The sequence below is a fragment of the Salmonella sp. K21076 genome (assembly GCF_039650795.1).
GTDB classification, from domain to species: Bacteria; Pseudomonadota; Gammaproteobacteria; order Enterobacterales; family Enterobacteriaceae; genus Salmonella; species Salmonella enterica.
In genome coordinates, this window is sequence record NZ_JBCLYA010000009.1 from 1 (window position 1) to 115,343 (window position 115,343).

General features: G+C 52.0%; 102 protein-coding genes, 3 tRNA genes, 11 pseudogenes and 1 riboswitch (1 of these 117 running past the window's edge). Of the genes and pseudogenes, 36 read left to right on the top strand and 80 right to left on the bottom strand.

From position 1 onward, the window contains the following. Positions 1 to 160: 160 nt before the first annotated feature. Positions 161 to 676, bottom strand: coding sequence for an outer membrane protein OmpX (gene ompX, locus AAYN39_RS04285; RefSeq protein WP_000716763.1), 516 nt, complete (start codon positions 674 to 676; stop codon positions 161 to 163). A gap of 354 nt (positions 677 to 1,030) precedes the next feature. On the opposite strand from ompX, the gene rhtA reads away from it, so the two are divergent. The 6 genes from rhtA (at position 1,031) to ybiO (ending at position 7,812) form a co-directional block, all read left to right on the top strand. Further along, positions 1,031 to 1,918, top strand: a complete 888-nt coding sequence (gene rhtA, locus AAYN39_RS04290; RefSeq protein WP_001119558.1) for a threonine/homoserine exporter RhtA — start codon at positions 1,031 to 1,033, stop codon at positions 1,916 to 1,918. A gap of 302 nt (positions 1,919 to 2,220) precedes the next feature. Further along, positions 2,221 to 2,724, top strand: a complete 504-nt coding sequence (gene dps / locus AAYN39_RS04295) for a DNA starvation/stationary phase protection protein Dps (RefSeq protein WP_000100805.1) — start codon at positions 2,221 to 2,223, stop codon at positions 2,722 to 2,724. Positions 2,725 to 3,200: 476 nt separating this feature from the next. Further along, positions 3,201 to 3,947, top strand: a complete 747-nt coding sequence (gene glnH, locus AAYN39_RS04300) for a glutamine ABC transporter substrate-binding protein GlnH (protein WP_000838671.1) — start codon at positions 3,201 to 3,203, stop codon at positions 3,945 to 3,947. A gap of 145 nt (positions 3,948 to 4,092) precedes the next feature. Beyond that, positions 4,093 to 4,752, top strand: coding sequence for a glutamine ABC transporter permease GlnP (glnP, locus tag AAYN39_RS04305; protein WP_001159076.1), 660 nt, complete (start codon positions 4,093 to 4,095; stop codon positions 4,750 to 4,752). Further along, positions 4,749 to 5,471, top strand: coding sequence for a glutamine ABC transporter ATP-binding protein GlnQ (gene glnQ / locus AAYN39_RS04310; RefSeq protein ID WP_000569093.1), 723 nt, complete (start codon positions 4,749 to 4,751; stop codon positions 5,469 to 5,471). The genes glnP and glnQ overlap by 4 nt, the downstream gene beginning before the upstream one ends. 118 nt (positions 5,472 to 5,589) lie before the next feature. Then, on the top strand, positions 5,590 to 7,812 hold the full coding sequence (gene ybiO, locus AAYN39_RS04315; protein WP_001267712.1) for a mechanosensitive channel protein: 2,223 nt from the start codon (positions 5,590 to 5,592) through the stop codon (positions 7,810 to 7,812). Here the strand turns inward: ybiO and rlmF are convergent. Next, positions 7,809 to 8,730: pseudogene (gene rlmF / locus AAYN39_RS04320) on the bottom strand (23S rRNA (adenine(1618)-N(6))-methyltransferase RlmF). The gene ybiO and the pseudogene rlmF sit on opposite strands and share 4 nt — an antisense overlap. A gap of 204 nt (positions 8,731 to 8,934) precedes the next feature. Here rlmF and AAYN39_RS04325 point away from each other — a divergent pair. Further along, positions 8,935 to 9,201, top strand: a complete 267-nt coding sequence (locus AAYN39_RS04325; protein ID WP_000146332.1) for a DksA/TraR family C4-type zinc finger protein — start codon at positions 8,935 to 8,937, stop codon at positions 9,199 to 9,201. Positions 9,202 to 9,485: 284 nt separating this feature from the next. After that, the gene (gene ybiJ, locus AAYN39_RS04330) at positions 9,486 to 9,746 is read left to right on the top strand and encodes a DUF1471 family protein YbiJ (protein ID WP_000849089.1); all 261 of its coding nucleotides are present in this window, start codon (positions 9,486 to 9,488) and stop codon (positions 9,744 to 9,746) included. A 155-nt stretch (positions 9,747 to 9,901) separates the two neighbouring features. On the opposite strand, the pseudogene ybiB reads toward ybiJ, so the two are convergent. The 3 genes and pseudogenes from ybiB to rhlE all read right to left on the bottom strand — a co-directional run bounded on the left by ybiB (position 9,902) and on the right by rhlE (position 14,625). Beyond that, positions 9,902 to 10,876 (bottom strand): annotated as a pseudogene (gene ybiB / locus AAYN39_RS04335) (DNA-binding protein YbiB). 29 nt (positions 10,877 to 10,905) lie between these two features. Next, positions 10,906 to 13,050, bottom strand: a pseudogene (dinG, locus tag AAYN39_RS04340) (ATP-dependent DNA helicase DinG). Between the two features lie 207 nt (positions 13,051 to 13,257). Then, a complete protein-coding gene (gene rhlE, locus AAYN39_RS04345) occupies positions 13,258 to 14,625 on the bottom strand; it encodes an ATP-dependent RNA helicase RhlE (protein ID WP_000007058.1) in 1,368 nt (455 codons plus the stop codon). Between the two features lie 229 nt (positions 14,626 to 14,854). On the opposite strand from rhlE, the gene cecR reads away from it, so the two are divergent. The 5 genes from cecR to AAYN39_RS04370 all read left to right on the top strand — a co-directional run bounded on the left by cecR (position 14,855) and on the right by AAYN39_RS04370 (position 20,598). After that, positions 14,855 to 15,529 carry a transcriptional regulator CecR gene (gene cecR / locus AAYN39_RS04350; protein WP_001025256.1) on the top strand — a complete coding sequence of 225 codons (675 nt, stop codon included), beginning with the start codon at positions 14,855 to 14,857 and terminating at the stop codon, positions 15,527 to 15,529. Next, positions 15,529 to 16,524: a secretion protein HlyD gene (gene hlyD / locus AAYN39_RS04355; RefSeq protein WP_000743445.1), complete on the top strand. Its 996-nt coding sequence runs from the start codon at positions 15,529 to 15,531 to the stop codon at positions 16,522 to 16,524. The genes cecR and hlyD overlap by 1 nt, the downstream gene beginning before the upstream one ends. Then, entirely contained in the window at positions 16,517 to 18,253 is a 1,737-nt protein-coding gene (locus tag AAYN39_RS04360) for an ATP-binding cassette domain-containing protein (RefSeq protein ID WP_001287626.1), read from the top strand. Before hlyD ends, AAYN39_RS04360 begins: the two co-directional genes overlap by 8 nt. Continuing rightward, the gene (locus AAYN39_RS04365; protein ID WP_000045765.1) at positions 18,246 to 19,376 is read left to right on the top strand and encodes an ABC transporter permease; all 1,131 of its coding nucleotides are present in this window, start codon (positions 18,246 to 18,248) and stop codon (positions 19,374 to 19,376) included. Before AAYN39_RS04360 ends, AAYN39_RS04365 begins: the two co-directional genes overlap by 8 nt. Before the next feature lie 115 nt (positions 19,377 to 19,491). Then, positions 19,492 to 20,598, top strand: coding sequence for an ABC transporter permease (locus tag AAYN39_RS04370; protein WP_000469048.1), 1,107 nt, complete (start codon positions 19,492 to 19,494; stop codon positions 20,596 to 20,598). On the opposite strand, the gene AAYN39_RS04375 is transcribed toward AAYN39_RS04370, so the two are convergent. After that, entirely contained in the window at positions 20,560 to 20,970 is a 411-nt protein-coding gene (locus AAYN39_RS04375) for a YbhQ family protein (protein WP_000871970.1), read from the bottom strand. The genes AAYN39_RS04370 and AAYN39_RS04375 overlap by 39 nt on opposite strands. A gap of 132 nt (positions 20,971 to 21,102) precedes the next feature. Between AAYN39_RS04375 and AAYN39_RS04380 the strand changes: the two genes are divergently transcribed. From AAYN39_RS04380 to AAYN39_RS04390, 3 genes are read left to right on the top strand one after another with little or no spacing between them, the layout of a single operon-like run. Beyond that, positions 21,103 to 21,861: an endonuclease/exonuclease/phosphatase family protein gene (locus AAYN39_RS04380; protein ID WP_000192041.1), complete on the top strand. Its 759-nt coding sequence runs from the start codon at positions 21,103 to 21,105 to the stop codon at positions 21,859 to 21,861. After that, positions 21,858 to 23,099: a cardiolipin synthase ClsB gene (gene clsB, locus AAYN39_RS04385; protein ID WP_000649638.1), complete on the top strand. Its 1,242-nt coding sequence runs from the start codon at positions 21,858 to 21,860 to the stop codon at positions 23,097 to 23,099. The genes AAYN39_RS04380 and clsB overlap by 4 nt, the downstream gene beginning before the upstream one ends. Continuing rightward, entirely contained in the window at positions 23,099 to 24,061 is a 963-nt protein-coding gene (locus AAYN39_RS04390; protein ID WP_001129824.1) for a YbhN family protein, read from the top strand. The genes clsB and AAYN39_RS04390 overlap by 1 nt, the downstream gene beginning before the upstream one ends. A 2-nt stretch (positions 24,062 to 24,063) precedes the next feature. On the opposite strand, the pseudogene AAYN39_RS04395 reads toward AAYN39_RS04390, so the two are convergent. The 9 genes and pseudogenes from AAYN39_RS04395 to moaA form a co-directional block, all read right to left on the bottom strand. After that, positions 24,064 to 24,306: pseudogene (locus AAYN39_RS04395) on the bottom strand (hypothetical protein); the annotation flags it as partial. Beyond that, a pseudogene (locus AAYN39_RS04400) lies at positions 24,305 to 24,472 on the bottom strand (hypothetical protein); the annotation flags it as partial. The pseudogenes AAYN39_RS04400 and AAYN39_RS04395, both read right to left, overlap by 2 nt. Before the next feature lie 23 nt (positions 24,473 to 24,495). Continuing rightward, positions 24,496 to 25,203, bottom strand: a complete 708-nt coding sequence (locus AAYN39_RS04405) for a Bax inhibitor-1 family protein (protein ID WP_000529046.1) — start codon at positions 25,201 to 25,203, stop codon at positions 24,496 to 24,498. Positions 25,204 to 25,349: 146 nt separating this feature from the next. Further along, a pseudogene (locus AAYN39_RS04410) lies at positions 25,350 to 26,055 on the bottom strand (Bax inhibitor-1/YccA family protein). Between the two features lie 47 nt (positions 26,056 to 26,102). Continuing rightward, entirely contained in the window at positions 26,103 to 26,555 is a 453-nt protein-coding gene (gene moaE / locus AAYN39_RS04415; RefSeq protein WP_000545202.1) for a molybdopterin synthase catalytic subunit MoaE, read from the bottom strand. Between the two features lies 1 nt (position 26,556). After that, positions 26,557 to 26,802: a molybdopterin synthase sulfur carrier subunit gene (gene moaD / locus AAYN39_RS04420; RefSeq protein ID WP_000598583.1), complete on the bottom strand. Its 246-nt coding sequence runs from the start codon at positions 26,800 to 26,802 to the stop codon at positions 26,557 to 26,559. Further along, positions 26,795 to 27,280 (bottom strand): cyclic pyranopterin monophosphate synthase MoaC, encoded by a 486-nt coding sequence (gene moaC, locus AAYN39_RS04425; RefSeq protein ID WP_000080893.1) that lies wholly within the window; start codon positions 27,278 to 27,280, stop codon positions 26,795 to 26,797. Before moaC ends, moaD begins: the two co-directional genes overlap by 8 nt. A 2-nt stretch (positions 27,281 to 27,282) precedes the next feature. Then, complete coding sequence (moaB, locus tag AAYN39_RS04430) at positions 27,283 to 27,795, bottom strand: molybdenum cofactor biosynthesis protein B (protein WP_000084604.1); 513 nt, start codon at positions 27,793 to 27,795, stop codon at positions 27,283 to 27,285. Between the two features lie 21 nt (positions 27,796 to 27,816). Beyond that, the gene (gene moaA / locus AAYN39_RS04435) at positions 27,817 to 28,806 is read right to left on the bottom strand and encodes a GTP 3',8-cyclase MoaA (RefSeq protein ID WP_000168180.1); all 990 of its coding nucleotides are present in this window, start codon (positions 28,804 to 28,806) and stop codon (positions 27,817 to 27,819) included. Further along, positions 28,794 to 28,938: riboswitch (molybdenum cofactor riboswitch) on the bottom strand. (Overlaps the previous gene by 13 nt.) 264 nt (positions 28,939 to 29,202) lie before the next feature. Here moaA and yvcK point away from each other — a divergent pair. Beyond that, on the top strand, positions 29,203 to 30,111 hold the full coding sequence (gene yvcK, locus AAYN39_RS04440; RefSeq protein ID WP_001246034.1) for a uridine diphosphate-N-acetylglucosamine-binding protein YvcK: 909 nt from the start codon (positions 29,203 to 29,205) through the stop codon (positions 30,109 to 30,111). A gap of 94 nt (positions 30,112 to 30,205) precedes the next feature. Here yvcK and slrP read toward each other — a convergent pair. From slrP to bioB, 7 genes and pseudogenes are all read right to left on the bottom strand, one after another. After that, positions 30,206 to 32,470 (bottom strand): annotated as a pseudogene (gene slrP, locus AAYN39_RS04445) (SPI-1 type III secretion system effector E3 ubiquitin transferase SlrP). Between the two features lie 7 nt (positions 32,471 to 32,477). Next, entirely contained in the window at positions 32,478 to 32,651 is a 174-nt protein-coding gene (locus AAYN39_RS04450; RefSeq protein WP_001539544.1) for a hypothetical protein, read from the bottom strand. A gap of 308 nt (positions 32,652 to 32,959) precedes the next feature. Continuing rightward, positions 32,960 to 34,981: an excinuclease ABC subunit UvrB gene (uvrB, locus tag AAYN39_RS04455; RefSeq protein WP_000042501.1), complete on the bottom strand. Its 2,022-nt coding sequence runs from the start codon at positions 34,979 to 34,981 to the stop codon at positions 32,960 to 32,962. A gap of 650 nt (positions 34,982 to 35,631) precedes the next feature. Further along, on the bottom strand, positions 35,632 to 36,318 hold the full coding sequence (gene bioD / locus AAYN39_RS04460) for a dethiobiotin synthase (RefSeq protein WP_000167219.1): 687 nt from the start codon (positions 36,316 to 36,318) through the stop codon (positions 35,632 to 35,634). Next, on the bottom strand, positions 36,311 to 37,066 hold the full coding sequence (bioC, locus tag AAYN39_RS04465; RefSeq protein WP_000079913.1) for a malonyl-ACP O-methyltransferase BioC: 756 nt from the start codon (positions 37,064 to 37,066) through the stop codon (positions 36,311 to 36,313). Before bioC ends, bioD begins: the two co-directional genes overlap by 8 nt. Then, a complete protein-coding gene (bioF, locus tag AAYN39_RS04470) occupies positions 37,050 to 38,207 on the bottom strand; it encodes an 8-amino-7-oxononanoate synthase (RefSeq protein ID WP_000118943.1) in 1,158 nt (385 codons plus the stop codon). The genes bioC and bioF overlap by 17 nt, the downstream gene beginning before the upstream one ends. Further along, positions 38,204 to 39,244 (bottom strand): biotin synthase BioB, encoded by a 1,041-nt coding sequence (bioB, locus tag AAYN39_RS04475; RefSeq protein ID WP_000090724.1) that lies wholly within the window; start codon positions 39,242 to 39,244, stop codon positions 38,204 to 38,206. The genes bioF and bioB overlap by 4 nt, the downstream gene beginning before the upstream one ends. 86 nt (positions 39,245 to 39,330) lie before the next feature. Between bioB and bioA the strand changes: the two genes are divergently transcribed. After that, on the top strand, positions 39,331 to 40,620 hold the full coding sequence (bioA, locus tag AAYN39_RS04480) for an adenosylmethionine--8-amino-7-oxononanoate transaminase (protein ID WP_000205503.1): 1,290 nt from the start codon (positions 39,331 to 39,333) through the stop codon (positions 40,618 to 40,620). A 57-nt stretch (positions 40,621 to 40,677) separates the two neighbouring features. Further along, on the top strand, positions 40,678 to 41,154 hold the full coding sequence (locus tag AAYN39_RS04485; protein WP_000767403.1) for a kinase inhibitor: 477 nt from the start codon (positions 40,678 to 40,680) through the stop codon (positions 41,152 to 41,154). 84 nt (positions 41,155 to 41,238) lie between these two features. Here AAYN39_RS04485 and hutH read toward each other — a convergent pair whose 3' ends face one another. The 5 genes from hutH to hutI all read right to left on the bottom strand — a co-directional run bounded on the left by hutH (position 41,239) and on the right by hutI (position 47,573). Next, positions 41,239 to 42,759: a histidine ammonia-lyase gene (hutH, locus tag AAYN39_RS04490; protein ID WP_001095232.1), complete on the bottom strand. Its 1,521-nt coding sequence runs from the start codon at positions 42,757 to 42,759 to the stop codon at positions 41,239 to 41,241. Between the two features lies 1 nt (position 42,760). Further along, positions 42,761 to 44,446, bottom strand: coding sequence for a urocanate hydratase (hutU, locus tag AAYN39_RS04495; protein WP_001115205.1), 1,686 nt, complete (start codon positions 44,444 to 44,446; stop codon positions 42,761 to 42,763). Positions 44,447 to 44,641: 195 nt separating this feature from the next. Continuing rightward, on the bottom strand, positions 44,642 to 45,367 hold the full coding sequence (locus AAYN39_RS04500) for a histidine utilization repressor (RefSeq protein ID WP_000287410.1): 726 nt from the start codon (positions 45,365 to 45,367) through the stop codon (positions 44,642 to 44,644). Between the two features lie 44 nt (positions 45,368 to 45,411). Beyond that, a complete protein-coding gene (gene hutG / locus AAYN39_RS04505) occupies positions 45,412 to 46,353 on the bottom strand; it encodes a formimidoylglutamase (RefSeq protein WP_000195673.1) in 942 nt (313 codons plus the stop codon). Then, the gene (hutI, locus tag AAYN39_RS04510; RefSeq protein ID WP_001249497.1) at positions 46,350 to 47,573 is read right to left on the bottom strand and encodes an imidazolonepropionase; all 1,224 of its coding nucleotides are present in this window, start codon (positions 47,571 to 47,573) and stop codon (positions 46,350 to 46,352) included. The genes hutG and hutI overlap by 4 nt, the downstream gene beginning before the upstream one ends. Before the next feature lie 237 nt (positions 47,574 to 47,810). Between hutI and AAYN39_RS04515 the strand changes: the two genes are divergently transcribed. Then, a complete protein-coding gene (locus tag AAYN39_RS04515) occupies positions 47,811 to 49,094 on the top strand; it encodes a putative acyl-CoA thioester hydrolase (protein ID WP_001094768.1) in 1,284 nt (427 codons plus the stop codon). A 143-nt stretch (positions 49,095 to 49,237) separates the two neighbouring features. Here the strand turns inward: AAYN39_RS04515 and pgl are convergent, their stop codons facing one another. Next, positions 49,238 to 50,233 (bottom strand): 6-phosphogluconolactonase, encoded by a 996-nt coding sequence (gene pgl, locus AAYN39_RS04520; protein WP_000815470.1) that lies wholly within the window; start codon positions 50,231 to 50,233, stop codon positions 49,238 to 49,240. 163 nt (positions 50,234 to 50,396) lie between these two features. Between pgl and AAYN39_RS04525 the strand changes: the two genes are divergently transcribed. Beyond that, positions 50,397 to 51,215, top strand: coding sequence for a pyridoxal phosphatase (locus AAYN39_RS04525; protein ID WP_010989132.1), 819 nt, complete (start codon positions 50,397 to 50,399; stop codon positions 51,213 to 51,215). Here the strand turns inward: AAYN39_RS04525 and modC are convergent, their stop codons facing one another. The 4 genes from modC to AAYN39_RS04545 form a co-directional block, all read right to left on the bottom strand. Next, positions 51,216 to 52,274 carry a molybdenum ABC transporter ATP-binding protein ModC gene (modC, locus tag AAYN39_RS04530; RefSeq protein WP_000891721.1) on the bottom strand — a complete coding sequence of 353 codons (1,059 nt, stop codon included), beginning with the start codon at positions 52,272 to 52,274 and terminating at the stop codon, positions 51,216 to 51,218. It abuts the gene before it with no gap. 2 nt (positions 52,275 to 52,276) lie between these two features. After that, positions 52,277 to 52,966, bottom strand: coding sequence for a molybdate ABC transporter permease subunit (modB, locus tag AAYN39_RS04535; protein ID WP_000604026.1), 690 nt, complete (start codon positions 52,964 to 52,966; stop codon positions 52,277 to 52,279). Then, a complete protein-coding gene (modA, locus tag AAYN39_RS04540; RefSeq protein ID WP_000951413.1) occupies positions 52,966 to 53,739 on the bottom strand; it encodes a molybdate ABC transporter substrate-binding protein in 774 nt (257 codons plus the stop codon). The genes modB and modA overlap by 1 nt, the downstream gene beginning before the upstream one ends. A 166-nt stretch (positions 53,740 to 53,905) precedes the next feature. After that, positions 53,906 to 54,055 carry an AcrZ family multidrug efflux pump-associated protein gene (locus tag AAYN39_RS04545; protein WP_000891513.1) on the bottom strand — a complete coding sequence of 50 codons (150 nt, stop codon included), beginning with the start codon at positions 54,053 to 54,055 and terminating at the stop codon, positions 53,906 to 53,908. 128 nt (positions 54,056 to 54,183) lie between these two features. On the opposite strand from AAYN39_RS04545, the gene modE reads away from it, so the two are divergent. The 8 genes from modE (at position 54,184) to gpmA (ending at position 63,051) form a co-directional block, all read left to right on the top strand. Next, on the top strand, positions 54,184 to 54,972 hold the full coding sequence (gene modE / locus AAYN39_RS04550) for a molybdenum-dependent transcriptional regulator (protein ID WP_001147416.1): 789 nt from the start codon (positions 54,184 to 54,186) through the stop codon (positions 54,970 to 54,972). 67 nt (positions 54,973 to 55,039) lie between these two features. Then, positions 55,040 to 56,515 (top strand): molybdate ABC transporter ATP-binding protein ModF, encoded by a 1,476-nt coding sequence (modF, locus tag AAYN39_RS04555; RefSeq protein WP_000096923.1) that lies wholly within the window; start codon positions 55,040 to 55,042, stop codon positions 56,513 to 56,515. Positions 56,516 to 56,685: 170 nt separating this feature from the next. Next, on the top strand, positions 56,686 to 57,594 hold the full coding sequence (locus tag AAYN39_RS04560; RefSeq protein ID WP_000885529.1) for a DUF2167 domain-containing protein: 909 nt from the start codon (positions 56,686 to 56,688) through the stop codon (positions 57,592 to 57,594). Between the two features lie 222 nt (positions 57,595 to 57,816). Beyond that, a complete protein-coding gene (gene galE, locus AAYN39_RS04565; protein ID WP_001265456.1) occupies positions 57,817 to 58,833 on the top strand; it encodes a UDP-glucose 4-epimerase GalE in 1,017 nt (338 codons plus the stop codon). Positions 58,834 to 58,843: 10 nt separating this feature from the next. Then, entirely contained in the window at positions 58,844 to 59,890 is a 1,047-nt protein-coding gene (gene galT / locus AAYN39_RS04570) for a galactose-1-phosphate uridylyltransferase (protein ID WP_000187468.1), read from the top strand. A 2-nt stretch (positions 59,891 to 59,892) separates the two neighbouring features. Continuing rightward, complete coding sequence (galK, locus tag AAYN39_RS04575) at positions 59,893 to 61,041, top strand: galactokinase (protein WP_001049364.1); 1,149 nt, start codon at positions 59,893 to 59,895, stop codon at positions 61,039 to 61,041. Next, on the top strand, positions 61,035 to 62,075 hold the full coding sequence (gene galM / locus AAYN39_RS04580) for a galactose-1-epimerase (protein WP_000931431.1): 1,041 nt from the start codon (positions 61,035 to 61,037) through the stop codon (positions 62,073 to 62,075). Before galK ends, galM begins: the two co-directional genes overlap by 7 nt. 223 nt (positions 62,076 to 62,298) lie before the next feature. Further along, positions 62,299 to 63,051: a 2,3-diphosphoglycerate-dependent phosphoglycerate mutase gene (gene gpmA, locus AAYN39_RS04585; protein WP_000301554.1), complete on the top strand. Its 753-nt coding sequence runs from the start codon at positions 62,299 to 62,301 to the stop codon at positions 63,049 to 63,051. 90 nt (positions 63,052 to 63,141) lie between these two features. On the opposite strand, the gene AAYN39_RS04590 is transcribed toward gpmA, so the two are convergent. From AAYN39_RS04590 to aroG, 3 genes are all read right to left on the bottom strand, one after another. Continuing rightward, on the bottom strand, positions 63,142 to 63,918 hold the full coding sequence (locus AAYN39_RS04590; RefSeq protein WP_001253471.1) for an ABC transporter ATP-binding protein: 777 nt from the start codon (positions 63,916 to 63,918) through the stop codon (positions 63,142 to 63,144). After that, a complete protein-coding gene (locus AAYN39_RS04595) occupies positions 63,918 to 64,997 on the bottom strand; it encodes an iron ABC transporter permease (protein ID WP_000128344.1) in 1,080 nt (359 codons plus the stop codon). Before AAYN39_RS04595 ends, AAYN39_RS04590 begins: the two co-directional genes overlap by 1 nt. A gap of 152 nt (positions 64,998 to 65,149) precedes the next feature. Then, positions 65,150 to 66,202, bottom strand: a complete 1,053-nt coding sequence (gene aroG, locus AAYN39_RS04600; RefSeq protein WP_001109233.1) for a 3-deoxy-7-phosphoheptulonate synthase AroG — start codon at positions 66,200 to 66,202, stop codon at positions 65,150 to 65,152. A 319-nt stretch (positions 66,203 to 66,521) separates the two neighbouring features. On the opposite strand from aroG, the gene AAYN39_RS04605 reads away from it, so the two are divergent. After that, entirely contained in the window at positions 66,522 to 66,908 is a 387-nt protein-coding gene (locus tag AAYN39_RS04605) for a YbgS-like family protein (RefSeq protein WP_000784380.1), read from the top strand. Between the two features lie 110 nt (positions 66,909 to 67,018). Beyond that, the gene (gene zitB, locus AAYN39_RS04610; protein ID WP_000951257.1) at positions 67,019 to 67,957 is read left to right on the top strand and encodes a CDF family zinc transporter ZitB; all 939 of its coding nucleotides are present in this window, start codon (positions 67,019 to 67,021) and stop codon (positions 67,955 to 67,957) included. Here zitB and pnuC read toward each other — a convergent pair. From pnuC to AAYN39_RS04735, 25 genes are all read right to left on the bottom strand, one after another. After that, a complete protein-coding gene (pnuC, locus tag AAYN39_RS04615) occupies positions 67,954 to 68,673 on the bottom strand; it encodes a nicotinamide riboside transporter PnuC (RefSeq protein WP_000345378.1) in 720 nt (239 codons plus the stop codon). The genes zitB and pnuC overlap by 4 nt on opposite strands. A gap of 24 nt (positions 68,674 to 68,697) precedes the next feature. Beyond that, positions 68,698 to 69,741: a quinolinate synthase NadA gene (nadA, locus tag AAYN39_RS04620; protein ID WP_000115355.1), complete on the bottom strand. Its 1,044-nt coding sequence runs from the start codon at positions 69,739 to 69,741 to the stop codon at positions 68,698 to 68,700. A gap of 293 nt (positions 69,742 to 70,034) precedes the next feature. After that, a tRNA-Lys gene (locus AAYN39_RS04625) sits at positions 70,035 to 70,110 on the bottom strand. 134 nt (positions 70,111 to 70,244) lie between these two features. Further along, positions 70,245 to 70,320 (bottom strand) — tRNA-Lys (locus AAYN39_RS04630). A 145-nt stretch (positions 70,321 to 70,465) separates the two neighbouring features. Continuing rightward, a tRNA-Lys gene (locus AAYN39_RS04635) sits at positions 70,466 to 70,538 on the bottom strand. Positions 70,539 to 70,702: 164 nt separating this feature from the next. Next, positions 70,703 to 71,491 (bottom strand): cell division protein CpoB, encoded by a 789-nt coding sequence (gene cpoB, locus AAYN39_RS04640; protein WP_000097547.1) that lies wholly within the window; start codon positions 71,489 to 71,491, stop codon positions 70,703 to 70,705. A gap of 9 nt (positions 71,492 to 71,500) precedes the next feature. After that, positions 71,501 to 72,025 carry a peptidoglycan-associated lipoprotein Pal gene (pal, locus tag AAYN39_RS04645; protein WP_001176621.1) on the bottom strand — a complete coding sequence of 175 codons (525 nt, stop codon included), beginning with the start codon at positions 72,023 to 72,025 and terminating at the stop codon, positions 71,501 to 71,503. Between the two features lie 34 nt (positions 72,026 to 72,059). Next, a complete protein-coding gene (tolB, locus tag AAYN39_RS04650) occupies positions 72,060 to 73,352 on the bottom strand; it encodes a Tol-Pal system beta propeller repeat protein TolB (protein WP_010989131.1) in 1,293 nt (430 codons plus the stop codon). A gap of 123 nt (positions 73,353 to 73,475) precedes the next feature. Then, positions 73,476 to 74,606, bottom strand: coding sequence for a cell envelope integrity protein TolA (gene tolA / locus AAYN39_RS04655; RefSeq protein WP_000030559.1), 1,131 nt, complete (start codon positions 74,604 to 74,606; stop codon positions 73,476 to 73,478). A 64-nt stretch (positions 74,607 to 74,670) separates the two neighbouring features. After that, positions 74,671 to 75,099 carry a colicin uptake protein TolR gene (tolR, locus tag AAYN39_RS04660; RefSeq protein WP_000124676.1) on the bottom strand — a complete coding sequence of 143 codons (429 nt, stop codon included), beginning with the start codon at positions 75,097 to 75,099 and terminating at the stop codon, positions 74,671 to 74,673. Positions 75,100 to 75,102: 3 nt separating this feature from the next. Continuing rightward, on the bottom strand, positions 75,103 to 75,795 hold the full coding sequence (gene tolQ, locus AAYN39_RS04665; protein ID WP_000131318.1) for a Tol-Pal system protein TolQ: 693 nt from the start codon (positions 75,793 to 75,795) through the stop codon (positions 75,103 to 75,105). Then, positions 75,792 to 76,196 carry a tol-pal system-associated acyl-CoA thioesterase gene (ybgC, locus tag AAYN39_RS04670; RefSeq protein WP_001046241.1) on the bottom strand — a complete coding sequence of 135 codons (405 nt, stop codon included), beginning with the start codon at positions 76,194 to 76,196 and terminating at the stop codon, positions 75,792 to 75,794. The genes tolQ and ybgC overlap by 4 nt, the downstream gene beginning before the upstream one ends. Before the next feature lie 228 nt (positions 76,197 to 76,424). Next, on the bottom strand, positions 76,425 to 76,706 hold the full coding sequence (gene ybgE / locus AAYN39_RS04675; RefSeq protein WP_000875303.1) for a cyd operon protein YbgE: 282 nt from the start codon (positions 76,704 to 76,706) through the stop codon (positions 76,425 to 76,427). A gap of 136 nt (positions 76,707 to 76,842) precedes the next feature. Then, positions 76,843 to 76,956, bottom strand: coding sequence for a cytochrome bd-I oxidase subunit CydX (cydX, locus tag AAYN39_RS04680; RefSeq protein WP_000270278.1), 114 nt, complete (start codon positions 76,954 to 76,956; stop codon positions 76,843 to 76,845). A 14-nt stretch (positions 76,957 to 76,970) separates the two neighbouring features. Further along, positions 76,971 to 78,110 carry a cytochrome d ubiquinol oxidase subunit II gene (cydB, locus tag AAYN39_RS04685; protein ID WP_000568258.1) on the bottom strand — a complete coding sequence of 380 codons (1,140 nt, stop codon included), beginning with the start codon at positions 78,108 to 78,110 and terminating at the stop codon, positions 76,971 to 76,973. Positions 78,111 to 78,125: 15 nt separating this feature from the next. Beyond that, the gene (gene cydA / locus AAYN39_RS04690; RefSeq protein WP_000884372.1) at positions 78,126 to 79,694 is read right to left on the bottom strand and encodes a cytochrome ubiquinol oxidase subunit I; all 1,569 of its coding nucleotides are present in this window, start codon (positions 79,692 to 79,694) and stop codon (positions 78,126 to 78,128) included. 1,587 nt (positions 79,695 to 81,281) lie between these two features. Continuing rightward, a complete protein-coding gene (sucD, locus tag AAYN39_RS04695; RefSeq protein ID WP_000114639.1) occupies positions 81,282 to 82,151 on the bottom strand; it encodes a succinate--CoA ligase subunit alpha in 870 nt (289 codons plus the stop codon). Continuing rightward, entirely contained in the window at positions 82,151 to 83,317 is a 1,167-nt protein-coding gene (sucC, locus tag AAYN39_RS04700; RefSeq protein WP_001048590.1) for an ADP-forming succinate--CoA ligase subunit beta, read from the bottom strand. The genes sucD and sucC overlap by 1 nt, the downstream gene beginning before the upstream one ends. Before the next feature lie 141 nt (positions 83,318 to 83,458). Then, positions 83,459 to 84,667, bottom strand: coding sequence for a 2-oxoglutarate dehydrogenase complex dihydrolipoyllysine-residue succinyltransferase (odhB, locus tag AAYN39_RS04705; protein ID WP_000099858.1), 1,209 nt, complete (start codon positions 84,665 to 84,667; stop codon positions 83,459 to 83,461). Positions 84,668 to 84,681: 14 nt separating this feature from the next. Then, positions 84,682 to 87,483: a 2-oxoglutarate dehydrogenase E1 component gene (gene sucA / locus AAYN39_RS04710; RefSeq protein ID WP_001181500.1), complete on the bottom strand. Its 2,802-nt coding sequence runs from the start codon at positions 87,481 to 87,483 to the stop codon at positions 84,682 to 84,684. A 525-nt stretch (positions 87,484 to 88,008) separates the two neighbouring features. Then, complete coding sequence (sdhB, locus tag AAYN39_RS04715) at positions 88,009 to 88,725, bottom strand: succinate dehydrogenase iron-sulfur subunit SdhB (RefSeq protein ID WP_001764104.1); 717 nt, start codon at positions 88,723 to 88,725, stop codon at positions 88,009 to 88,011. Between the two features lie 16 nt (positions 88,726 to 88,741). Beyond that, entirely contained in the window at positions 88,742 to 90,508 is a 1,767-nt protein-coding gene (gene sdhA, locus AAYN39_RS04720) for a succinate dehydrogenase flavoprotein subunit (protein WP_000775523.1), read from the bottom strand. Further along, positions 90,508 to 90,855, bottom strand: coding sequence for a succinate dehydrogenase membrane anchor subunit (sdhD, locus tag AAYN39_RS04725; protein WP_000254356.1), 348 nt, complete (start codon positions 90,853 to 90,855; stop codon positions 90,508 to 90,510). The genes sdhA and sdhD overlap by 1 nt, the downstream gene beginning before the upstream one ends. Continuing rightward, positions 90,849 to 91,253, bottom strand: coding sequence for a succinate dehydrogenase cytochrome b556 subunit (gene sdhC / locus AAYN39_RS04730; RefSeq protein ID WP_000263340.1), 405 nt, complete (start codon positions 91,251 to 91,253; stop codon positions 90,849 to 90,851). The genes sdhD and sdhC overlap by 7 nt, the downstream gene beginning before the upstream one ends. A 393-nt stretch (positions 91,254 to 91,646) precedes the next feature. After that, a complete protein-coding gene (locus tag AAYN39_RS04735; RefSeq protein ID WP_010989130.1) occupies positions 91,647 to 91,892 on the bottom strand; it encodes a hypothetical protein in 246 nt (81 codons plus the stop codon). 100 nt (positions 91,893 to 91,992) lie between these two features. Here AAYN39_RS04735 and AAYN39_RS04740 point away from each other — a divergent pair, with 100 nt between their 5' ends. Together AAYN39_RS04740 and AAYN39_RS04745 are read left to right on the top strand one after the other, a co-directional pair. Beyond that, positions 91,993 to 93,276 (top strand): citrate synthase, encoded by a 1,284-nt coding sequence (locus tag AAYN39_RS04740; RefSeq protein ID WP_000785816.1) that lies wholly within the window; start codon positions 91,993 to 91,995, stop codon positions 93,274 to 93,276. Positions 93,277 to 93,412: 136 nt separating this feature from the next. Next, positions 93,413 to 94,459 (top strand): AbrB family transcriptional regulator, encoded by a 1,047-nt coding sequence (locus AAYN39_RS04745; RefSeq protein WP_001122050.1) that lies wholly within the window; start codon positions 93,413 to 93,415, stop codon positions 94,457 to 94,459. A gap of 54 nt (positions 94,460 to 94,513) precedes the next feature. Here AAYN39_RS04745 and nei read toward each other — a convergent pair whose 3' ends face one another. The 18 genes and pseudogenes from nei to ybgI all read right to left on the bottom strand — a co-directional run bounded on the left by nei (position 94,514) and on the right by ybgI (position 110,420). Next, positions 94,514 to 95,305: an endonuclease VIII gene (nei, locus tag AAYN39_RS04750; RefSeq protein ID WP_001113965.1), complete on the bottom strand. Its 792-nt coding sequence runs from the start codon at positions 95,303 to 95,305 to the stop codon at positions 94,514 to 94,516. Between the two features lie 33 nt (positions 95,306 to 95,338). Next, on the bottom strand, positions 95,339 to 95,491 hold the full coding sequence (locus AAYN39_RS04755; protein ID WP_010989129.1) for a hypothetical protein: 153 nt from the start codon (positions 95,489 to 95,491) through the stop codon (positions 95,339 to 95,341). Positions 95,492 to 95,558: 67 nt separating this feature from the next. Continuing rightward, positions 95,559 to 96,981 (bottom strand): annotated as a pseudogene (locus AAYN39_RS04760) (glycosyl transferase). A 57-nt stretch (positions 96,982 to 97,038) separates the two neighbouring features. After that, on the bottom strand, positions 97,039 to 97,872 hold the full coding sequence (locus AAYN39_RS04765) for a glycosyltransferase family A protein (RefSeq protein ID WP_001800477.1): 834 nt from the start codon (positions 97,870 to 97,872) through the stop codon (positions 97,039 to 97,041). 192 nt (positions 97,873 to 98,064) lie between these two features. Further along, positions 98,065 to 99,838, bottom strand: a pseudogene (locus AAYN39_RS04770) (glycosyltransferase family 2 protein). Positions 99,839 to 99,931: 93 nt separating this feature from the next. After that, on the bottom strand, positions 99,932 to 100,642 hold the full coding sequence (locus AAYN39_RS04775; protein WP_000702850.1) for an ABC transporter ATP-binding protein: 711 nt from the start codon (positions 100,640 to 100,642) through the stop codon (positions 99,932 to 99,934). Positions 100,643 to 100,645: 3 nt separating this feature from the next. Then, positions 100,646 to 101,415: pseudogene (locus AAYN39_RS04780) on the bottom strand (ABC transporter permease). A gap of 128 nt (positions 101,416 to 101,543) precedes the next feature. Further along, complete coding sequence (locus AAYN39_RS04785; protein ID WP_000824901.1) at positions 101,544 to 102,677, bottom strand: glycosyltransferase family 4 protein; 1,134 nt, start codon at positions 102,675 to 102,677, stop codon at positions 101,544 to 101,546. 12 nt (positions 102,678 to 102,689) lie between these two features. Further along, complete coding sequence (locus tag AAYN39_RS04790) at positions 102,690 to 103,586, bottom strand: glycosyltransferase (RefSeq protein WP_000973923.1); 897 nt, start codon at positions 103,584 to 103,586, stop codon at positions 102,690 to 102,692. Then, positions 103,583 to 104,733: pseudogene (gene glf, locus AAYN39_RS04795) on the bottom strand (UDP-galactopyranose mutase). Before glf ends, AAYN39_RS04790 begins: the two are co-directional and overlap by 4 nt. Before the next feature lie 285 nt (positions 104,734 to 105,018). Then, on the bottom strand, positions 105,019 to 105,759 hold the full coding sequence (locus tag AAYN39_RS04800; protein ID WP_001194239.1) for a hypothetical protein: 741 nt from the start codon (positions 105,757 to 105,759) through the stop codon (positions 105,019 to 105,021). 1 nt (position 105,760) lies between these two features. Continuing rightward, positions 105,761 to 106,096 carry a hypothetical protein gene (locus AAYN39_RS04805; protein WP_010989127.1) on the bottom strand — a complete coding sequence of 112 codons (336 nt, stop codon included), beginning with the start codon at positions 106,094 to 106,096 and terminating at the stop codon, positions 105,761 to 105,763. Positions 106,097 to 106,273: 177 nt separating this feature from the next. Further along, positions 106,274 to 106,840: a tyrosine-type DNA invertase gene (locus AAYN39_RS04810; protein ID WP_000824704.1), complete on the bottom strand. Its 567-nt coding sequence runs from the start codon at positions 106,838 to 106,840 to the stop codon at positions 106,274 to 106,276. A gap of 59 nt (positions 106,841 to 106,899) precedes the next feature. Continuing rightward, positions 106,900 to 107,031 carry a hypothetical protein gene (locus tag AAYN39_RS04815; RefSeq protein WP_001521652.1) on the bottom strand — a complete coding sequence of 44 codons (132 nt, stop codon included), beginning with the start codon at positions 107,029 to 107,031 and terminating at the stop codon, positions 106,900 to 106,902. Between the two features lie 323 nt (positions 107,032 to 107,354). Continuing rightward, on the bottom strand, positions 107,355 to 108,089 hold the full coding sequence (pxpA, locus tag AAYN39_RS04820) for a 5-oxoprolinase subunit PxpA (protein ID WP_001017910.1): 735 nt from the start codon (positions 108,087 to 108,089) through the stop codon (positions 107,355 to 107,357). Continuing rightward, entirely contained in the window at positions 108,079 to 109,011 is a 933-nt protein-coding gene (pxpC, locus tag AAYN39_RS04825; protein WP_000932048.1) for a 5-oxoprolinase subunit PxpC, read from the bottom strand. The genes pxpA and pxpC overlap by 11 nt, the downstream gene beginning before the upstream one ends. Continuing rightward, positions 109,005 to 109,661: a 5-oxoprolinase subunit PxpB gene (pxpB, locus tag AAYN39_RS04830; protein ID WP_001188373.1), complete on the bottom strand. Its 657-nt coding sequence runs from the start codon at positions 109,659 to 109,661 to the stop codon at positions 109,005 to 109,007. Before pxpB ends, pxpC begins: the two co-directional genes overlap by 7 nt. A gap of 15 nt (positions 109,662 to 109,676) precedes the next feature. Beyond that, positions 109,677 to 110,420: a radiation resistance protein YbgI gene (ybgI, locus tag AAYN39_RS04835; RefSeq protein WP_000798844.1), complete on the bottom strand. Its 744-nt coding sequence runs from the start codon at positions 110,418 to 110,420 to the stop codon at positions 109,677 to 109,679. Between the two features lie 328 nt (positions 110,421 to 110,748). Between ybgI and AAYN39_RS04840 the strand changes: the two genes are divergently transcribed. Next, the gene (locus AAYN39_RS04840; protein ID WP_001041123.1) at positions 110,749 to 112,230 is read left to right on the top strand and encodes an MFS transporter; all 1,482 of its coding nucleotides are present in this window, start codon (positions 110,749 to 110,751) and stop codon (positions 112,228 to 112,230) included. Positions 112,231 to 112,268: 38 nt separating this feature from the next. On the opposite strand, the gene phrB is transcribed toward AAYN39_RS04840, so the two are convergent. Together phrB and AAYN39_RS04850 are read right to left on the bottom strand one after the other, a co-directional pair. Beyond that, the gene (gene phrB / locus AAYN39_RS04845; protein ID WP_001142014.1) at positions 112,269 to 113,690 is read right to left on the bottom strand and encodes a deoxyribodipyrimidine photo-lyase; all 1,422 of its coding nucleotides are present in this window, start codon (positions 113,688 to 113,690) and stop codon (positions 112,269 to 112,271) included. A 110-nt stretch (positions 113,691 to 113,800) separates the two neighbouring features. Beyond that, on the bottom strand, positions 113,801 to 114,007 hold the full coding sequence (locus tag AAYN39_RS04850) for a YbfA family protein (protein ID WP_000401435.1): 207 nt from the start codon (positions 114,005 to 114,007) through the stop codon (positions 113,801 to 113,803). Between the two features lie 336 nt (positions 114,008 to 114,343). Here AAYN39_RS04850 and kdpF point away from each other — a divergent pair, with 336 nt between their 5' ends. Beyond that, positions 114,344 to 114,433 carry a K(+)-transporting ATPase subunit F gene (kdpF, locus tag AAYN39_RS04855; RefSeq protein ID WP_001670793.1) on the top strand — a complete coding sequence of 30 codons (90 nt, stop codon included), beginning with the start codon at positions 114,344 to 114,346 and terminating at the stop codon, positions 114,431 to 114,433. Continuing rightward, a protein-coding gene (kdpA, locus tag AAYN39_RS04860; RefSeq protein WP_000730077.1) for a potassium-transporting ATPase subunit KdpA crosses the window boundary here: on the top strand, positions 114,433 to 115,343 show its 5' portion. It continues 769 nt past the right edge of the window; 911 of the gene's 1,680 nt are visible here — the first part of the coding sequence; it begins with the start codon at positions 114,433 to 114,435; its stop codon lies beyond the right edge, outside the window. Before kdpF ends, kdpA begins: the two co-directional genes overlap by 1 nt.

Sequence of the window (115,343 nt, forward strand, 5' to 3'; positions counted from 1 at the left end):
TTGCAGTTGCCAGACCGCAAGATGTTTTAACAAATCAAAAGGGGTTTTAATAACTGGCTTAAAGCTGAAAGCTTTCCGGAACCCCCAGCCTAGCTGGGGGTTTTCCATAGACAAAAAAAATCCGCCCCGAAAGGCGGATTTTTCATTTTCACCGACGTGATTAGAAGCGGTAACCTACGCCAGCAATCCAGGTGCCAACGTCAACGCTACGAATACGGCTCTGCTCGTAAGAGAAGTCCAGAGCAACATTTTCCATCGGGTTGAATTGCAGACCAGCGCCATAGGAGAAGCCATAATCGCTGGTGTCATGTTTGTAGGTTGGGTAATCGGTCGTCTGGAATTTACCGTAACCCACACCGACTACACCGTAGATGCTCGCCCAATCGTTCAGACGGTAAGCCGGGCCGGCAGTGATGCCGTAGTACTGACCTTTATTGTAATCGCCCGCACCGTTAGTACGATCTTTTTCGGTGTAGGTGAAGGAACCGATTACACCCAGCGGGTTGTCGTCCTGCTCGTAACGATACTTCAGGTTGAAACCGCTCATTTTATTCGCTACGCCCTGCGCGTCGCTCTGAGCGTAACCACCGGTAACAGTAGAAGTAGCAGCTACTGCAGTACCTGCGGAAAAAGCCAGAACAGCGGCCAGTGCTGAAAGACATGCAATTTTTTTCATAACCACCTCAAATGTGCTTCAAGTAAGTCCTAAGTTTTAAATATATCAAAAATTAATGGGAAACTCTTTGCGATTCACGGTGTCTAAGGGCGCCTTTCATGTAACAGAACGTTTCCATAACGCGCTATCTTATTCAATTAACATCATTTTTCCGGCTGATTGCACCAATAATGCGCGTGTGGCGCGATACATTCATCCAGATTATTCCTAAACTAACAGTCTATTTATCCATCAATTTAAGTTCATTTTATGGAATCCTGGAAATTTTTTTTTCAACGAATCCTCAACCGCTCCGGGGAATTTCCATTACACTGCCACCTTTACTCGTACTGACATTTTTTGACAGGAGAAAGGATGCCGGGGTCAACACGTAAACTACCAGTCTGGTTGCCCATTTTGGTTTTGCTCATTGCCATGTCCTCTATTCAGAGTGGCGCTTCACTGGCAAAATCGTTATTTCCTCTTGTTGGCGCGCCGGGTGTAACGGCGCTTCGTCTGGCGTTGGGAACGCTTATCCTTATCGCCTTTTTCAAACCCTGGCGTTTGCGTTTTGCCAAAGAGCAGCGGCTGCCTTTACTGTTTTATGGTCTGTCGCTGGGCGGGATGAACTATCTATTCTATCTGTCGATTCAGACGGTGCCGTTGGGTATTGCGGTCGCGCTGGAATTTACCGGCCCTCTGGCGGTCGCGCTGTTTTCATCCCGGCGTCCGGTAGATTTTATTTGGGTCGTACTGGCTGTGCTTGGACTCTGGTTCCTGCTGCCATTAGGACAAGATATGTCTCACGTCGATCTTACCGGGGCCGCGTTAGCGCTCGGCGCTGGCGCCTGTTGGGCTGTCTATATTCTTACCGGCCAGCGAGCAGGCGCGGAACATGGTCCGGCCACGGTGGCGGTAGGCTCGCTGATTACCGCCATCATTTTCGTGCCGATTGGCGCAGTTCAGGCTGGCGATGCGCTATGGCACTGGTCGATTCTTCCCTTAGGGTTAGCGGTCGCTGTGCTTTCTACGGCGCTGCCTTATTCACTGGAAATGATTGCGCTGACGCGCCTGCCAACTCGCACCTTCGGTACGCTGATGAGCATGGAACCCGTGCTGGCCGCCATTTCCGGGATGATTTTTCTGGGCGAAACGCTTACGGGCATACAAATCCTGGCCCTGTGCGCCATCATTGCCGCCTCAATGGGTTCTACCCTAACGATTCGCCGCGAACCGCAAATTAAACAAGTTGACGTAAAATAGTTTCTTATTCTGCATGATGTGCATAATCATGCAGAATATCACCTCGTTATTCACCTTTTATTATCGCGCTATTACTTCGTCATTTTTTGTCATATTTTTTCTCATTTTTTACATTAAAATGAGAATTATTACCCATCAAACAACAAACTCATCTAACCAATTGATTCATAACCAAAATAAATATTAAATCTTGTCTGTACTATTAAAGTGATAGGTAAATTCAAAAAAGCGAAGTTAAAAACCGGTGCTATACTTATTTTCGTTAATTACCTGGGACACAAACATCAAGAGGATATGAGATTATGAGTACCGCTAAACTGGTAAAAACAAAAGCGTCTAATCTGCTTTATACCCGTAACGATGTATCAGAGAGCGATAAAAAAGCGACGGTTGAGTTGCTTAATCGTCAGGTGATCCAGTTCATTGACCTGTCGCTGATCACGAAACAGGCCCACTGGAACATGCGCGGTGCTAACTTTATTGCCGTTCATGAGATGCTGGATGGCTTCCGTACCGCACTGACCGATCATCTGGATACTATGGCCGAGCGCGCCGTACAGCTTGGCGGTGTGGCGTTAGGCACCACGCAAGTTATCAACAGCAAAACTCCACTGAAAAGCTATCCGCTCGACATCCATAACGTGCAGGATCACTTAAAAGAACTGGCCGATCGCTACGCTGTTGTCGCTAATGATGTTCGCAAAGCTATCGGTGAAGCCAAAGATGAAGACACTGCCGATATCTTTACCGCCGCATCACGCGACCTCGATAAATTCCTGTGGTTTATCGAATCCAACATCGAATAAATCTATCTCTACCCTGAATACTTCGAGTTGCAGGAAGGTACAAACGCAGCGAATCCGCAGGAGCCTGACTTCCGTCGGTCACTGAAGCGAACGCACCTGCAACTTGATGTACACAGGTATATAAGTCATCCCTATACCCCTGCCTGGCACAGGGGTTTTGCACTTAAATAGTGCACATGTCTTGTACTTCCCTTCGATAAAAGTGAATTATTTGTAATAATTACATCACACAATCGTTAATTAAAGATTGTTTTAACAACAATTTTTACGCTAAATAGACCCTGTATCTCTACTTTGTTATTCATGCACTAAATCAGTGCCCCAAAACAGTGCAGCATACTGGTTTTGCCCGACTTATTGTGCACAGGAATGATTGACGCTTCTGTTAAAACAATGAGTTACATAATTGGCATGATTTTTTCATTACGCTACATGTTCTCGCAGGGGATCGCCCCGTGGATAGAAAAGGAAATGCTATGAAGTCTCTATTAAAAGTTTCACTGGCTGCACTTACCCTGGCTTTTGCGGTGTCTTCGCACGCTGCGGATAAGAAACTCGTTGTGGCAACCGATACGGCGTTCGTTCCGTTTGAATTTAAACAGGGCGACAAATACGTCGGTTTTGATGTTGATCTGTGGGACGCTATCGCGAAAGAACTGAAGCTGGACTACACCCTGAAACCGATGGATTTCAGCGGCATTATTCCGGCATTACAAACCAAAAATATCGATCTGGCGCTGGCGGGTATTACGATTACGGACGAGCGTAAAAAAGCGATCGACTTTTCCGATGGCTATTACAAAAGCGGTCTGCTCGTGATGGTGAAAGCCAACAATAACGATATTAAAAGCGTTAAAGACCTCGATGGCAAAGTCGTTGCCGTGAAGAGCGGAACCGGGTCGGTGGATTACGCGAAAGCGAATATCAAAACCAAAGACCTGCGTCAGTTCCCGAACATTGATAACGCGTACATGGAATTAGGCACCAACCGCGCAGACGCCGTTCTGCACGATACGCCGAACATCCTGTACTTTATCAAAACCGCAGGCAACGGCCAGTTCAAGGCGGTAGGCGAATCGCTGGAAGCACAGCAATACGGAGTTGCCTTCCCGAAAGGCAGCGATGAACTGCGCGAGAAAGTCAACGGCGCGCTGAAAACGCTGCGTGAGAATGGCACCTATAACGAAATCTACAAAAAATGGTTCGGTACAGAACCTAAATAAAACGACCTGATGTTGGCTTGTGGCCCGGTAGTGAGGACGCTCACCGGGCCTACAGCTCTTTTCCGTGACGGATAAGACACTTTCACGCCATTTCCGCGCCGGATAGAGCATTTGACTATTTACACCACGGTAACAGGAACGACATATGCAGTTTGACTGGAGCGCCATCTGGCCCGCCATTCCGCTTTTGCTTGAGGGCGCTAAAATGACCCTGTGGATCTCGGTCCTCGGTCTGGCTGGCGGCCTGGTTATTGGACTGGCGGCAGGTTTTGCCCGTACGTTTGGCGGCTGGTTCGCTAACCACATCGCCCTGGTTTTCATTGAAATTATTCGCGGCACGCCTATCGTTGTCCAGGTCATGTTTATCTACTTTGCCCTGCCGATGGCATTTAATGATTTGCGTATTGATCCGTTCAGCGCAGCGGTCGTGACAATTATGATTAACTCCGGCGCTTATATCGCGGAAATTACTCGTGGCGCAGTACTATCCATTCACAAAGGTTTTCGCGAAGCAGGTCTGGCGCTGGGCCTTTCTCGCCGGGAAACCATCCGCCATGTTATTTTACCGCTTGCTCTGCGCCGTATGCTGCCGCCGCTGGGCAACCAGTGGATCATTAGCATCAAAGACACCTCGTTGTTTATTGTTATCGGCGTAGCCGAGCTGACCCGTCAGGGCCAGGAAATTATTGCCGGTAACTTTCGCGCCCTGGAAATCTGGAGCGCCGTGGCCGTCTTCTATTTGATCATTACGCTGGTGCTGAGCTTTATTTTGCGTCGTCTTGAAAGAAGGATGAAAATCCTGTGATTGAATTTAAAAACGTCTCCAAGCACTTTGGCCCCACCCAGGTGCTGCATAACATTGATTTAAACATCCGTCAGGGCGAAGTGGTTGTGATTATCGGCCCTTCCGGTTCGGGTAAATCCACGTTATTACGCTGTATCAATAAACTGGAAGAGATCACCTCCGGCGATCTGATTGTCGATGGTCTGAAAGTCAACGATCCGAAAGTAGACGAACGGCTGATTCGCCAGGAAGCCGGCATGGTGTTTCAACAGTTTTATCTGTTCCCGCATCTGACCGCGCTCGAAAACGTGATGTTCGGTCCTCTGCGCGTGCGCGGCGTAAAGAAAGAAGAAGCGGAAAAACAGGCGAAAGCTCTGTTAGCGAAAGTTGGACTGGCGGAACGGGCGCACCACTACCCCTCCGAGCTTTCCGGAGGTCAACAACAGCGCGTCGCCATTGCCCGAGCGCTGGCCGTGAAGCCGAAAATGATGCTCTTTGACGAGCCAACCTCCGCTCTGGACCCTGAACTGCGCCATGAAGTGCTGAAAGTCATGCAGGATCTGGCGGAAGAAGGCATGACCATGGTCATTGTCACTCACGAAATCGGCTTTGCCGAAAAAGTCGCCTCACGGCTGATTTTCATCGATAAAGGCCGTATTGCCGAAGATGGCAGTCCGCAGGCGTTGATCGAAAACCCGCCAAGCCCACGTTTACAGGAATTTTTACAGCACGTCTCCTGAGATATCGCCCTTCCTGCCCTGCGGCAGGAAGGGCATCATGGAATAGTCCCATTTCATTTTCCCTCCCCTGCGCCATCTATACTTAGTGTTTTGCGTCTCTTTTCTCACTGGAGGAGTCATGCGGTGGACCCTGTTCATCCTTTTTTGTCTACTGGGCGCGCCTGCCCATGCGGTCGCCATACCCGGCGTGACCACGGGGACATCAACCAGCCAGCAAGCAGCGCCAGAGCCCAGTCCTGAACAAAAAAAAGCGGCCTATGCGGCCCTGGCTGACGTACTGGAGAACGAGGCTTCACGTAACGAATTGATAGCGCAACTCCGCGAAGCCTCAACCACGCCGCCGACCGAGCCAGCGCCAGCGCTTGCCCCGCCTGCGGCCAAAGATGAGAAAACGGTACTGGAGAACGTCACCACCGTTACCCGTCAGTACGGCGATGCTTTCGCTACCCGTTTCGCCCAGCTTTATCGCAACATCACCGATGCGCCGTACAAGCCGTTTAACTCGCAAACCTTCACCAACGCGTTAACCCACTTTTTATTTCTGGCCGTCGCGGTATTTGGTTTTTATAGCGTGATACGGCTTTGCGCCCTGCCGTTATATCGAAAAATGGGCCTGTGGGCGCGCAAGAAAAACCGTGAACGCAGCAACTGGTTACAGCTCCCGGCGATGATCGCCGGCGCGTTTATTATCGACCTGCTGCTACTGGCGCTCACCTTATTTATCGGTCAGATGCTCAGTGATAATTTCCATGCCGGAAGTCGAACTATCGCTTTTCAGCAAAGCCTGTTCCTGAATGCCTTCGCGCTGATAGAGTTCTTTAAAGCGATTCTGCGGCTTATTTTTTGCCCTAATGTACCGGAATTACGCCCATTCGCGATTCAGGATGCGACAGCGCGTTACTGGAATCGCCGTATGAGTTCCCTTAGCAGTTTGATTGGCTACGGGCTGATTGTTGCCGTTCCGATTATTTCCAACCAGGTGAATGTTCAGGTCGGGGCGATGGCGAACGTGGCGATCATGCTCTGCATCACCATCTGGGCGCTGTACCTGATCTTTAAAAACAAAGCGGAGATTACGCAACATTTATTAAGTCTGGCGGAACGATCATTAGCCTTTTTTAGCCTGTTTATCCGCGCCTTTGCGCTGGTGTGGCACTGGCTGGCCAGCGCTTACTTTATCGTGCTGTTTTTCTTCTCGTTATTCGACCCAGGCAATAGCCTGAAGTTTATGATGGGCGCGACCGTGCGCAGTCTGGCGATTATTGGCATCGCCGCGTTTATCTCCGGTATGTTTACCCGCTGGATAGCGAAAACCATCACCCTGTCGCCCCATACGCAGCGCAATTACCCGGAATTACAAAAGCGGCTTAACGGCTGGCTCTCCTCGGCGCTAAAAGTCGCACGCTTTTTGACCGTCTGCGTCGCCGTTATGCTGTTGCTCAACGCCTGGGGGCTATTCGATTTCTGGCACTGGCTACATTATGGCGCGGGGGAAAAGATGGTCGATATCCTCATCCGTATCGCGTTAATCTTATTCTTCTCCGCCGTGGGATGGACGATTCTCGCCAGTCTGATTGAGAATCGCCTGGCCTCCGATATTCATAGTCGCCCGCTACCCAGCGCCCGCACGCGCACGCTGCTGACGCTGTTCCGCAATGCGCTGGCAGTGATTATCAGTACCATAACCATCATGATCGTGTTATCGGAAATCGGCGTCAATATCGCGCCGTTGCTGGCTGGCGCGGGGGCGTTAGGTCTGGCTATCTCTTTCGGTTCGCAAACCCTGGTGAAAGATATTATTACCGGCGTTTTTATTCAGTTTGAAAACGGGATGAATACCGGCGACTTAGTCACCATAGGCCCGCTGATGGGGACGGTCGAAAGAATGTCGATTCGTTCCGTCGGCGTGCGGCAGGATACCGGGGCATACCATATTATCCCGTGGTCCTCGATCACCACTTTCGCCAACTTTGTGCGCGGTATCGGCTCTGTTGTCGCCAACTATGACGTGGATCGCCATGAGGATGCGGATAAAGCGAATCAGGCGCTGAAAGACGCGGTAACGGCGCTGATGGAGACGGAGGATATTCGCGGGCTGATTATCGGCGAACCCACGTTCGCCGGTATTGTCGGTTTAACGAACACGGCGTTTACTTTACGCGTGTCGTTCACCACGCTACCGCTCAAGCAGTGGACGGTGCGTTTTGCCCTTGATAGCCAGGTGAAAAAGCATTTTGATCTGGCCAATGTTCGCGCGCCGGTGCAAACGTATCAGGTTCTGCCCGCCCCCGCCGGCGGCCCGCCGCCTGATTCACTGCCGCCGCGCGAACCGACGATTTAGCGTTTACGGGTGATAAAACGGCGACGCTGGTCGTCATCCATAAAGGTCCAGGCGATAAAGCGGCTTTGCTTTTGCCCCTGGGCCATCTCTTTTTTCACCACTTTCACCGCGCCAGCCTCCGTCAACGCCCGGTAAAGCGGTGGTAAATTCTCGCCGCGCGACACCAACGTCGTAAACCACAACACCTGACGGCGGAAGGTTTGGCTTTCAGCAATCATTTTTTTAATAAAGGCGACTTCGCCGCCTTCGCACCATAGCTCCTGCTGTTGACCGCCAAAGTTCAGCGCATCATCTTTATTCTGCCCCAAATTGCGGCGCTTACGCTCGCTGCCCGCGCGGGCTGCGGCGGCGGAGTCGTGAAAAGGCGGGTTACAAAGCGTTGCGTCATAAAATTCATTTTTATGAATAATACCGGTAAAAATGGCCGCCGGATCTTTTTGCCGACGCAGACGAATGGCGCGGCTTAACCCCGTATTAGCCTGAATGATAGCCTGCGCGCTGGACATCGCTGCGTCGCTGACTTCACTACCGGTAAATCGCCAGCCATATTCATGGACGCCGATAAGCGGATAAATACAATTGGCGCCCACGTCCAGAATAGTTGCCTGCGCCGGAATACTCCCTGTTGTTTCGCCAAGCAGATCCGCCAGATGATGGATATAATCCGCACGACCAGGCACTGGCGGACATAAAAACCCTGGCGGAATGTCCCAGTGTGTAACGGCATAAAAATGCGCCAACAACGCCTTATTGAGCGCTTTTACCGCTTGCGGATTAGCAAAATCAACGCTCTGTTCACCGGCGGGCGTGCGGATAAGATAAGGACGTCAATTCCGGCGTGGTCTGACACAGTGCGGCGAGATCATAACGGTGTTGATGGCGGTTGCGCGGGTGTAACCCCGGTTTCTGGGCGGACATGGCATTCTCCTTTTAGCAGCGGCGTAAGATACCCGTATAACGCCACGGGGTAAATATACCACCGCGAATTCCCTGCCTCGCTCGTTTTATCGGCTCTCTGAATGACATTGGCTCTGCTCATGGTCTGAAAAGATCGCGCGATGCGATTTTTTCACCTGACGGCGCTACACTTAACCTCAGGTACCCTAAAATCAGGAGAGCGTGATGGCATCCGGCTGGGCAAATGACGACGCAGTGAATGAACAAATCAACAATACCATTGAAGATGCCGTTGCCCGCGCTCGCGGCGAACTTCCCCACGGCGAAAGTCGCGATGAATGCGAATCTTGCGGCGATCCTATCCCTGAAGCGCGGCGTAAAGCCGTACCGGGCGTTCGGTTATGCATATCCTGCCAACAGGAGAAAGATTTACATAACGCAACATTTTCAGGATATAATCGTAGAGGTTCAAAAGACAGTCAGTTACGCTGACTTTTCTTTACCGAAACCGCCAGTATCATCCATTCCTTTACGCTCATGCTTTTTAGCGTTCTGCGTCGCAGAATGTGCCGTTAACCTCGACTCTGTAAAGCCAGATGACAAGAACGGTAAATTCCACCGTTGAATTAATTAATAATCAATAGGTTATTTGTCATTCAAAAATTTTGAGCAAGGCCGTCAATTCTATTCGATTTTATCTTTCGCAAAAAACCGTGATACTCATCACATCGACGGAACATCGTCCCATAAACAGAATAACCTGCGAGAGATTAATCATGAAAACCATTAAATATGCTGTTGCAGCCATCGCGCTTTCCACCCTTTCTTTTGGCGCTTTTGCCGCAGAACCGGTTAGCGCGTCTCAGACGCAAAACCTGCATAAAATCGGCGTAGTGTCTGCCGATGGCGCCACCACGCTGGATGGCCTGGAAGCTAAACTGGCTGAAAAAGCCGCCGCTGCTGGCGCAAGCGCTTATAACATCACCTCCGCCGTAGGTAATGACAAAATGAGCGGCACTGCGGTGATTTATAAATAATTTACCTGCCCGCCAGATTTCAGGCTGTAACATCGCTGTTGTTTGAATTCTGACGGGTATTACCCTCGTCTGTTTGCCAACAGACCCACTGCTCCAACCCTCATTAACCCTGTTTGTTACCCTTATTTGCCCGTCCGCCACTGGACGGGCTTTTTTTATTCGCTAAAAGCCTGTTCGACGCGCGCAAGCCCGTCTTCTAACGTCGCCGCCTCTCCCGTCGCAACCAGACAACAGGCCATTTGCGTTTTTAATGATTGCGGCACCGGCTCGTGGCCGGCAAGGCAGCGCTCAATCCAGCGCGCGGTGATTTCAGGATCTTTAGTCGCAGGCAGTGAAAGCGGCTCGTCGTACGTGTCGCTCTGGCGCTCATGCAGTACCTGCACGCCGCGGCTATCAATCAGGCTGATTTGCGGACAGCGTTGCGGGTTGGCATAGACTTCGCCTTCGGTACCATGCATCAGCAAAGCCCACCCGCCAATGCGGCTAAAAAAGGTCGCCACACGCAGAACATATTCAGGATGAGAAACGCTTGATAAACGCAGCGCGGCATCCTCAGCAAATGGCGTCGCCAGCTTGGCCAGTGAATGCGCGCTGTTACGCACGCCCATCCGCCAGCGCATCGCTAGCTGTTTTTCCAGCGGCGGGCAGAGCGCGCTCACCGGGATAAACACCGGCTGGCGCCCGTCCAGTTTGGCCTGCGCTTGTCCGCCGTGTAGGGTGGGTTCAATCCCCATCAGCTCAAATATAGTTTCCGTCAGTACGCGGGTCGGATCTTCACTGACGCCGTGTACTACGACTGGAAAGCCCAATTTATGCAGCAAGATAGCCAGCAGCGGCGTTAAATTCGCCTGTTTACGCGCGCCGTTATAGCTGGGAATAACGACCGGCAACGGCCTATCTGCGGGCGGTGTCAGTTTGATGGCATGATTCTACATGGCTTCATAAAAGCCCAGCATTTCGGCTTCGCCTTCGCCTTTAATACGCAGCGCCATCAATATACTGCCCATTTCCAGGTCGGGGACGTCGCCATTCAGCATTCGGGTATACAAACCGCGCGCGGTATCCAGATCCAGATCGCGGGCGTGATTTTTACCTCGCCCGATCTCTTTGATGATCTTGCGATAATCCATTGAAAGCTCCTTGAAGTGTGCTCACAGCATTAACACCGTCGGCGGCGTGCAGGTTTTGCTTTTGGTTTTACTATAACGTCTGGCACGGCAGGCTGCTCTATCGGAAAAACAGGTAAGGCATTCAGTAAACGCTGTCCGTAGTTTTTGGTCAACAACCGCTTATCATAAATGACCACTTCTCCCCGACAGGCGTGGCTACGGATCAATCGCCCTACCTGCTGAATTAAATTAAAAGACGCGCTTGGTAAGCTTTGTACCTCAAACGGATAACGATTCAGACTTTTTAGCCATTCGCCTTCGGTGATCACGACCGGGCTGTCGATCGGCGGGAAGGCAATTTTATGGATATGGACCTGCGTCAGTAGCTCGCCTTTAAGATCCAGCCCTTCGGCAAAAGACTGAAGCCCAACCAGCACGCTGCGTTCGCCGCTCTCCACCCGTTTACGGTGCAGCTCCACCAGCCGGTAACGCGGCTGGTCGCCCTGGACCAGGAGGAGTAAGCGCACATCAGCGACATGCTCCAGAAAACGCTGCATCGCCCGCCCGCTGGCGAACAGTACCAGCATACCATGATGTTTTTTGCTCTCCAGTTGCTCGCGAAAATAGGCTGCCATTTCGGCAATATGCTGCTCTTCGTTATCAATAGTGGGTTCGTAGCGCATTTGAGGAATCACCAGTTTCCCCTGTTCCACATGATTAAACGGCGAATCCAGCGCCACAAAGCGGTCGCCGGCTTTTTCTTTTAAGCCGCTCATTTCCTGCAGGCGCGAAAAGCTATTGAGCGAGCGCAGTGTCGCCGAGGTGACAATAATGTGCGGTACGCTGCGCCATAACAATCTTTCCAGCTGCTCGCTGACGCGGATACCGACACAATGGAACCAGACGTGGAGTTGCCCTTCGCGTATTTCACGCGTCGCCCATTTGGACACCGGCGCGCCTGAAGACTGCGCCATCGAAGCCAGTCACCATAATTTACTTTGCGCCTCGAACATTCCCAGCGCCCGGTTCATCTGTAAAATCACCCGATGCAAACGCACAATATCGTGCGACCCGGTTTTTTCGCTGAGATCGTTGAGAAAGGACTCCGCCAGCCCACGCAACGTCTCGGTCAGCTTCGCCAGTCGCTGGCAGATTTCCATGACCTCATCAGGCAACTCGCCCATTGCAAAACGGTGCTCCGCCTCCTGCGCTGCGGGCATATACAGATTAAGAATGGCATTGAGCGAGGCGATCAGTTCGTACACCTCCTCGCAATGGGCGTTAAGTCGCTCAGGATTCGCTAACGGCGGCGTGGTCTTAGGGCGAAATTGCTCCATGCAGGTCGCCACCAGTTTGCTGAACAGGTCCAGTTGCAAGCGATACCAGGAGGCGGTAATTTCCGCGCTCATCTCCAGCGCATCGCGAGCGACATCGGGCAGATGATGACCTTCATCCAGTACCAACAGCAGATGCTTTGGTTCCGGCAGTACGGCTTCACTTTCCATCGCCGCCATTACTAGCGCGTGATTCGCCACCACGACTTCCGCTTCCTGTATTTCACGTCGGGCGACAAAGAATGGACATTCGCGGTAATAGTGACAGTTGCGGTTCAGACAACTGGCTTTATCGGTACTTAATCGCCGCCACAGATCGTCGTCAATAGCAATGTCGGTATGATCCCGCAGACCATCCCATTTGTAACCGTCAAGATCCCCTTTCAGCCTGGCGCAGCGCTTTTGCTCTTCCTGGTTGTTAGGCGTCAGTTCGTCATCAAGAAAGGCGAGCAGATCCTGCTGCGTAGGCTCGCTACTGGCGAGCGCCGCCAGGTTTCGCGGACACACGTAACGCCCGCGGCCAAAGGCGGCGGTAAAGCGCAGATCGGGGATGATTTTTCGTAGCAGCGGCAAATCTTTGCTAAAGATCTGATCCTGTAACGCCACGTTAGCGGTACTGACCACCAGTGTTTTTTGCTCTTCCCGGGCAATGGCGATACCGGGAATAAGATAGGAGAGGGTTTTCCCGACGCCGGTCGGCGCTTCAATAGCCAGATGTCTCCCTTCTTCCCCGGCCAGCGTTCTGGCGACGTCAGCAATCATCTGCCGCTGCGGCGCACGGGGAATAAAGTCGGGAATCTGATCCTGAAGCGCCTTATACCAGGCGGCGATTTGCGCTTTCAGCGCAGCGGTCAATGCCATGAGAAAACCTGAAGTACTGTATAAACAGCCACTATTGTGTCACATTTCAGGGGCGGGAAGTACCTTTTTTGCCGGTTCTGGAAGGCGGCTCGCAACGCGATGTGTATTTTGCCGGATGGCGGTGCAAGCACCTTACCCGGCCTACGTATTTGCATAGTCCGTAGGCCCGGTAAGCGTCGCGCTACCGGGCATGTTGCCGGATAAAATTTACTGGGCAGGCGTGATTCTGCGCGGGCGACGCGGCGGACGTGCTTTGTCGCCAGCGGGTTTCCCCTCGCCTGTGCGCGGTTTTGGTTTCGCCTTCGCCGCCCCGCTATCCTGACGTCGCGGCTGCTGACTGCGCCCCGCTCCCCCCTGATTTTGTCCGCGTCCACGACCGCCGCCACCGCCGCCGCGCTGCTGACGGCCGTTCTGAATCGGCTCCGCTTTAATCGACGGGTCCGGCTCATAGCCCGGCGTCGTAATGCGTGGGATCTCTTTTTTCAGCAATTTTTCGATATCACGCAACAGTTTATGCTCGTCAACACAGACCAGCGACAGCGCCTCGCCAGTTGCCGCCGCGCGACCGGTACGGCCAATACGGTGTACATAATCTTCCGGCACGTTCGGCAGTTCATAGTTGACCACGTGCGGCAGCTCTTCAATATCCAGACCACGCGCCGCAATATCCGTCGCCACCAGCACGCGAATATCGCCGGATTTAAAATCGGCCAGCGCGCGGGTACGTGCGCCCTGCGATTTATTACCGTGGATCGCCGCGCTGCGAATACCGTCTTTATTAAGCTGTTCCGCCAGATGGTTCGCGCCATGCTTGGTGCGGGTGAAGACCAACACCTGCTGCCAGTTGCCCTGGCCAATCATCTGCGACAACAGTTCACGTTTGCGTTTTTTATCGACAAAGTGCACGTGCTGCGTCACCTGCTCTGAGGCCGTGTTGCGGCGCGCCACTTCGATTTCCAGCGGGTTGCGCAACAGCTTTTCGGCGAGCGCTTTGATGTCGTCGGAGAACGTGGCGGAGAACAGCAGATTCTGACGCTTCGCCGGCAGTTTCGCCAGCACGCGACGAATGTCGTGAATGAAGCCCATATCCAGCATACGGTCGGCTTCATCCAGTACCAGAATCTCAATCTGATCCAGCTTCACGGCATTTTGATGTTCCAGGTCGAGCAGACGTCCCGGCGTCGCCACCAGCACATCCACGCCGCCGCGCAGTTTCATCATCTGCGGATTAATGCTTACGCCGCCAAATACCACCAGCGAGCGAATATTGAGATATTTACTGTAATCTCTGACGTTTTCACCAATTTGCGCCGCCAGCTCGCGGGTTGGCGTGAGGATCAACGCACGTACCGGGCGACGACCTTTAGCGTGCGGCTGATGGGTAATCAGATGCTGCAACAATGGCAGGGTAAAACCCGCCGTTTTACCGGTTCCGGTCTGGGCGCTAGCCATCAGATCGCGGCCTTCCAGCACGGCGGGAATCGCCTGTTGCTGAATAGGGGTAGGTTCACGGTAACCCTGCTCGGCAATGGCGCGCAGGATATCAGGGTTTAATCCCAGGGAATCAAAAGACATAACTACTCCGGACCGCCCCGACCGTTACCGGTGTAGTTTTCAGGGAGATGCTCAAATTTGGAATGACAAAAACCACAATGTCATGAAGGGGCGGAGTGTAGCAGTTTTTGTGATGCGGCGCATAAATTATCCCGAAAGGTGGCAAAGACAAATTAATCGACCACACTGGACAAGTGCCATTATGAGTCATAATCTTAATCAATCGATTGATTAATAATTAGGGCGTGTGATGAATATTCCCACCACGACCACCAAGGGCGAGCAGGCGAAAAGTCAGCTCATTGCCGCCGCACTGGCGCAGTTTGGCGAGTATGGCCTCCATGCCACCACGCGCGATATCGCCGCGCTGGCGGGGCAAAATATTGCCGCTATTACTTACTATTTCGGCTCAAAAGAGGATTTATACCTCGCCTGCGCCCAGTGGATTGCTGATTTTCTTGGCGAAAAATTTCGCCCCCATGCTGAAAAAGCGGAACGTCTGTTTAGCCAGCCTGCCCCTGACCGAGACGCCATACGCGAGCTCATTCTGCTCGCCTGCAAGAACATGATTATGCTGCTGACGCAGGAAGACACCGTTAACCTGAGCAAATTTATTTCACGCGAGCAGCTCTCTCCCACATCGGCCTATCAATTGGTCCATGAACAGGTTATCGATCCGTTGCACACCTATCTGACAAGATTGGTTGCCGCTTATACCGGCTGCGACGCCAATGATACGCGCATGATTTTGCATACCCATGCCTTACTGGGCGAAGTACTAGCGTTTCGTCTCGGCAAAGAAACTATTCTGTTACGTACCGGCTGGCCGCAGTTTGATGAAGAAAAAGCGGAGCTGATTTACCAGACGGTAACCTGCCACATCGATCTTATTCTGCACGGTTTAACGCAAAGGAGTCTGGACTGATGAAAAAACCTGTCGTTATCGGACTGGTAATCGCAGCGATCGTCGCTGTGATTGCCGGTGGAACCTGGTGGTATCAAAGTCGGCAGGACGATGGGCTGACGCTATACGGTAATGTCGATATCCGTACCGTCAATATCAGCTTTCGCGTCGGCGGCAGGCTGGCGTCGCTGAATGTTGATGAAGGCGATACTATCAAAGCCGGACAGGTGCTCGGCGAACTGGATCACGCGCCATACGAAAACGCGCTGATGCAGGCGAAAGCTGGCGTGTCGGTCGCGCAGGCGCAATATGATTTGATGCTGGCAGGCTATCGCGATGAAGAGATAGCCCAGGCCGCCGCCGCCGTCAGACAGGCGCAAGCCGCCTATGACTACGCGCAAAACTTTTATAACCGTCAGCAAGGATTGTGGAAAAGCCGCACCATTTCCGCTAACGATCTGGAAAATGCCCGCTCATCGCGCGATCAGGCGCAGGCGACGCTGAAGTCCGCGCAGGATAAACTGAGCCAGTACCGTACCGGTAATCGTGAACAGGATATCGCCCAGGCGAAAGCCAGTCTGGAACAGGCAAAGGCCCAACTGGCGCAGGCGCAGCTTGATTTGCAGGACACCACGCTTATCGCGCCTGCCAACGGAACCTTGCTCACCCGCGCGGTCGAGCCTGGCAGTATGCTGAACGCCGGCAGCACGGTATTAACACTCTCGCTGACCCGCCCCGTCTGGGTGCGCGCCTATGTCGATGAACGCAACCTCAGTCAGACGCAACCGGGGCGCGATATTCTGCTGTATACCGATGGACGTCCTGACAAACCTTACCACGGCAAGATTGGTTTCGTTTCCCCCACCGCGGAATTTACGCCGAAAACCGTCGAAACGCCGGATCTGCGTACCGATCTCGTCTATCGCCTGCGCATTATCGTCACCGATGCGGACGATGCGTTACGCCAGGGGATGCCAGTCACGGTGAAATTTAATGACGAGGCACGGCATGAGTGAGGCCGTTATTACGCTGAACGGTCTGACGAAGCGCTTTGCGGGAATGGATAAACCCGCCGTCGCGCCGCTCGACTGTACCATTCATTCCGGTTATGTCACCGGGCTGGTAGGGCCGGACGGCGCAGGAAAAACCACGCTGATGCGTATGCTGGCGGGCCAGCTCAAAGCCGATGGCGGCAGCGCGTCCGTATTGGGCTTCGACCCGATACAAAACGACAGCGAGCTGCACGCGGTTCTGGGCTATATGCCGCAGAAATTCGGGCTGTATGAAGATCTTACCGTCATGGAGAACCTTAATCTCTATGCCGATTTGCGCAGCGTTACCGGCGAGATACGGGAAAAGACCTTTGCCCGTTTGTTGGAGTTTACCGCCCTCGGCCCTTTCACTGGCCGTCTGGCGGGAAAATTGTCCGGCGGGATGAAGCAAAAACTGGGGCTGGCCTGTACGCTGGTCGGCGAACCGAAAGTGCTGCTGTTGGATGAACCGGGCGTTGGCGTTGACCCGATTTCACGGCGCGAGTTGTGGCAAATGGTCCACGAACTGGCGGGCGACGGGATGCTGATTTTATGGAGCACCTCCTATCTGGATGAAGCCGAACAGTGTCGCGATGTGCTGCTGATGAATGAAGGCGAGCTGCTCTATCAGGGCGAACCTAAAGCGCTGACGCAAACGATGGCCGGTCGTAGCTTTCTGATGAGTAGTCCACAGGAAAACAACCGTAAGTTACTACAGAGAGCGCTCAGACTGCCGCAGGTGAGCGACGGCATGATTCAGGGGCGTTCGGTACGCCTGATCCTGAAAAAAGAGGCGACCGCAGCAGATATTCGTCAGGCCGAAGGGATGCCGGAAATCACCCTCAATGAGACCGCGCCGCGTTTCGAAGATGCGTTTATCGATCTGCTTGGCGGAGCGGGAACCTCGGAGTCTCCGCTGGGTTCAATCCTGCATACGGTTGAAGGCACTGCCGGCGAAACGGTGATTGAAGCGCAGGAACTGACGAAAAAATTTGGCGATTTCGCGGCCACGGACCATGTTAATTTCGTCGTACAACGCGGCGAGATTTTTGGCCTGCTCGGCCCGAACGGCGCGGGTAAATCAACCACCTTTAAAATGATGTGCGGCCTGCTGGTGCCGACGTCCGGCAAGGCGCTGGTGCTGGATATGGACCTGAAAGTCAGCTCCGGCAAAGCCCGTCAGCATCTGGGCTATATGGCGCAAAAATTTTCGCTTTACGGCAACCTGACGGTTGAGCAGAACCTGCGTTTTTTCTCCGGCGTCTACGGTTTGCGGGGCCGCGCGCAAAATGAAAAAATTCAGCGCATGAGTGAAGCATTTGGTCTGAAAAGCATCGCGTCGCATCCCACCGATGCGCTGCCGCTGGGTTTTAAACAGCGACTGGCGCTGGCCTGCTCGCTGATGCACGAACCGGATATTTTATTCCTTGATGAACCAACGTCCGGGGTTGATCCCCTCACCCGCCGTGAATTTTGGCTGCACATTAATAGCATGGTGGAAAAAGGGGTCACGGTAATGGTGACGACCCACTTTATGGATGAGGCGGAATATTGCGATCGCATCGGACTGGTTTATCGTGGGAAGCTTATCGCCAGCGGTACGCCGGACGATCTCAAAGCGCAGGCCGCCGATGAGCAACAGGCCGATCCGACGATGGAGCAGGCCTTTATCACTCTCATCAATGACTGGGATAAGGAGCATACGCATGAGTAAGTCTCTCTCCTGGCGCCGCGTGCGTGCGTTGTGCGTCAAAGAGACGCGCCAGATCGTGCGCGATCCCAGTAGCTGGCTGATTGCGGTGGTGATCCCGCTGCTGTTGCTGTTTATTTTTGGTTACGGCATTAACCTCGACTCCAGCAAGCTGCGGGTGGGGATTCTGCTTGAACAGCAAAGCCAGGAGGCGCTGGATTTCACTCATGCGATGACCGGTTCACCCTATATCGACGCGACCATTAGCGATAATCGTCATGAATTAATTGAAAAAATGCAGGCCGGACGCATTCGCGGACTGGTGGTGATTCCGGTGGATTTCGCGCAGCAAATGGCGCGCGACGGTGACAGCGCGCCGATTCAGGTGATTACCGACGGCAGCGAGCCAAATACCGCCAACTTCGTTCAGGGCTATGTTGAAGGCATCTGGCAAATCTGGCAACAGCAGCGCGCGGAAGATCGCGGCGACACCTTTGAACCGCTTATCGACGTCCAGACGCGCTACTGGTTTAACCCGGCGGCGATCAGTCAGCATTTTATCATTCCCGGGGCGGTGACCATTATCATGACGGTAATTGGCGCCATCCTCACCTCGCTGGTCGTTGCCCGCGAATGGGAACGCGGCACGATGGAGGCGCTGCTCTCAACCGAAGTGACGCGTGTTGAACTGCTGCTGTGTAAGCTTATTCCCTATTATTTTCTCGGTATGCTGGCGATGCTGCTCTGTATGCTGGTATCGGTGTTTATTCTCGGCGTGCCGTATCGCGGTTCGCTGGTAATTCTGTTTATCATCACCAGTCTGTTTTTACTGAGTACGCTGGGGATGGGGCTGTTGATTTCCACCATCACTCGCAACCAGTTTAACGCCGCGCAGGTGGCGCTGAACGCCGCGTTTTTGCCTTCGATTATGCTGTCCGGATTTATCTTCCAGATAGACAGTATGCCTGCGGTGATCCGCGCGGTGACCTATATTATTCCGGCGCGCTATTTTGTCAGCACCCTGCAAAGTCTGTTTCTGGCCGGCAATATTCCGGTCGTGTTAGGCGTTAACGTACTGTTTTTAATCGCCTCGGCGGTGATGTTTATTGGCCTGACGTGGCTAAAAACCAAACGACGGCTGGATTAAATATGTGTATGGATAATTGTCGTCGTAGGCCGGATAAGGCGCTCACGCCGCCATCCGGCATTATGCCTGATGCGCTTTGCTTATCAGGCCTACAAACTGGACTGAGAGGACGGGCATGTTTCATCGTTTATGGACGTTAATTCGCAAAGAACTGCAATCGCTTTTACGCGAACCGCAAACGCGCGCGATCCTGATTCTGCCGGTGCTGATTCAGGTCATCCTGTTTCCGTTCGCCGCGACGCTTGAAGTCACTAACGCGACTATCGCCATCTATAACGAAGATAACGGCAAACATTCGGTAGAACTTACCCAGCGTTTTGCCCGCGCGAAAGCGTTTACCCATGTGCTATTGCTGAACAGTCCGCAGGAGATCCAGCCGACTATCGATACGCAAAAAGCGCTGCTGCTGGTGCGCTTCCCGGCGGATTTCTCGCGGAATCTGGATACCTTCCAGCCTGCGCCGATGCAACTCATTCTTGATGGACGTAACTCCAACAGCGCGCAAATTGCCGCCAATTATCTGCAACAGATCGTCAAGGAGTATCAGCAGACATTGATGGACGGCAAGCCAAAGCCCAACAATAGCGAACTGGTGGTACGCAACTGGTATAACCCGAATCTGGACTACAAGTGGTTTGTGGTGCCCTCGCTGATCGCCATGATCACCACTATCGGCGTGATGATCGTCACTTCGCTGTCCGTCGCCCGCGAGCGTGAACAAGGCACTCTGGATCAGCTGCTGGTCTCTCCGCTCACCACCTGGCAGATTTTCGTCGGCAAAGCGGTGCCGGCGCTGATTGTCGCGACCTTCCAGGCCACGATCGTGCTGGCTATCGGCATTTGGGCATACCAAATTCCCTTCGCCGGTTCGTTAGCGCTGTTTTATTTCACGATGGTGATTTACGGGCTGTCGCTGGTAGGCTTTGGCTTGCTGATATCAGCACTTTGCGCCACGCAACAGCAGGCGTTTATCGGCGTCTTTGTCTTTATGATGCCGGCGATTTTGCTCTCGGGTTATGTCTCGCCGGTGGAAAATATGCCGGTCTGGCTGCAAAACCTGACGTGGATAAATCCTATCCGCCACTTTACTGATATTACTAAGCAAATTTATCTTAAGGACGCGAGTCTGGGGATTGTCTGGGGAAGTTTGTGGCCGCTACTGGTGATAGCGGCCACCACGGGTTCAGCGGCGTATGCGATGTTTAGACGCAAAGTGATGTAGCTTTTTATCTTTCGCCAGTAGCGAGACCACGGCGGGCCCGGCCAGGATAGCCAGCCCCGCCAGCGCCAGTAAAACATTGTTTTGCAATACGCGGGATAGCAGCCAGAGGACAATCAGCGCGGTGCCAAAGTACCAGGTGGTAGTCAGCTCTTCCAGCACATCCGCCACATCGCGCCAGCGCTGCTCATGATGGCGCTGCAACGCCAGCATCAATAGTACCGTCACGCCATAAAGCACGCATAATCCCAGGCCGACGCGCACTAATGTGCCGCTCATCCAGCCTATTACCAGCATCGCCACTACCAGTAAATGCAACATAATCTGCCAACAACCGAGGCCGGTTGCGACACGAACGCGTTGTTGCCACTTCATGGCTTTTCTCCTGAAGCATTTTTCTCTCATTATTCAGAGTACCGAACTTTACGGAAAATTCCGTAAGACCGCATCTTTTTGTGACGACGACTACACTATTTCAATCAGGATAGTGACGCGGACAGGAAGAAAATGACTCAACACACGCGAAATTTTTCATTCAAAGTGCTCACAATTAATACGCACAAAGGTTTTACCGCCTTTAATAAACGCTTCATCCTGCCGGAGCTGCGCGACGCCGTCAGAACGGTCGGCGCCGATATCGTCTGTCTGCAAGAAGTGATGGGCGCGCATGAAGTGCATCCGCTGCATATCGAAAACTGGCCGGACACTACCCACTATGAATTTTTGGCCGACACCATGTGGAGCGATTTCGCCTATGGCCGTAATGCGGTCTATCCGGAAGGCCATCACGGTAACGCGGTTCTTTCTCGCTATCCCATTGAACATTATGAAAATCGCGGCGTCTCGGTCGGCGGTAGCGAAAAACGCGGCGTGCTCTATTGCCGCATTACGCCGCCCATGCTCAACCGCCCTATCCACGTCATGTGCGTACATCTCGGCCTGCGGGAGAGCCACCGCCAGGCGCAGTTAACCATGCTGGCGGGATGGGTGAATGCCTTGCCGGAATCAGAACCGGTGCTGGTGGCCGGAGACTTTAATGACTGGCGGCAAAAGGCCGGCCCGCCGTTAAACGCGGCCGGGCTGGAGGAGATATTCACCCGTGCCCATGGCCGACCGGCGCGCACATTCCCGGTGAGTATGCCGCTGCTGCGACTCGATCGTATTTACGTCAAGAATGCGAACGCCAGTTCTCCTGGGGCGCTACCGTTGCGGAACTGGCGACATTTATCAGACCATGCCCCCCTTAGCGCGGAGATCCATCTATGAAATGCGGCTGGCGTGAAGGTAATCAAATTCAGCTACTGGAAAACGGCGACCAGTTCTATCCTGCCGTGTTTGAGGCTATCGCTCAGGCACAGCAAAAAATCATTCTGGAAACCTTTATCTTGTTTGAAGATGAGGTGGGTAAAAAACTCCATGCCGCTCTGCTAAAAGCTGCACAGCGCGGCGTAAAAGCCGAAGTATTACTCGACGGCTACGGCTCTCCCGATCTCAGCGACGCGTTTGTCGGCGAATTAACCTCGGCGGGCGTGATTTTTCGCTATTACGACCCCCGCCCGCGTCTACTGGGGTTGCGAACCAATATCTTCCGCCGAATGCACCGCAAAATTGTGGTGATTGATGATCGTATTGCCTTTGTCGGCGGCATTAACTACTCCGCCGAACATATGTCGGATTACGGCCCGCAGGCGAAACAAGACTACGCGGTACGGGTCGAAGGGCCTGTTGTGGCCGATATCCTGCAATTCGAAGTCGAGAATCTGCCGGGGCAAAGCCCCGCGCGCCGCTGGTGGAAGCGCCATCATCAGGCTGAAGAAAATCGCCACCCCGGCGAAGCGCAGGCGCTGTTTGTCTGGCGGGATAATGAAGAACACCGCGACGATATCGAACGTCATTATCTGAAAATGCTGACCCAGGCAAAGCGTGAAGTGATTATCGCTAACGCCTATTTTTTCCCCGGCTATCGCTTGCTCCACGCAATGCGTAAAGCCGCCCGCCGTGGCGTGAGCGTAAAACTGATTGTCCAGGGAGAACCAGACATGCCGATAGTCAAAGTCGGCGCGCGGTTGCTCTATAACTATCTGGTGAAGGGCGGCGTGCAGGTTTATGAATACCGACGCCGTCCGCTGCATGGCAAAGTGGCGCTGATGGACGATCACTGGGCCACGGTAGGGTCGAGTAATCTCGATCCGCTCAGCCTGTCGCTTAACCTTGAAGCTAACCTGATCATTCACGATCGTACTTTTAACCAGACCCTACGCGATAACTTACAAGGCATCATCGTGAATGATTGTAAGCAGGTCGATGAGTCTATGCTGCCGAAACGTACCTGGTGGAACCTGACCAAAAGCGTGCTGGCGTTCCACTTTTTACGCCATTTCCCGGCGCTGGTCGGCTGGCTACCTGCGCATACCCCGCATCTGGCGCAGGTTCCCCCGCCTGCTCAGCCGGAAATGGAAACCCAGGATCGCGTTGATCCAGAAAATTCAGGAGTGAAGCCCTAATGGCTAAATCGCATCCGCGCTGGCGGCTGGCTAAAAAAGTGCTGACCTGGCTGTTTTTTATTGCGGTCGTCGTTCTGCTGGTGGTTTATGCTAAAAAGGTCGACTGGGGTGATGTCTGGACCGTCATCCGCGACTATAACCGCACGGCGCTTTTAAGCGCTGTAGGACTGGTGATCGTTAGCTATCTTCTGTACGGCTGCTACGACCTGCTTGGACGGCTTTATTGCGGCCATAAGCTGGCGAAGCGACAGGTGATGTTGGTATCGTTTGTCTGCTATGCATTCAACCTGACGCTCAGCACCTGGGTCGGCGGGATCGGGATGCGTTACCGACTATACTCTCGCCTCGGATTGCCCGGCAGTACTATTACGCGCATTTTCTCACTCAGCATTACCACTAACTGGCTGGGCTATATTCTGCTTGGCGGCATCATTTTTACCTTCGGCGTTGTCCAGCTTCCCGACCACTGGTATATCGATGAAGGCACGCTACGTATTCTCGGTATCGTTTTATTGTTGATTATCGCGGTCTATCTGTGGTTTTGCGCCTTTGCGAAGCGGCGGCATATGACGATTAAAGGGCAGAAACTGGTGCTGCCGTCATGGAAATTCGCGCTGGCGCAGATGGCGATCTCCAGCGCGAACTGGATGGCGATGGGCGCCATCATCTGGCTGCTGATGGGTCAGGATGTGAACTATTTCTTTGTACTGGGCGTACTGCTGGTGAGCAGTATCGCGGGCGTCATCGTGCATATTCCGGCAGGCATCGGCGTGCTGGAGGCCGTATTCCTCGCGTTGCTGGCGGGCGAACATACGTCGCAAGGCACGATTATCGCCGCCCTGCTCGCGTACCGTGTGCTTTACTATTTTATTCCCCTGTTGCTGGCGCTGGTGTGCTATCTGATCCTGGAGAGCCGGGCGAAGAAGTTGCGGGCGAAAAACGAGCGGGCGATGGCGAAATGAATTTAAGCAGACGCGTTTTCGCTTTCCAGCACAACGCGTTTTATCCGGTAAAAATAAACATATGCTGAGAAAAAAGACGTATTCATCTGTAAGCGGGAAAAAAGCAGCAATGACCAGCTAAACAGCAGCAGGAGCACTTCGTTAAACTCACCCATGAATACTGATGACAGGGTACAGAACGTTGCCAACGTAACGGAAATAATGGCCAGCAATAGCACATACCGGTAAATAATGACCCCGCTCATGTTCCCATGACAATCCGGTAATGAAATGAGAAATCAGCGCTGGCGGGCATTTCTTATTAAAATCCTCACCGCCATTTTTAATGGCGCGAGTGACGTCTTTAGCTTCACAAAACGCTAACCAAAATTGTTTGCCACATAATTTACTCATTATACCCATCATCACCAACCTGAATAAAAAACCTGCAACACCTACGGCCTGAAAGATAATAGTATTTCCAGAATCATCAAAATGATATAACGACACAGCGTAACCACAGCATTAATAATGCCAAGGTAAAGCGTCAGCGCGCCAAATAAAGCGCAACGAGGCAGGGATGAAAACTCGCTGTGGTATAACATGCGGGCATAACCATGAAGTGTCGATTTTTCTAGTGCTGTAATCAATGTCCATACCAATACCGTCAGCACACTGACTATCCAGACCAGAGTGCTACTGGCCACCAGGCTATTGACAACTATCGCAGCGATGATCCCGCTTACCGCCATAAAAATTAACGGCCTGAATAGACCAGAACTGATATTCAGGTAGAAAATAAATAAGGCATTAAGACTAAACATGATTCCAACAATCACGAAAATGGTCGCGCCACCTGAGAAAAGGTAAGCTAATGACACGCCGGTAAGCGTAATGATGGCAATATATATCAACGTTGCGACAACAGTGCCAAAGCGGGAAAGACAGGTAACGGCCCCATACCCCAGGCCAAGCAAAAGTGCTGATATCCACAAAACAACAACAGGTTGAACGTGAGTTATCAAAAAATGACTATACAACGTTAACCATATAATACCGGCGGTACACCATAGTCCCAGCGCAGTATACCAATAGGTAAGGGATAACATTGTCGCGGGAATAAATGCTATTTGCCGTATACGTATTGCAGCCAGAGGTCCCACTTGTCATTTATCACTCTTCTTATTATCACCGTAATAAGAATGGCAAGCGCAGGAAAATATTTCTAAGATGTTTATGCTGTTTTGCCCTAAATATAGTCCTAAAAAAAATCCTGGCGCAGGGCCAGGATTTTAAGAGATCAATATGATTAGCGGCGATTGCCAAAAATACGCAGTAACATCAGGAACAAGTTGATAAAGTCCAGGTACAGCGTTAACGCGCCGAGAATCGAATACTTACGCAGATTAGCGCTATCGCGGGTATCTATTTGCTCGCCGATATTTTTCAGTTTCTGCGTGTCATAGGCGGTCAGACCGACAAACACCACCACCCCGATATAGGTTACCGCCCACATCAGCGCTTCACTCTTCAGCCAGAAATTGACCAGCGAGGCCAGAACGATACCAATAAGCGCCATAAACAGCATATTGCCGAAACCGCTAAGATCGCGTTTAGTGGTGTACCCATACAGGCTCATGGCGCCAAACATTCCCCCCGTCACCACAAACGTGCTGGCGATGGAGGAATAGGTGTAAACGATAAAAATACTGGATAACGTCAAATCCGGTTAGCGCCGAATAGAGCATAAACAGCGTCGTCGCCATTCCGGCGCTAAGTTTATGCACCAGTCCCGACAGAACAAACACCAGCGCAAGCTGAGCAATGATTAAGCCAAAGAAGGTGATCTTACTGGAAAAGACAAACATCATGACGGCTGGCGTATTAGCCGCATACCACGCGATAAACGCGGTCAGTAACAGTCCGACCGTCATCCAGCCATACACTTGCGCCATATAGGTCTGCAGGCCAGACCGCGCCTGCACTATTGAATCAGATCGTGGAAATCTGTCCATGATGAACTCCTGTGTGGAAATGATACCCTAAAGCGTATCACATTCTGCTACCAACGTTTCGCCAACTGCTGGTCGCTGTCGCGCGCTTCGACCCAGCGATCGCCTTCCGGCGTGGCTTCACGCTTCCAGAACGGCGCACGGGTTTTCAGATAATCCATAATGAACTGACCGGCGTCGAACGCGCTACTGCGGTGCGCGCTGGTGACGCCGACAAACACAATCTCATCGCCCGGCCATAATTCGCCAACGCGATGAATCACCGTGACCCGCCCCAGCGGCCAGCGGGAACGCGCCTTCGCGACGATCTCCGCCAGAGCTTTCTCAGTCATGCCGGGATAATGCTCCAGCGTCAGCGCCTTAACGCTATCGCCCAGGTTATGATTGCGCACTTTTCCGGTAAAGGTGACGACCGCGCCGTCTTCGTCGCGCGCCGCCAGCCAGGAATATTCCTCCCCGACGCTAAACGGCGCAGGGCCGACTACAATTCGCGTTTCGTGCATGTTAGCCCCCCGTGACTGGCGGGAAAAACGCCACTTCATCGCCCGCCGTCAGCGGATGGTCAAAACTTACCAGCGTCTGGTTGACCGCCGCCAACAGCTTGCCGTCTTCCAGCGCCAGCGCCCAACGATCGCTCTTTGTCGCCAGATGCTGTCGCAGCGACTCAACGGTGGAAAAATCTGCTGGAAGATCCAGCGCATCAGTTCCTGTAAGCTCGCGAACGTGGGCGAAGAAAAGCACTTTAATCATGCGCATCCACCTTAAAATCCCCCGATTTGCCGCCGCTTTTCGCCAGCAGACGCACCGGACCAATTACTATATCTTTTTGTACCGCTTTGCACATGTCGTAGATGGTTAACGCCGCGACGGACGCCGCGGTTAATGCTTCCATTTCGACGCCGGTTTTACCGGTCAGACGGCACAGAGACTCAATACGTACACGGTTATGCTCCGGCTCGGCCTGAAGCTGAATCTCCACTTTACTTAGCAGTAGCGGGTGGCACAGCGGGATCAGCTCCCAGGTGCGTTTAGCGGCCTGAATACCGGCAATACGGGCAGTCGCGAAAACATCGCCCTTGTGGTGTTTGCCATCAACAATCATCGCCAGCGTTTCACTACGCATGGTAACGAATGCTTCCGCCCGTGCTTCACGAACGGTTTCCGCTTTCGCGGAAACGTCCACCATGTGCGCTTCGCCTGCGGCGTTTATATGGGTTAATTGCGACATCGTTATTTCTTTAAATGAGGGTGAAAATTACATGGGCGTGTACGGGCATCCAGCTGCGGCGCAATGATATTCTCCCATGCGGTTCTGCACGCTTTTGTGGAGCCCGGCATGGCGAAAATCAAGGTGTTATTCGCCACGCCAGCTACCGCGCGCGACTGCAGAGTTGCGGTGCCGATCTCTTCAAACGAGAGCATGCGAAACACTTCGCCAAATCCTTCCACTTCACGATCGAACAGCGGCAACAGCGCTTCCGGCGCCTGATCGCCTTCGGTCAAACCGGTCCCGCCAGTTATCAATACGACCTGCACCTCATCACTGGCGATCCAGGCGGAAACCTGGGCGCGAATCGCGTAACGGTTCTCTTTAACGATGGCTTTCGCCACCACTTCATGCCCGGCCTCCTGCGCCGAATCACGCAGATAATGACCGGAGGTGTCGTCTTCTTCGCCGCGTCGGCTGGAAACAGTAAGAATAGCGATGCGGGTCGGGATAAATTCAGCGCTGACCTGACTCATCTGAAATCTCCTTATTAAGGATTAACCGCCAATGTAAGATAAATTTTGCGTAATACCAGTATTGCTCTGGTGAAGGAAATGGGTCTGCTTTTTCTCCCGCAACGCGTCGGAAATACGTTCCTCAAGCGCGTATTGCTGCGCATCATCCTGTAACAGGTCGCGTAAACTCACGCCGCCGTCGCCAAACAGACATAAATGCAGCTTACCGACGGACGAAACACGCAGGCGGTTACAGGTGGCGCAGAAATCTTTTTCGTACGGCATAATGAGACCGATCTCACCGGCGTAATCGGGGTGACAAAAAACCTGCGCCGGACCATCGCTACGCTGGCGGAGCTGGTGGATCCAACCGCGCTTAATCAGCTCGTCACGTAATACCTGACCCGAAATATGATGTTTGCGGAAGAGATCGCTCCCCTCGCCCGTCTCCATAAGTTCAATGAAGCGTAGCTGAATGGGGCGAGGCTGAATCCAGGCAAGGAAGGTATCCAACTGATGGTGATTCACGTCGCGCATCAGCACGGTGTTGACTTTCACCTTTTCGAAACCGGCGTCAAAGGCGGCATCGATGCCCGCCATCACCTGGCGGAATTTGTCCTGACCGGTAATCGCATGGAACTGACGCGCATCCAGACTATCCACGCTAACATTGACGCCCGTCAGCCCCGCTTCGCGCCAGTTCGCGGCATCGCGCGCCAGTCGATAACCGTTAGTGGTCACCGCGATCTGGCGAATAGCATCATTTTCACCCACGGCGGCAATGATGTCGGTAAAATCGCGGCGTAATGAAGGCTCGCCGCCGGTAAGACGCACCTTTTCCGTGCCAAGACTGGCAAAAGCGCGCGTAACGCGACGAATTTCATCGACGGTAAGGAAACCGTTGTTAGTGACGCCGCCAGGTTTGTAGCCATCCGGCAGACAGTAGGTGCAACGAAAGTTACACACATCGGTAATCGACAAACGCAAGTAGTAAAACTTACGCGCGAAAGCATCGGTAAGTTGTGAAGCCATGTACACCTTTCCAAATACGGGAGGCGGAGTCATTTCTTCCTGCGCCCTGGTGGCAAACGTTAAACGTTGTCACGGCCAAAGCACCATATCAAAAATGACCCAGGTGCAGAGGCTAGAGTGTTTATTGTGGTTACGCCGATACTAGCGTGTAAATGACAATTTCGCCATCACGCTTTCGCTATATAAACATATACATAGCGATATGATCGTGCTATTTAGCGACAGAATACGTGAAAATCACACTTTTACATTGATATATATCATTTAGCCGTGGTAACGCCCTCGCTATAAAGGGGTAGTCGGGAATAATTAATTGTCTTTTAGCCGGTCGGCTAATTGCTGAAAACCCGCGACTTGCGCTACTGTAGCGCTGCTTATTTGACTTCAGGAATTTTTATGCGCAATCGTACGCTGGCTGACCTTGATCGTGTCGTTGCCCTCGGCGGAGGGCATGGATTAGGACGCGTCCTCTCCTCGCTTTCTTCATTAGGTTCGCGCCTGACCGGCATTGTGACTACCACAGATAACGGGGGGTCAACTGGCCGTATTCGCCGCTCGGAAGGCGGGATCGCCTGGGGCGATATGCGCAACTGTCTGAATCAGTTAATTACCGAACCCAGCGTCGCATCCGCTATGTTTGAGTACCGTTTTGGCGGTAATGGCGAACTTTCTGGTCATAACCTCGGAAATTTGATGTTAAAGGCGTTAGATCACCTGAGCGTGCGGCCTCTGGAAGCGATTAATTTAATTCGTAATCTGCTTAAAGTGGACGCGCAGCTGATCCCGATGTCGGAGCTACCGGTAGATCTGATGGCGATTGACGATCAGGGGCATGAGATTTATGGCGAGGTGAATATCGATCAGTTAGCGACGCCGCCGCAGGAGATCATGTTAACGCCAAACGTTCCGGCGACGCGGGAAGCGGTACAGGCCATTAATGACGCGGATCTGATTCTGATTGGCCCTGGCAGTTTTTATACCAGCCTGATGCCTTGCCTGCTGCTGGATGAACTGGCGCAGGCGCTGCGGCGCACCCCAGCGCCAATGGTGTATATCGGCAATCTGGGTCGCGAACTGAGTCTGCCCGCCGCCAGTTTAACGCTGGTCGATAAGCTGGCGATGATGGAGCAATATATTGGCAAAAAAGTCATTGACACAGTAGTGGTTGGGCCGCGAGTTGACGTCAGTGCGGTGAACGATCGGCTGGTGATTCAGGAAGTGCTGGAGGCCAGCGATATCCCCTATCGCCACGATCGTCAGTTATTACACAATGCGCTGGAAAAAGCGCTACAGGCGTTGGGTTAAGCCCGTTTACCGACGACGCTGCGCTTATCAGAAGCCTGTTTACACCGAAGGGTAAACAGGCTCTCTCCCTCTTCTGATAAACTGCGTTCAGCTATCACCAGTAGGCGCTCATGAGCGAGCTCACCTCTTTTTTCAGCAATATATTCTCCATGATCTCAGTAAAGAGGGTCTGATTGATCTCTTCCATTATCCGCATTCCAGCCATGCGCTCTGCGTCAGGATCACCTGCTATTCCTAACGCTTCCAGTTCAGCATTGACCCGGCTCTGATACTCATCCGTTTCAATACACTCAGCCCTTTTGGCCATCATTTCACGCCACTCTTCTGGCGCTATACGCTCCAGCACTTTATGCCACGGCCCCCACAGCGCAAACCATTTGTGAAAATCCCTATTTTCAGCAATTTTTATCCTTATTTCCGCCTCGTCCAGGTCAGACTCAGTGATACCCGAAACGTTATAAAATCGCATATCCTGGGTCATTGTTGTCAGCGACAGCGACTCTCGTAACTGATTCTGAAAACCCAGATATACTTCGATTTCGTCAATAAAAAACAGCCGTTTTACCTTTTCTCTGGCGAGCGATTCTATTTGCTCCAGCCGAAAGATTTCACGCCCCGCCATAATCAGTTCCGCTAAGTGGCTATCAAAGGCGCCTCTTTCAGCATCATGAACCAACGTCGCTTCCTGCATTTGATGGTATGCCAGTGTGACCCGATCTTCACAGCTTATCGTTGCATCCATCGCTATAATAAATGCGGTTTCTCTTAGTGCGCTATCATCAGCCAGGCGCATTAGCCAGGCGGAGACTTGTTCCTTAAAATCCGAATGTCGGGTGTTCTGCGTATCGCTAAGACGATCCAGAAACATGCTGAAGGCTGCCGCGTTTACTTCCGTCTCAAACGCCCGCCATTGGTTGACGTCTTCCTCCTCGAGATTGGTTAGCCACCCCTGGACAGCTTGATGCAGTGGTCGAGTTACCCGAACAATTGAAAAGTCGCCCATGGCAAAAAATACCTGGGGTCCCTGATAACCCGCAGAGGACATTAGCCGCTGCATATTCTGTATTGTTCGTTCTGAAAAAGGATTATGTTCTACGATTATTCTTGTAGGTTGAGGTCCTTCACCACGAAAACGGGGTAACGACTCTGGGAGACGGACCAGGCGATTGCGAGAGGCCTGCATTATTTGTAATGCCGCCGGGAGGTTTTCCGGTAGATTACTCAATGCGTTACGGGAAACGTCCAGCGTTGTTATCGTGGGAGGTAGTGTTTCAGGCAGAACAGTAATCTGATTTTTACTTACATCCAGGAACTGTAATTCTGGTGGTAACGATGCGGGCAGACTGGTTAAAGCATTTTCGCCGGCCTCCAGATTCTTCAGGCCCGGCGGCAATGTTTCAGGCAGAGCGGTTAACGAATTACTCTGCACATTCAAATGGGTAATCCCTGACGGAAGATGTTCTGGCAGTGTCCTTATGCGGTTATCATAAACGCTCAGGTACCGAAGTTCCTCAGGTAGATTTTCAGGTAAGGAACTAATTTTATTATGAAAAAGATCCAGCGATTGAAGCGCTGAAGGCAAACGTTCCGGCAATTCAGTAATACGGTTAATGCTCAGCTCCATTTTCTGTATGGTATCCGGTAACGTGGCAGGGATACTGGTTAGCTGATTACTGCTGGCATACAGGGTCTTTATATTTCCCTGTAAATTTTCCGGCAAACTTTTCAGTTCATTGTTATCGAGTATCAGAGTAGTTATCTGCTCAGGAATACAGGCGGGTATAGTGGTAAGTCCTAATATTTTCAGACGGAGTTCCGTCTTATTATTTTTCAGGCAGTCACGCATCCGTTGTACGGCTTCTTCACGATTTGCTGCCTCTTCCGCTGGCGCCGCTTTTACCTACTCAGACCAGATTAACTCATAATTCACAGTATCTTTGGAGCCGGAAGCGCTACTCGCCTGCTTGCTTTCTGTCACACGGGTATAGGTGACTGACTTCCCCCCTCCCTCAACGGTATAGCCTTCTGTATTAAAAACTATAGACAGAATTTCCTGACTATTTTCACTCAAAATACAGTATTGGTCTGCCCCTCCTCTACTATACTGAATATTATCCGCATACGCCGGGAAAGCTAACATCCTTAAACATTCAAACTTGCTTTTGATCTCTTCTGGCGAGGCGGTTTCAGGTGGATGACAAAGATAAGCGATTCAGCTTTGTGCTTCAACCTGATGTTCTGAAGAGAAAAAGGCACTTATTTTATTCCATATCTCTTCTTTTAAAGGCACCTCTGTTGATGCCTCATTGCTAATACTTTGATGCCTTGCCGTAGATTGTATATTAGTAATATTAAACATATTTTCCCTACCTGATCTGAACGTAACCTAAAGTAACAGATAAGGATATTCTCAACTTTAAACAAGAGGCCATAGTCGTCATTATTTCGGACAAATCATTCAGTATTTGCAGCGCTTGACTTATAAATGCTCGCGCTTCCATCACCTCTTTTTTAAGTAGAATGATGTAATCTGTTGCCATGACACGCTTTCAACGAACTCACATAAGATTAAAATGACGATCATGAGGATAGCTATACCGATAATACGGGGCGTTTTTTTTCATAGCCGAGGAGAGAGGGAAAATTAGCGTTGGGTTCAGCCTCAACGCTAATTTTCTTCAGTTGTGATTAAACTAGCTACCCCATTGATGTTTTGACTTTTTCGACAATCTCGTTAGTCAAAGCCTGTCACTGTTTTTCATTCCTGACTGACTTAGCCCTGACTATTGCACTGAAATTCTCAAAAGCGAGCCATGGTAACGATGACTCGCTGGCGATCGACACATTGTCAGGACGCCGCGATAAACAACTCGCGTAACTGGTGCAACTGGTCGCGAATTTGCGCGGCTTCTTCAAACTCCAGATTTTGCGCGTGCTGCATCATTTGCTCTTCCAGTTCATGAATTTTCTGCTGCAACGCTTTCGGCGTCATATCCAGTTCGACAATTCCGGCTTTTGCCGTAGAACGGCCCTTGCCTTTCCCCTTCGCTTTGGTTTTCGCAATGTTCTGCCCCAGCGCCAGGATGTCGACCACTTTTTTGTTCAGCCCCTGCGGAGTGATACCGTGCTCTTCGTTGTACTTCTGCTGCTTCTCGCGACGTCGCTCGGTTTCGCCAATCGCCTTCGCCATCGACGGCGTGATTTTATCGCCATACAGAATCGCTTTACCGTTAACGTTACGCGCCGCGCGCCCTATGGTCTGAATCAGGGAGCGCTCGGAGCGCAGGAAGCCCTCTTTGTCGGCGTCCAGAATCGCCACCAGCGAGACTTCCGGCATATCCAGCCCTTCGCGCAGCAGGTTAATCCCCACCAGAACGTCAAACTCGCCCAGACGCAAATCGCGGATGATTTCCATGCGCTCCACGGTATCAATATCTGAGTGCAGGTAACGCACGCGCTCGCCGTGCTCTTCCAGATATTCGGTCAAATCTTCCGCCATCCGTTTGGTGAGCGTAGTGACAAGGACACGCTCATTAATGGCCGCACGCTGACGAATTTCGGACAGCAGATCGTCCACCTGGGTCGCCACCGGACGCACTTCAATAATCGGGTCCAGCAGCCCGGTCGGTCGCACGACCTGATCCACCACCTCATCACCAGATTTTTCCAGCTCATAGTTGCCGGGCGTGGCGGAAACATAGATAGTTTGCGGCGCTAAGGCTTCAAACTCCTCAAACTTCAGCGGACGGTTATCCAGCGCCGAAGGCAGACGGAAGCCATACTCGACCAGCGTCTCTTTGCGCGCCCGGTCGCCGCGGTACATGCCGCCTATCTGCGGGATGGTGACATGAGACTCATCCACCACCAGCAGTCCGTCGGCGGGCAGATAATCGAACAAGGTTGGCGGCGGTTCGCCCGGCCCGCGGCCCGACAGAAAGCGGGAATAGTTTTCAATGCCTGAGCAGTAGCCCAGCTCGTTCATCATCTCTAAATCGAACTGCGTGCGCTGGCTTAATCGCTGCTCTTCAAGCAGCTTATTATTTGCCAGCAAGACCTTACGCCTGTCCGCCAGCTCATCTTTTATCTCTTCCATCGCCTGCAGAATACGCTCGCGCGGCGTCACGTAGTGCGTTTTGGGATAGATAGTATAACGTGGCACCGTTGACTCTACCTGCCCGGTTAACGGGTCGAACAGCGACAGGCGTTCCACTTCTTCATCAAACAGCTCAACGCGTAGCGCAATGTCGTCAGATTCAGCCGGGAAGATGTCGATCACTTCGCCGCGCACGCGAAAGGTACCACGCTGAAAAGCTTGATCGTTACGGGTGTATTGCAATTCCGCCAGCCGACGCAAAATCGCGCGCTGGTCAATCAGCATTCCCACCGTCAGATGCAGCATCATTTTCAGGTAGAGATCCGGATCGCCCAGACCGTAAATCGCGGACACGGAAGCCACCACCACGACATCGCGTCGCTCAAGCAACGCTTTCGTTGCCGACAACCGCATTTGCTCAATATGTTCGTTTACCGAAGCGTCTTTTTCGATAAACGTATCCGAACTTGGCACATACGCTTCCGGCTGATAGTAGTCATAGTAGGAGACGAAATACTCCACCGCGTTTTCCGGGAAAAACTCTTTCATTTCGCCGTAGAGCTGCGCCGCCAGGGTTTTATTGGGCGCAAGCACCATCGTTGGCCGCTGCAAGTCCGCAATGACGTTGGCGATGGTGAATGTCTTCCCGGAGCCGGTCACGCCCAATAACGTCTGATGCGCCAGCCCGTCCTCCAGCCCCTCTTCCAGACGACGTATAGCGTCCGGCTGATCGCCAGAAGGTTTAAAAGCGGAATTCAGTTTGAACGGTTTACTCATGAGCGGCTACCTGAAGGAGTGAGCGGGCAGGGATGTAATTTTACTCTCGACGGTGAATATTGCCAATAAAAAATACTGGATGAAAAAACAGTAACACTCCAGTGTATAATGGCTATCGGCAGATACCCCACGCTATTTAGAGGTAAAACATAGACAGTCGCGGGGTAAAATTCCAGCAGTGTGCTGGTTATCCCCAGACCAGAGTCTTTTTTAACATTTGTCAAGTCGGATGATGAAAGTTTTATGTCAACGTATCCCCCTTCCTTTACAACCATTGATTTTATATAACTTGCTGTCTAAAAAGGGATATTTTCTCAAGCCGTCTTTCGCGCCAATTTAGTCGCAGGCCGCGTCGCCTCTCGCTTACGTTGTGTTTTCTAACTCTAATACACAAGGTTATCCACAGGAATAGTGGATAACTGCTTCCAGCCCGTATCCCCTGCCGCCTGGCAAAATCAGCCCCTGACGTTTTCGCCGGGCGATAAAAAAAAATTATCGCTATTTTTGGCAGATTATTGGCTAACGAGAAGGCAAAAATTGAGGCGTAGACGCTCACATTTTGCACATTTTTAGCATGGCGACGTCAGGAGGGTCTGGCGAAAGAACAGCAGGATCGTCTGATCCTGCAAGAAGGCGGTTTTTAAGCGCGGTCAGGCGCGTTCCAAGGGGCTAAGGTCCAGATACTGTCCTGTCGCCGCCTGCGATGGAGAAACGCCCAGCCACGGGATTTCCCCTAACAGCGGGGCCGGTATGACGCGGCGAAGCGTCGCGAGATATTCACCATGACGCGCGCCTGGCGGCTGCATGTCGTTGGCTATCCATCCGACAAGCGGTAATCCGGCCTGTTCTACCGCCAGCGCCGTCAGCATGGCGTGATTAATACAGCCCAGCTTGACGCCAACAACCAGAATCACCGGCAGCTGCTCCGTCTGTACCCAGTCGGCAAACGTCAGCGTGGCAGAGAGCGGTGTAAACCAGCCGCCCGCCCCTTCTGTCAACACCCAGTCTGCCTGCGCCTCCAGCGTTCGTAATCCGCGTGATAACACCGCCGCGTCTATCGCCCGGCCTTCGTCGGCGCTAGCGATGTGGGGAGAAGTAGGCTCGGCAAAAGTATAAGGATTGATAGCGGAATAAGGTTGCGGCAGGCTGCTGTTACGCTGCAAGGCCAGGGCATCGCTATTGCGTAGCCCGTCGGTTGTCATTTCGCTGCCGGAAGCGACGGGCTTATAGCCTACGGTTTGATAACCTAACTGCGTTGCGGCCTGCAATAAGGCGCAACTGGCGACCGTTTTACCGACTTCAGTATCAGTACCGGTCACAAAATAGCGTTTAGTCACGTTCAATCACTCCCATAAAAAGGTGGTACGTCAGCAGATATTTCCCCTGCCGCTGCGGCCATGCCAGTTGAATCTGTCTAAGCCGGGCGCGGGTTAATACATCCGTCTCCCGCCCTTCATGAAGATGGGTGGCGCCAATGCCTTTGAGCGAACGCATCGCGCTCAGGGCATCCTCAAACCACAATGTCATCGCCTGAGTATGACGAGACGCCCGCCAGCCGCGTAGCGCGTGGTCAATGGCCTCTTCCGGCAAAAAGCTATTCGCGTGAGCGCGATTATCGACGGCCTGCCATGCCTGACGCAGCTCCGGCAACGACCCCTGGCACAAGGTGGTAAACGCCACCACGCCGCCGGGCCGTACAACCCGATACAACTCGCTCAACGCATCGCGTAAATCGCCGCACCACTGGACCGCCAGGTTGCTCCAGGCCAGGTCAAAAACTTCGGCGTCATGGGGAATCGCTTCGATATCCGCCAGCAAATAGTGATGCGCCGCCTGACGATCGCGAGCCTGTTGCAGCATCGGCAGCGAAAGATCCAGGGCGGTCACTTCGCTCCCCCGCTCTCGCCAGTAACGACTCATACGTCCGGGGCCGCAGCCTGCGTCCAACACACTGGCAAACTGGCGGCCTGTCAACAGCGTCAGCAGCGCATCCGCGCTGTGTTGCTGTAAAGAGGCGTGCTGTTCGTATTGCGATGCGGCCCGGCCAAACGCCGCCGCAATAGCCTGCTTATTCACCTGCGCCATGCAGCACCTCCAGCAGACGGTCTATATCGCACGCTTCATGCGCCTGCGTTAACGTTAAGCGCAGGCGCGCCGTACCGACAGGCACCGTCGGCGGACGAATCGCCGTCGCCCAGCATCCTTGTTGACGCAGCGCCTCCGCCAGGCGCAATGCACGGCTGTTATCGCCCACGATTAACGGCTGGATGGCGCTATGGGCATTCAGTAGCGTAAATCGGGACGCGTTAACGCCGGCCCGAAAGCGCTGAACCAGAGCGGCGAGTTTTTCGCGCCGTTCACGACCTTCATCGCTACGGATCACCGCCAGCGAGGCGCTTAACGCCTGCGCCTGGGCGGGCGGCATACTGGTGCTGTAAACCAGATGACGGGCGAATTGCAGCAGATAATCTGCGACGCTTTCCGAGCAGAGCACCGCTGCGCCGCTGACGCCAAACCCCTTACCGAAAGTCACCACCAGCAACTCAGGCTTCACCCCCCGCTGCCAGCAGGTGCCCCGCCCCTCATCGCCAGTCACGCCGATGCCGTGCGCATCATCAACCAACAGCCAGGCATGATGCCTGCGGGCAATGTGCTGGATTTCCGCCAGCGGCGCGCTGTCGCCGTCCATGCTGTATACACCTTCTGTCACCACCAGTTGCTGACCCACGCAGGGCGATTGCAGTAAACGCGACAGATGCTGCGTATCGTTATGGATAAAGCGGCGAAGCTGCGCCGGACTCAGATTAGCGGCTTCCAGCAGGGAAGCATGACTCAACCTGTCGGCCACAATCCGGTCATTTTTTTTCATTAAGGCGGTAATGACCGCCTGATTCGCCGCAAAGCCAGAGATAAACAGCAGCGCGCGTGGATATCCTAACCATTGCGCCAGTTCCTCCTCTAACGCCTGGTGCGCCACGGAATAACCGCTGATATGACCCGACCCGCCGCTGCCGACGCCAAAACGCGTCGCTGCCTGTTGCCAGGCGCGAATAATCTGCGGATGTTGACTTAAGCCGAGGTAATCATTGCTGGAAAAGTTAAGATACTGTCGCCCGTTCGCTACCAGCCAGCGTCCGGCGCCCTGCGATACCACATAGCGGCGGCGCAACGTATCCGTCGCCCGACGCGCCGTCAGCGCATCGTCGACGCGTTGTTGCCAACTCATAAGGCTGCCGCGTTGTAATAATCATCGGTGTCAGGCGTCATCAGCGTCTGCTCCAGACGTTGCTGCTGCTCGTTATCGCCCGCCAGCACCCTGGTCTGCTGCGGATTCAGCCCCAGCTTACGGAATAACTGCAGATCCTTGTCCTCTGCCGGATTTGGCGTAGTTAACAATTTGCAGCCATAGAAAATCGAGTTCGCCCCGGCCATAAAGCACATCGCCTGGGTCTGCTCGTTCATCTGTTCACGTCCTGCGGAAAGACGCACGTATGAGGTCGGCATCATGATGCGCGCTACGGCGATAGTACGAATAAAATCAAACGCATCCACGTCATCGTTATCCGCAAGCGGCGTGCCTTTTACCTTCACCAGCATGTTGATTGGCACGCTTTCCGGCGGCGTAGGCAGGTTCGCCAACTGCAACAACAGTCCGGCGCGATCGGTAACCGTTTCGCCCAGACCCACAATGCCGCCGGAGCACACTTTAATCCCTGCTTCACGGACTTTTTCCAGCGTGTCGAGGCGCTCCTGATAGGTACGGGTAGTGATGATATTGCCGTAAAACTCCGGCGAGGTATCGAGGTTGTGGTTGTAGTAATCCAGCCCGGCGTTAGCCAGACGCTGCGCCTGGCTCTCGTTCAACATGCCGAGCGTCATACAGGTTTCCAGCCCCATCGCTTTGACGCCCTGTACAATCTTCTCCAGATAAGGCATATCGCGTTCATGCGGATTCTTCCAGGCCGCCCCCATACAGAAGCGGGTCGAACCGGCGTTTTTCGCTTTACGGGCGGAGTCCAGTACCTGCTCTACCTCCATTAAACGCTCGGCTTCCAGCCCGGTTTTATAGCGCGAGCTCTGCGGGCAGTATTTACAATCCTCCGGGCAGGCGCCGGTTTTGATCGACAACAGCGTACTAACCTGTACCTGCTGCGGATCGAAATGCTGGCGATGAATTTGCTGCGCTTCAAACAGCAATTCCAGCAGTGGTTTTTCAAATAATTCGGTTACTTGCGACAGTGTCCAGCGTGGGTGGCGAGCCATCGGGCCTCTCCAAAATATGTTGTTTGTTTTTGATATGGTGTAGACTCGTAAACCTAAATCTTTTTAATTTGGTTTACAAGTCGATTATGACAACGGACGATCTGGCCTTCGATAAACGCCATATTTGGCATCCTTACACTTCCATGACCTCGCCGCTGCCGGTATATCCCGTTGAGCGGGCCGAAGGCTGCGAGCTGGTTCTCGCCTCGGGCGAACGCCTGATTGAGGGGATGTCCTCCTGGTGGGCGGCCATTCATGGTTATAACCACCCGCAATTGAACGCGGCGATGAAAGCGCAAATTGACGCCATGTCGCATGTCATGTTCGGCGGCATAACCCATCAACCTGCGGTGAATCTGTGCCGTAAGCTGGTCGCGATAACGCCTGAGCCGCTGGAGTGTGTCTTTCTGGCCGACTCTGGTTCGGTGTCGGTAGAAGTGGCCATGAAGATGGCGCTGCAATACTGGCAGGCTCGTGGCGAATCGCGTCAGCGTTTTCTGACGTTTCGCCACGGTTATCATGGCGACACGTTCGGCGCGATGTCGGTGTGCGATCCGGATAACTCCATGCACAGCTTGTGGAAAGGCTATCTGCCTGAAAATCTGTTCGCGCCGGCGCCGCAAAGCCGGATGGATGGCGAATGGGATGAAAGCGACATCGCGCCATTTGCCCGCCTGATGGCCGCGCATCGCCATGAAATAGCCGCCGTGATTCTGGAACCTATCGTTCAGGGCGCGGGCGGGATGCGCATATATCATCCACAATGGCTCAGGCGTATTCGTAACATGTGCGATCGCGAAGGCATTCTGCTGATTGCCGATGAAATAGCCACCGGGTTTGGCCGTACCGGCAAACTGTTCGCCTGTGAGCACGCCGGGATCGCGCCGGATATTCTGTGTCTCGGCAAAGCCTTAACCGGCGGTACCATGACCCTCTCGGCAACGCTCACGACACGCCAGGTTGCAGAGACTATTAGCAACGGCGAGGCGGGGTGTTTTATGCATGGCCCGACGTTTATGGGGAATCCGCTGGCCTGCGCCGTCGCTTGCGCCAGCCTGACGCTGCTGGAAAGCGGCGAATGGCGTCAGCAGGTGGCGTCTATCGAGTCTCAGTTACGCGCTGAGTTAGCCCCCGCGCAAAGTTCGCCCTGGGTGGCGGATGTGCGGGTGTTGGGCGCGATTGGGGTGGTTGAAACTACGCATCCGGTCAATATGGCGGCGCTTCAACGCTTCTTCGTCGGGCAAGGCGTCTGGATCAGGCCGTTCGGCAAGCTAATCTACCTGATGCCGCCCTACATTATTCGTCCGGATCAACTGCGCCGTTTGACCCAGGCGGTCAATGACGCGGTACACAATGAAACATTTTTTAGCCATTAATCAGCGGTAAGCGATGCTGCTTCTGGCTACACTTCTGGTGAGTCAAAAGGAGAGCGCATGAAACTTATCAGCAACGATTTGCGCGATGGAGATAAACTTCCTCATCGCCACGTTTTTAACGGTATGGGCTATGATGGCGATAATATTTCGCCGCATCTGGCCTGGGACGACGTGCCGATGGGCACCAAAAGTTTTGTCGTGACCTGTTACGATCCTGACGCGCCGACCGGCTCCGGCTGGTGGCACTGGGTGGTGGTGAACCTCCCGGCGGATACGCGCGTACTGACCCAGGGGTTCGGCTCAGGCCTGGTGGCCGTACCAGACGGCGTCATTCAGACGCGTACCGATTTCGGTAAAGCGGGCTACGGCGGCGCGGCGCCGCCTAAAGGGGAAACGCACCGCTATATCTTTACGGTTCACGCGCTGGACGTCGAGCGTCTTGACGTTGATGAAGACGCCAGCGGCGCGATGGTCGGCTTTAACGTGCATTTCCATTCGCTCGCCAGCGCCTCGATAACGGCGATGTTCAGTTAAACGCTGTGTCGGATGGCGGCATAAACGTCTTACCCTTCCAACGGGTTGGGTAAGCCGAATACGTGCCGCGCCATCCGGCAACATTCACATAAAGTCCGGCACCAGACGCTGTAACGCGCCTTGCGCCAGCAGCGTCGTCGCACACTCAATATCGGGCGCGAAAAAACGATCCTGCGTATAGTGCGCCACCCGCTCGCGCAGTGTCTGCCGCGCCTGTTCCAGTAACGGGCTGGAGGTTAACCCTTCCCGTAAATCTATCCCCTGACAGGCAGCCAGCCACTCCACGGCAATGACGCCGCGGGTATTCGCCGCCATTTCCCAGAGTCGCCGTCCCGCCGCCGGGGCCATTGAGACATGATCTTCCTGATTCGCCGAGGTCGGCAGGCTATCCACGCTGTGCGGGTGCGCCAGCGCTTTATTCTCGCTGGCAAGCGCCGCGGCGGTGACCTGGGCAATCATAAAACCGGAATTAACGCCGCCATTTTTCACCAGGAACGGCGGTAACTGCGACATATGTTTATCCATCATCAGCGTGATGCGCCGCTCCGATAGCGCGCCGATTTCCGCTATCGCCAGCGCCAGATTATCCGCCGCCATGGCAACCGGTTCAGCATGGAAGTTACCGCCGGAGATCACCTCCCCCGCCTCGGCAAAGACCAGCGGATTATCGGACACCGCATTGGCCTCAGCCAGCAGTACCTCTTTCGTCTGACGTAACTGGGTCAGACAAGCGCCCATTACCTGCGGCTGGCAGCGGAGGGAATACGGGTCCTGAACTTTATGACAGTGGTGATGTGATTCAGCAATGGCGCTGGTATCGGTCAGCAGATGCCGGAACAACCGCGCGACGTCAATTTGCCCCTGTTGTCCGCGCGCGGCATGAATGCGCGCATCAAAAGGACGGCACGATCCCAGTACGGCTTCGGTAGTCAGCGCGCCGCAGACGACGGCGGAGGCAAATAATTCCTGTGCCTCAAACAAACCGCGCAGCGCGAAGGCCGTCGACGCCTGGGTGCCGTTAAGCAGCGCCAGCCCCTCTTTGGCCGCCAGCGCGACAGGTTCCAGTCCGGCCTTTTTTAGCGCCGCCTGCGCCGGAAGCCATTCGCCCTGCCAGCGCGCTTTTCCTTCGCCAAGTAGCGTCAGCGACAGATGCGCCAGAGGCGCTAAGTCGCCCGACGCGCCAACCGACCCTTTTGCCGGAATCAGCGGATACACGCCGGCATTCACCAGAGCGATGAGCGCCTCTATCACGCTCAACCGAATCCCGGAAAACCCGCGCGCCAGGCTATTGATTTTCAATACCATGATCAGACGCACCATCGCGTCATCCAGTGGGTCGCCTACGCCCGCGGCGTGAGACAGCACCAACGATCGCTGTAGATTTTGCAAGTCTTCATCAGCGATGCGCGTCTGCGCCAGCAGGCCGAAACCGGTGTTGATGCCGTAGGCGGTACGCCCTTCGGCAACAATATCATTGACGCACGCAACACTGGCGTTAATGCCGTCAATGGCGCTGGCGTCCAGCCGAAGCTGTACCGGATGACGCCAGACATCGTACAGTTGAGAGAGGCTTAACTGCCCCGGAGTGAGTGTCATGGTGTTCATATCAGCCTTTCCCCTGCGTCGCCGCAACCATCGGTAAATTCAGACCTTGCTCAACAGCGCATTCCACCGCGAGATCATATCCGGCATCGGCATGACGCATGACGCCCGTCGCCGGATCGTTGTGTAACACGCGGCGAATACGCGCGGCGGCCTCGTCAGTGCCATCACAGACAATCACCATACCGGCGTGTTGCGAAAAACCCATCCCCACCCCGCCGCCATGATGGAGCGATACCCATGTCGCCCCGCTGGCGGTATTCAGCAACGCATTTAACAGCGGCCAGTCGGAAACCGCGTCGGAACCGTCGCGCATCGCTTCGGTTTCACGGTTAGGGCTGGCGACAGAACCGGAATCCAGGTGATCGCGGCCAATCACAATGGGCGCGGATACCTCGCCGCAACGCACCATTTCGTTGAACGCCAGCCCCAGTTTTTGCCGCCACTCCAAGCCTACCCAGCAGATACGCGCCGGTAGCCCCTGAAAATGAATGCGCTCACGCGCCATATCCAGCCAGTGATGCAGATGTTTATCCTCAGCCACTATCTCTTTGACTTTGGCATCGGTTTTATAGATATCCTGCGGATCGCCGGACAGCGCCACCCAGCGAAACGGCCCGATGCCACGACAGAACAGCGGACGAATATAGGCTGGCACAAATCCCGGAAAATCAAAGGCGTTTTCCACCCCCATCTCTTTCGCCATCTGGCGAATATTGTTGCCATAGTCAAAGGTCGGCACGCCCATTTTACTGAACGCCAGCATCGCCCGAACATGCGCCGCCATGGAACGTTTCGCTGCCTGCATCGTCCCCCGGGGATCGGATTGCGCGTTTTTCTGATACTCCTCCCAGCACCAGCCGGAGGGCAAATAGCCATGTAGCGGATCGTGGGCGCTGGTCTGATCGGTCACCAGGTCCGGGCGCACGCCGCGATTAACCAGTTCCGGCAGGATATCCGCCGCGTTCGCGCACAGGGCGACGGACACGGCTTTCCCCTCGCGGGTGTAGCGCGTAATGCGGGCCAGCGCGTCATCCAGCGTGGCGGCCTGCTCATCCACGTAGCGAGTACGCAGACGAAAATCGATACGGCTTTGCTGGCATTCAATCGTCAGCGAACACGCTCCGGCCAGCGTCGCGGCTAGCGGTTGCGCGCCGCCCATGCCGCCCAGCCCGGCGGTCAGCGCCCAGCGTCCCGCCAGCGTGCCGTTATAGTGCTGACGCCCCGCCTCGACAAAGGTTTCGTATGTTCCCTGCACGATTCCCTGACTACCGATATAGATCCAGCTTCCGGCCGTCATTTGACCGTACATCGCCAGCCCTTTCGCATCCAGTTCGTTAAAGTGTTCCCATGTCGCCCAGTGGGGAACCAGGTTGGAGTTGGCGATTAATACCCGCGGCGCGTTGTCGTGCGTTTTAAATACGCCGACCGGTTTGCCAGACTGAATCAGCAACGTTTCGTCCGCCTCCAGCCGGGTGAGCGCATCAACAATAGCGTCATAGCATTCCCAGTTGCGCGCGGCGCGACCAATCCCGCCGTAGACCACCAGCTCATGCGGATTTTCCGCCACGTCAGGATCGAGATTATTCATTAACATCCGCAGCGGGGCTTCTGTCAGCCAGCTTTTCGCCGTTAATACCGTGCCTCGGGGCGCGCGGATAGTCTGCTGACGATACTTGCTTTCAGGCATAGCAATGACTCCTCATTATTATCGGTCTGCCATCGCCAAATAACGCTAAAACGCCACTATCAGGCACCGCCGCAGACCCACAGATAAGAATCAGACATATACTTATCTATACAAGTAAGCACAAGAATAGAATTAACAAAAATGATACAATTTTGTTATATTGTGTCAGCAATCACGTTTTCCGGCAGCAGCCGCTCAGGAGATAAATCGTCCCTGTAGCCGGTAGCGCGACCCGGGGAAAAGTAAGCGGGCGTGAGAAACAATCCGCGACGCGGACCAGGTTGTACGACGAATGAGCAGACAAGGCTCATGCTCTTTGATAGTTAACCACGCGCACTCTTGCGCCGTGGCGCGCACCGCCTCCACAATATGTTCCCCTTCCGTTAGCGGCGCGATCCGCGACAAATAAGCGTGCGGCGTGGTCTGACGGTAATCCTGCGTCAGGTAATCCACGGCAATATCCGCATTCACGCAGCGATCTTCAATTTGTACCGGCAGATCGTTTTCATAATGCACCATGATGGAATGGAAAATGACATCACTCTCATTGACGTTGAGAGCGCTGGCCTGGATGGCGTTTGCCCGCACACGCTCCAGCGTGAGCACCTCACAACGATGCTGATGATGGCGGGCGGCAATCTCCTCGGCGATACTGCGGACTTCAAACAGTGCGGACTGGCCTTTCGGTTCGGCGACAAACGTCCCCACGCCCTGTAAACGCACCAGCCACCCTTCATCCGTCAGCTCACGCAGCGCCCGGTTGATGGTCATTCGGCTAAAGCCATACTGAGCGACCAGTTCAGCTTCCGACGGAATGCGATCGTGCGGCTGCCAGACGCCGCCGGCTATTTTTTTACAGATGTCCTGTTTCACCGTTTCGTAAAAAGGCGCAGGCGCAGAACGGGAGCGGGATGAATACATGCGTGAAGCCTTCCTTATGCGGATAATGTTTTCCGGATGACAGATTAACGCCACCAGTGCGCGATTTGCCAGCCAAGCCGCGCCGCCACGCGCGCCGCTGCGCCATCTTCATCAAAGCGTGGATTAAATTCAACCAGATCCGCCGCCTGTAATTTTCCGCTGCGGCAAACCGGCTCAATTAAACGCAGAACCTGTATCAGCGGCACGCCCAGCGCTGCGGGAGCGGAGACGGCCGGCATTTCCCAGACAGGCAATACGTCGAGATCGATAGTCAGATAAATTTTATCCACCTTGTCAATAAACTGCGTCATCTGCGCCAGCGCGTCATGGCAGTCCAGATCCTCCACCACGGTAACATTTCGCCACTGCGCTTCCCGCCACAACGCCTGCGTATTCGCCGCACGGCTCACGCCGAAACAAGCATAATGAAACGCGCGGCTCTGCGCGTCGCATAGCTGCGCCAGTTGACGAAACGGCGTCCCGGATGTTGCCCGGTCGGTCTGACGGAGATCCAGATGCGCATCAAGATTAATGATCCCTACGCTTTCCTGCGCAAACGCGTCCAGCACCCCCGCGCCGTGTCCAAACGCGGTTTCATGCCCGCCGCCCATTACCAGCGTGCGCATCCCGGCCCGCAGACAGCGGCTTACCGCATCGCGCAAGGCCTGCTGCGCGCCTTCCAGATCGGGCGTCGGCGCAACCCAATTGCCTAAATCCACCAGCCGTTCATGTCCCTGATGGCTGGCCATATTCGCCAGCGCCTTACGCAACGCGTCCGGGCCGCCTGCCGCGCCGGGACGGCCTGAATTGCGTTTTACCCCCTCGTCGCAGGCAAATCCCATTAACGCGATCTTTTGCTGCCAGTTTTCGGGGAAAAAGGCCTCGCTGCGCGTGACGGTCTGAAACAGACGCCGCGCATCCGGCGCTTCTATACTGTCATCGCGCCCCTGCCAGAGCGCCGGAGAAGCCGGATACCATTGCGTCATGAGATTTGTCCTCTGTATACCCGCTGATATAAAGGGTTACGCCCCGGCTCATACACAATCTCTACCGGCTGTTCAGCATCCCACACCACAAAATCCGCCCGGTAGCCGGCCCTGATCTGCCCATGCGTCGCCTGTCTTCCCAGCGCGCGAGCGGCATGGCGCGTAACGCCCGACCATGCCTCTTCCGGCGTCAGACCAAACTGTACGCAGGCCATATTCATCGCCAGATGCAAACTGCAAAACGGGCTGGTGCCGGGATTGAAATCGCTGGCGACGGCGACAGGCACCTGATAGCGGCGCAGCAGTTCAACCGGCGGGCGCTGCGTCTCGCGCAGAAAATAAAACGCGCCGGGCAACAACACGCCGACAGTACCGCCGTCACGCATCGCCGCGACGCCCGCTTCATCAAGATATTCGATATGATCCGCCGATAAACCCTGATAACGACTCACCAGCTGCGCGCCGCCCAACAGCGAAAGCTGCTCAACATGGCCTTTAACGGGAATACCTAACGCCTTCGCCGTCTGCAACACGCGCTCACTCTGGGCCACATTAAAGCCGACGCTCTCGCAAAAGAGGTCTACCGCATCAAATAACCCTTTTTGCCAGAGCTGCGGAATCATCGTCTCGCAGACCAGAGTGATGTAGCCGTCCGGGTCGTCACGATACTCCGCTGGCGTAGCATGAGCGGCCAATAGCGTGGGGCTAATGTCGATAGCGTTTTCGGCAGCAAGTTTTGCAGCGACGCGCAACAGCTTTTCTTCTGTCGCCAGCTCCAGACCATAGCCGGATTTAATCTCCAGCAGCGTAACGCCTTCGCTGGCAAGGCGCATCATGCGTTCGCGCGCCAGCAGGTAGAGCGTCTCCTCCGCACAGGCGCGGGTTGCTGATACCGTCGCGTTAATGCCGCCGCCCTGAGCGCTAATATGCTGGTATGACGCGCCGTTAAGCCGCTGCTCCCACTCTGCGGCGCGGTTACCGGCAAACACCAGATGCGTGTGGCAATCGATAAGTCCCGGGGTTACCAGTCGTCCCTGCATATCATGGATATTGTCCCCACTGACAGGAAGCTGCGTCTCTGGCACGATATCGCAAATATGCCCTTCGCGTACAATCAGCGCCTGGCTATCCACCAGCCCGTACGGGGCTTGCCGCTGCGGGTCCATTGTCGCCAGCCTGATGTTTCGCCAGACAGTATCGCCCGGTAAAAGTTGCCGCATTCCTGTCGCTCTCTTGCCTGTCATGAGTTGTATAGACATTTATTTTCTTTCTGCTCCGGATTGTCAACTCAAAGCGCGAAAGTTGTTGCTTAATTGTGATAAAACTATCTGATGCTACAGGTGTTTCCAGCCTGAAAAGGAACTTTTTACCTTTTCGCCTTCCCGTTTCGTTCAACTTAGTATAAAAAAGCAGGCTTCAATGGATGTCATTTAACTTTTTCAAGCCCGGAGCAACCTGTGAATACATTATCGGTTTCCCGTCTGGCGCTGGCACTGGCTTTTGGCGTGACGCTGAGCGCCTGTAGCTCTACGCCACCCGATCAGATCCCTTCCGATCAAACCGCGCCTGGCACCGCCTCGCGCCCCATTCTGTCGGCAAATGAAGCGAAAAACTTCGTTGCTGCGCGCTATTTTGCCTCCCTGACGCCGAATACCGCCCCGTGGTCGCCGTCGCCGATTACCCTGCCCGCACAGCCTGACTTTGTGGTGGGGCCGGCAGGTACGCCAGGCGTTACGCACACCTCGATTCAGGCCGCGATCGATGCGGCAATGGTTAAACGCACGAACAAACGCCAGTACATTGCTATTATGCCGGGCGACTATCAGGGGACCGTGTATGTTCCCGCCGCGCCGGGAAGTCTGACCCTGTACGGGACCGGTGAAAAACCGATCGATGTAAAAATTGGGATGGCGATTGATGGTGAAATGAGTGTCGCTGACTGGCGCCGCGCAGTGAATCCCGGCGGGAAATATATGCCTGGTAAACCCGCCTGGTATATGTTCGATAACTGCCAAAGCAAACACGCCGCGACGATCGGTGTAATGTGTTCTGCCGCGTTCTGGTCGCAGAATAACGGTCTGCAGCTACAAAATCTGACCATCGAGAACACGCTGGGCGACAGTGTCGATGCCGGAAACCATCCGGCGGTGGCGCTGCGTACCGATGGCGACAAAGTCCAGATTAACAAGGTCAATATCCTTGGCCGCCAGAACACCTTCTTTGTGACCAACAGCGGCGTGCAGAACCGTCTGCAAACCGATCGCCAGCCGCGTACGCTGGTGACGAACAGCTATATTGAAGGCGATGTGGATATGGTTTCCGGACGCGGCGCCGTGGTGTTCGATAACACCAACTTCCAGGTCGTCAACTCCCGCACACAGCAGGAAGCCTACGTCTTCGCCCCGGCGACGCTGTCCAATATTTACTATGGCTTTTTGGCGATCAACAGCCGCTTTAACGCCTCCGGCGATGGCGTTGCGCAGCTTGGCCGCTCGCTGGATGTCGACGCCAACACCAACGGTCAGGTCGTGATCCGCGACAGCGTGATTAACGAGGGCTTCAACGTTGCCAAACCGTGGGCCGACGCGGTCATCTCGAAACGTCCGTTTGCTGGAAATACGGGAACCGTGGATGACAAAGACGAGGTGCAGCGTAATCTGAACGACACGAACTACAACCGCATGTGGGAATACAACAACCGCGGTGTAGGCAGTAAAGTAGTGACGGAACCTAAGCAGTAATCGCCGTTCCGGTTCAGGCTTATAAACGGGCCGCCGCAGCAGATGTGGCGGCCCGTGGTTTTACTGCAAGCGATGTTTATTGAAATTAATCAGGCATCCTGCCCTGGTGAGCTCCAGCCCGCCGCCCTCCGGCACACAGCGCTTTAGTACGCGTTCACCACAACCCACATTGGCCCCTGGCCGACGGCATAACGGCCTTTTTCCGTCAGCAACCCCTGAGTGCCCGTAATTTCATAGACCGCGATATGATGTGATTTTTGACCCGCAGCAATCAGGTATTTCCTGCTGTTGTCGATATTAAAGCCGCGCGGTTGGGCTTCCGTCGGCTGGAAGCCTTCAACGCTCAGTACGCTGCCATCTTCGGAGACACTAAAGACGGTAATCAGACTGGCGGTGCGGTCACAGGCATACAGATGCCGTCCATCCGGCGTAATATGAATATCCGCCGCCCAGCGGGTATCGGAAAAATCGGCGGGCATCATATCCAGGGTTTGTACGCACTCTATCTCGCCATGCGGATTTTTAAGCTGCCAGACATCCACCGAACTGTTCAGTTCATTGACGCAATACGCATATTGTCGATTCGGGTGGAAGACCATATGACGCGGGCCTGCCCCTTCAACTGTATTTACTTCCGCCGGCTCCTGGGCCACCAGATGGCCGTCATCGCTTAGCGTAAACAGACAAATGCGATCCTGTTTTAGCGCAGGCACCCACAGGGTACGGTTATCCGGCGTAATATTTGCCGAGTGGCAGCCGTCCAGCCCTTCCACCACATCCACCAGCTCAACCGGCAGGCCATCCTGTAAGCGCGTCACGCTGACATTACCGGCGTTATACGATCCGACAAAGACAAAACGACCATGATGATCGGTAGAAATATGGGTCGGGCTACCCGGCAGGGCGGATTCGGCGGCAAACGTCAGCGCGCCATCATCCGGCGCAATACGATACGCCAGGACACGAAACTCCGGGCGCACGCCGACATAGAGGTAGCGTTTATCCGGACTGACCACCATCGGCTGAACCTGACCGGGCACATCCACGACCTGCACCAGCGTCAGCGTCCCTTCGTGGTTCAGGCTCCAGACGTGAATTTGCTGACTCTCAGGGCTGGCGGTATAGACTGTTTGTTTCATGAATACTCCTTTGCATATGGCATGTAGCTGCAATAACAGGACACAGCTTAACGTAGTCGCTTTTGACGGCGAATGCTGAATTCAGACGCAGAATTTTGTCTGCTTACCGTCCCGGTGTACCATGCCGACAGACGGAATTATTACTCTTAATCTGGAAAAAATTATGACTGCACGCGTGATTGCCCTCGATTTAGACGGAACATTATTAACCCCGCATAAAACCTTACTCCCCTCCTCGCTTGAAGCGCTATCACGCGCCAAAGAGGCGGGCTTTCAACTTATCATTGTCACTGGTCGCCATCACGTTGCTATTCATCCTTTTTATCAGGCGCTGGCGCTGGAAACACCTGCTATTTGCTGCAACGGCACCTATTTGTATGATTATCAAGCTAAAACTGTCCTGGATGCCGATCCTATGCCCGTGGATAAGGCGTTGCAGTTGATTGATTTACTGGATGAGCATCAGATTCACGGCCTGATGTATGTTGATGACGCTATGCTTTACGAACACCCAACCGGTCACGTCGTGCGTACCTCCCGGTGGGCGCAGACCTTGCCGCCGGAGCAACGTCCGACCTTTACACAGGTCTCTTCGTTGGCGCAGGCGGCGCGCGACGTGAATGCCGTGTGGAAGTTTGCGCTTACCGATGAAGATATTCCCAGACTACAGCGGTTCGGTCAGCATGTTGAACAGGCGCTTGGCCTGGAGTGTGAATGGTCATGGCACGATCAGGTGGATATCGCGCGCAAAGGCAACAGTAAAGGCAAGCGCCTTACCCAGTGGATAGAAGCGCAGGGAGGGTCAATGAAAAATGTGATCGCTTTCGGCGATAACTACAACGACATCAGTATGCTGGAGGCGGCAGGCACCGGCGTTGCGATGGGCAACGCCGATGAGGCGGTGAAAGCGCGCGCTGACTTTGTGATCGGCGATAACACTACCGATAGCATCGCCAAATTTATATACACCCACCTGCTATAGTCAGGCGGTGATAGAAACGCTTTTCACCTGCGCGTAAAGCCACAGGCCAGGCTTGATATTCAGCTCATCCCTGGCCCACGGGCTTATTCGCGCCCACAGCGTTCTGCCGCCTATTTCAAGCTGGACTTCCACCTGCCCGTTATCGTCATAACAATTCGCCACTTTTGCCCGTAATACGTTGCGGATACTGGTCTGCTGCGGCGGCTGTAGTACCAGCGAGACATCCGACGCCTGTATACGAATACGCAGTGTGGATTGCAGCGGCTGATTGAGTTTATTTACCCACAGGTGCTGGTCGCCAAGCGCCAGAGCGGTCATGGCATAATGCGGGTGATGCTCCAGCACGCTGACTTTCAGAATACTGCTCTGTTGCTCTTTCGGCAGCCACGGGTGCATAACGCTGCTTCCCCAGACTTCTTCCAGCGGGCCAAACGCTTTAACCTGTCCATCCTCCAGCACCATGACTTTATCCGCCAGGTGGAGAATTTCATCGAGAGAATGGCTGACATACAGCATGGGAATATTGATTTCTCGCGCCAGCCGTTGCAGGTACGGCAGTAATTCGCGTTTACGCGGGATATCCAGCGAGGCCAACGGTTCGTCCAACAGCAGCAACTCCGGGGCGGTGAGCAATGCCCGGCCTATCGCTACGCGCTGTTTTTCTCCGCCGGACAGGCTCCCCGGCAGGCGATCAAGCAACGCTTCAATTCCCAGCAGCGACACCAGCTTATCAAACTGACCGGTCATGCTTTTCGCCATGCCATAGCGCAAATTGCCGCGTACTTTGTAATGGGGGAACAGGCGCGCATCCTGGAAAACATAACCGATGCGGCGCTTTTCCGGCGTTAAACAGATACCGTTTTCCGCGTCATGCAACACCCGGCCATTCAGCACGATGCGTCCTTTTCGCGGGCGAGTCAAACCGCTGATGGCATTAATCAGCGAGGTTTTTCCCGCGCCGGAGACGCCAAAGATAGCCGTGATCCCACTGGCTGGCAGCGTTTCGTTGAGGGTTAAACAGTGCGTTCCCAGCGTCTGGGAAAAATTAAGCTCCAGCATGGTTAGCGCCCCGTCCGTTCACGGCTAATCCGCGCCAGCCATTCAGAAATCAACAGCGAAATCAGCGCTAATACAATCGAAATCACGCACAGCCTCGCCGCCGCGCTCTCCCCGCCCGGCGTCTGGATCAAGGTATACATGGCGGAAGGTATGGTGCGGGTTTCGCCCGGAATATTGGAAACAAAGGTAATGGTCGCGCCAAATTCGCCAAGCGAACGGGCAAACGCCAGCACCGTACCAACAATAATACCCGGCAGGGTAAGCGGTAAGGTGATAGTCAGAAAAACGCGCCAGCGCCCGGCGCCCAGCGTTCTGGCGGCCTGTTCAAGCTTGATATCCACCCCCTCCAGCGCCAGCCGAATGGCCCGCACCATCAGCGGGAAGGACATCACCGCCGCCGCCAGCACGGCGCCGCGCCAGCTAAAGGCAAACGTGAGACCGAACCAGTCATACAGCCACTGGCCAATAAACCCGCGTCGCCCCATCGACACCAGCAGCAGATAGCCGACCACCACCGGCGGCAGCACCAGCGGCAGATGCAGGACACTATCAAGTAAGGCTTTGCCCGGAAACCGGCATCGCACCAGTAACCAGGCAAAAAAGATCCCAAACGGCAGGCTAAACAGCACGGCCAGGGAAGACACTTTCAGGCTAAGAAGGACAGCCTGCCATTCTGGATCGGTCAGTATCATTACTTCGTCGTAAATCCATAACGTTTAAAGATTGCCGAGGCCTGCGGTCCTTTCAGGTAATCATAGAACGCGCTGACGGCCGCATTTTTATGCCCCTCCACGATAGCGATGGGGTATTCCACTTTTTTATGTGAATCTTCCGGGAACGTCGCCACCACGTTGACCCCCTTGCTGGCGACCGCATCAGAACCGTATACAATGCCTAAAGGCGCTTCGTTACGTTCGACCAACGCCAACGCACCGCGCACATCCTCGCCCGGCGCCAGTTTCGGTTCAAGCGTTTGCCATGCGCCCAGCTTTTGCAGCGCTTCTTTGGCATAAATTCCCGCCGGTACGTGTTGCGGATCGCCCACCGCCAGACGCCCGCCGTTCAGCAGATGAATCCAGTCCGTTTTGTTGTCGATGGTAAACGGTTTCTGCTCGCTGGCTTTCGGCGCTACCACTACCAGGCTATTGCCAAGCAATGTTTCGCGCGTCGTGGTATCCACCGCTTTTTTATCGGCTGCGTAATCCATCCATTTCTGATCAGCAGAGATGAACAGGTCCGCCGGCGCGCCCGCTTCTATCTGGCGCGCCAGCGTTGAAGAGGAGGCGAATGAGGAGACCACATCCACATTTTTCTCTTTTTTATATTCTGCCGCAATGTCTTGCATCGCGTTCGTTAGCGACGCGGCGGCGAATACGGTGATCTTGCCTTCATCCGCCAGCGCATGACCAGCGATGACGAAAGATAATGTCGCCCCTGCGACCAGGCGTAACCAGGAATGCGCCATCTGTAACTCCTTGTGCGTTTCGTTATGTAAACAACAATATAACGATAATCTCAGGGGTTTCCCAGCGGTTATTCATACCCATTAACGATTAAACACAGAAAATATCGGCAGGAAAAGCAGGATCTTGAGTAACAAAAACGCCCGACTGAGCGGGCGTTTGGGGAAATCAGCGGTTCTGTCTGGACTGGTCTTTCTGACCGATACCGGAAAAAATGTTGAACACCTCACCCAGACCGTAAATCAGACCGAGGATGATGGCCATCACTACCGGTACCATGATGACGGCGAATACCAGACTTTTTAATAACTCTAACATGGGCAACTCCAGATATAGTCCTTTTTGTATTTTAACCGCATCACACAGAAAAGCACTCCCCTTTTGTGCGGTCGGCTTTGCGCTGACGCGCTTTTCAGTCACAATAGTCTTTTTACTAGGAGCTGGTTATGCAGGCCGAAATCCTTCTTACCCTGAAACTTCAGCAAAAGCTTTTTGCCGATCCCCGACGTATCTCTCTGCTGAAACACATTGCGCTTTCCGGCTCGATTAGTCAGGGCGCGAAAGACGCGGGAATCAGCTATAAGAGCGCCTGGGATGCGATAAACGACATGAACCAGCTTAGCGAACATATGCTGGTTGAACGCGCAACGGGCGGCAAAGGCGGCGGCGGCGCGGTATTAACCCGCTATGGTCAGCGTCTGATCCAGCTTTACGATTTGCTGGGCCAAATTCAGCAAAAAGCGTTCGATGTGTTAAGCGACGATGACGCCCTGCCGCTTGACAGTCTGCTGGCCGCTATCTCCCGCTTTTCACTGCAAACCAGCGCCCGAAATCAGTGGTTCGGCACCATTACCGCCCGCGATCGCGATCAGGTGCAACAGCATGTCGACGTGCTGCTGGCCGACGGCAAAACGCGGCTCAAAGTCGCGCTGACGGCGCAAAGCGGCGAGCGTCTCGGCCTGGAGGAGGGAAAAGAAGTGCTGATCCTGCTAAAAGCGCCGTGGGTTGGCATTACCCGGGATGCAGCCGTTGCGCGCGCAGCTGACAATCAGTTGTCGGGAACGATCAGCCATATCGAGCGCGGCGCGGAACAGTGTGAAGTGTTGATGGCGCTGCCGGACGGCCAGACGCTGTGCGCCACGATACCGACTGCGGATGCCGCCACGTTAAAGGAAGGCGATGACGTGATTGCCTGGTTTAATGCGGACAGAGTGATTATTGCAACGTTGTGCTAAGCACATTGACATCCGTTGCCGAAAGACGTATCCCTGTCATTCATCGCTGCAAAAAATGGGATGCAAAATGTCATCGTTGCAAATTTCGCAAGGCACGTTTCGTCTGAGCGATACAAAAACACTTCATCTGGATTCGCTGACGCTCAATGCGGGCGATAGCTGGGCATTCGTTGGGGCTAACGGGAGCGGGAAGTCGGCGCTCGCCCGCGCGCTGGCGGGTGAACTGCCATTATTAACAGGCGAGCGCCAGTGTCAGTTTACCCGCATTACCCGTCTGTCCTTTGAACAATTGCAAAAGCTGGTCAGCGATGAGTGGCAACGTAATAACACCGATATGCTCAGTCCTGGCGAAGACGATACCGGGCGCACTACCGCGGAAATTATTCAGGATGATGTTCACCATCCTGCCCGCTATGCGATGCTGGCGCAGCAGTTTGGCATTTCCGCTTTACTCAACAGGCGTTTTAAATACCTTTCTACCGGCGAGACGCGAAAAGCGCTGCTGTGTCAGGCGCTGATGTCTGAGCCGGAGTTATTAATCCTTGATGAACCGTTCGACGGACTTGACGTGACCGCCCGTCAACAACTGGCACAACGCCTGACGGCGTTGAACCAGGCGGGTATGACCCTGGCGCTGGTACTCAACCGTTTTGATGAGATCCCGGACTTCGTGCAGTTTGCCGGCGTGCTTGCCGACTGTACGCTGGCGGAGACCGGAACGACGGCAGAGTTACTGCAACGGGCGTTGGTCGCTCAACTCGCGCACAGCGAGCGTCTGACCGACGTACAATTACCCGAACCGGACGAACCTTCCGCCCGCCATGCGTTACCCGATGGCGAACCACGGATCGTACTTAACGATGGCGTAGTCTCGTATAACGATCGCCCTATCCTCCACCACCTAAGCTGGCGAGTCAATCCGGGCGAACACTGGCAGATCGTCGGTCCTAACGGAGCGGGTAAGTCTACGTTGCTTAGCCTTATTACTGGCGATCATCCGCAAGGCTACAGCAACGATCTTACGCTGTTCGGGCGGCGGCGAGGAAGCGGCGAAACAATCTGGGATATCAAAAAACATATCGGCTACGTCAGCAGCAGTTTACATCTGGATTACCGCGTCAGTACCACGGTACGCAATGTCATTCTCTCCGGCTATTTCGATTCTATCGGCATTTACCAGGCCGTTTCAGACAGGCAACGAAAACTGGCGCAACAGTGGCTGGATATTCTGGGAATCGATAAGCGTACGGCGGATGCCCCCTTCCACAGTCTCTCTTGGGGACAGCAGCGGCTGGCGCTAATCGTGCGCGCGCTGGTTAAACATCCGACAGTGTTGATTCTGGATGAGCCGCTGCAAGGGTTGGACCCGCTGAACCGCCAACTGGTACGCCGTTTTGTGGATGTATTAATTCGCCAGGGAGAGACTCAACTGCTGTTCGTTTCCCATCATGCAGAGGATGCGCCTGCCTGTATTACCCACCGGCTGGAATTTGTACCAGAGGGCGAACGTTATAAGTACGTTTCCGGACGATGCAATAATTAAATGTATTATCAGAATGGCGCCGCGCGCCATTCTGGAACCACTCTCCTTTTATTAAGAATAATAATAACGGTCGATAAGCTTACTATCTCTTGAATCGCTGACCGCCTCATTGTCATAATAATCCTGAAATTTTCGACAATGATGTCGTATGTGAATACAAGGGATTCATTATGGCTTTTCGTTTTCCACAAATAATACTATTTTTACTGGCAGCCATGTTATTTTGCCCCAGCAGTTATGCTGAGCAAAAGCCGACCGCTGCGCAGGAAGCGCGTAAAACCGCCGTTGAGGTCGCTGTTGAAGGCATGAGTCGCGCCGCCGTTGCGGGTCCGACAAAGATTAGTTTAGGTGATAAAGCCACGCTTAATCTACCGGAAGGATTTACCTGGATACCCGCAAAAGAAGCGGCGGTATTTATGCGTGAAATTGGTAACTATGTTGACGATGAATATTTTTACGGTCTCGTATTTAAAAAGGAAATGAATGGATTTATTTCTATCGAATATGATGATTCTGGTTATGTAAAAGATGATGATGCAAAAAACTGGGATGCCGATGAATTAATGGATAACCTGCGCAAAGGCACAAAAGAAGCGAATAAAGATCGTATTGCAAAAGGCATTGAGCCGATAGAAATTATTGGCTGGATCGAGAAGCCTACCTACGATGCAACCAATCATCGTCTGATCTGGTCCGCCGCCATCCAGGATATCGGCACCAACGAACCACTGAATGAACAAGGCGTGAACTACAACACCTATCTGCTGGGACGTGAAGGTTATTTTTCTTTAAATCTGGTGACCGACAGAGGTTCTGTTGACCACGAAATCCCTCTGGCGAAAAGAATTCTCAGTTCCGTCAAGTTCAACGCTGGACAACGCTACGCTGACTTCAACGAATCAACGGACAAAATAGCGGAGTATGAGCTCGCCGCGCTGATTGGCGGTATCGCGGCCAAGAAAGTAGGACTGCTTGCTATGCTCGGTATCGCGTTACTTAAATTCTGGAAAGTGACCGCCATCGGCGTCGTCGCTGTCGGGGCGCTCGCCAGGAAGCTACTCTCGCGTAAAAAAGACTGACAGCTCCTGCCCCGTCCGTTTCATTCCCAGGCGCGTAACGCGCCTTTTTTTCGGATAAAAAGCAGAAGCATTCTCAAGTCAGATGATTTGTAATCATTTAATTGATATAAATGCGTAAAATCACCAGCGTGTAAACGATTCCACTAATTTATTACATGTCACACTTTTCGCATCTTTGTTATGCTATGGTTATTCCATACCATAGGCTTAACGGAGCGAATTATGAGAGTATTGGTTACAGGTGGTAGCGGTTACATTGGAAGTCATACCTGCGTACAATTGCTGCAAAATGGTCATGACGTCGTCATCCTCGATAACCTCTGCAACAGCAAGCGCAGCGTGCTGCCCGTTATTGAACGTCTGGGCGGTAAGCACCCGACCTTTGTCGAAGGCGATATTCGCAACGAAGCGCTTATAACCGAAATTCTGCACGATCACGCGATTGATACCGTGATTCACTTTGCCGGCCTGAAAGCCGTCGGCGAATCGGTCGCCAAGCCGCTGGAGTACTATGACAACAACGTCAACGGTACGCTGCGGTTGGTCAGCGCCATGCGTGCGGCCAACGTTAAAAACCTTATTTTTAGCTCCTCTGCCACCGTTTATGGCGATCAGCCCAAAATTCCTTACGTCGAAAGTTTTCCTACCGGCACGCCGCAAAGCCCCTACGGCAAAAGTAAATTGATGGTAGAACAGATCCTCACCGATCTGCAAAAAGCCCAGCCGGAGTGGAGTATTGCGCTGCTGCGTTATTTCAATCCGGTCGGCGCGCACCCGTCGGGCGACATGGGAGAAGATCCGCAAGGTATTCCGAATAACCTGATGCCCTATATCGCCCAGGTCGCCGTGGGTCGTCGCGAATCGCTCGCCGTTTTCGGCAACGATTACCCGACCGAGGATGGCACCGGCGTACGCGATTACATTCACGTTATGGACTTAGCCGACGGGCACGTCGTGGCGATGGAAAAACTGGCGGACAAATCCGGCGTACATATTTATAACCTCGGCGCGGGTGTCGGCAGTAGCGTCCTGGATGTGGTCAACGCCTTTAGTAAAGCCTGCGGTAAACCCATTAATTACCACTTCGCGCCGCGTCGCGACGGCGATCTCCCGGCGTATTGGGCGGATGCCAGCAAAGCCGATCGCGAGCTGAACTGGCGCGTCACCCGCACGCTTGACGAAATGGCGCAGGACACTTGGCACTGGCAGTCACGCCATCCGCAGGGATACTCAGATTAAGGACGTTGTTATGACCCCATTTAATCCCATCGATCATCCGCATCGCCGTTATAACCCGCTTACCGGCCAGTGGGTTCTGGTTTCGCCGCATCGCGCAAAACGCCCCTGGCAGGGGGCGCAGGAAACGCCGTCTCAGCAAATGCTGCCGGCCCACGATCCGGACTGCTTCTTGTGTGCGGGCAATACGCGTGTCACCGGCGATAAAAATCCCGATTACAAAGGGACTTACGTCTTTACTAACGATTTCGCGGCGCTGATGGCCGATACGCCGGATGCGCCGGACAGCCACGATCCGCTGATGCGCTGTCAGAGCGCGCGCGGCACCAGCCGCGTGATCTGCTTTTCTCCCGATCACAGTAAAACGCTGCCGGAGTTGAGCCTGCCCGCGCTGACGGAAATCGTCAGAACCTGGCAAACGCAGACCGCCGAGTTAGGCAAAACCTATCCGTGGGTGCAGGTCTTTGAAAATAAAGGCGCGGCGATGGGCTGTTCGAACCCGCATCCGCATGGACAGGTCTGGGCCAACAGCTTCCTGCCGAATGAGGCCGAACGCGAAGATCGTTTACAAAAAGCCTATTTCGCCGAACAGCGTCCGCCAATGCTGGTAGATTATGTCCAGCGAGAACTGGCGGACGGCAGCCGCACCGTGGTCGAAACCGAACACTGGCTGGCGGTGGTGCCTTACTGGGCGGCGTGGCCGTTCGAAACGCTACTGTTACCCAAAACGCATGTCCTGCGCATTACCGATTTAAGCGACGAGCAGCGCGACTCTCTGGCGCTGGCGTTGAAAAAGCTGACCAGTCGTTATGACAACCTGTTTCAGTGTTCCTTCCCCTACTCAATGGGCTGGCACGGCGCGCCGTTTAACGGTGAAGAAAACGCACACTGGCAGTTGCACGCGCACTTTTATCCGCCGCTGCTGCGCTCTGCGACCGTCCGTAAATTTATGGTCGGCTATGAAATGCTGGCGGAAACCCAGCGTGATTTAACCGCAGAACAAGCGGCTGAACGCCTGCGCGCGGTCAGCGACATCCATTTTCGCGAATCCGGAGTATAAAAATGAATCTGAAAGAGAAAACGCGCGCGCTGTTTGCTGAAATTTTCGGCTACCCTGCTACCCACACGATTCAGGCGCCAGGCCGCGTCAATCTGATCGGCGAGCACACTGATTACAATGATGGTTTTGTTCTGCCCTGCGCTATCGATTACCAGACCGTAATTAGCTGTGCGCCGCGCGACGATCGTACCGTACGGGTGATTGCCGCCGATTACGACAATCAGGTGGACGAATTTTCACTGGATGCGCCGATCGTGACCCACGATAGCCAGCAGTGGTCTAACTATGTGCGCGGCGTAGTGAAACACCTGCAACAGCGTAACAACGCGTTTGGCGGCGTGGATATGGTCATCAGCGGCAATGTGCCGCAGGGCGCCGGGTTAAGCTCCTCCGCTTCGCTGGAAGTGGCGGTGGGCACCGTCTTCCAGCAGCTTTATCACCTGCCGCTGGACGGCGCGCAAATTGCGCTCAACGGACAAGAGGCCGAGAACCAGTTTGTCGGCTGTAACTGCGGCATTATGGATCAGCTCATCTCTGCGCTCGGCAAAAAAGATCATGCGTTGCTGATTGATTGCCGTACGCTCGGCGCCAAAGCGGTTTCTATGCCGAAAGGCGTCGCCGTGGTGATCATCAACAGTAACTTTAAGCGCACTCTGGTGGGCAGCGAGTATAATACCCGCCGTGAACAGTGCGAAACCGGCGCCCGTTTCTTCCAGCAGCCGGCCCTGCGCGATGTCAGCCTTGAGGCGTTCAATGCCGTCGCCAGCGAACTGGACCCGGTAGTCGCAAAACGCGTTCGCCATGTATTGAGCGAAAATGCGCGCACCGTTGAAGCGGCAAGCGCGCTGGAGAAAGGTGATTTGCAACGTATGGGCCAACTGATGGCGGAGTCCCATGCCTCAATGCGCGATGATTTCGAAATTACCGTCCCGCAGATAGACACGCTGGTAGACATTGTCAAAGCGACCATCGGCGATCAAGGCGGCGTGCGCATGACCGGCGGCGGCTTTGGCGGCTGTGTTGTCGCGCTGATCCCGGAAGATCTGGTTCCCGCTGTGCAGCAGGCCGTTGCGCAACAGTACGAAGCGAAAACCGGAATCAAAGAAACCTTTTATGTATGCAAACCGTCACAAGGAGCAGGACAGTGCTAAATGAAACGCCCGCACTGGCCCCCGATGGTCAACCGTACCGCCTGCTAACCCTGCGCAACAGCGCAGGGATGGTGGTAACGCTGATGGACTGGGGAGCCACTCTTCTTTCCGCCCGTATTCCGCTGTCTGACGGCAGCGTTCGGGAAGCATTGCTGGGCTGCGCCAGCCCGGAACACTACCCTGAACAGACGTCATTCCTCGGCGCCTCTATTGGCCGTTACGCGAACCGTATCGCCAATAGCCGCTATACGTTTGCCGGCGAAACCGTACAGTTAAGCCCAAGCCAGGGCGAGAACCAGCTACACGGCGGACCGGAAGGCTTTGACAAGCGCCGCTGGCAAATTGTGAACCAAAACGATCGCCAGGTATTATTCGCGCTCACCTCTGATGACGGCGACCAGGGCTTTCCTGGCCATCTTTGCGCCACGGCGCAATATCGTCTGACCGATGACAATAGAATCTCCATCACCTACCGGGCGACGGTCGATAAACCCTGTCCGGTGAATTTGACCAACCACGTCTATTTTAATCTGGACGGCGATCGGACCGACGTGCGCCAACATAAGCTGCAAATTCTGGCGGATGAGTATCTGCCGGTAGATGAATCCGGTATTCCACGCCAGGGGCTAAAATCGGTAGCCAATACCTCGTTTGACTTCCGGATGCCAAAAGTCATTGCCAGCGAGTTTCTCGCCGATGACGATCAGCGCAAGGTTAAAAGCTACGATCATGCTTTCCTGCTACAGACGCAGGGTGATGGCAAAAAGCCGGCGGCCCGTCTGTGGTCACAGGATGGAAAGCTACAAATGATGGTTTACACCACCGCCCCGGCGCTACAGTTTTATTCCGGCAATTATCTGGCGGGTACACCTTCCCGCGGACCGGAACCTTATGCCGACTGGCAAGGGCTGGCGCTGGAAAGCGAACTGCTGCCGGACAGCCCGAATCATCCTGAATGGCCGCAGCCTGACTGTATCCTTCGCCCTGGCGAGGAGTACGCCAGCCTGACCGAGTATCAGTTTATTCCGTTCTAACGATATGCCGCTACATGCCCGATGACGCAAGCTTATCGGGCCTACGCGCCATTGCCCTGCTCAAACCTCCACCACTTAAAGACAAAATCGCAACTCTGAGTTCACAAGAACCTTACACTGCGCCACTATTTTCGCTATGGTTATGCGTAAGCATTGCCGCCAACACCTCGCGGCAATATAATGAGAATTATTATCATTACATATGATTTATAGGAGTGAGAGTATGGCTGTAACTAAGCTGGTTCTGGTACGTCACGGTGAAAGTCAATGGAACAAAGAGAACCGTTTCACCGGCTGGTATGATGTTGACCTGTCTGAAAAAGGCGTAAGCGAAGCAAAAGCAGCGGGTAAACTGCTAAAAGAAGAAGGTTTCAGCTTTGATTTTGCCTACACTTCCGTACTGAAACGCGCTATCCATACGCTGTGGAACGTACTGGATGAACTGGATCAGGCGTGGCTGCCGGTGGAAAAATCCTGGAAACTCAATGAACGTCACTATGGCGCGTTGCAAGGGCTGAATAAAGCGGAAACGGCAGAAAAATATGGTGACGAGCAGGTTAAGCAGTGGCGCCGCGGTTTTGCCGTGACGCCGCCGGAACTGACCAAAGATGATGAGCGTTATCCGGGTCACGATCCACGTTATGCCAAACTGAGCGAGAAAGAGCTGCCGTTGACCGAAAGTCTGGCGCTGACCATCGACCGCGTTATTCCTTACTGGAACGACACCATCCTGCCGCGTATGAAGAGCGGTGAGCGCGTGATCATCGCCGCTCACGGTAACTCATTGCGTGCGCTGGTGAAATACCTGGATAACATGAGTGAAGATGAGATTCTTGAGTTAAACATCCCGACCGGCGTGCCGCTGGTGTATGAGTTCGACGAAAACTTCAAGCCGATCAAACATTACTATCTGGGTAACGCTGACGAAATCGCCGCGAAAGCGGCTGCCGTGGCGAATCAGGGTAAAGCGAAGTAATCACCTTTGCCGGATGGCGGTATAACTGCCTTATCCGGCCTACGAGCAATGGGTAGGCCGGATAAGCGCAGCGCCATCAGGCAATATGTCTTAAACAGCGATCACGCCGTCCAGCACCACCTGCAATTTCCCCTGCGAACAGCGCTCCACGCGTCCTCGTACCCGGTACACTTCAGCCAGACGCTCCGCAGTAATCACCGTCTCCGGCGCGCCGCTGGCGACCAGCCTGCCGTCTTTTAGCATCAGGACATGGTCACCATGACGCAGGGCAATATTAATGTCATGCGCCACGACTATCGTCACCCTATTTTGCGCCTGGGTATCCCGACGCACGAGATCCATTACGTGAAACTGATAGTTTAAATCCAGCGCGCTGAGCGGCTCATCCAGCAACAGAAGTTCAGGGCGACGAATCAGCGATTGCGCCAGACCCACTAACTGCCGCTGACCGCCGGAAAGCTGGTCGAGATACTGCAACGCCAGATGCGTTATGCCCAATTGCTCAAGGATAGCCAGTATCTGCGCTCTGCCCTGCGCATTGTCTCTGCCGCCTGATGCCCGCAGTACCACGATAATCGACTCCAGTACATGCAGATGTACGCCCTGCGGTAATGACTGCGGCAAAAACACAACTTTCTGCGCCCGCTCGGCAAACGATAACGACATGAGATCTTCGCCATCAAGCAGCGCCTCGCCGTCGACGTTATTCAGCCCGGCCAGCGAACGTAGTAACGTCGATTTACCACAGCCGTTCGGCCCCAGCAAAATGGTAATTTTCCCGCGCGGCAGTAAGGGAACGTTGAGATCTGCAATAACCGGCTGAGTGGAATAGCCGGCGCTAAATGAGCGGAGCATTAACCTGCGCATCAGAGACTCCCCCGATGTCGCAATACAATGCTTAAAAAGAACGGAACCCCGACCAGCGAGGTGACAATCCCCACCGGCACCATGACGCCCGGAATACTATTTTTCGCCGCAATAGAGGCCAGCGATAACACCAGCCCGCCTATCAGCACGCTGCCCGGAAGGTAGAAACGGTGATCTTCCCCCAACAGTATTCGCGCAATGTGCGGCGCAACGAGACCAATAAAACCAATCGGCCCGACGAAAGCTACCGCCAGCGCTGATAACAAGCTGATACGCAACAATGACAGCAGGCGTAAACGGCGGACATGAACCCCAAAGCTCATCGCCCTCTCTTCGCCCAGACGTAATGCCGTGAGTTGCCAGGCGCTTCGTAACGCGCAAAAAAGCACAGCAATAAACACCACGGCCAGTACGCCCAATTTTTCCCACGACGCGCGGACCAGGCTCCCCATCGTCCAGAATACCAGCCCCTGCAGCGTATCTTCATCAGCCACAAACTGCATAATGGCGACCAACGCGTTAAAGGTGAATACCAGCGCAATACCGAACAACACCACTCCGGATGCGGCGACGCCTGTCCAACGGGTAATACCGTCCAGGAGTAACGCGGATAAAAGCGCAAAGATGAACGCATTGGCCGGGATAAACCAGGCGGCAGGAATACCGGGAATACCGATCCCCAACACAATCGCCAGCGCAGCGCCAAAAGCCGCCGCGGACGATACGCCAAGGGTAAACGGCGTCGCCAGCGGATTATTTAAAATGGTTTGCATTTCGGCGCCCGCTAACCCTAACGCCATGCCCACCAGTAGGGCCATCAGGGCATAGGGTAAGCGGATATCCCAGACAATAACGTGTATGCCCGCATTCACCTTTTCCGGCTGGAAAAGCGCCTGCCACAGCGCACTGAGCGGTAAACCAGAAGACCCACAGGTTACATCCACCATCAGTGAAACCATCATCGCCAGCGCAATAGCTGACATGAGCACGGCCCGTTTGCGTATGATCTGGCGATAGCGCGGAATGACGGGCGTGGAAGCGAGACCGGGGGCTAAAAGTGATTTGTCCTGACAGGTCATGGTTCGAGCGACGTTATTAATCAGAAGAGAATTATAGCGCCGAATTATTTCGTTATATATTTATTTATATTTCGATTGATGACACGGTGGGCTATCTCATCGGTTTCCAGTAAAAAACCGGCCTTGCGGGCCGGTTTAAGACGTAATGAAGATTAACCTCGACGGGCTTTTACCGCTGCCGACAACTGACGAAGCAGCGCATCGGTATCTTCCCAGCCAATACAGGCGTCAGTAATGCTTTTACCGTAGGTCAGCGGCTGACCGCTTTCCAGACTCTGGTTTCCTTCTACCAGATGACTCTCTACCATCACGCCAATAATCGCTTTTTCACCGCCCGCTATCTGCTGACAGACATCGGCGCAAACCTCCATCTGCTTTTGAAATTGCTTACAGGAGTTGGCATGGCTGAAATCGATCATGACCTGCGGCGTCAGTCCCGCTTTGATGAGGCCTTCTTTCACCTCAGCAACATGTTGCGCGCTATAGTTTGGCGCTTTACCGCCGCGCAGAATGATATGGCAGTCGCCGTTGCCGCTGGTATTCACAATCGCCGAATGACCCCATTTAGTGACGGAGAGGAAGCAATGCGGCGCGCCGGCGGCGTTGATGGCGTCAATGGCGACTTTAATCGTGCCATCAGTACCATTTTTAAAACCGACCGGACAAGAGAGGCCAGACGCCAGTTCGCGATGAACCTGGGATTCAGTAGTCCGTGCGCCAATGGCGCCCCAGCTCATCAGATCGGCCAGATATTGCGGCGTGATCATATCGAGGAATTCGCCGGCGGCAGGCAGGCCGCTGTCGTTAATATCCAGCAGCAGTTTGCGCGCAATACGCAGACCGTCGTTAATCTGGAAGCTGTTATCCATGTGCGGATCGTTAATCAGCCCTTTCCAGCCGACGGTAGTACGCGGTTTCTCAAAATAGACGCGCATGACAATTTCAAGCTCGCCTTGAAGCTCATCGCGTAGCGCCAGCAAACGGGCGGCATACTCTTTCGCCGCTGCCGGATCATGAATTGAACAAGGACCGATCACCACCAGCAGACGATCGTCATTGCCTTTGAGAATTTTATGGATGGCTTTGCGTGCGTGAGCAACGGTATTTGCTGCATTTTCCGTGGCGGGAAACTTTTCCAGCAGCGCGACCGGAGGTAATAACTCGTTGATTTCTTTAATGCGTAAATCGTCATTCTGATAATTCATGTTTATTCCAATGTTGCCGTACTTATCCCAATGAATGCAATCCCTCCAATCTATCTCTTCAATTAAATAGTGTAAACGGGCTTTTACACTTTGAACGGAATAATCCTGGAATTCAGGAAAAAAACGCACAAATGTAGCGGAAAATGGGATCTAACCTACACTTTTTAACTGTAACCACTCTGTTTATGAATTATTGCAAGATTCTCTGCTGCGTTAACCCGCGGCGGCGAACGCTTTTTATCCCTTATTTGAGGATTTGACTGACACGTGCACTGTTGGAAGAGGTTATCCGACATATCCACCATAACAGGAGCATCTTATGAAAATGACAAAACTGACTACGCTTTTACTCACCGCTACCCTCGGCCTTGCCAGCGGCGCAGCGTTAGCTGCTGAATCTAACGCGCAGTCCAGTAATGGCCAGGCGAACTCGGCGGCAAATGCCGGTCAGGTTGCCCCGGACGCCCGCCAGAATGTGGCGCCGAATGATGTGAATAACAACGACATCAATACCAACGGCAATACTAACAGCACGATGCAGCATCCTGACGGTTCAACCATGAATCATGACGGAATGACCAAGGATGAAGAGCATAAAAATACCATGTGTAAAGATGGTCGCTGCCCGGATATTAATAAAAAAGTGGAAACCGGTAATGGCGTCAATAATGACGTGAATACCAAAACCGACGGTACCACGCAGTAATTCAGAAAAAAGTCTGATAACGGGAGAGCTTTCGCTCTCCTTTTTATTTTGTCAGCGAAAAATCAGTATGATATCTACAGTATTGATGAGAATAACAAAGGAATGACGTTATGGCGCACTCACACTCTCATGCCGATTCACACCTGCCGAAAGATAATAATGCTCGTCGCCTGCTTTTCGCCTTTATCGTCACTGCCGGATTTATGCTCCTTGAGGTGGTGGGCGGGATACTCTCCGGCTCTCTGGCGTTGTTGGCGGATGCGGGACATATGCTCACCGACGCGGCGGCTCTTCTCTTTGCGCTGCTGGTGGTTCAATTTTCCCGTCGCCCCCCGACTGTTCGCCACACTTTTGGCTGGCTAAGACTCACCACACTGGCGGCCTTTGTGAATGCCATTGCGTTGGTGGTCATTACCCTTCTCATTGTCTGGGAAGCGATAGAGCGCTTTTACACGCCACGTCCGGTGGCGGGCAATCTGATGATGGTGATTGCGGTCGCGGGTCTGCTGGCGAACCTGTTTGCGTTCTGGATACTCCATCGGGGAAGCGATGAAAAAAACCTGAACGTGCGCGCTGCCGCGCTACATGTGATGGGCGATTTGCTGGGTTCCGTCGGCGCAATAGTCGCCGCGTTGATCATTATCTGGACGGGCTGGACGCCAGCGGACCCGATTCTCTCTATTCTGGTTTCGGTACTGGTACTACGCAGCGCCTGGCGTTTGTTAAAAGATAGCGTCAACGAATTGCTGGAAGGCGCGCCGGTTTCACTGGATATTAATGCCTTACAGCGCCATTTAAGCCGGGAAATCCCCGAAGTCCGCAACGTACACCATGTGCATGTCTGGATGGTCGGCGAAAAACCAGTCATGACATTGCACGCTCAGGTCATTCCGCCACACGACCATGATGCGCTGCTGGAACGTATCCAGGATTTCCTGATGCACGAATACCATATTGCGCACGCTACGATTCAAATGGAGTATCAAATGTGTCACGGCCCGGACTGTCACCTGAATCAGACGCCATCCGGGCATGTTCATCACCATTAACGGGAAAGCGCGCGCGATCCTCGCTCCCGCGCGCTGTTTATCCACAGGCGACTACCGTTCACGGCGATAAATGTCAGGATCAGATATTCCAGCGACATCGCATAGACGCCCTGCAAAGCAAAAATCACCACACTGATTACGTTGATTATCACCCACAGGAGCCAGTTTTCGACATATTTGCGTGTCATCAAAATCATCGCCACGATAGACAGCACCATCATGCAAGAGTCCCAGAACGGGAAAGCGTCCGGTTGCAGTACAGGCATTGTCACCTGTAACCCCAGCATCTGCATAATGGCGACGGCCACGCGCGTCAGGACGGCGAATACGGGATCGATATATCGCGTCATCAAACCGATAGCTATCACACATATCGCCAGCCATGCCATTGCTTTTGGCAACGGCAGCCAGCGTATTTTAAGCTCGGCCTCATTATCCTTTGTTTGCCGCGACCACGCATACCAGCCATAAATATTGGCGGCAAAGAAAAAGAGTTGCAGCAACAGGCTGGCATAAAGCTGGATCTGAAAGAAAATAATCGCAAACAGGGTGACGTTAACCAGTCCAAAAAAGTAGTTGCTGATATTCTCCAGACTGGCAAGCCAAATACAGAGCAGGCCGGCGATGGTTCCTACCGCTTCGATCCATGAGAGATCGTACCCGCCAGCGCCAATCGGAATATGAATCAGTATGTTGTGCGTACTAAAAAAATCCATTCTCTCCCCCAAAGATTTCCGTCTTTACACCCGAAGTGTAGCCGCAAAATCCAGCATCCGGTTGAGGGGAAGTAATGCGCTCTCGCGTAGCGCCGCATCAACCTGTATTTCATGCGCCGCGCCTCCCTGCTCCAGCCCTTCAGCAATGGCTTTCAGGCCGTTCATCGCCATCCACGGACAATGCGCGCAGCTGCGACAGGTTGCCCCTTCGCCCGCCGTTGGTGCTTCAAGCAACTCTTTATCCGGAACCGCCTGCTGCATTTTGTAGAAGATGCCGCGATCGGTCGCGACGATAAGCTGTCTGTGCGGCAGCGTTTTTGCCGCCTTAATAAGCTGACTGGTGGAGCCCACCGCATCGGCCATCTCGACAATGGACCGCGGCGATTCAGGGTGAACCAGAATAGCGGCATCGGGATAGATTTTTTTTAAACGGGTCAACGCCTGGGTTTTAAACTCGTCATGCACGATACACGCCCCTTGCCAACACAGTACATCGGCCCTGGTCTGTTTTTGCACGTAATTCCCCAGGTGTCTGTCCGGCGCCCAGATAATTTTTTCCCCCAAACTATCCAGATGCTCAATCAGTTCTACGGCGATACTGGAGGTCACAACCCAGTCCGCACGCGCTTTAACAGCAGCCGAGGTGTTAGCATAGACCACTACGGTTCTGTCAGGGTGCGCATCACAAAAAGCGCTAAATTCGTCTATTGGGCAGCCTAAATCCAGCGAACATTCCGCCGCCAGCGTAGGCATAAGAACGTTTTTTTCCGGGCTGAGGATTTTGGCGGTTTCCCCCATAAACCGTACGCCCGCTACCAGTAACGTGGATGCGGCGTGCTTCGCGCCGAAACGGGCCATTTCCAGCGAGTCGGAAATACAGCCGCCGGTTTCTTCTGCTAACTGTTGAATTTCCGGATCGGTGTAGTAGTGCGCCACCATGACGGCATTGCGCTCTTTGAGCAAACGCTTGATTTTCTCACGATAAAATTGCTTTTCATCGTCGTTCAACGGCGTTGGTTTCGGCGGGAACGGGTAGATTGCGGCTTGTGAGTCAAACATTACGCTCATCGTGGCTTCTCGTTTTACTGACTTAACGAAACAACCGAATGAAAGCGTAATAAACGCCACAATCGGTCAATTTGTTTTATATGCTAAACAAGATAGCTGATTCAATAAGGAAAGTCACAATAATTACGTAGTCCGTATCTGATGGCGGCGTAACGTCTTATCTGGCCTACGTGAGCGGTGCCGTCTGTAGGCCTGATAAGCGCAGCGCATCAGGCAAGACCCGAACCTGCGGCAGGTTCGAATCTTCCATATCGCAGATAGCAAAAAAGCGCCTTTAGGGCGCTTTTTTACATTGGTGGGTCGTGCAGGATTCGAACCTGCGACCAATTGATTAAAAGTCAACTGCTCTACCAACTGAGCTAACGACCCCTTGGATAAGGGTTACTGCTTCAATCATTCAGGATGGTGGGTCGTGCAGGATGACTCGGCTTCGCCTCGCCCTTCGGGCCGTTGCTAAAGCAACATTATCCTTCACGTTCTCTACCAGTTACCACCTTGTATATTGGTGGGTCGTGCAGGATTCGAACCTGCGACCAATTGATTAAAAGTCAACTGCTCTACCAACTGAGCTAACGACCCATACGGGTGCTGCCTGAAAGATTTTACTCGGACCATCTAAAGATGGTGGGTCGTGCAGGATGACTCGGCTTCGCCTCGCCCTACGGGCCGTTGCTGACGCAACGTTATCCTTCACGTTCAACATCTGAGTTTGATGTTAAATTAGTGGGTCGTGCAGGATTCGAACCTGCGACCAATTGATTAAAAGTCAACTGCTCTACCAACTGAGCTAACGACCCACTTTTACGTTGCTTTCGAGTTGTTTAATATCCCGTGGCAACGGCGGCATATATTACTGATTTCAGATTTGAGCGCAACAAAAATTTCGACGCAGAGGGCTCAACTGCTTAGGAATCGCACGACGCGACCAGAAAAAAGGCGTTTTCTGGTCGCATGGTACGCATTACATCGCGTTAAGACGCTTCTGCGCCTGTTTCGCGCCATCAGTGCCAGGATATTTGTTAATCACCTGCTGATAAACCGCTTTCGCTTTTGCCGTATCACCTTTGTCCTGCATGATAACGCCAACTTTGTACATCGCGTCCGCAGCCTTCGGCGACTTAGGATAGTTTTTTACTACCGAGGCGAAATAATAGGCGGCGTCATCTTTTTTACCCTTGTTGTAATTCAACTGGCCCAGCCAATAATTGGCGTTCGGCTGATAAGTAGAATCAGGGTATTTCTTGATGAAGTTCTGAAACGCCACAATCGCATCATCCTGGCGAGACTTATCCTGCACCAGCGCAATTGCCGCATTGTAATCGGTATTCGCATCGCCACTTTGTACCGGCGCCCCTGAGGTTGCCGTACCGGCATCCGGAGCGGGGGTCGCAGCGGTTGCCGCCCCGCTCTGGTCGCCAGCTGCTGGCTGCGCTGCGCCGCCATTATTTAAACTCCCCAGCTGCAGCATAATTTGCTTCTGGCGCTCCATCACCTGATTCAGTTGATACTGATTTTCCTGGATTTGGCCGCGCAAAGAATCGATATCAGACTGATTATCGGAGAGCTGCTGCTGAAGTTGGGTTAAAAGCTGGCTGTGAGCGTTAGAGATACGCTCAAGTTGAGTGACGCGGTCTTCGACCGAGCCTGAGCCGACACTACTGATTGGCGCCTGAGCAAAAGCGGCCCAGGGGGCCGCTATGCCAACCAGTAACGACAGACTCAACAGGTGATGTCTGAAGTTACTGCTCATGCAATTCTCTTAGTAAACCAGTACAGCGCGACGGTTCTTAGCGTAAGCCGCTTCGTCGTGGCCCAGTACGGCAGGTTTTTCTTTACCGTAAGAAACGATGGAGATCTGGTCAGCGGAAACGCCTTTACCCTGCAGGTACATTTTAACGGCGTTAGCACGACGTTCGCCCAGGGAGATGTTGTACTCCGGAGTACCGCGTTCGTCCGCGTGACCTTCTACGGTGACTTTGTAAGACGGGTTGCTACGCAGGAAGTTAGCGTGCGCATCCAGCATTGCCGCGAAGTCAGAACGGATATCGTACTTGTCGAGATCGAAGTAAACGATGTTGTTCTGCTGCAGCTGCTGCATCTGCAGACGCGCTTGCTCTTCAGATGACATGTTGCCGTTGCCGTTAGCGTCCATACCAGTGCCGGCGCCGTTCAGCATGCCGCCTTCGCTACCGTCATTGCTGGCGTTCTTGTTGGAAGAACATGCCGCGATTGCCATAACAGGCAGGGCAATCATCAGGCCCTTCAGCACTTTGTTCAGTTGCATTTCTTTAATTCCTTTAGTAATCAATTAATTATTATCACAGATACGGCGACCAGGCAGGCGATTTCACCTGACCATCAGTTGCCGGAAGACGCGCTTTGAAACGCCCATCTGTAGAAACCAAATTCAGCACAGATCCCATCCCCTGAGAAGAGCTGTAGATTACCATCGTGCCGTTAGGTGCCAGACTTGGCGTTTCATCCAGGAACGTTGACGACAGAACCTGTACGCCACCCGTCACCAGATCTTGTTTGGCAATGTGCTGCTGCCCGTTATTTGAGCTTACCATTACCATAAATTTACCGTCGCTGCTGACATCCGCATCCTGGTTTTGCGAACCTTCCCAGGTAATACGCTGCGCCGCACCGCCGTTAATGTTCATTTTATACACTTGCGGACGTCCAGCCTGGTCAGAAGTAAAGGCCAGAGTCTGGCTGTCCGGGAACCAGGTCGGCTCCGTATTGTTGCTACGCCCGTCCGTTATCTGACGAATCTGACCGGAGGCGAGATCCATAACGTACAGGTTCAGACTTCCGGTTTTCGATAACGCGAACGCCAGTTTCGTCCCATCCGGCGAGAAGGCCGGCGCGCCGTTGTGACGCGGGAAGGACGCAACCTGACGCACTGCGCCGTTTGCCAGCGTCTGGATAACCAGCGCGGAGCGACCGCTTTCAAAAGTCACGTAAGCCAGTTTTGAGCCGTCCGGAGACCACGCCGGAGACATCAACGGCTGCGGAGAACGGTGCACTACGAACTGATTGTAGCCATCGTAATCCGACACACGCAGTTCATACGGGAACTGACCGCCGTTAGTCTGTACCACATAGGCGATACGAGTACGGAACGCGCCCTTAATGCCCGTCAGTTTTTCAAAGACTTCGTCACTGGCGGTGTGGCCTGCATAACGCAGCCACTGCTTGTTCACTTTATAGGAGTTTTGCGCCAGTACAGTCCCCGGCGCACCGCCAGTGTCAACCAGCTGATAAGCAACATTGTACGAACCGTCCGGATTCGGCGTGACCAGTCCAACGATGACGGCATCAATACCCAGCGCAGACCATGCGGTAGGCTGAACTTCCTGAGCGGTGGCTGGCTGCTGCGGCAGTCGGGACCGGTCTAACGGATTAAATTTACCGCTATTGCGTAAATCTGCCGCCACGATGCCGCCGATATCTTCAGGCGCAGCGCCCGGCCCGGCCCATTTAAAAGGCACAACGCCAATCGGTCGCGCCGAGTCCACCCCCTGGGTGATCTCGATACGGACTTCTGCGTGCAGCACTGCCGCCCACAGCATCAGAAAACCAAATGCTACTCGTAATGCCTGCTTCATCATATCTCCCATACCTGGGCCTGCGACCCACGATAATTTAGCAGAATGTTAACAAACTCAAATACACAAAACCACCAGGACCAGTAACAACTCAACCGCTCCAACTTCCATAAAGAAAAGTATCTACAGTTTAAAGTCTAGTTTGGCATCCTTTATTTTCTCATAAACAGCCTGGCTTGGCGGTTTAGGAATTTTCGCGGTTTTTGTCGCCATTAACGCCGCCTGACAAAGCGCCGGATCGCCGCCCTCAGACGTAATGCTTTTTAATGAGCCATCCGGCGCCAGGCTAATATGCAAGACACATTGTTTGCCCTGATACAGGCTCGCATCATACAGACGGCTCTGAATGGCGACCTGAATCTGTTTCGCGTAGGCGCTGATATCAGCGCCTGTCGTCCCACCGTTAGCGCCCGATGTACCGCTATCTTTCGATGGCTGACCATTCCCTTTCGCGCCGCCGCCGGTTTTCGGCGCATTCTTACCCGAGCTGAGATCGCCAAGCAGATCGTCGACGCCTTCTGCGGCGGCCGCTTTTTCGGCAGCCGCTTTCTTCTTAGCGTCCGCCGCTGCTTTCGCCGCCGCGGCATCCGCTTTCTTCTTCGCCTCCGCCGCCGCTTTCGCCGCCTCGGCATCCGCTTTCTTCTTAGCGTCCGCCGCTGCCTTCGCCGCTTCGGCCTCCGCTTTCTTCTTCGCCTCCGCCGCTGCTTTCGCCGCTTCGGCCTCTGCTTTCTTCTTCGCGTCCGCCGCCGCTTTCGCCGCCTCGGCCTCTGCTTTCTTCTTCGCGTCCGCCGCCGCTTTCGCCGCCTCGGCCTCCGCTTTCTTCTTCGCGTCCGCCGCCGCTTTCGCCGCTTCTTCGGCCTGTTGCTGCTGTTGCGCCAGTTTTGCCGCTTCTTCAGCCTGCTTTTGCTGCTCCTGAGCCGCTAAACGTTCTTTCTCAAGTTGTTTCAACCGCTCCTGTTCAGCAGCCTGCTTCTGCTGCAGCTCCTCTGCTTGCTGCTGTTGCAGCTTTTTACGCTCTTCTTCCGCGCCTCTGGCACTGGCCTGTTGATCCTGCTGACGGTTGTACTGCTGCACAACGGCGCCAGGATCGACCATCACCGCGTCGATAGCGGAACCGCCGCCGCCGCCGGCAGAAGCCTCTATATGCTCATCAAACGAACTCCAGATCAGCACTGCAAATAAGATGATATGCAGCACGGCTGAAATAATTATCGCCCGTTTGAGCTTGTCGTTTTGTTCGGTTGCCTTTGACACTCTCGGTTCCCAAAAAACTGTTCGCCTGTTACTCGCCGTCTTTCAAGCCAACGGGACGCAGACTTCAGATTGGCTGCGTCATTAAGCCAACCGATTTTACGCCCGCGCTGTGTAACAAGTTCAGCGCTTTAATTATTTCATCGTACGGCACCTCTTTCGCGCCGCCGATTAAAAAGACTGTTTTCGGATTAGCCTGCAGATGACGCTTTACTTCTGCGATCACCTGTTCAGACGGCAGTTGATCCATTCGATCTTTATCAACCACTACGCTGTATTGCCCTACTCCGGAAACCTCAATAATGACCGGCGGATCGTCGTTACTACTGACCGCCTGCGACTGATTCGCCTCCGGTAAGTCGACTTCCACGCTCTGGGTAATGATCGGCGCGGTTGCCATAAAGATCAGCAGCAGCACCAACAGTACGTCGAGTAGCGGTACGATATTGATTTCGGACTTAAGTTCGCGACGACCTCGTCCACGCGTTCTGGCCATGGCTTACCCCTTGTTGCTTTCGCTTACGGTAAACGCTTGGCGGTGCAGAATCGCGGTAAACTCTTCCATAAAGTTGTCGTAATTCAGTTCCAGCTTGTTCACGCGCTGATTCAGTCGGTTGTAAGCCATAACCGCAGGGATAGCGGCAAACAGACCAATCGCCGTGGCAATCAATGCTTCGGCAATACCCGGCGCAACCATTTGCAGAGTCGCCTGTTTCACCGCACCCAGGGCGATAAACGCATGCATAATCCCCCATACGGTGCCAAACAGACCGATATAAGGACTGATAGAGCCTACCGTGCCAAGAAACGGGATATGCGTTTCCAGCGTTTCCAGCTCTCGGTTCATGGAGATGCGCATCGCACGCGACGCCCCCTCTACCACTGCCTCCGGCGCATGGCTGTTGGCGCGATGGAGCCGGACAAACTCTTTGAACCCGCTATAAAAGATTTGTTCCGAGCCCGACAGACTATCGCGTCTCCCCTGGCTTTCCTGGTACAGACGCGATAGTTCGATTCCGGACCAGAATTTATCTTCAAACGCTTCCGCCTCACGCGCAGCGGCGTTCAGGATACGCGTTCGCTGGATAATGATGGCCCAGGATGCTATTGAAAAACCAATCAAAATCAACATGATAAGTTTAACTAGAAGGCTTGCCTTCAGGAACAAATCAAGGATATTCATGTCAGTCACTGCTTAAACTCCGCGACAATAGACTTAGGAAGCGCACGAGGCTTCATTTTGAGTGGATCAACGAAAACAATCAGAACCTCTGCTTCATTTAGCAGCGTGTTCTCTGCGTTGACAATGCGTTGCGTGAAAACCAAAGCGGTGCCACGCATTGACGTAATTTCTGTTTGAACTTCAAGCATATCGTCGAGCCGCGCAGGCGCATAGTATTCCAGCGTCATCTTGCGCACCACAAAGGCGACCCGCTCCGCCAGCAGCACCTGTTGGCTGAAGTGATGGTGACGCAGCATCTCCGTGCGCGCTCTTTCATAAAAAGCGACATAGCTGGCGTGATAAACCACACCGCCGGCGTCCGTGTCTTCGTAATAAACTCGAATTGGCCATCGAAACATATACTTATTCATCCCTGCAGCCTCTTTGTTGGCGTCATCCGCTTGCCGCCGTAATGCCTCAAGAATGCCGTTGTATATCGCCTTGTATTCACTTTACATCCCGGTAATGCAACAAAAGTAGAGCTTTTAAACGTTGCTACTATACGCGTAGGAATGAGGCTTGGGAATGGGGGGAAGTTAAGGGAGAGTAAAAATATATGGGCTTATGCAAGCCCCTATATTTTTAAGGAGGTTTCTTATTCACAAGAAGAAGAAAATCAGGCCGACGATAAGGACGATATCCGCAAGGAGCGGACAAAAAATCCCTTGCCAGTGTACGGATTCAGGGCGAAAACCCACGCCGTGGATTATGCCTGCGCAAACCGCCCACATCAGCAATAATCCGTGCCAGATTTCAAGCGTGCTGGTCCTGGCGGCAAACCGTAACGGGTCCCAGAACATACATCCTGCCAGCACTATCGCCATCACGAAGGAAAGCGCCCTTAAGAGGCGCTTGTCCATTACCGCATAAATATACTTCATCCTCTAAGCTGCCTCTTTGTTGGCTGCGGCTGCTCACCCCAGTCACTTACTGATGTAAGCTCCTGGGGATTCGCAGCCTTGCCGCCGCGATGCAACTTAAATGATTTTGTATATTGCATAGCGACAATATGAATCATTAGCTTTCTTCTTGACCGGTTTTACCCGCTTCAACGTGCTCAAGCGCCAGGGCGGTAATGATCCCGAATGCACAGGCAAGAAGCGTTCCCAGAATCCATGCGAAATACCACATTTTAAGCTCCTTACTTAGTACAGAGAGTGGGTGTTGCTTTCAATATGTTCTTTAGTGATACGACCGAACATTTTCCAGTAACACCAGCTGGTGTAGATCAGAATAATCGGTACGAACACCGCCGCAACCCAGGTCATCAGGTTCAGCGTCATCTGGCTGGATGTCGCATCCCACATGGTCAGACTGGCATTCATCATCGTGCTGGACGGCATCACAAATGGGAACATAGCGATACCCGCCGTCAGAATAATGCAGGCCAACGTCAGCGAAGAGAACAGGAATGCCCACGCGCCTTTCTCCATACGGGAAGTCAGGATAGTCAGCAGCGGCAGAACCACGCCCAGAGCCGGAACCAACCACAGGATCGGAGCATTATTAAAGTTCACTAGCCAGGCGCCGGCTTCGCGCGCCACTTCTTTAGTCAGCGGGTTAGAGGCAGCATGATGATCAATCGCGGATGTCACGACATAACCATCAATACCATACATTACCCAAACGCCCGCCAGCGCAAAGCACACTAATGTCACCAGCGCCGCAATCTGCGAGGTGGCGCGCGCGCGCAGGTGCAGTTCGCCAACGGTACGCATTTGCAGGTAAGTCGCCCCCTGCGTGATGATCATCCCTACGCTTACGATACCCGCCAGCAGACCAAACGGGTTCAGCAACTGGAAGAAGTTACCGGTATAGTACAGACGCAGATACTCATCCACATGGAACGGTACGCCCTGCAACAGGTTGCCAAAGGCCACGCCAATCACCAGCGGCGGCACAAAGCTACCGATGAACACGCCCCAGTCCCACATGTTGCGCCAGCGCGGGTCTTCAATCTTGGAACGGTAATCAAAACCGACCGGACGGAAGAACAAAGACGCCAGCACCAGGATCATCGCCACATAGAAACCGGAGAACGCCGCGGCGTAAACCATCGGCCAGGCAGCAAACAACGCGCCGCCCGCGGTGATCAACCACACCTGGTTACCGTCCCAGTGCGGGGCGATAGAGTTAATCATAATTCGACGTTCGGTATCGTTACGACCGAGGAAACGGGTGAGCATCCCCACCCCCATGTCGAACCCATCGGTGACGGCGAAACCAATTAGCAAAATGCCAACCAGCAGCCACCAGATAAAACGTAGTACTTCATAATCGATCATTTGACGACTCCTGTCTTAGCGTGCCGGCTGAGAAGTCACGGTGGACTGCTCAAAGTGATAGCGACCGGTTTTCAGGCTGCTTGGGCCAAGGCGTGCAAATTTGAACATCAGGAACAATTCTGCCACCAGGAACAGGGTATACAGGCCGCAAATCAGGAACATGGAGAACAGCAGATCGCCCACGGTCAGCGATGAGTTCGCCACGGCTGTCGGCAACACTTTGCCGATCGCCCACGGCTGACGACCATACTCGGCGACGAACCAACCTGCTTCAACCGCAATCCACGGCAGTGGAATACCGTACAGCGCCGCACGCAACAGCCATTTTTTCTCACCGATGCGGTTACGAATCACGCTCCAGAAGGAAAGTGCGATAATCGCCAGCAGCAGGAAGCCGCACGCCACCATGATACGGAAAGCGAAGTACAGCGGCGCAACGCGAGGAATAGAATCTTTCGTCGCTTGCTGGATCTGCGCTTCGGTCGCGTCAGTCACATTAGGCGTATAGCGTTTCAGCAGCAGGCCGTAACCGAGATCTTTCTTCATGCTGTTAAACTGGTCGCGAACGGCCTGGTCGGTAGAACCGGCGCGCAGCTGCTCCAGCAGCTCATAAGCTTTCATCCCGTTACGGATACGCTCTTCATGCTGAACCATGAGATCTTTCAGGCCAATAACCGGCGTGTCCACGGAACGCGTAGCGATAATGCCGAGCGCATAAGGGATCTGAATCGCCAGATGGTTTTCCTGTTTGTCCTGGTCAGGAATGCCGAACAGGGTAAAGGAGGCCGGAGCAGGTTGCGTTTCCCATTCAGCTTCAATCGCAGCGAGCTTGGTTTTCTGCACGTCGCCCATTTCGTAACCGGATTCGTCACCGAGTACGATAACGGACAGTACGGCAGCCATACCGAAGCTGGCGGCAATAGCAAAGGAGCGTTTAGCAAAGGCGAAGTCACGACCTTTCAGCATGTAGTAAGCGCTGATACCGAGGATGAACATCGCGCCGGTGACATAGCCGGACGCCACAGTGTGAACAAATTTCACCTGTGCTACCGGGTTCAGCACCAGTTCAGAGAAGCTCACCATTTCCATACGCATGGTTTCGAAATTGAAATCCGCAGCGATTGGGTTTTGCATCCAGCCGTTCGCTACCAGAATCCACAACGCGGAGAGGTTGGACCCCAGAGCCACCAGCCAGGTGACGCACATATGCTGAACTTTACTTAGACGATCCCAGCCGAAGAAGAACAGACCTACAAAGGTGGATTCGAGGAAGAAGGCCATCAAACCTTCGATGGCCAGCGGCGCACCGAAGATGTCCCCAACATAGTGGGAGTAGTACGACCAGTTTGTCCCGAACTGGAACTCCATGGTCAAACCGGTAGCCACACCCAGAGCAAAGTTGATACCAAACAACTTGCCCCAGAACTTGGTCATATCTTTATAAATCTGTTTGCCGGAAAGGACGTATACCGTTTCCATAATGGCCAGCAGGAACGCCATACCGAGCGTTAGCGGCACAAACAGGAAGTGGTACATCGCGGTCAAGGCAAACTGTAAGCGCGACAGTTCGACTATATCTAACATCATGACTCCTTGCTCATCGCATGAAGACTCCGAGAGTGAACCCCGTTAGAAAGGGTCACACGCATGCCCCAATACAAATTTATTTGCGGCCTTCCATCGTACTATCCCCTCGGGAAGGAAACAGTAATGATGAAAAGTTACAAACATGTTAATAAAAAACCCAAATTGATCCCGCAAATATATTACGCCGTAAAACCCTTACAATAAACAGGTTTTTAGTGGGTCAGATTTGCTTTTTTCGACAGCGATCAATTTATGGCTAATCTATCGCTTTTCAGGGAATTTGATCACGGACAATTTAACCAGTTTTGATGCTCTTTTCCAACATTTAAATATTGATTAAAATCAATTTTTAAAGTTAATGTTAATAATGTTTATTCATTGAATGCATGGTGAATTTTTTGTTAACTTTTTGTTTTTGCAAAGAGTAATTTCAAACCCCCTGTAAAAAGAGGCTTATTCGATAAGGCTAAACATTTTGTGCGTTTTTTACTGCCCCGCATCCAGTAAAAAACATTCCACATTGATGTTCAATTATTGCTAAATAGCTCACAGATTTTTTCTGCAGGTTATCACCACTTATTATTTTATACATTTAGTCTATTTTTATTTTACTTATAATTAACACCGCAAAGAAACTATCTCATTGCACACGCGCCATCATCCCACCGGGATTACCCTGCCCGAACTTCCCTTTCCCGACGACTAATGGCCAGGATCATCTTACCAGGTTATCGCCTTAATTATCGCTAATAAGCCTTCCAGATAGCCAGGATCAAACAAACATTTTATTAGCTACTTTTTCTTTATTTCAACAACACCGTATTTACCTCCCCATAATTATTATAGCGAAGATTCTGTCATCACCTTCACAGATTAACCCTTAATTTCTACGTCACTCATAGTGATAATTCTGTTTATTCGCAGCCATAAATACCCTTTAAACATGATTAATCACGAACGCATAGTGTCAATAAGTTCTTAATAATTTTTAAAGTTAACCTCTTTTAACCAGCAAAAGTTCATATAATTTATTAAACGATATCTTTAATATTTCAGGGAAATAATGCCGGTACTCTTATGATTAAAATAGCTGTTTTATTCTGCCATTAAACAAGCAGTCTGTGTAAGCGCGATACATCTGAGGAGACGTGTAGTTCGCGCTCAGGCAAACATGCGCGGCCACAGAGTCAAGCGTCAATTTACTATAGAGGTTAGCATCAACATAGTGTAATGCTGCAATGCGTTTTTTTCATGGCGGAAAGCGCATAATCCGTCTCCAGTGAGGTCGGCAGGTCTTTCACTAAGACAGCATCTGTATTTGCTGAAAAAGAGTTAACCGGCAAACTGAGTAAATTTACTGCCGCTGCCAGACGGTTATTATCAATTATTTTCAGACTCCACCATGTTTTTTTAATGAGTCATCATTTTCCTATACCTCAATATTTACAAAGCCAATAATTTTATATCCCGGATGCTTCACCCGTACTTTGCCACAAACAATAAAACCATAAAAAAGGCCACCGTAAAGGTGGCCAACCATGTCGAAAACGGACATTTATCTGTTCCCGCAGGAACAGCGAGTTTTTATTTTATAATTGCTTTCAGCGCTTCGCCGATATCGGCCAGGCTGCGAACCGTCTTCACGCCAGCCGCTTCCAGAGCAGCGAATTTCTCATCAGCGGTACCTTTACCACCGGCAATGATGGCGCCAGCGTGGCCCATACGTTTGCCTTTCGGCGCGGTAACGCCCGCGATATAGCCAACAACCGGCTTGGTCACGTGGTCTTTAATATAAGCCGCCGCTTCTTCTTCCGCGCTGCCGCCGATCTCGCCGATCATCACGATCGCTTCAGTCTGCGGATCTTCCTGGAACAGTTTCAGAATGTCGATGAAGTTAGAGCCCGGAATCGGGTCGCCGCCGATACCCACGCAGGTGGACTGGCCGAAACCGTAGTCGGTGGTCTGCTTAACCGCTTCATAGGTCAGCGTGCCGGAACGGGAAACGATACCCACTTTACCCGGCTTATGAATGTGACCCGGCATGATGCCGATTTTGCATTCGCCCGGGGTGATCACACCTGGGCAGTTCGGGCCGATCATGCGTACGCCCGCTTCGTCCAGCTTCACTTTCACGGTCAGCATATCCAGCGTCGGAATACCTTCGGTGATGGTGATAATCAGTTTGATGCCTGCGTCGATCGCTTCCAGAATGGAGTCTTTGCAGAACGGCGCCGGGACGTAGATAACGGATGCGGTCGCACCGGTAGCTTCTACCGCTTCGCGCACGGTGTTGAACACCGGCAGACCCAGATGCGTGGTGCCGCCTTTGCCCGGCGTTACGCCGCCGACCATTTGCGTACCGTAAGCAATCGCCTGTTCGGAGTGGAAAGTCCCCTGGCTACCGGTGAAGCCCTGGCAGATAACGTTGGTATCTTTATTAATTAAAACGGACATTATTTCCCCTCCACTGCGGCAACAACCTGCTGAGCTGCATCCGTCAGACTTTTCGCTGCAATAATATTCAGGCCACTGTCAGCCAGTTTCTTCGCGCCGAGTTCGGCGTTGTTGCCTTCCAGACGCACCACCACCGGAACGTTCACGCCCACTTCTTCCACCGCGCCGATGATACCGTCGGCAATCAGGTCACAACGGACGATACCGCCGAAGATGTTAACCAGAACCGCTTTCACGTTGTCATCCGAGAGGATAATTTTAAACGCTTCGGTGACGCGCTCTTTGGTTGCGCCGCCGCCTACGTCAAGGAAGTTAGCCGGTTCGCCGCCATGCAGCTTAACGATGTCCATGGTGCCCATCGCCAGGCCCGCGCCGTTCACCATGCAACCGATGTTGCCGTCCAGCGCGACGTAGTTCAGTTCCCACTGTGCCGCCTGCGCTTCACGCGGGTCTTCCTGAGACTGGTCGCGCATTTCGCGCAGATCCGGCTGGCGGAACAGCGCGTTGCCGTCAGCGCCCAGCTTGCCGTCGAGGCAAATCAGATCGCCCTGCTTAGTGATCACCAGCGGATTAATTTCGATTAGCGCCAGGTCGCGCTCAAGAAAAATGGTTGCCAGGCCCATAAAGATTTTGGTGAACTGCTGCACCAGTTTACCTTCCAGACCCAATTTGAACGCCAGTTCCCGTCCCTGATACGGCATCGGGCCGGTCAGCGGATCGAGCGCGACTTTATGGATCAGATGCGGGGTTTCCTCCGCAACTTTTTCGATCTCTACGCCACCTTCGGTAGACGCCATAAAGACCACGCGACGAGAACTACGGTCAACCACCGCGCCGAGGTACAGTTCTTTGCCGATGTCGGTCGCCGCTTCAACCAGAATCTGGTTTACCGGTTGGCCATTAGCGTCTGTTTGATAGGTCACCAGACGTTTGCCCAGCCAGTTTTCCGCAAAGGCGCGAATCTCTTCTTTGCTTTTTACTACCTTCACACCGCCCGCTTTGCCGCGGCCGCCAGCGTGAACCTGACATTTCACTACCCACGGGCCGGCACCGATTTTAGACGCGGCTTCTTCGGCTTCACGCGGAGTAGTACAGGCATAACCCACCGGCGCCGGTAAGCCATAGCGGGCAAAAAGTTGTTTTGCCTGATATTCATGTAAGTTCATGTGTTCTGTCCATCCTTCAGGTAATCGTTATCTTTAGACCTGTAGGCCTGAAAGCTGCGCGCCATCAGGCATTACACCATCGCCGGATGGCGGCGTGAACGCCTTATCCGGCCTACAGGTAGCAGGTGATGCTCTTGCTGACTACACGTCCAACAGCAGACGGGTCGGATCTTCCAGCAACTCTTTGATGGTGACCAGGAAGCCCACGGATTCGCGACCATCGATCAGGCGATGATCGTAAGAGAGCGCCAGGTACATCATCGGCAGGATTTCCACCTTGCCATCCACCGCCATCGGCCTGTCTTTAATAGCATGCATTCCCAGAATCGCGCTCTGCGGCGGGTTGATGATCGGGGTAGACATCAGCGAACCGAATACGCCGCCGTTGGTAATGGTAAAGTTACCGCCGGTCAGGTCTTCTACGGTCAGCTTGCCGTCGCGGCCTTTGACAGCCAGTTCTTTAATTTTTTTCTCGATGTCAGCCATGCCCAGCGTATCCACGTCACGCAGGACCGGCGTGACCAGGCCGCGCGGCGTAGACACCGCCATGCTCACATCAAAGTAGTTGTGATACACCACGTCATCGCCGTCGATAGAGGCGTTCACTTCCGGATAACGCTTCAGCGCTTCCACTACCGCTTTCACGTAGAAGGACATAAAGCCCAGGCGGATACCATGACGTTTTTCAAACACTTCGCCATACTGCTTACGCAAATCCATAATCGGCTTCATGTTGACTTCATTGAAGGTCGTCAGCATGGCGGTGGAATTTTTCGCTTCCAGCAGACGCTCGGCCACGCGCTTACGCAGGCGGGTCATTGGCACGCGTTTTTCGCCGCGCGCGCCCAGAGCGGGTTGTGCTGCAGGTTCAACAGCGGGTGCTTTAGACTCGCCTTTCGCCAGATGTTTTTCCACATCTTCACGGGTCAGACGCCCACCCACACCAGTGCCTTTAATGGCGCTGGCTTCCAGATTGTGTTCAGCCAGCAGGCGACGGATCGCCGGGCTGAGCGCATCGTTGTTTTGTTCTTCCAGCGACGCCTGCTGGCGCTGTGCCGGCGTAGACGCTTTCTCTTCAGATTTCGCGCTGGTCTCTTTACCCGCGCTGTTGCCTTCACGCAGGCGACCCAGGATCTGGCGAGAGGTGACAGTCGTCCCCTCTTCTTCCAGAACCGCATCCAGAATGCCGTCCGCTGATGCCGGTACTTCCAGTACCACTTTGTCAGTTTCGATTTCTACCAGCACTTCGTCACGAACAACCGCATCGCCCGGTTTTTTATGCCAGGTGGCGACGGTCGCGTCCGCTACGGACTCAGGCAGGTCGGGAACAAGAATATCTACGCTACTCATTATTTATCCTTTATTTAATCGACGTTCAGCGCGTCATTAACCAGATCTTGTTGCTGTTTCTGGTGAACGGACATATACCCTACCGCCGGAGAGGCGGAGGCCGGGCGACCTGCATAACGCAGAGCGGCCCCAAACGGAATCACTTCACGGAAATGATGCTGACTGCAGTACCATGCGCCCTGGTTGAGCGGCTCTTCCTGGCACCAGACAAAATCATGGACGTGAGCGTATGGTTGCAGCGCTTCCTGCACCGCTTTATGCGGGAACGGATAGAGCTGTTCGATGCGCACGATAGCGACATCTTTCTGGTCGTTTTTGCGACGTTGTTCCAGCAGGTCGTAATAAACCTTACCAGAACACATTACCACGCGTTTTACGGCTTTAGGGTCCAGCTCGTCAATTTCGCCAATGGCCGGCTGGAAGGAACCGTTCGCCAGTTCATCAAGCGTGGAAACCGCCAGCGGGTGACGCAGCAGCGATTTCGGCGACATCACCACCAGCGGACGACGCATCCCGCGCAGCGCCTGACGGCGCAGCATATGGTAGACCTGCGCCGGAGTGGACGGTACGCAAACCTGCATATTCTGCTCGGCGCAAAGTTGCAGATAACGTTCCAGACGCGCGGAGGAGTGCTCCGGCCCCTGCCCTTCATAGCCGTGCGGCAACAGCATCACCAGACCGCACATCCGGCCCCATTTCTGCTCGCCAGAGGAGATGAACTGGTCAATCACTACCTGCGCGCCGTTGGCAAAATCGCCAAACTGCGCTTCCCAGATAGTCAGGGTACGTGGTTCCGCCGTGGCATAACCGTATTCAAAAGCCAGTACCGCTTCTTCAGACAGCACGGAGTCCCAGACTTTAAACTGTCCCTGACCGCTGTGAATATGCTGCAACGGCGTATACGTTGAGCCGTTCGTCTGGTTGTGGATCACCGCATGACGATGGAAGAAGGTGCCGCGACCGGAGTCTTCCCCGGACAGGCGCACCGGAATGCCTTCATCGACCAGCGTGGCGTAAGCCAGATTTTCCGCGCCGCCCCAGTCAAACAATTTCTCGCCTGCCGCCATTGCCTGACGGTCGCCATAAATTTTCGCCACGCGAGACTGCATTTCAATGGCTTCCGGCACGGTGCTGATACGTTTTGCCAGCTCCTGCAGACGCTTCATTTCTACCTTGTTCGGGTATGCTTCATCCCATTCGTGGTTTAGATACGGCGACCAGGTGAACGAGTGCATATTCATCGGACGCCACTCTTTCACCACGCATTCGCCTGCATCCAGCGCATCGCGATAGAGGTTGACCATTTCGGTGGCATCTTCCAGCGTTGCGACCTTATCAGCTTCCAGCTTGTCGGCGTAGATTTTACGCGGCGTCGGATGCTTTTTGATTTTCTGGTACATCAGCGGCTGGGTTGCGCTTGGCTCGTCGGCTTCGTTGTGGCCGTGACGGCGGTAGCACACCAGATCGATGAACACATCGCGTTTAAAGGTATTACGGAAGTCCAGCGCCAGACGGGTCACAAAAGCGACGGCTTCCGGATCGTCCGCATTGACGTGGAAAATCGGCGCCTGGACCATTTTACCGATATCGGTGCAGTAAGGCGTTGAACGCGCATCCAGTGGGTTAGAGGTAGTGAAGCCCACCTGGTTGTTGATAACGATACGTACCGTACCGCCCACTTCGTAACCGCGCGCTTTCGACATGTTCAGGGTTTCCTGAACCACGCCCTGGCCGGTCACCGCGGCGTCGCCGTGAATAGTGATCGGCAGCACTTTATTACTGCTCGGTTCGTCCAGTCGGTCCAGACGGGCGCGCACGGAGCCCATCACCACCGGGCTCACAATTTCCAGATGCGATGGGTTAAACGCCAGCGCCAGGTGAACCAGACCGCCTTCAGTTTCGATATCTGACGAGAAGCCCATGTGATACTTCACGTCGCCGGTACCCAGATGTTCTTTATGTTTACCGGCAAACTCGTCGAACAGATCCTGCGGTTTTTTACCCAGTACGTTGATCAGCACGTTCAGACGACCGCGGTGCGCCATCCCCAGCACCACTTCGCGAGTGCCGCTGTTACCCGCATGGCGAACCATCTCTTTCAGCATAGGTATCAGCGCATCTCCCCCCTCGAGCGAGAAACGTTTCGCACCCGGGAATTTGGCGCCCAGATAACGTTCCAGCCCTTCAGCGGCGGTCAGTTCGTTCAGGAAGCGTTTTTTCTCGTCAGCGCTAAAGGCCGCACGACCGGATTCGATGCGCTGTTGGATCCAGCGTTTCTCTTCGGTGCTGGTGATGTGCATATACTCAGCGCCAATCGGGCCGCAGTAGGTCTGTTTGAGCGCGTCGAGCAGCTCCCCCAGCTTCATCGTCTCTTTGCCGCTGGCAAAGGAGCCGACATTGAAGGTTTCCTGGAAATCGGCCTCGGTCAAATCATGGAAAGAAGGGTCCAGATCCGCCACGCGTTCTTGTTTCCACAGTCCCAGCGGATCGAGGTTTGCATGCTGATGGCCACGGAAACGATAAGCGTTGATAAGCTGCAGGACTTTAACCTGCTTCACATTGGTGTCAGGGTCGGAAATCGTAGAAGAGTGACGTGAGCCAGCCAACGCCTGCCGCCGGAAATATTCACGTGTTTTTGAATGGAGTTGATCCGGTTTGACTCCGGTACCAGGTAACTGCTGGAACGTCAAACGCCAGTTAGCGTCTACCGAGTCAGGATCGGTTAAGAAGTCTTCATAGAGCTGTTCTATCCAGCTCTGATTCGAACCAGAGAGGTAAGAAGAGTCCAACCAGGCTTTCAAAGCGCTGTTCTGCATCGTGATCCCTTAAGCATCTTTTCTGCTTATTTAATACTCTAAATAGGTCACGTTTCAGGAAGGCGGCAAGCTTGCGAATCCCTGGGAGCTTACATCCAGTAAGTGACTGGGGTGAGCAAGTGCAGCCAACGCACATGCAACGTGAACTATGACGAGTATTTCGCCGTGGATACTAACCACGCATACGCTGTATGCGTGCCGGGGTTCACTTGTTGCGGACTGTCGTGTCATCTGCGTCCGCTAAGGAACCTTTAAAAACTGTCTAATAATCTTCGCTGTTCAGGCTACGACTGCGTTGCGGCCTTCGCTCACTCCGGTCACATAGTTAACTATGCTCCCGAAGATTCGTTCAGACCGCGCCTTGTCTCGCTCTGAACATCTCGATTATTACTAATCATATGGCAGTTTTTAGAGGTTTCCTGCACTTCTATTGCCCGATGGCACCTGGCTTATCAGGCCTACAGAATACGTAACCCGTAGGCCGGATAAGACGGTACGTCGCCATCCGGCAACCACTACAACTACTTACGCGCTACGCTGCAACAGCATCGACTTAATATGGCCGATAGCGCGCGTCGGGTTCAGTCCCTTAGGACATACACTGACGCAGTTCATAATGCTGTGACAGCGGAATACGCTGAATGCATCGCTCATCCCTTCCAGACGACTGTCAGTCTCGGTATCACGACTATCGATCAGGAATCGATACGCCGCGAGCAGCCCCGCCGGACCGATAAACTTATCCGGGTTCCACCAGAATGACGGGCAGGATGTTGAGCAACAGGCGCAAAGAATACATTCATACAGCCCATCGAGTTTTTCACGCTGCTCCGGCATCTGTAAATGCTCACGTGCCGGTGGATTTTGCCCATTATTCAATAAGTAAGGCTTAATCTTCTCATATTGTGCGTAGAATTGCCCCATGTCTACCACCAAATCGCGGATCACCGGCAAACCGGGCAGCGGGCGAATCACAATCTTCTTACCCGACTGAGTCAGCGCCGAAATAGGAGTAATACAGGCCAGACCATTCTTACCGTTCATATTCAAACCATCAGAACCACACACACCTTCGCGGCAGGAACGGCGGAAAGAAAGGCTGGGATCTTTTTCTTTAAGCTGGATTAACGCATCCAGCAGCATCATGTCGCGCCCTTCTTCGCCTTCCAGGGTGTAATCCTGCATACGCGGAGCGTTATCGACATCCGGGTTATAACGATAAATCGAAAATTCGAGTTTCATCATCCTGTCTCCGCAATTAATAAGTACGAATCTTCGGCGGGAACGCCGGACGCAGTTTCGGTTCCATATTGACGCTTCGGCGCGTCATGGATTCCGTTTGCGGCTGATACAGGGTATGACACAACCAGTTGGCATCATCACGCTCCGGGAAATCGAAGCGGCTATGCGCGCCGCGGCTTTCCGTCCGGAAGTTGGCTGATACGGCAGTGGCGTAGGCGGTTTCCATCAGGTTATCCAGCTCCAGACACTCAACACGCTGGGTATTAAACTCGCTGGACGTGTCATCCAGACGGGCGTTTTTCAGACGCTCGCGGATCACTTTCAACTGCTCAAGCCCTTTCGCCATCGCGTCGCCTTCACGGAATACGGAGAAGTTATGCTGCATACACTCCTGCAATGCTTTGCGGATAGCCACCGGATCTTCGCCATTGCGGTTATTGTTCCAGCGATTCAGGCGATCCAGAGAACCTTCAACGTCAGACTCGCTGGCGTCGCGCAGCACGCCCTGCTCGGCGATGGATTCCTGTAAATGCAGCCCCGCCGCGCGGCCAAAGACCACCAGATCCAGCAGTGAGTTACCGCCCAGACGGTTGGCGCCGTGAACCGATACACAGGCGATTTCGCCTACCGCAAACAGCCCCGGAATCACCACGTCTTCGCCCTGCTCGTTCACGGTCAGCGCCTGACCGGTCACTTTAGTCGGAATACCGCCCATCATGTAGTGGCAGGTCGGGATAACCGGAATCGGCTCTTTCACCGGATCGACGTGAGCGAAAGTGCGGGACAGCTCCAGGATACCCGGCAGGCGAGATTCCAGCACCTCTTTACCCAGATGATCCAGTTTCAGTTTAGCGTGCGGCCCCCACGGACCATCACAGCCGCGACCTTCACGGATTTCGATCATGATGGAACGCGCCACCACGTCACGACCCGCAAGGTCTTTGGCGTTCGGCGCATAACACTCCATAAAGCGCTCGCCGTGTTTGTTCAGCAGGTAACCGCCTTCGCCGCGGCAGCCTTCTGTCACCAGCACGCCCGCCCCGGCGATGCCGGTCGGGTGGAACTGCCACATTTCCATATCCTGCACCGGGACACCGGCACGCAGCGCCATACCGACACCGTCACCGGTATTGATATGAGCGTTGGTGGTGGACTGGTAGATACGGCCTGCGCCGCCGGTCGCCAGCACCGTCGCGCGAGCTTTGAAGTACACCACTTCACAGGTTTCGATGCACAGTGCGGTACACCCCACCACCGCGCCATCCTGGTTTTTCACCAGATCCAGCGCATACCATTCGGAGAAAATCGTGGTGTGGTTTTTCAAATTCTGTTGATACAGCGTATGTAGCAAGGCGTGACCGGTACGGTCAGCCGCCGCCGCGGTACGTGCCGCCTGCTCGCCGCCAAAGTTTTTCGACTGGCCGCCGAACGGGCGCTGATAGATACGTCCATCATCAAGACGGGAGAACGGTAGCCCCATGTGCTCCAGTTCCAGAATCGCTTCCGGTCCGGTCTTACACATATATTCGATGGCATCCTGGTCACCAATGTAGTCCGACCCTTTTACGGTGTCGTACATGTGCCATTCCCAGTTATCTTCATGGGTATTGCCGAGCGCCACGGTGATACCGCCCTGCGCGGAAACGGTATGGGAACGGGTCGGGAAGACTTTCGAGAGCAGCGCACAGGTTTGGCCGCTCTGGGAAATTTGCAGCGCCGCGCGCATACCTGCGCCACCGGCACCAATCACAACAGCATCAAATTCTCTGACTGGCAGTTTCATTACACACCCCACACCACAACAAATCCATAGATGACGTAAACCACCAGCGCAACAACAATAACGAGTTGCAGTATCAGACGCACTGCCAGTGGTTTAACGTAGTCGGTTAACACCTGCCACATGCCGATCCAGGCATGAATTAAGATGGAAAAAAGCGCCAGCAGAGTGAAGACTTTGGTGAAGGCCGATGAGAAGAAACCGGTCCAGGCTTCAAAGGTCAGTTCGCCGCTCGTGGCGAAAAAACCCACCATGTAGATGATGTATAACGTCAGAACGATAGCGGTAGCACGGACCAGGATGAAGTCATGTACGCCATTGCGTCCTAATGCGGAGGCGTTGCTTACCATACGAGGACTCCTGCGAGAAGTGAAAGCACGACAGTGATAACAAAAGAGATTTTGGCAGAGCGTTGACCCGCTTCGAATGTTTCTTCCAGATAGCCAAAATCCATTAACATGTGACGAATTCCCACGATGACGTGATACGCCAGCGCGGTAAGGATGCCCCACATGATAAATTTAACGATGAAGCCGTCCATGATGTCGGCGGCCTGCTGGAATCCTTCCGGAGAAGAGAGGCTGGTGCCCAGTAGCCACAGTAGTATGCCGACGGCGATGAAAGTAATCACACCGGATACGCGATGGAGAATGGACGCTATCGCTGTGATGGGGAACCGAATCGTTTGTAGATCCAGATTGACAGGTCTTTGTTTTTTCACATTTCTTATCATGAATAACGCCCACATGCTGTTCTTATTATTCCCTTAAGACTTCGGTTACAGAGGTGAATCTACCTGTAGCCAGAAAGACGACGGGATTTCCTTCCTCCGGTCTGCGTGCGGGTCAGACAGCGTCCTTTCTATAACTGCGCGTCATGTAAAACACTGCTTCCAGTAGCTAAAACGACACGTTACAACGCTGGGTGGCTCGGGATTGCAGGGTATTCCGGAGACCTGGCGGCAGTATAGGACGTTCACAAAATCATTACAATTAACCTACATATAGTTTGTCGGGTTTTATCCTGAACAGTGACACAGGTCACGATAACAACATTTTTTTAATTTTCAATCATCTGATTTGACAAACATTAAACAAAATTGTTACAAACAACACCAGAAAAAGCATATAATGCGTAAAAGTTATGGGGTCACTCTTTCACCTGTTAATAAGTTATGTAACAGTACAATGATATTGACCCATTCTTTCAGGACAGTTATTAGTGATAGACAGGTTACATTACTCGGATTGCTACGTTCCTGATTTGCTGCTAATTCGAAATTAATCAAGCCGTTACCTGCAAACGCCCATTGCTCTGTACCCAGGTCATCCCCTCTTTCACAGAGCGGCGAGCCAAATAACAAACTGGTAACGGTTGATTGATGCATACACAGAATTTTCCCTGCACTAACGACGAGGAAGATGACGTGGAGAAGGCAAGTCTGAGTTCCGGCAGTCTTAAGCAATAAGGCGCTAAGGAGACCGTAAATGGCTGATACAAAGGCAAAAATCACCCTTACTGGTGACACTGCTATTGAACTGGATGTGCTAAAAGGCACACTCGGTCAAGATGTTATTGATATTCGTAGTCTCGGTTCAAAAGGAGTTTTTACTTTTGACCCTGGTTTCACCTCTACCGCATCCTGCGAATCTAAAATCACCTTCATCGACGGCGACGAAGGCATTTTGTTGCATCGCGGTTTCCCGATTGACCAGCTTGCTACCGATTCCAACTATCTGGAAGTCTGTTACATCCTGCTGTACGGCGAAAAACCGACGCAGGAAGAGTATGACGAGTTCAGAACGACAGTCACCCGCCATACGATGATCCATGAGCAAATCACTCGCCTGTTCCATGCTTTCCGTCGCGACTCACATCCGATGGCGGTAATGTGCGGGATCACTGGCGCGCTGGCGGCGTTCTACCACGACTCGCTGGATGTGAACAATCCGCGCCACCGTGAAATCGCGGCGTTCCGCCTGCTGTCCAAAATGCCGACCATGGCGGCGATGTGTTACAAATATTCAATCGGTCAGCCGTTTGTTTATCCGCGCAACGACCTTTCCTACGCCGGTAACTTCCTGAACATGATGTTCTCCACGCCGTGTGAAACCTATGAAGTGAATCCGGTACTGGAGCGCGCGATGGACCGTATTCTGATCCTGCACGCTGACCATGAGCAGAACGCCTCTACGTCAACGGTACGTACCGCAGGTTCAAGCGGCGCCAACCCGTTCGCCTGCATTGCCGCCGGGATCGCCTCCCTGTGGGGACCCGCGCACGGCGGCGCCAACGAAGCCGCGCTGAAAATGCTGGAAGAAATCAGCTCTGTTAAACACATTCCGGAATTTGTTCGCCGTGCGAAAGACAAGAATGATTCTTTCCGCCTGATGGGCTTCGGTCACCGTGTTTACAAAAACTACGATCCGCGCGCCACCGTGATGCGTGAAACCTGCCACGAAGTGCTGAAAGAGCTGGGCACCAAAGACGATCTGCTGGAAGTGGCGATGGGGCTTGAGCACATTGCGCTCAACGACCCGTACTTCATCGAGAAGAAACTGTACCCGAACGTAGACTTCTACTCCGGCATCATTCTGAAAGCGATGGGCATTCCGTCCTCTATGTTCACCGTGATCTTCGCCATGGCGCGTACCGTTGGCTGGATTGCACACTGGAATGAAATGCACACTGACGGCATGAAAATCGCCCGTCCTCGTCAGCTGTATACCGGCTACGATAAACGCGATTTTAAATCGGCGCTGAAGCGTTAATTGACAACCGGATGGCGACGCAACCCTCGCCATCCGGTACATTTTCCCTTTTTTCTTATCCTCATTATTTTATTCTTACCCCGTTACTCTCTATGATTAATTAAGGTTTCGCTAAATATCATTCAGGGAGCATGGAATGCCGATTTTGCAGTGGTTTTTGTTGTTCCTGTTATCGCTGCTCATTTCCCTTATTTTTCTCTATCTGCACCTTCCGGCGGCGATGCTGCTTGGTCCAATGATTGCGGGTATCGTGTTGAGTTTGCGAGGTAGCACGCTACAACTTCCTCGCGGTATTTTTCTCGCCGCGCAGGCGATTCTCGGCTGTATGATCGCCCAAAATCTAACCGGTTCGATATTGACCACCCTCGCCCTCTACTGGCCGGTCGTGCTTTTTGTGTTGCTGGTGACGCTGCTTTCCAGCGCGGTAGTCGGCTGGCTGCTGGTACGTTACAGCTCGCTGCCCGGCAACACCGGCGCATGGGGGTCTTCGCCGGGCGGCGCGGCGGCAATGGTAGCGATGGCGCAAGATTACGGGGCGGATATCCGCCTGGTGGCGTTTATGCAGTATCTACGGGTACTGTTTGTGGCTGGCGCGGCGGTGCTGGTGACACGCCTGATACTCGGCGACAGCGCGGCAACGGTCAGCCAACAGGTGGTCTGGTTTCCGCCGCTTAGCGGTAATTTATTGACGACGCTGCTATTAGCGATCGTGGCGGGCATTGCCGGTCGCCTGATGCGTATCCCTTCCGGCACGATGCTGCTCCCCATGTTGGCAGGCGCGCTTCTCCATTCGCAAGGCATCATTGAAATTGAATTACCCGAATGGCTGCTGGCCGTGGCGTATATGGCGATAGGCTGGCGTATTGGGCTGGGTTTTGACAGACAGGTGTTTTTTATGGCGCTGCGGCCATTGCCGCAAATCTTATTGTCAATTTTCGCGCTGATGGCGATTTGCGCCGCGATGGCGTGGGGAATGGCTTACTACATGCAGATTGATTTTATGACGGCTTATCTCGCCACCAGTCCCGGGGGTCTGGATACGGTTGCCGCGATCGCGGCAGGAAGCAGTGCCGATATGGCGCTCATCATGGCAATGCAAACCCTACGGCTGTTCAGCATTCTGTTAACTGGGCCAGCAGTGGCCCGTTTTATATCAACCTATGCGCCCAAACAACCTTTGTAGGGCTGATAAGCGTCGCGCCATCAGACAATAGCCGCTCGCCGATGGCGGTTCCGGCTATTTCTGGCAATGCGCGCACCAGTAAAACGGGCGTGAGGAAAGTGTTGTCTTTTCAATAATGCCGCCGCACCGCTCGCACGCTTCACCGTCACGGTGGAAAACCTTAAAGCGAAACAGTGCGCCATGATGCTTGTTCTCATCCGCCTGACCGCGAGTCGTGTAGGAAAGGCGCGGAATATCCAACAGCGCGTGAGAAAGCGCATTCAGTTGCGCCTCGTTGAGATCTTTCGCTTTATGCTGTCCGGTTAATCCTACCTGCCAGAGGATTTCAACGCGCAGATAATTCCCCAGTCCCGCCAGAAAGGACTGATCCAGCAACAGCCCGGAAAATTGTCGGTTGCGAAAACGCGGCGACAGCAATCGAGCTTTAACCTCTTCCGGAGTAAGACGCGCGTCCAACACATCCGGACCGACTCGCTGTAAAAAAGGGTGCGTCATGAGCTGCTCTGCTGTCAGCATTTCGATATCAGACGCGCTATAAAGCAGAATAATTTTATCCGCCGTTTGTAGCCTGACGCGTAATATACGCGTGGTCTGCGGTATTTCACCGGTGTCGATCACCCGCCATACGCCATAGAGTTGGTTGTGGCTGTAGAGCGTCAGGCCATTTGAAAAGTGGGTCAATAACGCTTTTCCCCGCGTCTCTATCCGGGTAACAAGTTGACCGGTAAGCTGCGATTCATACGGTTTTAACTGTGCAAAGGCAAACCAGACATCGGTTAAGGGTTTGCCTTTGATTGCCGCCTCCAGATTATCCGCCGCACGACGAATTTCCGGGCCTTCAGGCATGATAATATCCTTTGTTAACAGTTGATTAATGGACTACCCCGCCTCTGACTGTCTGGAATGCACATCGAACGCCATAATGAATATCCACAGCGGATGGACAAACAGGCGGTGGTATCCAGTGATAATAACATTATCGCAGCACGAGACCACTTCCCCGTCAGGGTTAACGTGATCGCGCCAGGGCATAATCGACTCAGCCCTTGTCGGGCGAGCGCCTAATAATGATTGTCTGCCTACCGAAATTAAATGACGCTTAGTTATATTTTGCCCAAAATTTTTTTCTGTTGAGCCTTTTAAAGCCTTCTTTCCAATAACTGGCATTCAACTCTTTGATATAATTTTCTCCGGGAAAAAGTTTATCCTTTAAAGGCAGTTTTTTGGCTAGCACGATTCTTTCTGCGTTAGATCCCGCGGACTCTGAATGTGTGAGGGAAGATAAGGCGTCCAGTTGAGCGCTTGAGGGTCTGGCTATCAATTCAAAAAAAGGTTCTGACAATACAACACTACTAAGTGCTGCATAATTTCCTTTTTGTATGAGCGGTTTGACGTACTCAAAAAAAGAAATAATCCCTGATTGCAATCTTGCCGCTTTTTTTAAATACTCAATTTCAGAACCACTGCTATCTTCACGTACAGGAATTATTCCATTATCCGTTTTTTTATAGCCAATTGTTGACCCAGTATTATCAGCCATAGCGAACTCCATTATTTCCACCCCTCCTGATAAGAAAAGATCACACTTATCGTGGGGATGGCCATAGTTGGTTAGATAACCAAACATCTTATTATAAATAGATCGGTTATCATTGGCGCCAGCAAAAGTTGCCAAATAAAACCCATGTATTTGTTTTTCTGCCCATTGCGCACCTAAAGAACGAGCAAATACTGATTGAATATTACCCATCCATCCTACATCGATAAGTGCTATATTTTTAAAACCTTCACAGGCCGTTTTAAAGTAGATGGAAAGCAGACACTTGTTTAAGTAATAAAGACTTACAAATAGATTCACCCATAATATCTTTAGCTTTCCAATGATTAGATATCCCATGATTATACTCTGACCAATCAGCATGGAGAGTATTTATGCCGAGTTTTTTAGCATTCAGAATATCAGCATGAACATTATCGCCAACATGTATCCACGATGCAATATCTACATTTTCATTTTTCTTGACTATTGAAAATAATTTACCACTATTTTTAGAGTACCGCTCTTCGCCAGATGAATAAACTGGAATGTTACTGATATCATAGCCACATGATGTTAACAACTCCTTTAATATTGCTGATGGAAGGTACATATCACTAATTAAAATGACTTTGCAACCATCACTAATAGCCTTTTCAAACAAACAGCTTCCACGCGCATTTTTATATAAAACAATCTTCTCCATTTGTATTTCCAGATCGATTATCTTTTTTACTGTCGCTGGTGAAAGCTGCGGATGCTTTTTTAAAATTTCATCGTATATTTCAGATATAAGTATTTCCGGCTCGCCGCCAAAACGCCTGACCCTATTCTCTCTGGCACTTACTTCCGCCTGAACTCTTATCTCTGGGAAATTATCAATAATACCAATCTCGTACGCTGATATAAAAAATTTCTCAGTTGCTAAAGTTGATTGCATTAATGAAAACAAATCTCTGGGACGGTAAATCCTCCGGCTAACCAATGTATCAAAGATATCAAAGCTTACGGTCTTGTATTTTTTAAAGTTCATATCCATATTTTATTTAATCTTATTTTCAATATAAGAAATTTTATGAAAAAGACTATTGTTAGCAATATTTGAAAGTAACACATTGAGCAATGATGAGTCATCAATACTTCTCATCATTTTATTTTCTGCAATTTTGCACTCTATATCAAATAACTCATTGTTAATTACGGTATAATTGCCAAATTCAAAGTCATCATTTTCTCTGAAATGATAAAATGCCAGTGCTTCAGGTAAGATCCAAACATCATTTTCTGCCAGATAATGAATAAAAAAAGGCCAGAAAAATGCAGGAGAGGATAATTTATGACTTTCAATCACATCGATAACAGAATTTTTATCGAATAAACACGAGGATAGTGGAATAGAATTCCTGTAATAAATAACATCAAAACTAACAGGGCCAGCATTTAAATAGTGGTTCCATGGTTGCGTTGAATTTATAATTATTCTATTATTTTCCGCAATCTCAGCAACTTTATTTGTATGGCATGCTATTGCATTTACAGATGAATACGTTGACTGTATATTCGCCAAAACACTGAGTAGCCTTGACACATATTCAGGGGCCCAGGAATCGTCATCATCCATAAAGCATAAATAATTAGATTCAGACATCTTAATAGCATTAAAGATACAGTTTTCGTCGTAGATAACACTATATATATTTGACAGTTCTTTCAGATAAAAATCATCCACATTGTGACATTTCAATTCTTCCTCCATGCAGAAAATGATAATATTTATTTTTTTGAACGTCTGGTCATTAATGGATTGCAAGGCCCGCATTAATAGACGAGTACGCCCAGGTTTATGTCGGACAATAACTAAAAGACTCTTTTCCATATTCTGATTTCGCGTTTTACGGTATATATAAAAATTAACACCCTATGAATGAATGCTGACATTGGGTAAGGATTATAATATTTTATTAGACTGACACCAGATAAGGTGTAGCAACAGAACCATACCTAAGATTATCATAGTCATATAATTAAAAAATCGGTATAATTCTCATCAACACCACTTACATCATGTTTAATATTTATCTTCAGATTTTTTATTGAATTTTTTATACCAAAAGAGCTTTGAGGTAAGATAGGGCAAACTATTTTTCATCTCTTTTTTTGCAGATTTAAACCGATAAAAATTTTTGACTGCCGTAAACAAACCATTAATAATAACTTTAAAAAACTCCATTTTTGAGTGGGTAAGTTTTAATAATTTGCCATTTTCTATATTTAAATGATAGATAGTAATTCTCCGGAATGAAAACTTAGTAGGGTGATAATGACGATAATCAACCAGGATTGGTTTTTTAATTAAAAAGAAAGCTGGAATTAAGTGTCCATTAAGGGTTATGCATCTAAAAAATTTGTAGATGGCTTTTTCTTTACCAGAACATGGGTAATCAACACAACCATTAACAATATCAATACCTTCTACATTGAATTTTTCATTATGAGTTATTGCATTAATTCTTTTTCTTATCTCCAGAAGATCTACATTATCTTCCCAAAACTCCCGTCCAGAAAGACAATCGTTATATGACATAATCATTGCTCTGGCAAGTTCATAGCGGCATGAAAAACTCGCAAGAAAGACTTCCCGCACAAAGAAAACACTTAACAGTAGTGCAGCAAACTTTCTTTTACTAATTAATGCAGGTACAGCAACAGTCCTGAAGTTCAAATAGCTATTTAGAACCGATATTTTTCTTTCAAAATCCATTTGCCACGAAGCCACACCATTAAGTGTGACAATATTATGTTTTTTATGCATATATCCAAATAGCAGGTCATCACCACGAACAAAGAAAGGAAATGAGTAATATTCAATAGCGTTAATATTAAAGGCAAAAAACCACCATCCACCGTAGCCTATTTTTCTTTCATTATCAAAAGTATCTAAAGAATCTATTTCCCGAGCATCCAGATAATGTTTATCCGGGTAATGTAAAAAATCTCTATGCCATATGGCACCAGATTCATGTATGATTGCCGGGTTATCTTCAAAAAGCATACAGCCAGTAACAACTGTATTTTTGTCTTTAGCCATCAGTAAAAAAGCATGAGTTCGACAAATCGATTCAATTTCACATGAGCCGTCGTCATCCATAAATATGACATGTTTGACATCGTTGATTTTCCCTGCCTCTATCAAACCTCTCATAAACCCGCCTGACCCACCGAGGTTTTCATTATTGATAACTATAATGCCGTTTCCTGACGGGTGATTAATCGCCTCGCCATTATTAACGACAATCAATTTAAAACGATCTTTAAATTCGCTCTGGGTTAAGAGTGTTTTATTAATTAACAGCTTCTTTTCTATTATAAGTTGTTATAACTAAAGCCATAGATGATTTACTAACATGATCTTTAGTCAGAAATTAAAATCCATTTAAAACAGAGTCTTCGTCTGATTGCCACTCCACATAGATATATCCAAAATTTATTTTTGATATATCAATCTCAATCTCAATCTCAATCTCATCACTAATATTACATGACGATTTAAAATCAATTTGCTTTAATACTCTAATGACACCATTCTCTTTATGCCTTACAGTTATAGTTCCGCGACCAATTATATTAACCCGCAAAAAAAGTGATGTTAAGGTTGTATATTTTTTCCATTTCTTAATTGAGAATGCATTAAAAAAAGTATCAAAATATGCAACCTTATGACGCGGAACAAGTAAGTTACGTGAGGTATAGTTATACTTCCCGCCCTGAGTTCTGAAATAAAGCTGCTCTTCCGTGCATAGATCAATGTTTGGTAAAATTACTTTTTGAAGTAAAAAATACATAACGAACCTATAAATTTATATTATCTGGGGTAACGCTATTATAAAATAGTAAATTTCTCACCGCGTAGTGATATAAATACTGCAATAAGAATATTAAAATCCACCTTTGCTAACTATCTCACTGTGCTCAAGCCTGATGAACTTATTACATACAGATTTAGCCAGTTCATCATCATGAGTGGCCATTACCATAATGCCCGCTTTAGAGATAAAGCTATTTAATCTCATCTCTGCTTTTCTTTTAAAATCACTATCACCCACGCTCATCCATTCATCCATCAGTAAAATTTCAGGATTAATTGCAGTAGAAATAGAAAAACCAAGCCTCAGAACCATACCACTAGAATACGTTCTAACGGGGATTTTAATAAAATCACCTAACTCGCTGAACTCGATGACATCTTCTGTAATATTTTTTATTTCATTTTTTGACAGACCGAGAAATAGTCCCCTCAGTTTTATATTTTCCAGGCCGGTAAGCTCACCATCCATTCCCATCATGGGATCAATGAGGCTGGTGACTCGACCAATACATTCATACTTCCCTGAAGTTGGTTTATAGGCCCCTGCAAGTACTCTCAGAAGAGTTGTTTTGCCCGAACCATTGTGTCCGATAAGCGCAAGACGGTTACCTTCGGTAAGCGTAAAATCAATTTTTTTTAATGCCTCTACTTCAATAATCCCGGTATTCGATGAGCCAATTCGTCCACCTGAAGCAGCCTGTAAAAAAGTTTTTTTAAATGAACGGTGGCTGGAGTTAAATATAGGGAGTATTACGCCAACGTTTTTGCAAGAGATTTTCATTAATTATAACCAGTATACGATTCTTGAGCGATATTTAGTCAACACTAAGGTTGAGACCATCAACATAATAATAGAGGTTATTATTGTGTAAAACCATATAGTTACATCTGGTACAGTTCCCATTAATGGTTTCCTGAGCATCTCCATAAAGTAATAAAAAATATTATAATCAACAAATTCCTTTCTTCCCTTTGGTAATTGTTCCGATGTTCAAATGATGGGAGTTATAAAAAAACACAACGTTACTACACTTTGAACAACCGGTCCCATATCACGATATCTTGTGCAAAAAATGGCGAGAATCATACCTGTAGAAATTAATGAGATGGATGTTATTATAATTGCAGGTATAAAAAGGAGAATATCAAGATTTACCGATGTATTGGTAAAAAAATCACGAAAGGTATAATGATAAAATTATGCAACATAATCATAAACTGCCGATAGAAAACACGTAATATATATAAATATAGCGGAAGGTCAGACTGTTTAATAATTGATGCGGACTCATTAAATATTCCACATGATTCATTAATAGTTGCTGATAGAAAGGCCCAAAAGATCATACCTAAAGTAAGATGCATGATAAAATTTTCGGAACCAGAACTGAACAGCGAACCGTAAAGAGGTCCCATTGCTGATATGGTGACTCCCATCGAAATCGTTATCCAAAAAGGCCCTAACACCGATCGCCGGTATCGTCCCAGGACATCATTCCAACCTAGCGAAATCCAAAGTTGGTGCTTGGCCAGAGCTTCTTTCAAATCATTCATTGTTTCCGTGTCACCTTTACCTGAAGAACTTATTCTTTAACGATATGAAAATATAACTTATTTATTTTCTATAATATTTACATACTATTTATCTAAACACTGACCTACTTCATAAGCATTTTATGGTGTTAGCAACCAATAGTGTCTTTATAAATTTGCAATGTCTTATTAATGACTAATATGCTGGAAAACAATTCCTTTACACGTTTTCTTCCATTCGCCCCCATCTCTAAGCGAATCTGTGGATTTTTTAACAAATACTCTAATTCTACCGCTAACTCCTGAGCTGAATTACTTTTCACGATCAACCCATTATAGTTATGAATAATTAAGCTATCACATCCGCCGGTATCATAAGCAATACATGCACGTCCTACAGATGATGCCTCTAATAAAAGCCGTGGTACTCCTTCCGGATAAATAGATGGCAATGCAACGATATTCGATTTCTGAATAAGCTCATATACATTCGAAGAGCGTCCCAGCCAGTTAATTAGTCCTTCATTATGCCAGTGATGAATGAGCTCCAAAGGGATAGCATCTTTATCGTCCTCGGCCAATATACCTGCAACATTTAAAACAAAATGAATATTTTTTTGTCTGAGGATCTTTTTTGCTTCAATGAGATCGCCAAGACCTTTACTCCATAACATTCGGCTTGCAAAAAGGACTATCGGTATCTCATGTTTTTTCTCTATAGAGAATTTATAAATATCCGGGTTAATTCCAGCACCTTCGATAACGATAGTTTTATGATAATCAATACCTACTAAACGCGATATTTTTCGTCGATCTTTATCATGTTCAAAAATAAAAACACCACGCTTATTACCGGCAATATATTTGTAAACCAAAACGGTTAACGCACGCAATATTCTCATTGGCACGGTATTATATAAAAAGATTCGACCAAGTCCGACAAAGCTGATAACAACTGGACTATTACTTCTTCTGGCGCTAACTCCACCAATCAGGCAAGGTTTGAGCGTAATACAATGCAATAAGTCAGGATTAATCTCCTTAATAATTTTCCGAGCGTTAAGGAATGCTCTAAAAAAAACAAACATATTAAATGACTGAGCAACAAGAGACACATTGTGACAAATAAAACCAAGCGTTTTGAATTTTTTTATAATCTCTTCACCAATAAAATGACTTATGATATGAATTTCATAACCCGCATCCCTTGCCGCTATCGCACGTTCTGTCCAGTGTAAATCAAAGTACCAGTCTGAATTCACAAAATAACATAACCTTTTCATCTCTTCGTCCTGCTAATGATATTTCCCACTAATACCTTTAAGTCCATGAAGTATTCCCTGCCAGATAAAATATAGATAACGAAATTTCTTACGCTGCCATGGTAATATGGCGAGATATTTAGAGAGGCGTAATACTATAGAAAGAACACTGAATATCCTGGGAACGGGTAAAAGTTTTCTCAGCAGCAACAAATTTCTACAAAGATAATATACTTTCCATTCGGGGCAGATACACCTTCCATGAATAGAGATATCATGAATAAATTTAATTTCTGGGGAGTAACGAATTTTCTGCCCGGACAATACTAGCTTATAACCAAAGAAAAAATCATCATAATAAAGGAAAAGTTCATCATAGATATCGTTAAGATGGTTATTCAATACCTTTCGATCAATAATCATACCAACGAATGACACAGTTTGAACATCAGTAACCTGAGTTCTTACTGGAGAAAACCTCTCTGGGCGCATCGCATAATAAATAGTCTCAAACACCGTAGATGGGACCCTAATGAAAGGCAAATTCATCCGACAAGACCGCCCATAGGTGTCCTGAACTCGCGACGCAAATATACGGTAACTTGATGTATCTAATAACGAGAAATGCTTTAAAATATTAATTTCCGGGTAAGCATCATCATCATAAAAAAATACCCAATCGGCATTACTATATGAGCATATATATTGACTACCTACTTTAAATCCGCCAGCACCACCAAGATTATCTTTAAGATTAAGTATCGTGATGCCAGGTTCACTTAATGAAGAAAGCCATTCCCTGGTACCGTCGCTTGAGCCATTATTAACGATAACAATAGAGGAAAAACCCGCCTTAACAGTCTCTCGCACACTTTTTTTTAATTTTTCAAGACGATTAAAAGTTACGATTAGCGCTGTACACTTCATCAAACGGTAACTGTAAAAGCTGGCATTTCTTTTTGTTCATATAGCGACGTTAAGTATACGTCCGCCGTCTGTAATGCTTCAGCTATCGTGATGTCCATATCGAGATAACGATAAGTGCCAAGACGACCAATGAAAGTAATATTTTTTCTTTTTTAGCCCGCGACAGATATTTATTCAGTAAATCCATTTTATCTGCCCTGCGAACAGGATAGTAGGGTATATCACCAGCTTCACATTCCCGACTATATTCTTGATAACATATTGAAGCTTCATGTCTCTCCCACGGAGAAAAATATTTGTGCTCAGTAATCCGAGTATAAGGAGTATCTATTGAACAATAATTCATTACTGCGCATCCTTGATAATCACTCTGGCAAATTATTTTTTTAAAGTCTAATGTACGATATTCCAGTCGGCCATATTGACAGGAGTAAAAGGCATCCAGCGCGCCACTGAAAAAAACATGATCATAATTTGTCCGCATTTCTTGAGTGAAGGAGCGACATAGTTCAACAGCGATATTTTCGTGTTCGACAATGGACTTGACCATTTGTGTATAACCAAATTTTGGTATTCCCTGAAACTTATGATTGAAATAGTTATCATCATAATTAAAACGAACAGGGATACGTTTCAATACAGAAGCGGGTAACGCGGAAGGATGAAGCCCCCATTGTTTAATGGTATAACCTTTAAAAAAGGCTTCATATAACTCTTTACCAATGAAACGCAAGGCCTGTTGCTCAAAATTTTGTGGTTCCAGAATGGTGCTATCACATTTTTGAAGCAGTAATTTCCTGGCGTCATCAGGTGAGCAGGCGACACCAAAAAATTGATTGATGGTATGAAGATTGATAGGTAGAGAAAATACCTGACCATTTACTGTGGCCTTAACCTTATTGATATAAGGCATCATCTCAGCGTATTTATTTACATAATTCCATACAGTTTCATTATCAGTATGAAAAATATGAGGACCATAAACGTACACCATAATACCCGTGTGCTCATCTCGGGCATCATAAGCGTTACTACCGATATGCGAACGTTGATCAATAATATTGACTACATGTCCCTGCTCGGCTAACTGGCGTGCTATTACTGCGCCTGAAAGGCCCGCACCTACAATTAGTATCTTTTTACGTTGCATTATTTTTGTCACTCTGTTCGCAGACACAGATAATATTAGATAGTTTATCCAGAACCATTTTCATTTATATCAGAAGAGTAAAGTGAAATTTACTCAACGCATCCAGATAATTCCACGCTACCGCCACAGCGCGTAAACCCTCGCACTGATTACAGATTCATTAATGTTACACGTTATGCGGTATTTCCGGACAACGATGATTGCCATATTTATTTTGTGAAGATAACTCATTCAGAACGCAACATTATGGGTCTGAATACCGCGCGGCATGATGTAAATATGCTGTCAGCATAAATCCGGTGCGTTACCGGCCCCAGTTTTTACCAACCCACTCTGTTGACTGATGTCCGGACCGACGTCCGGTATCCTTATTCTTACCGCATCAGATAGCGGTACTCCTGTCGGGATATCCCAGCGTTGTTTCAGCGTCTGCTCCGCGAGCCAGACCTGCCTCACGCCGGTTCCCAGCATACGGGCCGTCATTTCCGGGCTACAGCCTGACAACAGTAATCCCAGCACCCGCCGTCCCTGTTTTGGCAGACGCTCTGACAGTAACCTGACCAGCGTGCGGCTGTTTATCTCCATCACCAGCTCCGGCACGCTCAACGCGCTTTTCATCTCCTCCTCGTAAGGCGATGTCTGTAGTGATGACCATATGGCAAGCTCAGCCATTCTGGCCAGAACCCTTACCGACATGGCGCGTTTAATCAGCCTCAGATGGCGGAAGTAACCTTCCACGCTGACGTCAACCGGTAAAAACGCGTTACTGCTGCAAAAAACCACTGTCCGCGGATAACGCAGAAAAACCTGTTGCCACAGCAGAAGCTGGGTTGATGGCCGTCCGGCGGATATCACCATCGCGCCGGGCCACCGACGCAACCGATCCAGCAGCCCTTCTGGTGTCCTGAGACGAACGCAGTCCTCCACGCAAAGGCCGCCGGTATCCGGAAACTGCGTAGGATTTTCGCCTGACTGACAAAACATAATCAGCCGGAGAGGCGGCAGTACTCTGGTTAACGTCTGCATATCAGTACGTCAGAACCTGGTACAGGCTGAACAACGCTGCGACGGTGGAGACCGCCAGCAGGAGCAAAAATATTTTTGCGCCCATACTGTACCGGCACTTACTGGTCCCCCCCCTTCCGGTGGACATTTCCGCATATTCTTGCGTCATCAGATTGTTCTCCTCTGGCCATTGCCGACCCGGCACTGCGCCAGCAACGGCAGCTTCGTGTTGTGGAAACAACATGTCCGCACCCTTTCGTGGACCGGGAGCCATTCCATGTCTGTATGAAAAATGACGTCTGGCCCCATCTAAACACTGCTCTCTGACACCCTGTCCGGTTCTGCTTTTCGGCTGCACAGGCCGTCAGTCCCCCTGGTAGTACATGCTCCTGCCGTAGGGTAATTCTGCCCTGTGCGGAGTACAAAATGACAAATAGAAAATACAGTAATCTATTGATTTATATGTTGATTATGTAAATCAGCTTTCCCTGAACAGACTTCTCTGTGATTTAACAATATGAATCAGAACGTACGGTTATACTCGACGTTTTTTTCGCCATATTCCATGAAAACGCCCGGCGTTACTTGCGGTGTATCTTACGGTGTGCTGGATATTCCTGTGCCCCAGATAGTCCTGTATGAGTCGTGTATCAATCCCTTTATCAGCAAGGGCGTAGCCGCAGGCATGTCGCAGCATATGAGGATGTGGCGCTATCGTTAATTCGGCCAACCGCCCTGCCTCACGAAGTATGTAAAAAAATTGTTGCCTGCTGAGCGGATGCCGTCGTAGCGACAGGAACAGCCAGTCTCCGTCAGCCCCTTTCTCAAGATACTTCCTGGCCCTGAGCCAGCTTTTCAGTACGTTATACTCATCGGGAAGGAGGGGGTGACACGTTGAAAAGCCATTTTTGAGGCGCCGGATATAAAGCTGTCTTCCTGCAAGATCAATATCCGACAAGCGCAGCCCCAGCAGCTCACTGGCCCGGAAGCCGTGAATAAACGCCATCAGGATTAAGCAGCGGTTTCTTTCCGGGAAGGGCATTCTGTCGGTCGCTGACAGCAGTTTTTCAATCTCTTCTTGCGTAAGATATTTTCTTTTCACAAAACAAATCCATCATAACAAAATGAGTAATATACTAAAAAATCACTGATCAGATGAGTTTAATTTTCGCTAAAAAAGTTGCTATGCGTAAACAGCTTAAAATCCATATAGCTGGCAATCTGGCACGCTATCCATGACGTGATAGTGAAACAGCGAATCAATCTGGCTTCAATCTCCTGATAAGTTGTCATGACGAGGAATATAAATGCTAAAAATGAGGCTATCGTGAGGTAAATCAATCAGAAAGGGGTAATAGAGAGTCAGGTAGTTTACCCGCCCCGGAGGTTTGATTAGATGGCGATAGCTAACAATATCATAGTGATTTTCAAAAACTCTGCTGCTAACAGCAATAAGCTCATCATACTGGCTATTACAGCATCACTTGGTTATTTTTAAAATAATATATTATAAGGGGATTTATATAGTATTGAATAAATCCCTCTTCCTGACATTAAGAGAACAGAACACGATAATTTTTAGCAGCCGTAATATAATAGCTTCAATCGTCGGGCTCTCAGGCAATAACGTGTACATTACGCGCATTGAACGCGGCGCGTAGCCTGCGTGCGAATGCAAGCGCATACTCGCCGTCGCCATGAATGCACACCGTTTGCGCCGTGACAGTCGTCCACACGCCAGTAACGCTTTTCACTCTCCCGGCTTGTACCATATCCAGCGTTTGCGCCAGCGCCTGCTCTTCGTCGTGAATCAGCGCGCCAGGTTGCATGCGCGGCACCAGGCTACCGTCGGCCTGATAGCCGCGATCGGCAAACACCTCCTGCCGCGTCACCAGGCGATGGCGTTCACCGGCCCGGATCAGCTCACTTCCCGCCAGTCCAACCAGTATCAGTGACGGATCATAGTCGTGTACCGCTTTCGCAATCGCCTGTGCCAGATGGGGATCTTTCGCCGCCTGGTTATAGAGCATACCGTGCGGTTTGACATGGCGCATCACGCCGCCTTGCGCCTGGACAATCGCCCCCAGCGCGCCGATTTGGTACAGCGTCTGGGCGTATACCGTTTCCGGCGGCAAAACCATCGCCGTCCGCCCAAAATTATCCCGATCCGGAAAGCTGGGATGCGCGCCGATCGCCACGCCGTTTTTCAGCGCCTCGCGCACGCAGGTCAGCATGGTTTGCGCATCACCGGCGTGAAAACCACAGGCGATATTAGCGGAGGAGACCAGCGTTAATAATTCGCTGTCGCTGGCGCAACCTTCGCCCAAATCCGCATTTAAATCAATGTTCATGCTGAAGTCGCCAGGTAAGCTGTTCCAGATAGCGCCGACGCTCGCGGCGCGCGTTGAGCGCCTCCTCCAGCGAACATTGCACAAAATGGATCGGTTGTTCTAGCGGGATCTGCGCCAGATGGTACATATCTGCCTCGATGATGCAGGCAATGCGCGGATAGCCGCCAGTTGTCTGGGCATCATTCATTAACACAATAGGTTGGCCGTTGTAAGGCACCTGCACGACACCGGGCAGCAAACCGTGCGACAGCAGTTCGCGATCCGTTGTCCGCGTTAACGATTGTCCCTGCAAACGATAGCCCATGCGATTACTTTGCGGACTGAGCTGCCACGGCGAACGCCAGAACGCTTCTTGCGAGGCGCGATCGAACTCACGGTATTCCGGCCCCGGTAGCGCACGGATGCGATTCCCCCACAGTAACTGCTTCACGCCCTGCGGCCCGCTAAGCTGTCGCGATGGTTTACCCGTCGCCAGCCGATCGCCATCTTTTAGCAGCCGTCCTTCCAGCCCACCGATGCCGGACTTCAGATCGGTACTACACGATCCCATCACCTCCGGCACAGCAATACCGCCCGCCACCGCCAGATAGCTACGCATCCCGTGAAGCGGTCGATGCAGCGTAAGACGCTGACCCGCTTTTACCGGCAATCGCCAGCCGGTCCAGACCGGTTGATCATCCAACTGCGCCTCGCAGCCTGCGCCGGTAAGAGCGAACCAGGTCTCATTTTCAAATTCGACAACCAGTTGACCGAGAGTGATTTCCAGCGCCGGGGCATTCGCATCGTTCCCGACCAGGAGATTAGCGGTCTGAAAGGCGGGTTTATCCAGCGCACCGCAGTGACTCAGCCCCGACTGACGAAAGCCGTGACGCCCGCTATCCTGCACGGAGGTGTAAATCCCCGCGCGAATAATATTCAGCATATTCCCTCCTTTTGCGGCACAAAGCGTACGCTATCGCCAGGGCGTAGCAGAACCGGGGTCTCCCGCATCGGATCGAATAACTTCAACGGCGTGAGGCCGATCAGCTGCCAGCCGCCCGGCGTGGATAATGGATAAATCCCCGTCTGCGCGCCGCCGATGCCGACAGAACCGGCCGGAACCTGCAGGCGCGGCTCTGCGCGTCTGGGCATATGGAGCGGTTCTGGTAAATTCCCAAGATAGGGAAAGCCGGGCTGAAAGCCTAAAAACCAGACGACATACTCAACGGAGGCATGTAGCTCCACGACCTGCTTTTCACTCAAACCGCTGTGCCGTGCCACCGCCGCCAGATCCGGCCCGCCTGCGCCGCCATAGATCACCGGGATCTCAACCGAACGCGAGTCCGGTTCCAGCGCCTCGCTCTCTTCCCACCAGCGCTGCAGACGCTCAATCGCATCCAGCGCCAGAGTTTGCGGTTCCCGCAAGATCACGGTGATATTGTTCATCCCGGGAATGGCTTCCACCACGTTCGGCATATCGACCAGACGCTGCGTCAGACGCCAGATGCGTTTCTGGCTCGCCAGCGTAATCGGCGGTTCAAGTTCCAGGACGACCGCCGTTTCGCCTAACAGATAACAACGCGCTCGCTGCACTTTATTACCTCTCAGTTATGCCGGGTTAGGGATATCAATAAACGTCACATCCAACGCCGTGTTTTCGTTCAACCATTCGCTCAGGGCGCGAATACCGCCGCGTTCAGTGGCATGGTGCCCGGCGGCATAAAAATGCAGCCCCTGTTCGCGTGCGGAATGAATGGTCTGTTCAGACACCTCGCCGGTAATAAAAGCATCCACGCCGAAGCGGGCGGCGCTATCAATAAAACTTTGTCCGCCGCCGGTACACCAGGCGACACGCTGCACATTCTCTGGCCCGGTATCGCCGCACCATAGCGGTTTACGCCCCAGACGCGCTTCAATCCATGAGGCCAGTTCCAGCCCCGGCACCGGCATTGAGAGCTCTCCCCACGGCACCAGCGGCTCAATTTCTCCTTTCACGGTAATGCCCAATAGCGCCGCCAACTGCGCATTGTTGCCCAGCTCAGGGTGCGCATCCAGCGGCAGATGCCAACCGTAAAGGTTAATATCATTTGCCAGTAACGTTTTTAAGCGACGGCGTTTCATGCCGCGAATAACCGGAGACTCGCCTTTCCAGAAGTAACCATGATGAACAATGACCGCATCGGCCTGCAAACGCACCGCCTCATCGAGCAGCGCCTGACTTGCGGTCACGCCGGTAACGATTTTCTGTACCGTCTCTTTTCCTTCGACCTGTAAACCATTCGGCGCATAATCGCTTATTGCCGCACTGTTCAGCTTGTCGTTAATCAGTTGTTCCAGCTCGGTGTTTTTCATCATCGCTCCCTTTAACCCACGTTCTACTTTCCCGTTACGGGTTCAGTCTCCGTTAACATAGCCTCCCGTTAGCCGTTCGTCGATAAACATTTGTTTGACACATCAAGAAACAATCACCCCCGGGTTTGGCGCAAATTACTTAGCAAAACACGATCGGTTTCATGTATATTTATGCAATCAGAACGCATATTGCAGAAAAAATCAGTTCTGTATCATGTTGGTAACTTTAAGGAAACACGGCGATACGGCAGGCTTAATAAGCCCACAAAGAAAGGCATTATCTGAGAATGCCGCGTTCTTGCCGCAGCGTCTCTATCCCGGAAATACGATGAATAAACAAGCATCTCAACCCCGCGCTATTTACTACGTTGTCGCCCTGCAAATTTGGGAGTACTTCAGCTTTTATGGTATGCGCGCCCTACTGATTCTTTATCTCACCAATCAGCTAAAATACGACGATAACCACGCCTATGAGTTATTCAGCGCTTATTGTTCGCTGGTCTACGTAACGCCAATTCTCGGCGGCTATCTGGCGGATAAGGTGCTTGGCAACCGAATGGCAGTCATGCTGGGCGCATTTTTAATGGCTATAGGTCATTTAGTGCTGGGCGCCAGTGAGATCGCGCCGACATTCCTTTATCTGTCGCTGGCGATCATTGTCTGCGGCTACGGCCTGTTTAAATCGAATATTAGCTGCCTGCTGGGCGAACTGTACCAGCCGGAAGATCCGCGCCGCGACGGCGGGTTCTCGCTGCTTTACGCAGCGGGCAATATTGGTTCGATCGTGGCGCCTATCGCCTGCGGCTATGTGCAAGAGGAGTACAGTTGGGCGATGGGCTTTGCGCTCGCCGCCATTGGTATGCTGGCGGGGCTGGTGATCTTCCTGTGTGGAAATCGTCATTTCACCCACACTACCGGCGTGAATAAAGCCGTGTTGTGCGCCAGAAACTACCTGCTGCCGAACTGGGGCTGGCTGTTAATTCTGCTGGTAGCGGCGCCGTTGCTGATTACCGTTCTGTTCTGGAAAGAATGGTCTGTCTATGCCTTAATCGTGGCGACCGCGATCGGCCTGGTCGTGCTGGCAAAAATTTATCGTCAGGCGCAAACGGCCAAACAACGCAAAGAACTGGGGCTGATTGTCACCCTGACCCTGTTCAGTATGCTGTTCTGGGCGTTTGCCCAGCAGGGCGGCAGTTCTATCAGCCTGTATATCGACCGCTTTGTGAACCGCGATATTCTGGGCTATTCCGTTCCTACCGCCATGTTCCAGTCGGTGAACGCCTTTGCCGTGATGCTGTGTGGGGTCGTCCTGGCCTGGCTGGTTAAAGAGAGCGTAAGCGGTAATCGCACCGTGCGTATCTGGGGCAAATTCGCGCTGGGTCTCGGTCTGATGAGCGCCGGATTCTGTATTCTGACCCTGAGCGCACGCTGGTCCGCCGCTTACGGACACTCTTCAATGCCGCTAATGGTGCTGGGACTGGCGGTGATGGGCTTTGCCGAGCTGTTTATCGACCCGGTCGCCATGTCGCAAATTACGCGCATTGATATCCCCGGCGTCACCGGCGTATTAACCGGAATTTATATGCTGCTGTCCGGCGCGATAGCTAACTATCTGGCAGGCGTCATCGCTGACCAGACCTCGCAAAGCGCCTTCGACGCCAGCGGCGCGGTTAATTACGCCATCAACGCCTATGTGGATGTTTTTGAACAGATCACCTGGGGCGCGTTAGCCTGCGTAGGGGTTGTCCTGCTGATTTGGCTGTATCAGTCCTTCAAATTCAAAAGCCGCGCGCTGGCCGTCGAATCCTGATAGCAGAAGGCCCGGTAGTTTGCGCTACCGGGCCTGTATCACGCCCCTTTTCTCGCCGCCTCATAGGCGGAAAGCGTTGCGATTCTCGCCTGTTTGTGCTCCACAATAGGCCGAGGATAATCAAGTACGACTCCCGCTTTTTCCGCCCACCGCCACGGCTCGTGAATCGCTTTTCCAGGTATATCGCGTAATGCCGGTAGCCACTGGCGGATAAATTCGCCGTCGCGATCGAACCTCTCTCTCTGAGTCGTGGGATTAAAAATACGAAAATAAGGCGCGGCATCGGTACCGGTTGAAGCGGCCCACTGCCAGCCGCCATTATTGGCGGCAAGATCGCCGTCAATAAGCTGCGACATGAAATAGCGCTCCCCCAACCGCCAGTCAATTAGCAGATCTTTTACCAGAAAGCTGGCGGTAATCATGCGTAAACGGTTATGCATCCAGCCCGTCGCGTTAAGCTGGCGCATCGCCGCATCGACAATGGGATAACCGGTTTCGCCTTTCTGCCATGCCTGAAAATAGTGCGGGTTCTCCTGCCACGCGACGCGTTTTGTCCAGCGGATAAACGGCTGGTGTTTGCATAATGCCGGATACCAGGTCATTAAATGACGGTAAAATTCCCGCCAGATGAGCTCATTCAACCAGACGCTTCCCGGCCCGCCGTCCAGCGCCTGCGGCTGCTCCGCCAGTAATCGGTGCAGGCACTGTCGCGGCGACAGGCCACCCGTCGCCAGGCTGGCGGAAAGCCGACTGGTGCCGTCAACCGCAGGGAAATCGCGCCGTGACGCATACTCGTCTGCGCCCTGCGAGCAAAAATGACGTAGCTGCGCGATGACCGCGTTTTCTTCCACCGGGAAAAGCGCGGCGTCAAACGCCTGTTGCGGGTAGTTAAGCGAGACTGGCGTTAAGGGTATAGAAAGCGCGCCGCTCACCCGGATCTTCGGGGCCGGAACGCACGGCGGGATATCCTCTTTTAGCCGTTTCAACCAGGCGTTTTTAAACGGCGTAAAAACTTTATACATTTCATGATTGCCGGTCATCACCGCGCCGGGCGCCAGAATCACGCTATCGTCAAAGCCTTCGCAGATGACAGATGGCAGCGTTTTTTCCACCGCCGCATCACGCTGACGCTCGTTAAACTCATACTGATAGTTATAAAACAGATGGCTGACGTCATGCTGCCGGCAAACGTTTTTAACCGTCTCAATACTGGCGTTAAAATCCGCCACTTCATGAAACAGCAGCGGAATCCCTTTCTCTGCAAGGGCCGTCTGTAGCGCATTGAGCTGCGCGCTGATGAATGCCGCCTGCCGCGGCGCCATATCATGGGCCTGCCACTGGGCGGGGGTGGAAATATAAAGCGCCAGCACCCGCGCGGATGCATCGCGGCAGGCGGCGGCCAGCGCAAGGTTATCCTGTAAACGCAGATCGCGCCTGAACCAGACTAAATGGGTGGGCATACAACTCCTGAAAGATGAAACGTCACGGCGAATAGCGTTAAACAGTGTAGACCCTGGCGCATAAAAAAACCGCCAGCGTGGCGGCTGACGGTTTTTCAGGCTGGTCGCGATTAATAAAAGTCGCAGGTGGCTTTTTCAGCCTGCGCCATCCATACCGGTTTATCACTGGTTTTCGACCAGACACGGTGCAGATAACTATAAAAACGCGCGCGGTCTTTCCAGAAGAGCATCACCGGCAACGCCAGCACGCCTGCGGTCACCGCGAAAGCACGACGTGCAAAAATGACATGCGCTGGATAGTCTTTATAGTGTTCCATACGTTTCCCCCCTTTATACCGACGCTATCCGCCCCGGTATAGATTGAATCGGTGAATAGCACCGAAAAATTGAACCTCGTTACCTGATTAAAATAGTACCGCTTTCGGTGTAATTTCACTACTCATCCGACCACTTATTTTCACGCTTTTCCAGCAGATTTACATTCAAAGCGTAAATTAGTTACAAAAAGGTTAAATTAATACTAATCATTAGTTAAATAATGGTCTTTGCCATTTTTATACTTTTTTTACACTCCGCCCGCCAATTTTTGCGAAATCTTTGCAGCCAAAAAATTACCTTTCTCAGGAGTAAAACAATGCCACTGGAGGTGCTCTGTGAGTGCAGGCGTGATAACCGGCATCGTGCTGGTTTTCTTACTTTTAGGTTATCTGGTCTATGCCCTGATTAATGCGGAGGCGTTCTGATGGCCGCGCAAGGATTTTTACTGATCGCCAGTTTTTTACTGATTTTATTGGTACTGGCGAAACCGTTGGGTTCGGGCCTGGCAAGGCTCATCGCCGCCGTTCCGTTGCCGGGCGTGGCTGGCGTTGAGCGTATCCTCTGGCGGACTCTTGGCATTACCGACCACGAAATGAACTGGCGTCAGTATTTACTGGCGCTACTGACGCTCAATCTGCTGGGACTGGGCATCCTGTTTTGCCTGCTATTCTGGCAGGAGTGGCTGCCCTTAAATCCGCAGCGGCTACCGGGGCTGTCCTGGGATCTGGCGCTGAATACCGCCGTCAGCTTTGTCACCAATACCAACTGGCAAGCCTACAGCGGCGAAAGCACGCTGAGCTACTTTAGCCAGATGGCGGGGCTGACGGTGCAAAATTTCCTGTCGGCGGCGACCGGGATTGCGGTGGTTTTTGCACTTATCCGCGCCTTTACGCGCCAGAATGTGCACACGCTGGGTAATGCCTGGCAGGATCTGGTACGCATTACGCTATGGATATTATTTCCTGTCGCGTTAATTATCGCGCTGTTTTTTATCCAACAGGGCGTACCGCAAAACCTGTCGGCTTATCAGCCCATCACCACTCTTGAAGGCGCTAAACAACTCTTGCCGATGGGGCCGGTTGCTTCGCAGGAGGCGATCAAAATGCTTGGCACCAACGGCGGAGGTTTCTTTAACGCCAACTCTTCGCATCCGTTCGAAAATCCCACCGCGCTCACTAATCTGGCGCAGATGCTGGCGATATTTTTGATTCCAGCCGCGCTCTGTTTCGCCTTTGGCGAAGCGGCGGGCGATCGCCGTCAGGGACGCGCCCTACTGTGGGCAATGTCATTCATTTTTGTGGTCTGCGTAGCGGTAGTGATGTGGGCGGAAGTTCA

Bases quoted from the DNA above. Each gene is read 5' to 3' on its own strand.
- ompX (WP_000716763.1), bottom strand. From the start codon at position 676: ATGAAAAAAATTGCATGTCTTTCAGCACTGGCCGCTGTTCTGGCTTTT.
- rhtA (WP_001119558.1), top strand. From the start codon at position 1,031: ATGCCGGGGTCAACACGTAAACTACCAGTCTGGTTGCCCATTTTGGTT.
- dps (WP_000100805.1), top strand. From the start codon at position 2,221: ATGAGTACCGCTAAACTGGTAAAAACAAAAGCGTCTAATCTGCTTTAT.
- glnH (WP_000838671.1), top strand. From the start codon at position 3,201: ATGAAGTCTCTATTAAAAGTTTCACTGGCTGCACTTACCCTGGCTTTT.
- glnP (WP_001159076.1), top strand. From the start codon at position 4,093: ATGCAGTTTGACTGGAGCGCCATCTGGCCCGCCATTCCGCTTTTGCTT.
- ybiO (WP_001267712.1), top strand. From the start codon at position 5,590: ATGCGGTGGACCCTGTTCATCCTTTTTTGTCTACTGGGCGCGCCTGCC.
- AAYN39_RS04325 (WP_000146332.1), top strand. From the start codon at position 8,935: ATGGCATCCGGCTGGGCAAATGACGACGCAGTGAATGAACAAATCAAC.
- ybiJ (WP_000849089.1), top strand. From the start codon at position 9,486: ATGAAAACCATTAAATATGCTGTTGCAGCCATCGCGCTTTCCACCCTT.
- rhlE (WP_000007058.1), bottom strand. From the start codon at position 14,625: ATGTCTTTTGATTCCCTGGGATTAAACCCTGATATCCTGCGCGCCATT.
- cecR (WP_001025256.1), top strand. From the start codon at position 14,855: ATGAATATTCCCACCACGACCACCAAGGGCGAGCAGGCGAAAAGTCAG.
- hlyD (WP_000743445.1), top strand. From the start codon at position 15,529: ATGAAAAAACCTGTCGTTATCGGACTGGTAATCGCAGCGATCGTCGCT.
- AAYN39_RS04360 (WP_001287626.1), top strand. From the start codon at position 16,517: ATGAGTGAGGCCGTTATTACGCTGAACGGTCTGACGAAGCGCTTTGCG.
- AAYN39_RS04365 (WP_000045765.1), top strand. From the start codon at position 18,246: ATGAGTAAGTCTCTCTCCTGGCGCCGCGTGCGTGCGTTGTGCGTCAAA.
- AAYN39_RS04370 (WP_000469048.1), top strand. From the start codon at position 19,492: ATGTTTCATCGTTTATGGACGTTAATTCGCAAAGAACTGCAATCGCTT.
- AAYN39_RS04375 (WP_000871970.1), bottom strand. From the start codon at position 20,970: ATGAAGTGGCAACAACGCGTTCGTGTCGCAACCGGCCTCGGTTGTTGG.
- AAYN39_RS04380 (WP_000192041.1), top strand. From the start codon at position 21,103: ATGACTCAACACACGCGAAATTTTTCATTCAAAGTGCTCACAATTAAT.
- clsB (WP_000649638.1), top strand. From the start codon at position 21,858: ATGAAATGCGGCTGGCGTGAAGGTAATCAAATTCAGCTACTGGAAAAC.
- AAYN39_RS04390 (WP_001129824.1), top strand. From the start codon at position 23,099: ATGGCTAAATCGCATCCGCGCTGGCGGCTGGCTAAAAAAGTGCTGACC.
- moaE (WP_000545202.1), bottom strand. From the start codon at position 26,555: ATGCACGAAACGCGAATTGTAGTCGGCCCTGCGCCGTTTAGCGTCGGG.
- moaD (WP_000598583.1), bottom strand. From the start codon at position 26,802: ATGATTAAAGTGCTTTTCTTCGCCCACGTTCGCGAGCTTACAGGAACT.
- moaC (WP_000080893.1), bottom strand. From the start codon at position 27,280: ATGTCGCAATTAACCCATATAAACGCCGCAGGCGAAGCGCACATGGTG.
- moaB (WP_000084604.1), bottom strand. From the start codon at position 27,795: ATGAGTCAGGTCAGCGCTGAATTTATCCCGACCCGCATCGCTATTCTT.
- moaA (WP_000168180.1), bottom strand. From the start codon at position 28,806: ATGGCTTCACAACTTACCGATGCTTTCGCGCGTAAGTTTTACTACTTG.
- yvcK (WP_001246034.1), top strand. From the start codon at position 29,203: ATGCGCAATCGTACGCTGGCTGACCTTGATCGTGTCGTTGCCCTCGGC.
- AAYN39_RS04450 (WP_001539544.1), bottom strand. From the start codon at position 32,651: ATGGCAACAGATTACATCATTCTACTTAAAAAAGAGGTGATGGAAGCG.
- uvrB (WP_000042501.1), bottom strand. From the start codon at position 34,981: ATGAGTAAACCGTTCAAACTGAATTCCGCTTTTAAACCTTCTGGCGAT.
- bioC (WP_000079913.1), bottom strand. From the start codon at position 37,066: ATGGCGCAGGTGAATAAGCAGGCTATTGCGGCGGCGTTTGGCCGGGCC.
- bioF (WP_000118943.1), bottom strand. From the start codon at position 38,207: ATGAGTTGGCAACAACGCGTCGACGATGCGCTGACGGCGCGTCGGGCG.
- bioB (WP_000090724.1), bottom strand. From the start codon at position 39,244: ATGGCTCGCCACCCACGCTGGACACTGTCGCAAGTAACCGAATTATTT.
- bioA (WP_000205503.1), top strand. From the start codon at position 39,331: ATGACAACGGACGATCTGGCCTTCGATAAACGCCATATTTGGCATCCT.
- AAYN39_RS04485 (WP_000767403.1), top strand. From the start codon at position 40,678: ATGAAACTTATCAGCAACGATTTGCGCGATGGAGATAAACTTCCTCAT.
- hutH (WP_001095232.1), bottom strand. From the start codon at position 42,759: ATGAACACCATGACACTCACTCCGGGGCAGTTAAGCCTCTCTCAACTG.
- hutU (WP_001115205.1), bottom strand. From the start codon at position 44,446: ATGCCTGAAAGCAAGTATCGTCAGCAGACTATCCGCGCGCCCCGAGGC.
- AAYN39_RS04500 (WP_000287410.1), bottom strand. From the start codon at position 45,367: ATGTATTCATCCCGCTCCCGTTCTGCGCCTGCGCCTTTTTACGAAACG.
- hutG (WP_000195673.1), bottom strand. From the start codon at position 46,353: ATGACGCAATGGTATCCGGCTTCTCCGGCGCTCTGGCAGGGGCGCGAT.
- hutI (WP_001249497.1), bottom strand. From the start codon at position 47,573: ATGCGGCAACTTTTACCGGGCGATACTGTCTGGCGAAACATCAGGCTG.
- pgl (WP_000815470.1), bottom strand. From the start codon at position 50,233: ATGAAACAAACAGTCTATACCGCCAGCCCTGAGAGTCAGCAAATTCAC.
- AAYN39_RS04525 (WP_010989132.1), top strand. From the start codon at position 50,397: ATGACTGCACGCGTGATTGCCCTCGATTTAGACGGAACATTATTAACC.
- modC (WP_000891721.1), bottom strand. From the start codon at position 52,274: ATGCTGGAGCTTAATTTTTCCCAGACGCTGGGAACGCACTGTTTAACC.
- modB (WP_000604026.1), bottom strand. From the start codon at position 52,966: ATGATACTGACCGATCCAGAATGGCAGGCTGTCCTTCTTAGCCTGAAA.
- modA (WP_000951413.1), bottom strand. From the start codon at position 53,739: ATGGCGCATTCCTGGTTACGCCTGGTCGCAGGGGCGACATTATCTTTC.
- AAYN39_RS04545 (WP_000891513.1), bottom strand. From the start codon at position 54,055: ATGTTAGAGTTATTAAAAAGTCTGGTATTCGCCGTCATCATGGTACCG.
- modE (WP_001147416.1), top strand. From the start codon at position 54,184: ATGCAGGCCGAAATCCTTCTTACCCTGAAACTTCAGCAAAAGCTTTTT.
- modF (WP_000096923.1), top strand. From the start codon at position 55,040: ATGTCATCGTTGCAAATTTCGCAAGGCACGTTTCGTCTGAGCGATACA.
- AAYN39_RS04560 (WP_000885529.1), top strand. From the start codon at position 56,686: ATGGCTTTTCGTTTTCCACAAATAATACTATTTTTACTGGCAGCCATG.
- galE (WP_001265456.1), top strand. From the start codon at position 57,817: ATGAGAGTATTGGTTACAGGTGGTAGCGGTTACATTGGAAGTCATACC.
- galT (WP_000187468.1), top strand. From the start codon at position 58,844: ATGACCCCATTTAATCCCATCGATCATCCGCATCGCCGTTATAACCCG.
- galK (WP_001049364.1), top strand. From the start codon at position 59,893: ATGAATCTGAAAGAGAAAACGCGCGCGCTGTTTGCTGAAATTTTCGGC.
- gpmA (WP_000301554.1), top strand. From the start codon at position 62,299: ATGGCTGTAACTAAGCTGGTTCTGGTACGTCACGGTGAAAGTCAATGG.
- AAYN39_RS04590 (WP_001253471.1), bottom strand. From the start codon at position 63,918: ATGCGCAGGTTAATGCTCCGCTCATTTAGCGCCGGCTATTCCACTCAG.
- AAYN39_RS04595 (WP_000128344.1), bottom strand. From the start codon at position 64,997: ATGACCTGTCAGGACAAATCACTTTTAGCCCCCGGTCTCGCTTCCACG.
- aroG (WP_001109233.1), bottom strand. From the start codon at position 66,202: ATGAATTATCAGAATGACGATTTACGCATTAAAGAAATCAACGAGTTA.
- AAYN39_RS04605 (WP_000784380.1), top strand. From the start codon at position 66,522: ATGAAAATGACAAAACTGACTACGCTTTTACTCACCGCTACCCTCGGC.
- zitB (WP_000951257.1), top strand. From the start codon at position 67,019: ATGGCGCACTCACACTCTCATGCCGATTCACACCTGCCGAAAGATAAT.
- pnuC (WP_000345378.1), bottom strand. From the start codon at position 68,673: ATGGATTTTTTTAGTACGCACAACATACTGATTCATATTCCGATTGGC.
- nadA (WP_000115355.1), bottom strand. From the start codon at position 69,741: ATGAGCGTAATGTTTGACTCACAAGCCGCAATCTACCCGTTCCCGCCG.
- cpoB (WP_000097547.1), bottom strand. From the start codon at position 71,491: ATGAGCAGTAACTTCAGACATCACCTGTTGAGTCTGTCGTTACTGGTT.
- pal (WP_001176621.1), bottom strand. From the start codon at position 72,025: ATGCAACTGAACAAAGTGCTGAAGGGCCTGATGATTGCCCTGCCTGTT.
- tolB (WP_010989131.1), bottom strand. From the start codon at position 73,352: ATGAAGCAGGCATTACGAGTAGCATTTGGTTTTCTGATGCTGTGGGCG.
- tolR (WP_000124676.1), bottom strand. From the start codon at position 75,099: ATGGCCAGAACGCGTGGACGAGGTCGTCGCGAACTTAAGTCCGAAATC.
- ybgC (WP_001046241.1), bottom strand. From the start codon at position 76,196: ATGAATAAGTATATGTTTCGATGGCCAATTCGAGTTTATTACGAAGAC.
- ybgE (WP_000875303.1), bottom strand. From the start codon at position 76,706: ATGAAGTATATTTATGCGGTAATGGACAAGCGCCTCTTAAGGGCGCTT.
- cydX (WP_000270278.1), bottom strand. From the start codon at position 76,956: ATGTGGTATTTCGCATGGATTCTGGGAACGCTTCTTGCCTGTGCATTC.
- cydB (WP_000568258.1), bottom strand. From the start codon at position 78,110: ATGATCGATTATGAAGTACTACGTTTTATCTGGTGGCTGCTGGTTGGC.
- cydA (WP_000884372.1), bottom strand. From the start codon at position 79,694: ATGTTAGATATAGTCGAACTGTCGCGCTTACAGTTTGCCTTGACCGCG.
- sucD (WP_000114639.1), bottom strand. From the start codon at position 82,151: ATGTCCGTTTTAATTAATAAAGATACCAACGTTATCTGCCAGGGCTTC.
- sucC (WP_001048590.1), bottom strand. From the start codon at position 83,317: ATGAACTTACATGAATATCAGGCAAAACAACTTTTTGCCCGCTATGGC.
- odhB (WP_000099858.1), bottom strand. From the start codon at position 84,667: ATGAGTAGCGTAGATATTCTTGTTCCCGACCTGCCTGAGTCCGTAGCG.
- sucA (WP_001181500.1), bottom strand. From the start codon at position 87,483: ATGCAGAACAGCGCTTTGAAAGCCTGGTTGGACTCTTCTTACCTCTCT.
- sdhB (WP_001764104.1), bottom strand. From the start codon at position 88,725: ATGAAACTCGAATTTTCGATTTATCGTTATAACCCGGATGTCGATAAC.
- sdhA (WP_000775523.1), bottom strand. From the start codon at position 90,508: ATGAAACTGCCAGTCAGAGAATTTGATGCTGTTGTGATTGGTGCCGGT.
- sdhD (WP_000254356.1), bottom strand. From the start codon at position 90,855: ATGGTAAGCAACGCCTCCGCATTAGGACGCAATGGCGTACATGACTTC.
- sdhC (WP_000263340.1), bottom strand. From the start codon at position 91,253: ATGTGGGCGTTATTCATGATAAGAAATGTGAAAAAACAAAGACCTGTC.
- AAYN39_RS04735 (WP_010989130.1), bottom strand. From the start codon at position 91,892: ATGCATCAATCAACCGTTACCAGTTTGTTATTTGGCTCGCCGCTCTGT.
- AAYN39_RS04740 (WP_000785816.1), top strand. From the start codon at position 91,993: ATGGCTGATACAAAGGCAAAAATCACCCTTACTGGTGACACTGCTATT.
- AAYN39_RS04745 (WP_001122050.1), top strand. From the start codon at position 93,413: ATGCCGATTTTGCAGTGGTTTTTGTTGTTCCTGTTATCGCTGCTCATT.
- nei (WP_001113965.1), bottom strand. From the start codon at position 95,305: ATGCCTGAAGGCCCGGAAATTCGTCGTGCGGCGGATAATCTGGAGGCG.
- AAYN39_RS04755 (WP_010989129.1), bottom strand. From the start codon at position 95,491: ATGCCCTGGCGCGATCACGTTAACCCTGACGGGGAAGTGGTCTCGTGC.
- AAYN39_RS04765 (WP_001800477.1), bottom strand. From the start codon at position 97,872: ATGGAAAAGAGTCTTTTAGTTATTGTCCGACATAAACCTGGGCGTACT.
- AAYN39_RS04775 (WP_000702850.1), bottom strand. From the start codon at position 100,642: ATGAAAATCTCTTGCAAAAACGTTGGCGTAATACTCCCTATATTTAAC.
- AAYN39_RS04785 (WP_000824901.1), bottom strand. From the start codon at position 102,677: ATGAAAAGGTTATGTTATTTTGTGAATTCAGACTGGTACTTTGATTTA.
- AAYN39_RS04800 (WP_001194239.1), bottom strand. From the start codon at position 105,759: ATGCAGACGTTAACCAGAGTACTGCCGCCTCTCCGGCTGATTATGTTT.
- AAYN39_RS04815 (WP_001521652.1), bottom strand. From the start codon at position 107,031: ATGACAACTTATCAGGAGATTGAAGCCAGATTGATTCGCTGTTTCACT.
- pxpA (WP_001017910.1), bottom strand. From the start codon at position 108,089: ATGAACATTGATTTAAATGCGGATTTGGGCGAAGGTTGCGCCAGCGAC.
- pxpC (WP_000932048.1), bottom strand. From the start codon at position 109,011: ATGCTGAATATTATTCGCGCGGGGATTTACACCTCCGTGCAGGATAGC.
- ybgI (WP_000798844.1), bottom strand. From the start codon at position 110,420: ATGAAAAACACCGAGCTGGAACAACTGATTAACGACAAGCTGAACAGT.
- AAYN39_RS04840 (WP_001041123.1), top strand. From the start codon at position 110,749: ATGAATAAACAAGCATCTCAACCCCGCGCTATTTACTACGTTGTCGCC.
- phrB (WP_001142014.1), bottom strand. From the start codon at position 113,690: ATGCCCACCCATTTAGTCTGGTTCAGGCGCGATCTGCGTTTACAGGAT.
- AAYN39_RS04850 (WP_000401435.1), bottom strand. From the start codon at position 114,007: ATGGAACACTATAAAGACTATCCAGCGCATGTCATTTTTGCACGTCGT.